We start from the raw sequence: 115,343 nt of genomic DNA, 5'->3' as shown, positions 1-115,343 counted from the left end.
CTGCTCATCGCTAGATTTAGCCTGAGCGCGAACAGAAACACTCGCTTGTTCTACTATTTGCGCTTGAGTAAGTAGTACGGTTTCTGACGCAAAATCTGCGTCCGTTATTTGTGAATGGGCGCGGCTTATATTTTCGAAGCCTATCGCATTGTTTCTAATAGCTGATGACATTTGATTAATTTTCGCGCCGTAAAATGCTCGGCTTTTGCTTACGGACTGCAAAGCGCTATCTATTCGCTCGAGTGCGCTTTCTGCATCGCTTTCGTTCTGTAGTGATGTGCCATCTAACCCAAGGTCAGTCAACGTAGCGGGTGTCTTACTTAGTTCAATGAAATCAGTGCCAACACCAAGTTGGTTTGTAGCGGTTATGTCTACCGGGCCTAATGTGAAGGTTGGTCCGCCTTCGTTTCCAAGCGACGTCCACGACGCAGTTACATTGAAAGCACCCGAACCAATTACAGAGATTATTAACGGCTGAGCATTACTTGCGATTGTAAGGGTTTCATTAAGGTTACCACTTGCGTTTTGATCTCCGGTGAATGAAATACTATTCCCATCTATAGTTGCTGTACCTATAGTTAGCAAATTGCTGTCATCATAACTTGCAGTTGCTTCATACCCATTAGTTGGTAAGAAGAACGTACTTTCTATGGATGCACTATTTGAAATGCCGTTACTATTCCATGTTCCCGCAGACAAAGTGGTGCCCGCTAAGTGTTTACCATCTACAGTAAACACTTGGATATCGTCATTAGCACCATTATCGTTCAAGTTAATCTGTATGTTGGTAGAGCCCGCGGGAATATAAGCGATAGAGCGTAATCCGCTTGTCATACTTCGACTTACACCATTCGTGAATGTATCACTTATGGATGGGACGTTAGCAGAAAGCAGATCGCTATCATCCACTAGGGGTAAACGATTAAACGCTTCGGTATTGTACGCAATGCCATTCAGTGCATTTTTTAGCTGCTGGAATTCTTTATCCAATGCTGCACGGTCGTTGACATTATTGATTCCGTTCTGAGACTGTATTGCCAGCTGCCGCATTCGTTGCAGTATAGCGGCAGATTCTTGCAGTCCACCCTCTGCAATTTGTGCATAGCTTATACCGTCATTTAGGTTGCGATTCAGTTGCGTATAGGCTTTTTTCTCTGAAGCAAGTCTATTAGATATTTGAAGTCCAGCACTGTCGTCAGCAGCGCTGTTTATTCTTAGCCCTGAACTTAAACGCTCTAGACGCGTTGATAGCGCGGTATTTTGTAAAGTTGAAAGACCTAAAGACTGGTAATTTCCTGTAACCGATAGCACGCTAGTTCCTTTTACGCTTTAATCTTAGTTAAATTAAGTGGACATAGTTTATATGTATGTTGCAGCAATAAGCACGCCAACAAGCCTCTTACGCGTTAAGAACGACAATCTAACTTTAATTCAAATAGCATCCGGCACTTACGTAAATCACCGTTTTCAACGCTAGACTTTAAATATATGTTCGGTTATGTAACATACCTGTACAAGTTTAGTACAACCAAATAAATACTACGGCATTAAACAATGCGGCCACAAAATTATGTGATAAGAGTAAAATGTGTATCGGACAGGAGATAAGCGCTAATGACGAGTTTCCACCTGAAATGAGATCTATGATGTCTAATATGATAGACGAGATATGTGGTCAGTATTTGAGCATTGCTCATTTAGGTAACGAACATGAACTTATTGAACCCGCCACTGATTGCCTTAATTCGATGGCTAAGCAAAGTTGCGATGCGCTTCTCAACTCTGATGAAGAGACAGCCGCTTGTAAGCGGTATTCTGGACTTGCCGAGAACTATTAGAACAATGGAATAGTTAGACGTTCTTTTGTCCCTCCTGTGTATGGGGGGTCTATGGAACGTATCGCGCACTTTGAGTTATACATACAAAAAAAGGGGCCTGAGTTTTCACTCAGGCCCCTTTTTCTAATCGAGTATTAATTACTCTTCAGTTGCTTCTACTGCTTCTTCTTCAGCTTCTACAACTGGACGGTCAACTAGCTCAACATATGCCATTGGGGCATTGTCGCCAGCACGGAAACCGCATTTAAGAATGCGAGTGTAACCGCCTGGACGAGCTTCGTAACGAGGACCAAGCTCGTTGAATAGTTTACCTACAACCTCTTTGTCACCAGTGCGGGCAAAAGCTAGACGGCGGTTTGCAACGCTGTCTTCTTTAGCCATAGTGATTAGAGGCTCGATTACGCGACGTAATTCTTTCGCTTTTGGTAACGTAGTTTTGATCACTTCGTGCTTGACCAAAGAACCGGCCATGTTTTTGAACATAGCTTGACGATGGCTGCTGTTGCGATTCAACTGACGACCACTCTTACGATGGCGCATAGTTTTATCCTTCTCTACAAATCAGTTTGATAAAAACCTGATTAATCTTTTTCAGCGATGCTCTCTGGCGGCCAGTTTTCTAGGCGCATACCTAGAGAAAGACCACGAGATGCTAGAACATCTTTGATTTCAGTTAGCGATTTCTTACCAAGGTTTGGCGTTTTAAGTAGCTCAACCTCAGTGCGCTGTACCAGGTCACCAATGTACTGGATAGCTTCTGCTTTCAAACAGTTTGCAGAACGTACTGTTAGCTCTAGGTCATCTACTGGGCGAAGCAGAATCGGATCGAATTCTGGCTTCTCTTCTTTCGCTTCTGGCTCAGATACATCACGTAAGTCTACGAATGCATCTAGCTGTTCAGCTAGGATAGTAGCAGAACGGCGGATCGCTTCTTCAGGATCCAAAGTACCGTTCGTCTCCATGTCGATGATTAGTTTGTCAAGGTCTGTACGTTGTTCAACACGTGCAGACTCAACAGTGTAAGCAATACGTTCAACTGGGCTGTATGAAGCGTCAACTAACAAACGACCAATTGGACGATCATCTTCTTCAGAGGAGCGACGGGTAGAAGCTGGTACATAACCACGGCCCATTTCTACTTTAATGCGCATGCTGATTTCAGCTTCGCCAGTTAAAGTACAAATTACATGCTCAGGGTTTGCAATTTCTACGTCGCCATCATGCTGAATATCACCAGCAACAACAGGGCCAGCGCCAGATTTCACTAGAGTTAGGGTTGCCTCAGTTTTACCTTCAAGGCGAACCGCTAAACCTTTAAGGTTTAGCAAAATCTCAATTACGTCTTCCTGAACACCTTCTTTGGTGCTGTACTCGTGAAGAACGCCGTCAATTTCTACCTCGGTAACTGCACATCCTGGCATAGATGACAGTAAAATACGACGTAGGGCGTTACCTAGAGTGTGGCCAAAGCCGCGCTCTAGTGGTTCCAAAGTTACTTTGGCACGAGTAGGAGAAACGTTTTCGATCTCAACTAATCTCGGTTTTAGGAATTCAGTCACAGAACCCACAATGCTTCCTCTTTAGTTAGCTTTACTTAGAGTAAAGTTCGACGATCAACTGTTCGTTAATTTCCGCAGACAGGTCAGTTCTTTCAGGAACGCGCTTGAAAGTGCCTTCCATTTTGCTGCTGTCTACTTCAATCCAGGTTGGCTTCTCACGTTGGTCAGCCAGTTCCAAAGCAGCAACGATACGCGCTTGCTTTTTAGCCTTTTCACGAACAGAAACCACGTCTTCGGCAGAAACGTTAAACGATGGGATGTTCACAACTTGACCATTTACCATGATCGCCTTGTGGCTAACTAGCTGACGTGCTTCAGCACGAGTGCTAGCGAAACCCATACGGTAAACTACGTTATCAAGACGCTGTTCTAAAAGCTGTAGCAAGTTTTCACCTGTGTTGCCTTTTAGACGTGCAGCTTCTTTATAGTAGTTGCGGAATTGTTTTTCCAGAACGCCGTACATACGACGAACTTTTTGTTTTTCACGCAGCTGAACACCGTAGTCAGACAGACGGCCACGACGGGCACCGTGCTGACCAGGCGCTGTATCGATTTTACATTTAGAATCGATTGCGCGAACGCCGCTTTTTAGGAACAGGTCAGTTCCTTCGCGACGGCTAAGTTTGAGTTTTGGACCCAAATATCTTGCCATGATCTTTCTCCAACTGTCCGTCGATTAAACGCGACGTTTTTTCGGTGGACGACAACCGTTGTGAGGAATAGGGGTCACATCGGTAATGTTTGTGATCTTATAACCTGTAGCGTTAAGAGCACGGATCGCAGACTCACGGCCTGGACCTGGACCTTTAACGAATACTTCAAGGTTCTTAAGACCGTATTCTTGTGCAGCAACACCTGCACGCTCAGCAGCTACCTGTGCAGCAAATGGGGTAGATTTACGTGAACCACGGAAACCAGAACCACCAGATGTCGCCCATGCTAGTGCATTGCCTGAACGGTCTGTAATAGTCACAATTGTGTTGTTGAAAGACGCATGGATATGAGCCATTCCGTCTGCAACCTGACGTTTAGCGCGCTTACGCGTGCTACGAGCTGGTGCTTTAGCCATAACTTACTCCCCGTTTACTTCTTAATTGGCTTACGAGGACCTTTACGGGTACGCGCATTAGTTTTAGTGCGCTGACCACGTAGAGGCAAGCTACGACGGTGGCGAATACCACGGAAGCAACCCAGGTCCATCAAACGTTTGATGCTCATAGAGACTTCACGGCGTAGATCACCTTCAACGGTGAATTTAGCCACTTCGTCACGAAGCTTATCAATAGTAGCTTCGTCTAGCTCTTTGATTTTTGTATTTTCTGCAACACCAGCACCCGCACAAATGCTTTTCGCACGTGTGGGACCAACGCCATAGATCGCTTGGATAGCGATTACAGCATGCTTGTGCTCAGGAATGTTAATGCCAGCGATACGGGCCATTAACAGCACTCCTCTTGTTTATTTGTCGACGACCTAAAAAGCCCGATAGGATACTTACCCGTCGACTAAATTGCAAATTAAGGTTCAAAATACTTTAAAACAAAACTAGCAGAACCAGACAAGTACTATCTAGGTTCTGCTTACTTAGCTTTGCGAATATCTTGTTCCGCTTAGATTAGCCCTGACGCTGCTTATGCTTTGGGTCAGAACTGCAAATTACACGCACAACACCGTTGCGCTTGATAACTTTACAGTTACGGCAAATCTTTTTTACTGATGCACGAACTTTCATTACATCTTTCCCCTTTCTATCAATATTAAGGGGCTAACTTATCGGCCGTAGCCTTTAAGGTTAGCTTTCTTCAGCACAGACTCATATTGACTAGACATCAAATGTGTCTGTACTTGTGCCATAAAGTCCATGATAACCACTACAATAATTAGAAGCGACGTACCACCGAAGTAGAACGGAACATTCCAAGCGATTAGCATGAATTCAGGCACTAAACAAATAAAGGTTATGTACAGTGCGCCAGCCAGTGTAAGGCGAGTCATTACCTTGTCAATGTATCGTGACGTTTGCTCACCCGGGCGGATGCCTGGGATGAACGCGCCAGACTTCTTCAAGTTGTCTGCTGTATCACGCGGGTTGAATACCAACGCCGTGTAGAAGAAGCAGAAGAAGATAATCGCAGCTGCGTATAACATCACGTACAGCGGTTGACCAGGAGATAGCATAAGCGCTACATCTTGCAACCACGCTGTTGATTCATTCTGTCCGAACCATCCTGCGATGGTACCCGGGAACAGAATAATGCTAAAGCAAAGATTGGTGGAATTACACCAGCAATGTTGACTTTTAGCGGTAAATGGGTGCTTTGCGCAGCAAAAACCTGACGGCCTTGCTGACGTTTTGCATAGTTTACCACAATTCTGCGCTGTCCGCGCTCTACAAATACAACTAGGTATGTAAGAGCAATAACAATCACGCCAATCAACAGTAGGAACAACAAGTTAATGTCGCCCTGCCTTGCTTGTTCCGCAGTCTGACCTATCGCTGTTGGCAGACCGGCAACAATACCAGCAAAAATCAATATAGAGATACCGTTACCAATACCTCGTTCGGTAATTTGCTCACCTAACCACATAAGGAACATAGTTCCTGTGACTAGACTCACCACTGCCGTAAAGTAGAATCCGAAGCCAGGGTTTATCACCAATCCATTAATCAGGTTAGGCAAACCAGTCGAAATTCCAATAGATTGGAAGATAGCCAATACAAGCGTTAAATAACGCGTGTACTGACTAATTTTACGACGGCCTGCTTCGCCTTCTTTTTTAAGCTCCACCATCGGTGGATGAACCACCGAGAGCAACTGCATGATAATGGATGCAGTAATGTATGGCATAATGCCCAAAGCCAGAACGGATGCACGCTCAAGCGCACCACCAGAGAACATGTTAAACATTTCTACAATGGTGCCTTTTTGTTGCTCGAACAAGTCAGCAAGTACCGCTGGATCGATGCCAGGGATAGGAACATAAGAACCTAGTCTGAATACAACAATCGCACCAAGTACGAACAACAATCTTGCCTTAAGCTCACTCAAGCCGCTTTTAGCGCCTGAATCCAATCCTGGTTTAGCCATCTAGCTTATTCCTCTACTTTACCGCCAGCAGCTTCAATCGCTTCTTTAGCGCCTTTAGTAACCTTTAACCCGCTTACTGTAACAGCGCGTGAAACTTCACCGCTCTTTACAACTTTAACGAACTGGATTTCTTTCTTAACAAGTCCAGCTGCTTTTAAAGTCTCAAGAGACGCAGTATCACCATCAACCTTCGCGATTTCAGCAAGAGTTACTTGATCAGTAACGAAGCTCTTGCGTGAAGTGAAACCGAACTTAGGAAGACGACGCTGGATAGGCATCTGACCACCTTCGAATCCTGGCTTAACACGGCCACCTGAACGGCTTTTTTGACCTTTGTGACCTACGCCACCTGTTTTACCAAGACCTGAGCCGATACCACGACCAGAACGCTTACCAGTAGGCTTTGAACCTTCGGCTGGAGAAATTGTATTTAAACGCATGTCTTACTCCTCCACTATCTCAACCATGTAATGTACACGGTTGATCATGCCACGAACGGCTGGGGTATCTTCCAGTTCACGAACATGGTTGATTTTACGAAGGCCTAAACCTTTAAGCGTAGCTTTGTGCTTTGGCAAGCGGCCAATTGCACTTTTAGTTTGCTTTACTTTAATCGTTGCCATGTCTGATTACCCCAAAATTTCTTCTACAGACAATCCACGCTTCGCAGCAACTTTCGCCGGGCTATTCATTTCTGTTAGCGCGTTGATTGTTGCACGTACAACGTTGATTGGGTTTGTAGAGCCGTAACATTTTGAAAGTACGTTTTGTACACCAGCTACTTCAAGTACTGCACGCATCGCACCACCGGCAATAATACCGGTACCTTCAGATGCTGGCTGCATGTAAACTTTAGAGCCAGAGTGACGACCTTTAATCGGGTGTTGTAACGTGTGACCGTTAAGGTCTACGTCAACCATGTTGCGACGTGCCTTTTCCATTGCTTTTTGGATTGCAGCAGGTACTTCACGTGCCTTACCGTAACCAAAACCAACGCGACCGTTACCGTCACCCACTACTGTCAATGCAGTGAAACTAAAGATACGACCACCTTTAACCACTTTAGAAACGCGGTTTACAGCGATCAATTTCTCTAGAAATTCACCATTTTGAACGTCTTGTTTAGCCATTATAAACTCCTAGAACTGAAGACCAGCTTCGCGAGCTGCATCAGCTAATGCTTTAACGCGACCGTGGTATTGGAAACCACTACGATCGAAAGCCACTGTTTTAATGCCTTTCTCAAGCGCGCGCTCTGCGATTGCTTTACCGACTACCGTCGCTGCTTCAGCGTTACCTGTAGACTTAAGATCTTTTGCAAGATCTTTCTCAACAGTTGAAGCCGCTGCCAACACTTCAGAACCGCATGGAGCGATTAACTGAGCGTAGATGTGGCGAGGTGTACGGTTAACTACCAAGCGATGCGCGGCCAGTTCACGAATTTTTGCTCGTGCGCGAGTAGCGCGACGAATGCGAGCTGTTTTCTTATCCATCGTATCACCCACCTACTTTTTCTTAGCTTCTTTACGACGTACGTGTTCGTCAGCGTAACGTACACCTTTACCTTTGTAAGGCTCTGGTGGACGGTAACCACGAATGTTCGCCGCAACCTGACCAACCACCTGCTTATCGGCGCCTTTAACGACGATTTCAGTTTGGCTAGGAGTTTCAACCGTAATGCCTTCAGGCATTTCGTATACTACAGGGTGAGAGAAACCTAGTGTAAGGTTTAGCTTGGCACCTTGTGCTTGTGCACGGTAACCAACACCTAACAATGTAAGTTTTTTCTCGAAACCTTCTGAAACACCTTGAACCATTGCGTTTAGGATAGAGCGAGCAGTACCTGCTTGTGCCCAGCTGTCAGCGAAACCTTCACGTGGAAGTGCTTTAAGTTGGTTCTCTTCCTGTGCAACTTCTACAGCGTCGTTGAAAACGCGGGTCAAAGTGCCTTTACTACCTTTAACAGTAACTTCTTGACCAGAGATAGAAACTTCTACACCTGATACAACGTCTACTGGGGCTTTTGCTATACGTGACATTTCAACTCCTCCGTTATGCTACATAACCGATGATCTCACCGCCCATGCCAGCGTTACGCGCTGCACGGTCAGTCATCACACCTTTAGAAGTCGACACGATAGCTACGCCTAAACCACCCATAACCTTTGGAAGCTCATCTTTTTTCTTATAGATGCGCAGACCAGGACGGCTTACACGTTCGATAGTGTCAATTACTTGCTTGCCTTCGAAGTACTTAAGCGTAACTTCTAAAACAGGCTTAACGTCACCAGAAGCAGCGAAGTCAGTGATATAACCTTCTGCTTTCAATACTTCACAGATTGCAACGCGAAGTTTTGAAGAAGGCATAGTCACAGAAACTTTCTGTGCCATCTGGCCGTTACGGATGCGGGTAAACATATCCGCGATAGGATCTTGCATGCTCATTATCAGCTACTCCTTACCAGCTGGCTTTCTTAAGGCCAGGGACTTCACCGCGCATCGCTGCTTCGCGAAGCTTAATACGGCTAAGACCGAATTTGCGTAGGTAACCATGTGGACGACCAGTTACACGGCAACGGTTACGTTGACGTGAAGAACTAGAGTCACGTGGCAGTTGTTGTAGCTTCAGAACAGCGTCCCAACGCTCTTCTTCAGAAACGTTAACATCGCTGATAATCGCTTTAAGTGCGGCGCGCTTCTCAGCATACTTAGCTACTAGCTTAGTACGCTTAGCTTCGCGTGCCTTCATTGATTCTTTTGCCATAACCCTACACCCCTACTTTTTGAATGGGAAGTTAAACGCGTCCAGCAGAGCACGTGCTTCGTCATTAGTATTCGCACTGGTAGTGATAGTAATATCCATACCGCGAACCTTATCCACTTTATCGAAATCGATTTCAGGGAAAATGATTTGCTCACGCACGCCCATGCTGTAGTTACCACGTCCGTCGAATGATTTAGGATTCAAACCACGGAAATCGCGAACACGTGGAATAGCGATTGAAATCAAACGCTCTAGGAATTCCCACATACGCTCGCCGCGTAGGGTTACTTTACAGCCAATCGGATAACCTTCACGGATTTTAAAACCCGCTACTGATTTTCTAGCAACTGTAACAACAGGCTTCTGACCGGCGATAGCCGTCATGTCAGCTTGAGCATTCTCAAGTACCTTTTTGTCAGCAACTGCTTCACCTAAACCCATGTTTAGAGTGATTTTTTCAATCCGAGGGACTTGCATGACGCTTTTGTATCCGAACTGCTTAGCAAGTTCAGCTACTACTGTTTCTTTATAGAAATCATGCAGTTTCGCCATCGTACTCTCCAATATAATTAAACAAGTTCGCCGTTAGACTTGAAGAAACGTACTTTCTTCTCGTCTTCGAAACGGAAACCAACGCGATCTGCTTTGCCCGTTGCCGGGTTAACAATCGCAACATTAGAAACGTGAATAGAAGCTTCTTTCTCAACGATGCCACCAGCTACGCCCAGTTGTGGGTTTGGCTTGGTGTGCTTCTTGACAAGATTAACGCCTTCTACAATTACACGGTTATCAGCAATAAGCACTTTAAGGACTTTGCCTTGTTTGCCTTTGTCTTTACCCGCTAATACGACTACTTCATCATCACGACGAATTTTATTAGCCATTATCGTGACTCCTTATAGTACCTCTGGGGCCAATGAGATGATTTTCATGAAGTTTTCACTTCTCAACTCACGGGTAACCGGGCCAAAGATACGCGTACCAATTGGTTGCTTGTTAGCATTAAGCATAACAGCCGCGTTACCGTCAAAACGAATGGTAGAACCATCTGCACGACGAACGCCTTTTCTAGTACGCACCACCACTGCATTCAGTACGTCACCTTTTTTAACTTTACCGCGAGGAATTGCTTCCTTAACAGTAACTTTGATGATGTCACCGATACCTGCATAACGGCGATGCGAGCCACCAAGAACCTTAATACACTGAACCCTGCGAGCGCCGCTGTTGTCTGCAACGTCCAGGTTAGTTTGCATTTGGATCATGTTAGTGCTCCGCTCTTAAATTAAGACTCTCCCGAGTCGTTAGTGCTGCTAAAAACAACTGGATGTCGTTGCTTTTATGTACATACCCCCATAAAAAGGGCGCGAAATAATAACAGAAAACTTTGGGAAGTGATAGCGGTAAATTGAATTATTTTTAAACTATGTGAGCAATAAAAAAGCCCCGACTAAAAGCCGGGGCTGATAACCACGTCATAGGTTATCAAGCAGGATCTTTTAGCGCAGATACCTTGTTTTCAAACTGCTTACTTAAGTGACGAAAAACACATTCTTTTAAACGGCTTACACCAACAGGTTTTGATATGAAGTCGTCCATGCCAGATTTCAAGCACTTTTCTTTATCGCCAGTTAATGCGTTAGCGGTTAAAGCTATTATTGGCACTTCAGCGGCCTCGTGGTTTATATTCCTTATATGCTGAGATGCCTCTAATCCATCCATAACAGGCATGTGGCAATCCATGAGTATAATGGCATATGTATTCCTTTCTGTAATAGAGCGCTCCACTTTCTCTAACGCTTCTTTGCCATTAACAGCCAAGTCACTCTCGAGCCCTATCTCGCGTAGCTGCTCTTTTATCACAAGTTGATTAATTTCGTTATCTTCAACTATTAGCGCTTTGACCCTACTTAGCTCTACTCTACTTGGAGTATAAACAAAATCCCGGCCAAAGGTTTTTTCTGCGACTACGTTTGCATCGTCTAGCGTTAATGTTGCAGTAAAGCGCGCACCAATACCTAGCTCACTGCTGACTTCAATTTTTCCGTCATAGTGTTCAACAATTTGTTTGACGATTGATAACCCTAAACCGGTTCCACCGAAACGACGCATGGTCGAGCTTTCAGCCTGTATAAAAGGCGTGAATATTATTTTCTGCTGCTCAGCACTGATGCCAATTCCCGAATCGGTCACGATGAACTTTACTCGGTAGCGACCTTTTCCGTACCGCGTACATTTTGCCTCGAACGCAACACTCCCCTCTTTGGTAAATTTAAATGCATTGTTGAGAAGATTAATGAGGATTTGACCCACTCTTAGTTTGTCTACAAGAAAAGTAAGCCCCTTCACTTCAGCTATATTTGCGCTAAATTCCAACCCTTTTTCATTAGCAAGCCTTGAAAACATTGGTAGTTGCTCTTCAATGGTCTCGGTAAGGCTAGTAGGCGTCTCATCAAATGAAACTTCTCCTGAACCGAACTTAGAATAATCTAAAATCCCGTCCACAATATTGAGCAAAGCGTCTGCACTTTGCGATGCGATAGACGCTAACTCCAACTGTTTTGCATTAAGGGGCGTAGCTGTGAGCGCTTCTAGCATTCCCTGTACGCCATGAATAGGCGTTCGAATCTCATGGCTCATGTTCGCTAGAAACTCACCTCGTGCTTTGAGAGCGCTCTCTGCCAGTTCGCTTTTGTGCTGAAGCACTGCCTTATCTATCTGCATTTGTGTGATATCAACGGTGGCGCCTATCACTTTAATACAGCGCCCATTTTCCATTATTGGATGGGCTCTACTCTCAAGCCATCGAGGCTCGCCGGCATCGGTTTTCACTTCGAGTTCACACTCAAAACCTTTCCCTGTTTTTATCATTTCCTGAAATTGAATTACGTACTTCTCTCGCTGTGCTTCATCAAAAATAAAGTTAACCACATCATCTGGCTTCAATATGCGTTCGCTGTGTAAATGCAGCATTCGTTTTAGCGCGCCAGACCACACTAGCGAGCCACTGTTTATGTTTAATTCCCAAGTACCCACGCCCGCTAAATTGGTTATTTGGCTAAGTAGTGAGTTTCGCTCTTCTAAAATGGCTTTCTGCGCATTCACATTATTTAGCGCTTGCTGACGTTCAAGTTCATTGCCAATCCAAGTGGATAGGAGCAATAGGTAATCTGTTTCCAAGGCATTAAATGCCTCTTTTCTTGGGGAAAGCGATGAAAAGTTTACTGTCCCATAAAACTCGCCGAATACGCGAATAGGAGCAGCGAGATAGCTTTTTAGCGTATATTTATCAAAGCACGGGTGGGAAGCACCGGGGTCAATATTGATATCGTGATAGGCAACCACCGAGTCGGCGCTTGCAACATCTGCGCAATATGTATCACAAAGGGAAAATTCTGCGCCTTTTGGTATAGAATCCTCAGGGGTAACAACACTTCGCACACAGTATCGATCACCTCTAATATTACTCACAATTCCTGTCTCTAGGTGAAGAATCGCAGTACCAATACGCAGTAAATTCTCTAATTTTTCATCTAAAGACATCACCCTGTCATTAGATATATTATGTAGATCTCGAATTATACTCATGAGGATTGAAGCCCTCCCAAACTGCAAATAAAAAAGGTCAACCCAAAGACATTGACCTTTTAAATTTATGAGATATTTCAAGATATGAAAGTTTTTTCTCTCGTCAATTAGTATAACTGAGGCAGTAACCGCTTAATAAAGCACCTTAATCTCATAGCCTGTTGGCGTCTCTGCAGGCTCTACCGTCACGATATAGTTTTCCTCTTCAGTGAAACCAAACAAGGCCGTTCTATCAAGAAGTACCTGCTCTTCGTTATTGTCCTCATACACCGCGATTACTTCGTAATAATCAGATGGCAGGACTTCGCTGGTGCTTTCTGCGAACTCTAGGTTCTGCACATCGTATTCTGCTGTATCAATGGTTTCGTCGTTTCGTACTAAGTAGAAATCCACATCATCGAAGTCGTTGACTAGGTTAATGAAGTTAACGGTCTTATCATAAGCCTGCGGTAAGCCACTCTCAACAAAGGTTGCGGCGCCTAATTGATTGTTTATGTTATAGATAAGAATAGCTTTACTTTCACCTTGGTTAAGGGTAATTAGTTTATTGCTAAGCGATGTAACTGTACCTGATGGGTCAGTTACGGTTACGCGATAATCGCCATAACGGATAGCACTAAATTCAGACATTTCACCCGCTGCTAGCGTAAAGCTCACGTCTTCTTCGTCTGTATTGCCACCAAAGGTAACATTTAGCTCGGCATCTAGATTTGTTGAGTTGTATATACGATATTGCGAATCAGCCTCCACGTCAGTTAGCGCTGTTACTGTTGAAGAGTTTAATACTGTGTCAACCACAAGCCCTTCTTGAATAGCACCACTTACATCACGAAGGGTCATTAGATACTCAGTTTCATACACGAAATCCAGTGTTTGTGATTCAAATACCACGTCGTCGCTGCCAGGCTCGGTAAGATAAACCGTGTACTCGCCTTCGTCGAAGTAATCGCTTTCGTCATCAGCATCCCAGTATTCTAGCTCCACCATGTCGCCCGTCGTTACGGTACCGAGAAAGTTAGCCGCTTCGAAAGGATCGCCTGATTCACTCATATAAAAATCATACGATGAATCATCTGCGGCGACAGAGAGCGCAAACAAACGAAAATGGTCCTCCAATGTTTCACGCTCATACGAGTAAGTGGTAAAAGTTGGGTTGCTAAAATCACCGCTCATAACAATGATGGTTTTATAGCTGTTTTTTAAATTCACCGTAATTTCGTCGATATAAACTTCTTGATCGTCAGAGTCTGTACGAATGAACTCCAGCTCGTATTCGTCTTCGTCCATGGAAAACATGGATGTTGCATCGCCAAACTGAGCTGAACCAAAGCTATCTCCATCAACCTCTCGCATTTCTACATTGGCGCCGTTAGGAGAAGCGTTATAAAACTGTATGTACGCATAAGAGTAATCTGAGCTGCTGCTGTCTGAACCGCCACATGCGGTAAGCCCTAGTAGTGCCACAAGCCCTATTGCCGCTGCACGGAACCAAGTTCCAAAGCGCAAAGAGTGAGAGGTCAATTGCATAAATTGTATGTCCTTTGAAGTTGTTCTTTATTGGTTTAAGACTGTGTTAACGCAAGCTGGCACACGTAACAAGTGATTATATTCGCTCGCACAATACAGCGATATGGCTATCTGAGAAGGTCTTAGTTCAGGGCTTTACGCTATCTTTGCAAAGCTGACTTTTCTTTATAGAAGTTGACAGTTCAGGGCAGCTTAAAAGTACGCTTGATAAAGTGTTTATTGGCGGAAGCTCTTAGAAAAGGCAGAAAAAAGCCTGCATAAGCAGGCTTTAAAAGTGTCATTGGGAGACGGTGTTACTTATTCATACGAGTAAGATAGCGTTACACCACTGTATGAAGAATACGCGCGAATACCGATGTGCCATGTACCTGATGCTGGCGCATCAAAAGTACATACTTCACTGTTACCATTTTGGTAAGGGCGGCAATCGTAGCTGTTGGTTTCTGGCTGTGAGCCAAACTTCACGTAAAGGTCAGCATCGCCTGTACCACCAGAGGTACGGATAGTCATCAGCGTTACGCCTTCTGGAATAGTCCAAGTGTATCGATCCCAGTTTCTACGAGTACCTGAAAGACCGGTAAGCTGACCTGATACTGGTTCAACACCTGGCTCAGAGCCGCCACCGCCACCAGTGCCGCTTCCATCACAGCCATTAGTGTTTAAGTAGTTATACGCATCAGCTAACTGCATCAAACCATAACCATAGAAGTTATCGCGACCTGCACTGCCTTTATCTTCAGCTGTTGCATTTAACGCATTACGTATCTGATTGTTAGAACATTGCGGGAAGTAGCTCCACACCAGTGCTGCACCACCAGCTACATGTGGCGTAGCCATAGACGTACCGCTTAGCGCTGCGTAAGTGTTCGTTGGATAAGTAGACTGCACTGCACTACCTGGTGCAGCTATTTCAACCTGATCGTTATATTGGCTGTAGCTTGCTCGATTCTCATTTGAGTCTACCGCTGCAACAGACATTACTGCATCATAAGATGCTGGGTAAGACTTTGCGCTGTTACCATCGTTGCCTGCCGCGGCTACTAGCAACATGCCTGAATCAGTAAAGCTTTGCATAGCATTACGCTCAGTAGTAGAAGAACTACCGCCACCTAAGCTCATGTTAACCACATTTGAACCTGCATCCTGACATTGAGTGATTGCACCGATTAAGTCAGACGCATACGTCCATTGGCCATTATCATTAAAGATTTTAACGATATGCATATCTACACCTGGATATACACCTACCACACCTTCATTGTTATCGTACGCGGCAATTGTACCCGCTACGTGAGTGCCATGACCGTTACCGTCGTTATACCAGTTACCAACTGCACTATTATTTGATTGACCCGTAACACCATCGTTTGTTCCAGGAAGGTCTGGGTGACCTAGGTTATAACCCGTATCAATAATACATACTTTGCGAGCTGCAGTATCTGACTGCCCAAACTGATTTGCTTGTACCATGGTGTAGCCGTAAGGCGTGGTTTGTGCCATAGGCTTACGACGAACATCCACTTCAATACTTTCTACATTTGGATTTTTGCGAAGCTTATTCAGTGCAGACTTACTCATGGTAGCCGCAACCATCTTATGCTTCTTAAGCTCTTTCTTAATCAAGCCACCCGCTTTTCTTACTTCAGACTTAGCGGATGCAATGTTGAAAGGCTTTTTGGTTTTCAGTTTAGTCTTTGACTTAGCTTTACTACTAAACTTACCGCTTGAGTTGGCTACCTCTAGGGTTTCACTTATCATCTCATCTTTGAACTTAATGATGTAACGCTCTTGATCTACCGTTACAAGGCGGTCGACAGTGAGCTTTTTGCCTAGCGCTTGTTTTAGGGTTTGCGGTTTTTCTTTGACTTTGACTAGACCTTCGCCTGCTGCCACTGCAGAGTTAGTCATTAAACCAAAGGATACAGCTAGTGCAGCTGCTGTTAGACATGTGTGTTTCTTATTTAATTTTGAGTTCAAAATTTATTTCCTGTTTTATCTGTCTTATAAACTTCAGCACTGTTTTTATCCGTGCTTTTGAAGCTATTTGTTATTAAATGACATACAGGTATAACCATTACCTCATGCGAAAAGCTCATCCATGACAACCGACGCAACTGCGTTGCAACGACCAACCCGTTTGTCAGGTTTGTAGCTAACCACCCATAAGCAGGTTAGCTACAGAGCTCATATTAGGCGGCAAATCAAACGGTTGAGTATGTTGCCTTAACCCTGGTAAGTATTTTTTATACCTTTTAAAATACTTAAAAAAACACCACACTTAATGAAAAGCACGCCCAATGTGTTCTACGAGCAAATTCATGTTAGGAATAACATTTCATAATTAACATTTATTTTACAAACTCAAATGTAACAAAATATTAAACACTTATAATTTTTACTTAAAAGCAAAAAGCGCGTGACCCCCTCGGCTCACGCGCTTTTTTCAATGACATTATTACAGTAGTTGCAGGAAACCTGCTTATACAATCTGCCGGTGATTACAAACTACGCTGTCTTACGATTTCGTATAAACAAACGCCAGTTGCTACAGATACGTTCAAACTTGTTACGCTACCAGCCATGGGTAACTTAACCAATTCGTCACAGGTTTCTTTCGTAAGTCGACGCATACCTTTGCCTTCTGCCCCCATTACCAACGCAGTAGGACCTTTTAGATCAACATCATAAAGGGTTTTGTCAGTTTCACCGGCGGTACCCACAATCCAAAGCCCTTTGTCTTGAAGGTGCTTCAAGGTTCTAGCAAGATTCGTAATTTGAATTAACGGCATAACTTCAGCTGCGCCACAGGCCACTTTTCGTACCGTACCGTTTAAGCTTGCTGACTTATCTTTGGGCACAACTACTGCGTGTACACCCGCACCATCAGCCGTGCGTAAGCATGCACCTAAATTATGCGGGTCAGTGATACCGTCTAATACCAAAATTAGCGGCTGCGACTCTCGTTCAAGTATTTTATCAAGGTCAGCTTCATCCATTACGCGGGCAGGTTTCGCTTTAGCAACAACGCCTTGGTGTTGTTCGCCGTTCACTTTATCATCTAACGCCTTACGCTGACTGAACTGAACAGAGATACCGAAACGGCGCGCCTGGTTAACAATGTTGGTCAAGCGTTCATCGTTGCGTCCTTTTAGAACCCACACTTCCATTACACGCTCCGGCTCTTTTTCAAGTACCGACTGCATGGCATGTAAACCGTATAACCATTCTTGCTGCGCCATTTAACGCTTACCTCTTTTATTCAATGACAGTGTTTTGCCGCTGCTACCGCCTTTTGCGCTGCCGCGACTTGACGATTTTCCACCGCTTCGACTAGACGAGCTTGAGCCGCCTTTACCTTTGCTCCCTTTCTTATCAGAACGAGAGTCTTTACCAGAGCGGGGCTTGTTATCAAAGCGAGTAGGTTTGTCTGAAGACTTTTTAGCTGTCTTCACTTTTACCTTCTTGCCTTTAGTGCTGCGCAGCATAGACTTATCGAGTAATAAATCAATCTTTCTTTCATCAAGGTTTACGGCGGCGACGGTAACCTCTACTGTGTCACCCAGTCTGAACTGGCGATGGCCCGACTCGCCTACCAATGCCTGTTTTACATCGTCATAGTGATAATAGTCATCATCAAGCGACGTAATATGAACTAAGCCATCGATGTGATATTCGGTAAGGCGAACGAATAAGCCAAAGTTTGTGACTGAGCTTACTACCCCTTCGAAGGTGTCGCCTACGTGGTCAAGCATGAACTCGCATTTAAGCCAGTCGGCCACATCCCGGGTGGCATCGTCGGCGCGGCGCTCTGTCATTGAACACTGTTCACCTAACTGTTCAATTTCTTCAACGGTGTAGTTTTTAGCGCCGCTTACCGCTTTTTTACCTTGCTGTTTAGCAATAATGCCTTTCAGCGCGCGGTGTACCACCAAATCAGGGTAGCGACGGATAGGTGATGTGAAATGTGCGTAAGCTTCTAGCGCCAAACCAAAGTGCCCTACGTTTTCGCCATCGTAAACCGCTTGCTTCATCGAGCGTAGCAACATAGTTTGAATAAGCTCTTCGTCTACTCGACCGCGGGTTTTAAGCACCACGTCGGTAAATGCGGCTGGCTCAGCATCTTCTACAATGGCATGAGGGATACCAATTTCACTTAAGTAGCTGGTAAATGCGGTAAGCCTATCGGCATCTGGCTTATCGTGTACACGATATAACGCTGGCGCCTCATGCTTTTCAAGCATAAGAGCCGCACTTACGTTCGCCATGATCATGCACTCTTCAATAAGCTTATGCGCATCGTTACGCACTAGCGGCACAATATTTTCAATTTTGCGCTGGGCGTTGAAAACGAACTTCACTTCTTGGGTTTCAAACTCAATAGCCCCGCGTTTGGCACGGGCTTTTTTAAGCGCTCGGTACAAGTCGTGAAGATTACGTAAATGAGGTACATGTGGCTCGTAGCGCTGATGAAGTTCTTTGTCGCCTTGAAGAATATTCCACACTTTGGTGTAGGTTAAACGGGCATGTGAATTCATTACCGCTTCGTAAAACTGGAATTCTTCCAGCTTACCATTCGCGCTAATGGTCATTTCACACACCATGCAAAGGCGGTCTACTTCAGGGTTTAGTGAACACAACCCGTTAGAAAGCACCTCTGGTAGCATTGGAATTACTTGGTCAGGGAAATACACCGAATTACCGCGCTGCTGGGCTTCATCGTCTAGCGCTGAACCGGTTCTTACATAGTGACTTACGTCAGCTATGGCTACCCATAATTGCCATCCGCCATCATCTAATGGCTCACAATAGACCGCGTCATCAAAGTCGCGAGCGTCTTCACCATCAATGGTAACAAGGGGAAGCTGGCGCAAGTCGATGCGACCTTCTTTGGCTTCATCTGGCACTTGTTCGGTAAGCTTTTCGACCTGTTTAGTCACGCCTTTCGGCCACTGGTGCGGAATATCAAACGTGCGAAGCGCCATTTCTATTTCCATACCTGGCGCCATATGCTCGCCAAGTACTTCAACAATTTTTCCCACAGGGTTCATTTTACGGCGTGGACGCTGGGTAAGTTCCACCACTACCACCTGCCCCATTCGAGCGCCGTTAGTGCTTTCTGGTGGAATGACAATTTCATGCTGCAAACGGCTGTCGTCTGGCACTACCATGCCAAAGCCCTGCTCAACAAAATAACGCCCGACAATAGGCTCGCTGCGCGGCTCAATGACCTGTGTTACAAACGCTTCTTTTCTGCCGCGACGGTCGGTACCGCTAATGCGCGCTTCCACCACATCATCGTGAAGGAACAAGTTCATTTGCCCTGCACTAATAAACAAATCACCGCTTTTGTCTTCAGGACGCAAAAAGCCGTAACCATCACGGTGACCAATAATTCTGCCTTTAATGAGTTCGTCACGGTTTTGGAGAATGTATTTTTTCTGCTTAGTGAACTGTACCTGCCCTTCGCGCTCCATAGCGCGCAGTCGGCGCTGAATACCAATTCGCGCTTCTTCGTCGAACGCGTTCACCAAATTACAGATATCAAGAAACGACAAAGGCTTGTCGTGTTCTTTTAATAAACTCATTAAATATTCGCGGCTGGCTACCGGATTTTCGTACTTCTCTTTCTCGCGCTGATAATGCGGATCATCACTCATGTATTTTAAATTTACCTTTAATTACTTTGTTCACAATGTCTTCGTTGGTGGCTTTTCTCTTAAAAGCGCTATGGAAAGCATTGAATATGATTTTTTAGACACATAAACCATTTTTGGTTCATGTGGTTATTTGCTGCACAGTATAACAGTATTTGCACTAAAAGATTGTGCCTTATTAGGGCATACAGGATTTAGAAAATTACTTCGCGAGGTTCGCAGATAACACCTTCGTCCAAAGTAACCTATTTTAGTGTAGGTGCAGATAGTAAAGTTTGGTAAGTGCGGCTTATCCAAGTGTCACGGCGATGAGCCAGATAGCTGAAATAATAGTTAATAAATTGATTGTAAGCTGGGTTTATTATTTGCTGTCCTATATAAGTCGTAAGCGACTTGGTAATGCATCCATGCCTGAGCACTTATCCCACTTACGGCTTCTAGCTTACGTGCGAATTCAATAGTCAAACTTGAATGGCCGTTGACGAATCGCGATAAATGTTTGCATGAGACTTCTAAACATTGCGCAATCTCTGATTGCTTCAAGGGTGACTTCGACATGCACCTGCGTTTGAATACTTCACCTGGATGAGGTCTTTTAAGATGCTCGGGTCTTGAACCTCGCTCTCCGGTATCAATTAATGCTTTGCCCCGGTCGTCTTGATATTCAATACCTATGTGCATACTTTGTTTCATGGGTTGTACTCTCTGTAATCAAGGCTGAAACAGTCACCATCGTTAAAATAGCAAGTTACCGCGCCATAAGGTTCTACATTATTCACCGTGATGGTCACATACCAGAGGGAGCTTCCTTCAGGGTTTACTGCTCCGATATCTAGCAAATCTGATACATGTGAGGCAGCATCTAAGTCAAACAGCGCATTCCAGACTTCATGACGATATGCTAACGGCAACCATTCATCGTAATCAGAGAGCCACATTGAAAGTAGCTTTTGATGTAGAAAGCTTACAATTGCCATCCAACTAGCCATAAGATTACCACAGAGGTAATTTCCCTTCAAAAAGATGTTCACATATTAGCCAGAATCTAAAAGGTAAACTTCGATCTAAGGTACTGTTATTGATTCAGCTAAACCTGACATCTCTATGTCACAAACACTCAGTATAAAAATGAGTTTTCGTTTTTGTTGCATGAGCGTTCAACAAAACAATTAAATCACCACTTACCTTACAAACCTATAAAGAGCAGGCATATGGATAGAAGAACGTTTATAAAGCTGTCGTCATTCGCAGGTGCGAACGTGGCAGTGTCTACAGGGCTAGCGGGCTGCACAGTGAGCAATTCAGCGCATAGCCAACCGCAAACTAACGCTACCTTTACCCATGGTGTGGCCAGTGGCGACCCGTTAAAAGACGCCGTTATTATCTGGACGCGCGCCGTCCCGACAACAGAGTCAGGCTCAGGTTTAGCCAAAGCCGATATTTTATGGGAGATGGCAAGCGATGCTGATTTTGCCAACGTGGTAAGTAGCGGGATAGTTGAAGCGAAAGCAGTCCATGATTTTACCGTAAAGGTAGACGTGGCAGGTCTTAGTCCTGCTAACCGTTATTTTTACCGGTTTAAAAGCGCCAACAATACAAGCCCAGTGGGTGAAACCCGTACGCTTCCTGAAACCGATGTATCAAACGTCACGTTCGGCATATTTTCTTGTTCTAACTACCCCGCTGGCTTTTTCACGCCTTATATGGAAGCAGCGAAGGACGACAACATCGATTATGTATTGCACTTGGGTGACTACATTTATGAGTACGATGGTAAAGGTTATGCGACAGAGCATGCAAAAGAGATTGGCCGTACCTATGCGCCTGATAACGATACCGAGCTTTATACGCTAACCGACTATCGCAATCGCTATGCGCTGTATCGCACAGATGAAGGTTTGCTGTCGTTACATCAAAATAAGCCGTTTATCGTTGTGTGGGATGACCATGAAATTACTAACGACACTTACAAAGATGGTGCTGAAAATCACCAAGCGGATGAAGGCGATTTTTATGAACGTCGTGCGGCGGCCGTTCAAGCCTATTATGAGTGGCTACCTATACGGCCGCCATTTGGCACAGAGCGTTTAGAAATATATCGCCAGTTTACCTTTGGTAAGCTTCTTGACTTATACATGCTCGACACCCGCGTTCTCGCCCGCGACAAGCAGCTTGAGTACGGCGACTATCGCGATGCTGAAACAAACGCGTTTGACCAACCTGGCTTTATGAAAGATATCAGTGATCCTAGTCGTGGGCTTTTAGGTGAAACGCAGCGCAACTGGCTACATTCATCTATGCAGCAAAGTCAGGCTAAATGGCAGGTGCTTGGGCAACAGCTATTAATAGGACGTATGCTTTTCCCTGTATCGATATTTAACGGCGTTGAACGTAAAGAAATACCTGCTCATGTACATAGGCTCGCGAATATCAAACGCAAACAAAATCAAGGTGGCGCACTTAATGAGCGAGAGCTTGCGCTTATTAATACCGTAATGCCTTACAACTTAGATGCATGGGATGGCTATCCTATTGAACGGGAACAGGTTCTAATGCAGCTAAAATCTATCGGCAAGCCAGTTATTGCCCTTGCAGGTGATACACATAACGCATGGCATAACAAATTAACCCTTAAAGATGGCACAGAAGTGGGGGTTGAACTTGCTACACCAGGCGTGACATCACCCGGTATGGAACATTACTTAAGCATGGATGATGAAATGGCAGAAACCCTTGCCGACGATCTTCCGCTTCTAATTGAAGATTTGCAGTACTGTAATCTTCACCAGCGCGGCTTTATGACATTGACCGTTAGCGAGGATGACGCTAAAGCGACCTGGCACTATGTGGATGCGATTTTGACCAAAGCTGGAAAAGTGGTTAACACGCACAGCTATGAGATTAAGGCATAGTAAATAGAATTTGTTTAGATTAAGGCGCTTAACCCAGTTAAGCGCCTCTATTTTAGGGTATTTCTAAAACTCGTAGTAAACACGCACACCAGCGATGCGTGGCATACCGCGTACGAAGGTAGGAATACCTAAACCGCCGCCTGTATTACCTGCATCAATCAAGAACTCTTTATCAAACAGGTTGTTTACGTAAAACTCGTAGGCAAACTTGCTGTTGTCTTGAAGCAGTTTCACCGACACATCGGTTAGTGAGTAAGTGTCTTGAGAAAGGCCAGGGTAATTACTGCTTTCAAAAAACACTTCAGACTGGAAGCTGGTAAGCCAGTTAACATCAATGTCGAAGTTATTCATATTGAATACTTTGTTGATGTTTATCGCGCCGCTAACTTCTGGCGCTAAACGGAACTTATTGCCGCCGTACTGAAACTCAGAACCATCAGCAGTACTGTCTGCAAACTCTGCGTCTAAGAAACCAAGGCTTGCTGTTAGCGTCAACGTTTCGCTGTAGTTATAGGTCGCCATGCCTTCAATGCCCGACATGGTCGAGTCGCCTACCGTTACGGTAATAGACTGCAAGGTTTCTGCATCGGTAAAGCTTTGCTGATAATCGCTGTACTCGTAGGTAAAAATAGCGCCTGAGAACAGGAAGTTGGCGCTTTGGTATTTAACACCCAAATCGTAGCTATCCACAATTTCAGCTTTTGTGACGTTAACGCCACCCGCGTTAGCATCGACAACTGGTGAGCGTCGGCCCTTGGCGTAGTTCGCGTATAAATTCCAGTTGTTGTTCATATCGTAACTTACCGCGAAGCGTGGCAAGGTATCGTCAAAGTCGCGCTCGGCATCGAAAGTAAAAGCACCGTCTGCGGTAGTAAAGGTATTACGCGTATAGCGGGTTTCATCAATGTAGCGAACGCCAGCCGTTACGTTAATATTGTCGGTTACGTAATAAGATACTTCAGCAACATAAGATGCAATGTCTAGCTCAGCTTCAAAGGTGAACGGCCCTTGTATCAAAATAGGCGGCAGCGCAGGATTTGAAATAGGTGAACCATCTTCATTGAACAGTTGCGACACCAACATAGCACGTAGTGCTTCAATGTCTTCTAACGGCGCATCGGTAGCGATATTTTGGTTAAGTGGAATGTTGGAATTGGCTTCAAGCTGTGCTCTCACTGCGTCGAAAGTGCCGCGTATAAATGGGTCTACCATCACATAGTAAGGCAAAATCGATTCGTCTTGGGTAATAGACGCACCAACAAACGCTGCCAGCTTATCACCCGAGTCATACACCAAACGCATCGATGCGCCTTGAAGCGTAGCATCGTTATCAAAATAAGCGTCTTGAATACGAAGTGCAGAACCGTCTGCATCAAAGCCTTCGCTTACTTCTACATCTTTATAGTAGGCATCGGCGTGTAGGCTAAGCATTTGGTTGAAATCGTAGTTTACGGTTAAGTCATAGGCTTGAAGTGTACGCTCAATACCTAACTCGCTACCTAAACTAAATTCGGCATCAGTAAAAGGGCTAGTATCTCCGCCATTGGGAGCGATAGAGCCTGATTTGAAGGCGATGCCCGGCTGATCGTTATACTCCATAGCTGCACGGGCAATGATTTCAAGTTGCTCGTAATTCGCAAGCCATGTTGCCCGTAGAGCTTGAACCGATACCCCCTGAAGATCTTCGCTATTGCACGGTACTTCTTCACCTAAATGGTTATACATATTTGCATTGCCATAGTAAGAGTCAGCACTACACGCATTATTTTCTACAATGCCGTCCATTTCTCGGTAAAGCCCAGCTATACGAAAACTGTGGTTGTCGTTAATAGGCTGGTTATACATAAACTCAACCTCTTGGCCTTGCTCTGAGTTATAGCCAACCTGCACTTTGCCTTCCTGTTCAAAGGTAGGAAGATTAGAATGAATGCTTACCGCGCCGTTAGCCGCCGCTACGCCAAAAAGTGTTGGCTGCGGGCCTTTTAACACTTCAACGCGGGCGATATCGTAAAGCGCCACACTCGCTACGGTTTTTTTACTGATATCAAAGCCATCTTGGTATACCGATATACGAGGTGTTGCCGACACTGACGACACATCATCGGTGACACCGCGAATATTAAAAGACGGTAGGCTTACAGCCTGTTCCTGAATTTGAACGTTAGGCAATATGCGAGAAAGCTCATCAAGCTCCATGATATTGGTACGCTCCAGAAACTCGCTGCCTATAACATCCATAGTAACTGGCACATCCATTACGGACTGCTCTCGCATCTGGGCGGTTACTGTAATTTCTTCTATATAGTCAGTTTCGTTTTCTGTGTCGGGCGTTACTTCTTGTGCAATTGCTACGCTTGATAAAGCAAACGCAATTGTTGTGGCGAGCAAAGAGCGTGAATAAACCGGTCGTGGATACAGAGGGCGCATCAAATCATTCCTTTCGTGTGCTTAGTGGGTGTTTTATGTGTTTTTATAAGCATTTCGCCGGTAGATTGGCGACATTACTTACCTTTTAGAATTATCGAAGCACAAGAATGTAGAATGCTTTTGCGAAGGTTCGATGAAGCATAGGTGACAAGTCAAAGGCACTTTTGTGACAGATATATACCATTCGAAAAATCTAAGCCGCGACAAATGGCTATTGCAATATGCCCCTTTGAATCATAGAGCAAACTAAGTACACTCATTCCACGTAGGACAGAAAAAATTTTTAACTAAAAAGCGAAATGGAGACTGCAATGAAAAAATTAATGATGGCTACGGCTATTGGCGCTGCAACCCTTTTAAGTGCGTGTAGTGCAGAGCATGGCACTACACAGTGTACGACTGCACCTGAAGCTGAATGGCAGAACCAAGATGCGTTTCAGGCTCAGCTATTAGCGCAAGGTTACAAAATTAACGAGTTCAAAGTAACGGGCGGCAACTGCTACGAAATCTACGGCTTCGACAAAGAAGAAAACAAAGTAGAAATTTACTTTAACCCTGTTGATGGCAGCATTGTTAAGAAAGAAATGCACTAGGTGTGTTTCAGCAAACGGCTGATAGCCCGCTTGCTTTAATATTTGATGAAAACGCTGCAAACTATTGCAGCGTTTTTGTTTTACCTTAAGAAAGTTATGTAATGTACAGACCTAAAGATACGCCTTCGGACATTTATATTTGGGATTGGGTGGTGCGCCTATGCCATTGGGGCCTTGTCGCTACCTTTGTGACCAACTATTTTATTGTGGAGCCAGGTCGCCTTAATCACGAAATAGCTGGTTATATCGCGGTAGCACTTATATCCATGCGTGTTGGCTGGGGCTTCTTGTCAGCCAAGCTTCCACGAAGTAAAAGGATTGCCACTGAATATGCAAGCTTTTCTAACGTGTCACTGCATCAACATGCCTTCGCTGAACATATTCAACACGTAAAACAAAAGAAAATTCCCACTCACCATGGTCACAACCCGTTTGGCTGGTTGATGATAATAGCTGTTATCACACTACTGCTGGGTTTAGGAGTTACCGGTTTTATGATGGAAGAAATAGATTCTATGTTTGGCAATAGCACACTGGAATGGGTACACAGCATTATGGCCGATGTCCTCTACGCATGCGTGCTAGTGCATATTGTTGCGGTGTTTGCTGTGCAATATATGGGAAATATTCAGTTAGTTCGCCCAATGCTCACAGGCTGGCGGAAACGCTAAGCCCCCGCAGACTCTCTTAATCATTTAGACGTTTGCTATCGATTACGTACGGGTAATATTTAGCTATCCAAAGGCCGCTTTGCTTCACGCACAGCTTTGGGGTGCATGAGCTTTTCTAAACGAGCAAGATACGACGCTATTTGCTGATGCTGTGTTTTGTCGTTTGTTACCGAGTTATACAGCCAGTGGTACGCCTCTTCGTAATCGTAAGGGCTGCCGTGCCCCTCTAAAAACAATTCAACCAGACGAATTTGCGCCTTTAGGTTTTTAAGGGCTGCAGCTTCTCGTAAATACACCACTGCACGTGCTTTGTCCTGCTGTACCAGCGTACCTTTTGCGTAATAACGTCCAAGCTGCTCAAGTGCAGCAGGCAAACCTTGATTTGCTGCGTCTTCCATATAGCCAATCCCACGAGAAGGTTCGGCATCTACGCACACACCCCACGCCAGCATATCGCCCCATAAAAATTGGTAAGCTGGAATTTTTAGCACATCGGCGCGAGCTTCAATGTCTTGAACAAGCTGACACCTGTCTTCTACCACTTTATCTAGGTGCGTATTGGCGTTAATCATGTCAATAAGCGCGTCTTGGCTGTAAAGCTGAACTGCACGAAGCTCCTCTATCGTCTCACCCTCAAGCGCATGAGCAGTAAACCCGGTTACTGATACACAGATTAATAAAGCGGTAGATATAATTCGTTTCATAGCTAAGCAATAAAGGTTGGTCACACATACTTAGTTTAGTTATCGACCTAGTATAGATTAACTTAACTAAGACATACTTTTCTTTACATAAATAATCGTAAGAGGGCAGAGTTCTTTTAACTTTGACCTCTCGGTAAAAGGATATAGCAAAAAACGTTTAGGCTAATGACTACTTTTTCGCGGGCACATGGCCGATTGAATGTGACGGGCGTGGTCGGCTAAATCAATACCTAAATCAGTTAGGTAACCGCCATCAGGCTGGGTGATTAAGCCTTTCGAATACAGCCTTGACGCTGCGTTCACCATACTTTGACTGGCATCGTGATGGATTTTCAACCCCTGAAGCAGACTGTCTGCAGGAAACTTCAGTAGCAAATTTAACTCGTCTAGCATGTCCTGATCGAATGAACTCATGTAACCACCTTAGGCGAAAGGGTTATTAAGGTTTTAATACGCACATTACAGCTGCGTGTTATCGCAAAGCACTATAATACAAGGGCTTGTGTAATTATACGCGCGCCATGTACCGTTGGCCCGCAATTGTTAAATTTCATAACATATTCCAATATCACACCTAAATGACGCCACTGTAAAGGTTATTTTGTCTGTAGAACGTTTAATGTTGGTTTCACACCGCTTACTGATCGGACTTTGACTTAAAATGGTATATTCTTGCCATAAATAACGTACGTGGATACGCCAAAACAGATGAAGTATAAAGATTTACGCGACTTTATTCGCCAGCTTGAAGCAAAAGGCGAGTTAGTACGCATTAGCCAGCCCATTGATACCGATCTTGAAATGACAGAAATTGCCGATAGGACATTGCGAGCTGGCGGCCCTGCGCTGTTGTTTGAAAACCCAAGAAACCACGATATGCCGGTACTGGCCAATTTATTCGGTACGCCAGAGCGCGTAGCGATGGGCATGGGGCAAGACTCTGTTGAAGCGCTGCGCGAAGTGGGCAAACTGCTGGCTTACTTAAAAGAGCCAGAGCCGCCCAAAGGGCTAAAAGATCTTTGGGAAAAGTTACCTGTGTTCAAACAAGTGTTGAATATGCCCACTAAAGTGCTTAAAAAAGCCCCTTGCCAAGAAGTGGTGCTTACCGGTGACGACGTCGACTTGTCAAAAATTCCGGTACAGCGCTGTTGGCCGGGTGACGCTGCGCCTTTGGTAACATGGGGTTTAAGCGTTACGAGAGGACCGCACAAAAAACGCCAGAACTTGGGTATTTACCGTCAGCAAGTTATTGGCAAAAATAAACTCATTATGCGCTGGCTATCACACCGTGGTGGCGCCCTTGATTTTCGTGAGTGGTGTCAGACCCATCCGGGCGAACCCTACCCTGTGTCTGTGGCTCTTGGTGCAGATCCAGCCACCATTTTAGGTGCGGTTACTCCTGTACCCGATACACTTTCAGAATATGCTTTTGCAGGCCTACTGCGCGGTGATAAAACCGAAGTAGTTAAATCTATCAGTAACGATTTGCAAGTCCCGGCTAGCGCCGAGATTGTACTTGAAGGCTATATAGCTCAGGATGAAACTGCACCTGAAGGTCCTTATGGCGATCACACCGGGTATTATAATGAAGTTGATGACTTCCCTGTGTTTACCGTCACCCACATAACCCACCGCAAAGATCCAATCTACCATTCAACCTATACCGGCCGTCCACCCGATGAACCAGCTATCCTAGGTGTCGCGCTTAATGAAGTGTTTGTGCCTATTTTACAAAAGCAGTTCCCTGAAATCGTAGATTTCTACTTGCCTCCGGAGGGGTGCTCTTATCGTATGGCAGTAGTTACCATGAAGAAGCAATACCCTGGCCATGCGAAACGGGTGATGATGGGTGTGTGGTCGTTCTTACGTCAGTTTATGTATACCAAATTTGTGATAGTGTGTGATGATGACGTTAACGCGCGCGACTGGAACGATGTCATCTGGGCAATTACTACACGTATGGACCCAGCCCGCGACACGGTAATGATAGAAAATACGCCTATCGATTACTTAGATTTTGCATCACCAGTTTCAGGGCTAGGCTCCAAAATGGGCATGGATGCAACAAACAAGATGCCGGGCGAAACCGACCGTGAATGGGGCGTGCCTATTGTGATGGACGAAGACGTTAAAAAACGGGTTGATGATATTTGGGACAGTCTTGGTATTATGTAGCAACTATTTTTAGCGCTATTTATTTTGTATTGAGCATGCGCTTGTCTTAAAGCGCATAAAAAGGCGACACGCTAAGCAAGAAGGTTTAAAGAGAATACATGTCAGAAATTAAGTGTAAGGTTGCAAGCATCACGCCTTTAACCGAAGTGGTACAAAAAGTTGAATTAACGCCAGAGAGCCCTGTGGAATTTAAGGCCGGTCAGTACGCTATGGTAGTGATGGGCGAAAAAGATATGCGCCCGTTCTCAATTGCTAACGCCGCCTTTGATAATAGCCGCATTGAATTACACATAGGCGCAGAGCCTGGTAACAGCTACGCCGGCGAAGTGCTAGAGCGCATGCGTGCAGATGGCGAAATTACTGTTAATGCGGGTAATGGCAATGCCTTTTTGCAAAACAATGGCCTGCCAATGGTGCTTATTGCTGGTGGTACAGGCTTCTCGTATACGTACTCAATTCTGCAAGAGCACCTTAACAGCGGTGACAAAACACCACTTACCCTTTACTGGGGCGGTAAGCACGCGGCTGACTTGTATCTGGCCGATGAGCTAACAGCGCTTGCTGAAGCAAATGAGCACTTCACTTTTGTGCCAGTTGTTGAGTTTGCATGTGATGAATGGAAAGGCAGAACGGGCTGGGTGCATCATGCTGTAATGGCAGACCATGCTGACTTTGCGAACGTTCAAGTATATGTTGCCGGTCGCTTCGAAATGGCAAAAGTAGTACGCGACGATTTTACTCAACGCGGCTTAAAAGTGGAGAATCTGTTCGGCGACGCGTTTGCGTTTATTTAACCGCTAGCAAAGTTATTACATACCTAAAGCCGGCTGCTGCCGGCTTTTTTTATTTCCCTTCACAGGCACCACATTGTTCTCTCAGTTTTTTTGTATTTACGTTTATCTTTAATTTCTGCGATGACCAACTATTCCACGCGTTTACTCCAATTGTAGCCAAGCCACGTATTGGTTATGGTTAAAAGATAAACACTGGAGAGAACAATGATAAAAAACCTATCCTCACTCGCTAACATAAGCGCAAAAATAAGAAAAAATAGCCTACTGGTATCTACTGTTTTATTGAGTAGCACATTTTGTTTCGCCGCTCACGCCCAGAGCGAGCAGCAGCAAGCACTTTACGATATTGCCGACGGTGTTTCCTCTGAAAATATCGAAAAAGACATTACTAAGTTAGTCAATTTTGGTACTCGCCACACCCTTTCTGAAACCGAGTCTGACACCCGTGGTATAGGCGCTGCGCGTCGCTGGATTAAATCTGAGTTTGATAAAATTTCAGCCGAGTGCGGTGGCTGCTTAGAGGTATACTACCAATCAGAAGTAATTAGCGGTGAGAAACGTATTCCAGACCCAGTGGAAGTGGTCAGCGTTATCGCTATTCAGCGCGGTAGTACTGACCCGGATCGTTACGTGATCATGTCAGGCGACATTGATTCACGGGTGTCTGATGTCATGGATTTCACCTCTGATTCGCCGGGCGCAAATGACAACGCCTCGGGCGTTGCCGGTACTCTTGAGGCAGCGCGGGTGTTGTCGAAATATAAGTTTAACGGCAGTATTGTTTACGCAGCATTATCAGGTGAAGAGCAAGGGCTTTTCGGCGGACGTATTATGGCAAAGCAAGCCCAAAAAGACGGCTGGCGAATTAAAGCGGTCCTAAACAACGACATGATCGGCAACATTGAAGGCGTTAATGGCGTAATTAACAACACCACCGCTCGCTTGTTTGCCGAAGGTACACGCGTGACCGAAACCGAAAAAGACGCTCGCATGCGCCGCTTTACCGGTGGTGAAGTAGACTCACCAAGTCGAAACCTTGCCCGCTATATCGATAAAATCGCGGATAAGTACATTGAGAACTTAGACACTATGGTGATTTATCGCCTAGACCGCTTTGGCCGTGGTGGACATCATCGCCCGTTTAACGACTTGGGCTATCCGGGTATTCGTATTATGGAAACTAACGAAAACTATACCCGCCAACACCAAGACCTTCGCGTAGAAGATGGGATTGCCTATGGTGATACCTTGGATGGCGTTGACTTTGATTATGCGGCTAAGCTTACTGGTCTAAACGCGGTTTCTCTTGCAGCAATGGCGTGGGCACCGAATCCACCTGCAAACGTACAAATTGCAGGCGCTGTTCAGCCTTCAACCTTCTTAAAGTGGGATGCACTGGATGCAAAACAAAATCCTCAGCTTAAAGGTTACAAAATATATTGGCGTCATACCGATGCACCGCAGTGGGAGTATAGTAAGTATGTGGGCAATGTGACCGAGGCCATGCTTGAGAATATCGTTATCGACAACTATTTTTTTGGCGTTGCTAGCGTGAACAAAGACGGTGTTGAAAGCGTTGTGGTTTACCCAGGTCCCGCGGGAAGCTTCGGCGACTAGTTTATTTAACCTAAGCTAATACTCGTGACAGTAAGCCATTAGCGAAACAGGCTTATCGTCACGAGTAACGGTAGTACTCCCCTAGCCAAACACATACTGCACAAAATACTGATGTGACTTACATTTTGTTAATTTAAGCCAATGCGTGTTTATTGGAATTACGCGACTAACTGCATTACAGTGTAGTAAATGCATGATGGCAGTTCGGAGTTCACTTTTGGTAAAATTCAGCGCGTTTTCGCTTTCTTTTTTCACTCGACGCCTTTCCTTGTTAGGTATCAGCCTAGCCCTATGTTTAGTTAACACTTCGCTTTTACATGCTGCCCCCACGACTTTGGGTGCCGCTACCTTTGAAACCTATATTAGTGATGATGGTGAGCCTGCTCGAATTAATGCCTTGCTTGAAAAGGTGTTCAAAGAAGCGGGGCTGGATATTCAGCTTCAGGTTATGCGTCAAGCTTTTCTAGGCAGCTCTGTCTTAACGGGAAAACTAGACGGTGAGTTTGCCTACGTGAATTTGGGCGAAGACATTAGCAACTATGTGCTTTCCGATGTCTACTTGCCTATTCATCTCTATGCGGTAAGTAAAGAGGCAAACGTCGAGGAAGTTAGACTTTTTCCACACTTAAAAGGCAACCGGGTTGCCATTGAAAACCGCTTTGCTAACACGCCCTCATTCCGATTGCTTAAAGATATAAAGTGGTCGCGCAACCCCACAACTTTTGATGCCTTTCGCCAACTTGCCGATGATAGAGCACCTTATTTAATAACCACCCAGCTCCTCGCTCAGGAACTAAACATTTTGCTTGCTAACGATAGTGAAGAAACACTGCATTTTTCAGCAAAGCCTTTGGCAAAAACAGGGTTTCAAATAGCTCTTAGTAAAAATGTTGCGAGAGCTGAAAGCGTTATTGAAAAATTTAACCAGGCCGTATCGACGCTGCAGAATAACGGAGAATTCAATCAGCCTCTTGCACTAGGGTGGGTAACAAAGGATGTGGATGGCGATGGCATAGCTGATTTTATTGGGCACAGCAGCATAACTACGAGCACTGACTTACTAAACACCGCCTACTCTCTTGACGGTAAGCCTACCTCTGACAGCAGCGTATTTTATGTAGACGGTGAGCAGTATGCATCGTTGCAGGAAGCTCGTACAGTACTCCCTGTTAAAGAAAGTGTGTCAGCTCGCGAGTCGCTTCTAGACAAAACTGTCTACCAGCAGCTGCTTCGCCGCTGGTAGATAATAACAGTTCGCATAGATAATTTTAGTAAACGCTGTTAGTGCGATGTTTCTGGTAAGTACATTTCCAGAATGGTTAGCAACTCTTCACCATCAACCGGCTTGGATACATAGTTATTGAAACCCGCTTTTAGTGCTTTTACTCTGTCAGAAGTGTAAGCATAAGCAGTAAGCGCAACGGCACTAAGCTTGGCGATTTCAAGGTTTTGACTAGCTCTCATTTTAAGCATCAAACCTAATCCATCTAATTCCGGCATACCTATATCTGAGAGCAGCAGATCGAAAGCTTCTGGCATGTCGTTGAGCTCTTTCCACGCTAGCAAGCCATTTTTAACCACATTGACGCGAGCTCCGTTAGACTCCAAAAATAGCTTTATAAAATCGCGTGCGTCCTGTTCGTCTTCCGCTACCAAGACTCGCAAACCACTTAGACGCAAAGACTCTGTTAAGTCACTAATTTCACTATTTTTAGTTTCGATTATTTCATCATGCAAGCTCAATGGAGCGATAGGCAATGTAACGTAAAACGTAGTACCCGTATTAGGCCCATCGCTTTCTGCATAAATTTCACCACCGTGCATTTCAACCAAGCTTTTTACAATGGACAAACCTAGCCCAAGTCCAATTTTATTGTGGGAATCGTTGCCCTGATAGAAGCGCTCAAATACATGGGATATTTGTTCACGTGTCATACCTTTTCCGTTGTCTCTCACTCGAAATAGGTAGTTTGAATGCTCTCTTTTGCCACGTACATGCACAGTACCGCCTTTTGACGTAAATTTGAGCGCATTGCTTAATAAGTTATTAATAACCTGCTTTATGCGTAAGCTATCGCCTAATATCTGGGTATGTGCGTCATCGCAATTTATTGAAAGTTGAATATTCTTACTTGCAAAGCCAGCTTCAAATGACTTGGCTACTTCGGAAATAGACGAGGCAATATTTAGCGAATGGGTACTCAACTTCATGGTGCCCGATATAATGCGTGATAGATCTAAGATGTCGTTTATTAAGGCGGCTTGAGTTGATGCAGCGCGTTTGATTACCCCCAGCGCATCTTTCATTCTTTCTACATCCCCCACATCCATAAGGGCTAAATCTGTCCACCCAACTATCGAATTAAGCGGGGAGCGAAGCTCATGTGAGATACTTGCTAAAAACTGGTCTTTGGCCTTATCCAACTCTTCTAACTTACTGATCTGTTGGTCTGAAGCTGCTTTAAGGCTTAGGGCATAGGGGATAAACAAGTGGTCAAACCCATCAATGATTAACTTATCATCCTCGCTCCATGCTACTGACTCATCAGCCACGTTTTGTAAGTACAAATCAAATGAATTACGAGGGGTTAGTGACCTGCCAATATCTTTTTTAGCCGCGTCTCGGCCTGCCCAGCGAATTGTTTTGTCACGCTGTTCGCGAAACCATACGGTGAAATAACCCAACTTGGCAGATACGCAAGAAATGTACATACCGCGTATACCGTTTAGCGAACAGTTTTCAGAAACCTCATCTGCTAGCCGGTTGATGGCTATCGACTGTTCTGAATCACTGATAGAAAATTTACCCAACAATAGGGTTAAAGTTTCCTCTGAAGGCGTTTTACCAACAAAGTAATTACCCGTGGGCGTGATCACCGCCATTCCACAAGCATCAGCAACTTCCAGCAGAGAAGTTTCTTTATGCGAGATTGCCTCAAGCGGGTTTGAGTAAGAAGTAAGTTGATGGACAATATTGTTCAGCTTACGCTGGCGTAATTGAAAATGTTCCTTCTTGTTATGAAGCGCTTTTGTGTGCATTTGCCACGCATAAAGGTGCCCAAGTGATTCGCACACTAAACGCTTTTTCTGGTCGATGTATTTAGGCTCATTATTGTGGCAAGCGAGGAGCCCCCACAGTTTCCCCTCGAACACAAGCGATACCGAAAACGACGAACGAATACCCATGTTTTTTAGGTAATTAATATGAATAGGTGATACCGAACGTACCATCGACATTGAGAGATCTAATGGCGCGCGTTCAGCCTCGATTAAATGCGGCTGTAAAGGCACTGGCTGCTCTTCGACATCAAAAACACAGCGGACACGGTTCTTAAGATAGAGCTCACGGGCTTGTTTGGGAATATCTGATGCAGGAAACTTTAGCCCTTTGAATGAGCGAGCGTTAAGTTCTGTCGCTTCTCCGATGACCTCGCCACAATAGCTATCATCGAACTGATAAACCATCACGGAGTCGAAGTCGATATAATCTTTAAACACCTTTGCTATCGCATCTGCGACATCATTAATCGATTCCTTGTCATCTACATTAGGTAATAGGGCGCGAATGTCTACATCCATTGGTACCCATTGCTGAGCCGCTTCATAACTTAGCTGAGGCGTGGGCTCTAACTCTATTACCAGTAAACCATTCGAATCAAAGGCAACGCCGCTGCCTTCTTTCTCCCAGTTATCGAGCCAAAGCGCATTTTTTGCAAACTTCCATTGATAGGCGTGACGAACCCCTCCACCTTTAACTGACTCATAAATAGTTTTAAATGTAGGCGCGTCTGGTGAAGGCACGTTAATCAAATCTGTGACAGGCGTTTCCCCCGCCACTATATTGACTTTAAATAGCTCTTTAATGTTTTCACTGAATACGTGGATTTTTTTAGTATCGGGATTTATAGCAATGACATATCCAAAGCTCTGAACGCTTTCGATTAAATGAATGGCCTCGTCTTCACAATTTTGAAGTGAAGGCTGTGAGTATTGATTTTGTTGCATTACCTTACGCCGAAAAATTTGGAAAGCGAGCTTTCATGATTAGAACAGTAATTGTTGTCACGATAGCAACTTATCGTAAATAGATCATGCAATATCGAAGATACTTTCTCGATTCACATACACTAAGTGGTCGATTAAATATTGCTAACAAAGTGCTTTATTGTTGCTTTTTTTGATCTGACGCAATAAGCTTTCAGTAATTTCTGAAACTTCTGGAACATTAAAATGAAAATGACGCCTCTAATTACATCTGCGGTTATGCACTTTGGCGAAATGGGAAGCCGCTGGGGTTTCAACAGAACAGTTGGACAAATTCTTGCGCTTATCGTTTTAAACGAAGAGCCTATTTCAGCCCAAGAGGTTGCCGATGCGCTGAATATCTCCAGAGGCAACACCAGCATGGGCTTAAAAGAGCTTCAGTCATGGCGCTTAGTTAAACAGCACCATGTTCCTGGGGAAAGGAAAGAGTTTTTTATTCCCGCTGGCGATATCTGGACGCTGGCAAATCGGGTTTTTGAAGAGCGTAGAAAGCGCGAAATAGACCCAACCATGAGCCTGCTTCGGGATTTGCTCCTTGATGCACCTGCAAATGAAAAGGAGGCAAACGCCCAACACAAACTGAACGAAATTCATGATTTACTCGAATCAATTACGGCATGGTCTGAAGAGCTTCAGAATCTTGGACCTGAAAAGCTAAACACGTTGATGAAATTGGGTTCTGGCGTGGGCCGTATGCTTGAACTCAAGGACAAGCTACTTCCAGGGAAAAACAGCGTTAACTAAGGGGGCTTTCTGTGGATGCATTCTTGCTGTCTCGTTTACAATTTGCGTTAAATATTAGTTTTCATATTTTGTTTCCAACCATCACCATGGCGATGGGCTGGTTTCTTTTTTATTTTAAACTGCGCTCAAACATTTCAGGTCACCCTGTTTGGATGCGCATGTATCGTTTTTGGGTCCGGGTTTTTGCCCTAAGCTTTGCACTAGGCGTGGTTAGCGGTGTGACCATGTCATTTCAGTTTGGCACCAACTGGCCGGGGTTTATGGAGAAAGTGGGCAACGTGGCCGGCCCGCTCTTAGGTTATGAGGTACTGACCGCCTTCTTCTTAGAAGCCACGTTTTTAGGTATCATGCTATTTGGTATTCGCCGTGTTCCTAACTGGCTACATACAGCATCTACCCTTATCGTTGCCCTTGGTACCACCACCTCCGCGTTCTGGATACTGGCCCTTAATAGCTGGATGCAAACTCCACAGGGCTTTGAAGTGGTCGATGGTGTGGTCTACGCCACCAACTGGAAAGAAATCATTTTTAATCCGTCTTTCCCTTATCGCTTTGCTCATATGATGTTGGCGTCAGGCCTAACGGCGAGTTTCCTTATTGCTGGGCTTTCAGCATACCGTATGTTGAAAGGTGACGATAAACTCGCCCCAAAATTAGCGCTTAAAACGGCTACCTATACGGCGGCCGTGCTAATTCCTCTGCAGATTTTTGCAGGCGACATGCACGGTTTAAATACCCTAAAGCATCAACCTCAAAAAGTAGCTGCGATGGAGGGTTTATGGGAAACCACTGAAGGCGCGCCTCTATTGCTTTTTGCAGTTCCTGACGAAGAAAGCAAGGAGAACCACTTTGAAATCCCCATTCCCTATGGTGCAAGTTTAATTCTTACCCATGAACTTAAGGGCGAGATTAAAGGGTTAAATGAATTCGAAGGTGAACACCCGCCAGTAGCCCCTGTGTTCTTCGGCTTCAGAGTTATGGTGGGAATGGGCATGCTGATGCTTGCCGTTTCATGGCTTGGCAGTCTTTACCTTATGCGAAACATAGACTTTCCTGTTTGGCTAAAACGCACGTTCGCAGCCATGGCATTTAGCGGCTGGATAGCTACGCTTGCTGGCTGGTACGTAACAGAAATAGGTCGCCAGCCCTATTTAGTAAGCGGTGTACTGAAAACAGCAGACGCAGTTACTCAACTGCCGCCGGCCAATATAGCATTGTCATTTATGCTCTACCTCGTTATCTACACAGTGCTTTTGATTGCATACATGGGAACCCTTATGTTGATGTGCAGAAAAGCGGTAGAGATCGAAGAGATCACGACAGAAGAGCGGGAAGTCGCCAAAGCGAAGATGCAACCTTCTGAACCTGATCCAAGCACGGTCTAAGGAGAGCAAAAATGTTTGAAAATATATCAGCAGAGATGCTCGGAAATATTTATGTAGGTTTACTTGGTTTATCTGTATTACTTTATGCCATTTTGGACGGCTATGATTTAGGCGTAGGTGTATTGATTCCGCCTAGAAAAGAGGCGTTTCGCGACGATATGATAGCCTCAATTGGGCCTTACTGGGATGCCAACGAGACTTGGCTTGTGCTTGCTATCGGTTTGCTACTTATCGCTTTCCCTGAAGCCCATAGTGAGTTTTTGCAAACTCTGTATTTGCCTGCAACTTTCATGTTGTTAGGTCTGATTTTGCGCGGTGTGGCATTCGATTTTCGCGCTAAGGTCGTACAGGTGCAAAAACGTAAGTGGGATTTAGTGTTTAAATACGGTTCTTTGCTAACCACGCTGGCGCAGGGTTACATGCTAGGTATTTATGTGACTGGGCTTCGCACTGACATTTGGGCTCAAGGCTTTGCACTACTTGCAGCATTTGGAGTAACGGCAGCTTATGCATTTATTGGCTCATGCTGGTTAATACTTAAAAGCGAAGGGGGGCTTCAAGAAAAAGCCTATTATTGGGCACGTCGTGGTTTAATTGTACTGGCTGTGGGAATTACTGCGGTAAGTATTGCTAACCTTACCTTACATGATGATGTGCGAGATTTATGGCTATCGGCGCCTTGGGGCTATGTGCTATTTGCTATACCCGTAGCATGTTTTGCGCTTTTAGCATTGTGCGGGGTATTGCTTAAGAAACTGCCTGACGCTCAAGGTAAAGGCGAATGGCTTCCGTTCTTTATAGCCTTGCTTGTATTTTTGCTTTGCTTTACAGCTTTTGGCATTAGCTACTACCCGTTTATTATACCTGGGCAGATGACGGTGATGGATGCGCTTAGCGATGCAAGCTCCCTACGCTTCTTGCTCGTGGGCGTAGTCATTGTTGTGCCCATTATTTTAGCCTACACGGCCATGGTGTATAAAATTTTCTCTGGCAAGTCTGAAAAGCTGTCTTACTACTAGCAAGTCGATGATGGGATCGCTGGCGATCCCAATTACTCAAAACAATAGTGAACATTATTGAAAGTCAATGGTGTTCACTTTCTATCCAGAGCTATACTGTTAGCCAGACTTTTCATTTTGTTCCTTTTTGAATCCGGCATCTTGTGTAGGTCATTTGCTTTTTGCAGTGTGGGCAAAAACCTGCGATCAAAATGATCCCTTCTACTGAACGATAAATATCAATGAATAGAGAAAGTAAAATTTTTCTTGCCTACCCTACGTGTAAAAACAAAATATCTACATGGAACAATGGTGAATATTTTGTTGACATCAAACTGTAATATTACTATATTTTATTTGGGGCAATTTTTAATAGAAGGAGCCAAGCCCATGGAAAATGTATTCCATTCGTTCTCACGGTTCTTCAAACGCGCGCACCCCTACACAGTCGCTCACTATATCGGCCGTAAAAATGCGCAGCGTATCTTAGGATGTAAAATCAAAAAGAAATCCAAGATATATGCCGACCAGCACGTTGAAGAACAAAATCATTAATTTATATGGGGCCCGTCAAACCGGCCCCATTTTTTTAATTTAAATATGGTTTAACGGTACTGAGGTCGTATATTTAATCTGCTCCATTGCAAAGCTAGAGGTAACGTCTGAAAATTCTATACCGTTAACCAATCGCTTATAAAAGTGGTCGAAGCAATCCATATCGGTGACGAGTACTTTTAGCAAGTAATCATATTCTCCTGACATACGATAACATTCAACAACTTCATCAAATGACGCCGCGTGTTTGGCAAAGCTTGCCAGCCACTTCCCATCGTGCCTTCCTGCTTTCACCTGAACGAATACTGTCATTGCAAGGCCCAGCTGCTTTCCTTGTAATAGTGCCACACGCTTAGAAATCACGCCCTTTTCTTCTAACTTTTGAATTCGGCGCCAGCAAGGTGTAACCGTAAGCCCGACGTGCTCGGCAATTTCCGCGACGGGCGTATCAGCGTTATTCTGAAGTATAGCCAAAATGGCTTTATCTATTGCGTCTATACCGCCTATTTTGTCACTACCCATAGCGGAACCTAGCCCTTCATTTCCAACATTTTTAGTTTTATCTTTGTTCGATACTCATACTTTATTGAGTATGTAGTTAAAGCCACCAAGGCTGCGTAAAGTCGACATTTTCCGGCGCAATTTCGTATTGATAAGGTGGCTTAAAGGCCGCCCAAAACGCTTCGCGCAGCTCTCCGTCCACTATGTTAATCTTACCCGCATCGCGATATCGAGAAAGCAGTTTGCTGTAGGCTTCAATGGGCATTTGTGGGTTAGACTGTCGAAAAATAACACGACCGCCAAACTCTTCAAACATGGCTCTTTCTGCTTGATATTGTATTACCTGCTTAACCGCTATTTCTCCGATAGGTTTGGATGCCGTGTCACTGGATACCTGACTTGCGAATTTATCGGTAAACTTGTTCACGAGAGCCTGATTAAGAGCGATACCTTTTTCCTTCGCGTAATCCTCTAGTACAAGTTCATAGATTTTGTTAGACGCGTTTAAACGTGCAACATATTCGAGCATTTCGGCGTAGTTATCTTTCGCCTGCTCCTTTATGTTTTTTCTCTCTTCTTCGCTGGGCATAACGTCCGCCATACTAATTTCGGCACTAAGTACTGTTGCCAGCACTTTCTGGCCGGCGACTTGTTCATTTGATTGGGCTGCATAGGTAGGGCTTGAGCAAAGAAGAAGTAGCACTGCGGCCATTGTGGATCGAATAATTGATGTCATGCGCATAAAGCACTCCCTGAAAATGTATTCATGGTCATAACGACGAGTAAAGCATTAAACGCCATAACTTCGCAATACCGCAGAGCACTGATATTAGAATTATGCTGTCAGCATCAAATATAGGTGGGATGATCGATTAGTTCGGGTGGTGTAGACGATAGAAAGAAAAACGGCGGTCAAATGACCGCCGTTTTTGAATTCTTAGATAGCTTGCACGTTAGCAGCTTGAAGACCTTTTTGACCTTCTTCAACTTCAAATTCTACTCGCTGACCTTCTGGAAGCGTTTTGTAACCGTCAGAGATGATCGCACGGAAATGAACGAAAACGTCCTTGCCGCCGTTATCTTGAGTTAGGAAACCGTAACCTTTATCAGCGTTGAACCACTTAACTGTGCCTGTAACTTTAGACATGTCGTATAGACCTCAAATATCGTATTAAATTGCGCATAAGCGCGTGTAACAAAGTTCTTTAGAGTCTTTAAATTGGCGGAGTATTGGGTCTTACTTACGAATGGACAAACAACTTACAACAAATTACCGGGTAACTCGAGTGGTTTTACATATAGCAAATAATACAAAATCGCGTCTATTTAAAGACTTTGGCTTAGAGCCGTATTCACTATAACACTCTTCGGGACGATTACTATACAAATTAATTAATTAACTACGGATTTCATAAATATTTCACCGCAGCGTAACAAAAATCACAGTCCTTTTCGCCACGCCAAGTACCAACAAATTGCGCCAATCCCCGCTGTACTGGCGGGAAAATACCACGATAAATCGTAAATTGGCAATATTGCTGACAGAAGCACAAATGTTGCCCCTACAAGGCTTAAATGAGTGGTCTGAGTTGTTTTCTTTTGCTCTTGGAGCAGTGCTAGGTGTGCTCGTTGCTGTTGCAAAGGCAAGCGCTTCATTTGTTGCAGACTGTCGTATAGCAAATCTGGCATTTCTGGGAGCTTTTCTGACCAGAATGGTAAGTTGTCCTTCACCTTCCCCATCATAGCCGTAAAGCCGATTTGCTCTTTCATCCAGTTTTCAAGAAACGGCTTGGCGGTTTTCCACAAATCAAGCTGGGGGTATAGCTGACGCCCCAAGCCTTCGATATACAGTAACGTCTTTTGCAGTAGTACAAGCTGCGGCTGCACAACCATATTGAAACGTCGTGCCGTATTAAATAGCTGTAACAGCACGTTACCAAAGGATATTTCAGCTAGTGGCTTTTGGAAAATCGGTTCACATACGGTGCGAATGGCCATTTCGAACTCATCGATGTTGGTATCTTGAGGCACCCAACCCGAGTCAGCGTGAAGCTGCGCCACTTTGCGATAGTCTCGGTTAAAAAAAGCGATAAAGTTTTCGGCCAAATAGCGCTTATCTTCTCGATTAAGCGTACCGACAATGCCAAAATCGATTGCGATATATTTTGGATTCTCAGGGTGTTCCGTAGATACAAAAATGTTGCCTGGGTGCATATCCGCATGGAAAAAGCTATCGCGGAATACTTGGGTGAAAAACACTTCAACCCCGCGCTCTGCAAGCTTTTTCATATTAGTATTTTGGGTCAACAAAGCGTCGATATTAGAAATAGGCAGGCCGTAAATGCGCTCCATAACCAGTACATTACTGCGACAATAATCGCTGTAGATCTTAGGTACGTATAAGGCGTCTGAGCCCTCAAAATTACGTCCTAGTTGGATACCGTTTGCCGACTCACGCAGCAGATCTAGCTCATCTACAATGGTTTTGCGATATTCCACTACCACTTCTACAGGGCGCAAGCGCTTGCCGTCTGGCAACCAACGCTGTAGGACATTTGCTAGGCTAAATAGAAGCTCCATATCCGCCACTATGGTATCGCGAATATCTGGCCTTAATACCTTTACTACAACGTCTTCGTTGTTGTGCTTTAACTTTGCTGCGTGAACTTGCGCAATAGAGGCCGACGCGAGTGGCGCGGTTTCAAACTCGCTAAACAGTTCACTTAAATCAGACAGCCCTAGCGCTTGCTTAACGATGTTTTGCGCTGCGTCTGACGAGAAAGGTGGTACTTTGTCTTGTAAGCGGGCCAGCTCATTAGCAATAGCTGGGGGAAGCAGGTCACGGCGTGTAGAAAGCATTTGACCAAACTTGATAAAGACTGGACCAAGGTTTTGCAATGCAAGAGTAATGCGCTCGCCAGGTGATTTCCCTTTATGCTTATTGCGCACCCAAAAAATGGCATGGCGCATAATTCGCGCGTACCAGGGTAACCACTTTGCTGGAATAAGTTCATCTAAACCGTGTTCCAACAATACCTTGTTAATTCGGTATAACCTAACAATACGCATTTATGAGCCTGTTTCTCTCAATCTTACTTAAATTTTTCTTCTAACCGGCGCAGTCGCGCATCGGCACTTTCAGCCCTGTCGCGAAGCGCATTCACTTCATCACTAAAGTGCGTTACCGCAAGCTTATGTGCAGCCAACTGTTTTTCTTCTACCACGGCATTGCCGAAGATCTTAGCCATAGACGCTAACGCCGCCATCGATTTTTCATGCACTGTTTTTACCGTTTTCACAGTTTGATGTGCAATAACGTCATTGGTCCTTTGAGCAATCAACTCTTCAACGTCGATATCGAGCTGCTGAAACAAAGCGCTGACTTGCTGGGCAACATTAAGTTCCCCTTCTAAAAAAAGCGCTTTTTGCTGAATAAGGCGGGTAAGCTGACTGGTTTCTTTTAATTCTGGCAAAGTCTGTAGTGACGTTTTAATACAGCAGTCTTTTGCTCCTAGCGATGCTACGGCGTCTTCAAACGAGCCTTGCTCGCTGAGTACGTCAACTCGGTCAGAAAAAGACAAGATGATACCGTAAGGCAGCGGCGAGACAAACGCGGTAAGTCTGGCGCCGTTAAGGGCTTTTAACCTTTTCTCGCTGCCTTCGTCCAAAGACAGCAGTTTATTTAAAGCCGATTCAACCGTAGCGGTAACAAGCGCTGAAGTAGGCATTAAAACTTGTAGCCTCTGTGCAGAGCCACAATACCGCCAGTTAAATTCTGGTAGTCACATTGTTCAAAGCCAGCCTGTTCAAACATGCCTTTTAGGGTATCTTGATCTGGGTGCATACGAATGCTTTCTGCTAAGTACTGATAGCTTTCTGCATCGTTCGCTACTAGCTGACCCATTTTGGGCAAAATATGAAAAGAATACATATCGTAAAGTTTACTTAGCTGCTCTGACGTTGGCTTTGAAAACTCTAAAACCAACAAGCGACCACCAGGTTTTAGCACACGAAAAATAGAATTTAGCGCGTTTTGCTTTTCCGTCACGTTTCGAAGACCAAACGCCATGGTCACAACATCAAAATGGTTGTCAGGAAACGGTAGCGCTTCTGCGTCGGCTTGCACATAATCGATATTGCTAACCAAACCGCGGTCGCGCAATTTATCACGACCTACCTTGAGCATTGACAGGTTAATATCAGCTAAGGTTACACGGCCTGTGGGACCAACCAAACGAGAAAACTTTGCCGTTAAATCACCAGTGCCACCCGCGATATCCAATACTTTATTGCCCGAGCGCACACCGCTGCAGTCGATGGTAAATCGCTTCCATAAACGATGCACTCCCATCGACATAAAGTCGTTCATTACGTCGTACTTCGCAGCAACAGAATCAAAAACATTGGCAACTAAAGAGGCTTTTTGTCCCTTATCTACCTGCTTAAAACCGAAGTGTGTCGTATGCTCGCTAGCATTGTCGATTGCAGAGTCTGCTTGCGTAGCGGGAGTTTGATTGTCGCTCATGACAGTCCTGTAATTTGAATATTGTTATTAATGCCGAAGTGTATAGGATTGTGTGCTCAAGCAAAAGCTTTATGCCTGCCTGAGCCTTATACTAAAAAACAATCTGTTAGCTTGGTCTTTGTTTAAGTCCGCAATGTACGTCCCTGTCTATCTGAAACCCTAGACCGCGCAATACAATATACAATCCCTAATATGTGCTACGCTGCAAGATTATTCGTGCCCCAGCTAAATGCCACAATAGCACTGATTTCTTGCAGCGAACGGCCACTTTGTTTATGCCATTGGGCAAACGCTGCATTTGCTGCAGACAGCGACTTTTTCGATGTTAACCCGCCGTCGATAATCTCGTTTTTGCGCAGGTAATCTTCAACGTCACGAGAAAACAAGAAAGTATCAATACCCAACGCTCGAAGCATGTACGGGCCTGTATTGCCACCTAATCGCGCGCCGCGTTTTTTCAAAAACGCCCATAGTTCGGTGATGTTGTCTTTATCGAAGCTGGTGACAAACTTGCCAAAGCTGCCGTGCTCCATAGCCACGTCTTTAATCATCATGGCGTTGTCGCGCACTGTCATCACTTTTTTATAGTTGCGAACAATGCGCTTATCCGACGCTTTTTGTTCTAGCATCTCATCTGGCATCAGCAACACTTTATCCACGTTGAAACCGAAAAATAAGGTTTCAAAATCTGGCCATTTCTGCTCGATGACTCGCCATACAAAGCCAGATTTGAACACTTGCTTAGTCATGGCCGCTAAAAAACGATCATCACTAATAGTTTCAATTTGCTCTTTAGAGAGCGGTGCTTGAAGCATGGCCTCAAGCACCCTCTCACCGCCTTTGCGCTCGCACGCACGGCGGTAGATAGATTGGAAAGACTCTAACTTCGACTCTTTCATGTATGCCTAGCCTTTTATACCGCTATGACGAAGTAAAGCGTCAACCTTCGGCTCGCGCCCTCTAAAGGCAACAAACAAATCCATAGGAGGCTTACTACCGCCCATTTCTAGAATGTTTTCTAAAAAGGCTTTGCCCGTATCGCGATTAAAGATGCCATCTTCTTCAAACTTACTGTAGGCATCGGCAGAAAGCACCTCGGCCCACTTATAGCTGTAATAGCCCGCCGCGTATCCACCAGCAAAGATGTGGCCGAAACCGTTTTGGAAGCGATTAAACGATGGTGGAATAACGACGGCAACTTCTTCGCGCACTTTGTCTAACGTTCCCTGTACGTCTACTTCACTGCCCTTTTCACTGTGCAGTAAGAAATCAAATAAACTAAATTCAAGTTGACGAACCATCTGCATAGCAGACTGGTAATCACGAGCGGCAAGCATACGGTCGAGCAAATCTGCTGGAAGCGGCTCTCCAGTCTCATAATGACCAGAGATAAAATTAAGGGCGTCTTCTTCCCAGCACCAGTTCTCTAAGAACTGACTTGGTAGTTCAACCGCATCCCACGGCACGCCGTTAATGCCCGATACGCCAGCCACGCTCATTTTTGTAAGCATGTGATGGATTCCATGACCAAACTCATGGAAAAGGGTGACGACTTCATCGTGAGTAAAAAGCGCAGGCTTATCGCCTATAGGGGCATTGAAGTTACAGGTCAGGTAGGCCACCGGTAGTTGAAGTTCACCATCTGTCATTTCACGACGTACTCGGCATTCATCCATCCACGCCCCGCCACGTTTTTTAGCGCGTGCGTACAGGTCTAGGTAAAAGCTACCGCGCAATGCGTCTGCATCGTCGGTTATAGTGAAATAACGCACATCTTTATGCCAGGTATCGATGCCAGGCTGCTCAATAATCTTCAAGCCATATAAGCGATGCACTACTTCAAAAAGCCCTGATAGCACCTTGTCTTCAGGGAAATAAGGGCGCAGCATTTCATCAGAAATGGTGTACTTCTCTTGCTTCAATTTTTCGCTGTAATACGGCAAATCCCATGCTGCTAGCTCAGTAACACCATGTTTATCTTTGGCGTACGCTCGTACTTCTTCAAGCTCTTTTTCCGCTTGAGGTTTAGACTTAGCCGCCAAATCGCGTAAGAAGCCGATAACCTGATCGGTAGAGTCTGCCATTTTGGTAGCCAGTGAACGCTCTGCATAGCTTGAAAAGCCCAATAGTTCAGCTAGCTCAGTGCGCAGTGTTAAGGTCTCTTTGATAATGTCTGTGTTATCCCACTTACCGGCATTTGGCCCTTGATCAGACGCTTTGGTTGAATAAGCACGATACATTTCTTCGCGAAGTTCACGATTATCCGCGTAAAGCATAACCGGCAAATAAGACGGAATATCTAGGGTGAATAGCCATCCCTGCAAGTCTTTTTGGTGCGCAGCTTGCGCTGCTGCTTCCAAAGCTGACTCTGGCATACCCGCAAGCTCAGACTGATCGGTAATGTGTTTGGTCCAGCCCATGGTGGCGTCCATCACATTGTTTGAAAAGGTTGACGATAATTCACTAAGCTTTGCCTGTATTTCTGCGAAACGCTTCTTCTGTTGCGCAGGAAGGGCAACACCTGAAAGCGTAAAGTCACGTACCGCGTTTTCAATGACTTTCTGCTGTTCTTCGCTCAAGGTTTCAAACTCATCGGACGCTTTTAGTGAAGCATACGCATTATAAAGGCCTTCATGCTGGCCTACCCAAGTACCGTATTCAGATAAAAGTGGTAAACACGCGTCATGAGCTTCACGCAATTCATCACTGCTTACTACGCTGTTCATATGAGACACAGGTGAGAACATTTTGCTTAAGCGGTCGTCTACCTCTTCGAGACGCAATACTAAATTTTTGTAAGAGTAATCATTTGACGCTACCACTTCCTCTATTTCACTTTTACAAGCTTCAATTGCTTTTTCGATAGCTGGCTTAATAGAGGCAGGCTCAATAGCAGAAAAAATTGGTAGGCCGTCTACCATCTCGATTGCAGGGGTTGTCATAATCTTTTTCACTCTTTACACATTGATAGAATAATGATGGGGTTTCGTTGATTAAAAGCAAGCTATTGTTTAAGCCACAGTTGACCTATTTTGAAGTTACTTCTCGTTTGAACGTAAGGATCACGAAGATTTGCCGAAGTAAGTGTGCTCGAAGCGTATCTAAAATAAGTAAGGTGGATATGAACTTGTTACCTCGCCAAGGCGCTGTCACAAATGTCACATTTCATCCTTTTGTCTACTTTGTCTCTATGTAGTACAACAGCTATACTTCTGGTTAATAAATCTACAAGGCATAGATATGAAAACCTTAACTTCTGGTGAAATAGCATCGTACTGTGATGTGAACCTTCGCACTGTAATTCGATGGATTGAAAGTGGGAAGCTTAAAGGCTTTAAGCTTCCTGGTCGTGGTAACAACCGTATTCTTGTTGAAGACTTTATTGAGTTCCTTGAACGCCACGACATGCCTATTCCTGATGCACTTAAAGGAATTGCTTCGCCATCTATTTTAATTGTTGACGACGAGATGCCGGTAGCGAAATCAATACAGCGTGTGGCTAGGCGTGCAGGATTTGATTCATATATTGCGACTGGCGGTTTTCAAGCCGGGATCATGTTAAGTCAATACGAGCCTAAAGTGATGACCCTTGACCTGAGTATGCCCGGCATGGATGGCTACAGTGTTATTGAGTTCACCCGTGAACAAAGTAAGCACAAAGATTTAAAAATTGTTGTTATCTCAGCCTTAGACGATATAAGCCTTGAGCGTGCACTAGAAATTGGTGCTGATGCAACGCTTCAAAAGCCTTTTTCAAACCATGATCTTACGAATGTCCTAGAACAATTCATGTCGATGTAATTTTAATGGGAGCGGTTCTACTATGTCTGAGTTAGCAAAGCGCATTTTGATAATGCTATGTCTCATTTTCATTACATCCCCATCTATTGCAAAAACACTGACTTTCGCTGTTGTTCCTCAGCAGTCTGCAAAGAAAATGGCTGAGAAGTGGCAACCGCTTATCGACTATTTAAGTAAATACACCGGGCATACCATCGAGTTTAGGACAGCGAAAGATATCCCAACTTTCGAGGCGAACGTGAGTGCAGGGCTTTACGACATTGCGTATATGAATCCTTACCACTTTGTGGTTTTCAACGATTCAGTAGGGTATCGTTCTCTTGCACATCAACGAGACAAGAAGATTCGAGGGTTGATTGTCGTACATCAGGACAGTCCTGTTCAGTCGCTCGCAGATTTAAACGGTGCTGAAATCGCCTTCCCCGCGCCCGCGGCATTTGCGGCGACTATAATCACCAGCGCGCATTTGCGCAAACAAGGTATTGCGTTTATTCCGCGCTACGTTAAATCACATGATTCTGTGTACTTGTCGGTTCAGCGTAATTTTTTCAAAGCTGGTGGCGGTATTCTTCGCACGCTCAACATCTCCCCTGACTCAGTAAAAAGTGACCTTCGTGTACTATGGGAAAGCAAAGGCTACACGCCTCACGCTATAGCTACACACCCAAAAATGGCAGAAGTCGATAGACAAGCTATTCTTAACGCATTGATTGCGTTATCTAATGACAGCAGCAGGGCATCCATTTTGAGTAAAATCGGGTTCAGCGGGTTTGTTGCATCTAGCGACAGTGATTGGGACGACGTTAGAGCGCTAGGTATTGTGTCTCTTTCGCGACCACACCTGTGAGAAATGTAGAGATGAAGCTTTCGTTACGATTTAAAACAATAACAGGTATTGCCAGCATTGCGGCACTTTTGCTGTTGGTGCTAATTGTGACCGTGTTTCAATTGTTAAATGATCTTGTCGACAGCAACATTAAAAAGTCTGCCGATACCACGGTAGCGCTTTTCGTATCTACAACGAAAAACGCTTTTTTAAGTTATGACTTGGCTTCACTTGATGCAGATGTTTCTGAAATTTTAACAAACCCTAATATCTCATACGTTAGAGTGAAAGATAAACTTGGCAATGTGTTCGTAGAAAAAGGCGACGAAGTAGCGCTCAGCCGTCCATTTGAGGCAGATTTGTCTGTGTCAGAAGCTGATGATGGTGTATACGACACTCGCGCCCCTATTATGGTAGGCAGTACGCTTTATGGCTATGTGGAAATTGGCCTAAACATCGCCTCAGTCACTGACTCGATCTCTAGGGTGAGAAACTGGACGGTTACCCTTGCTCTGATGGAGTTCGTGCTAGTAGGTTTGTGTTCGTATTTACTCGGTTCGTTTTTAATGTCTCAGCTTCAGCAACTTTTGCAAGGCGCAAAGCATTTAGGAGAAGCGGTTAAGAACAAAGATTACAAAGAAGTCTTTGTTCCCGTCAGGGGCAAAGATGAATTAAGCGAACTTGCAGAAGCATTTAATCAGCTAGTAGAGCATTTGAAAGAAGAGTACGAACAGCGTCAGCGTGCACAAGATGAGCTCAAAGAATTAAACACACTTCTCGAAGAAAAAGTGCAAGATAGAACGTCTTTACTCAATCAAAAAAATTATCAGCTAGAAGAAACAAACAAAGACTTAAAAGAAGCGCAAGTCCAACTTCTGCAGGCTGAAAAAATGGCATCTGTAGGCCAGCTTGCCGCAGGCGTTGCGCACGAAATTAACAACCCTGTGGGTTTTGTAAGCAGTAATATATCAACACTTAGCGAATACGTTGCTACTTACCAAATGATATTCTCACAAATCCAAGTTGTTATAGACCAGAAAGATGAAAACAAACGTGCAGCATTACTGATTGAATTAAAAAATATGCTGGGCAATCAAGATATGGCCTTCATTAATGAAGATATTTCGGACTTACTAAGTGACTCTCGCGAAGGTTTGCAGCGCGTTGCAGAAATAGTTAAAGGTCTTAAACTGTTTTCACGGGTTGATAGCGACCAAATGCAGAAACACAATATTAATGATTGTGTGCGCACCACTTTGGCTATGGTAAACAATCAACTGAAGTATATCTGTACGGTAGAAACCCATTTAGGAAGGATCCCAGATATAGAAATGAACGTTGGTAAAATATCTCAGGTCATTACCAATCTGCTCATTAATGCTGGACAAGCTATCGAAGCCACCGGCAAAAACGGAAGGATAATTATCACCACCTGCACTGTTGGTGAGTTTGTAGAGTTACGGGTAGAAGATTCAGGCTGCGGAATACCGCCTAGTCATCTTGATAAACTTTTCAACCCGTTCTTTACCACTAAACCAGAAGGACAAGGGACTGGGCTAGGCCTTTCAATTTCATTTGGTATTGCGCAAGAACACGGCGGAATGCTATCGGCCACCAGTACGGAAGGAGACGGCAGTACCTTTACTTTAGCTCTTCCTATCAATTCCGTTTCCAAAGACTCACAAAATAACGGTGAAGCTGATCATGCATAAAGAAACAGTATCAAATAGTGCCATTGCATGTGATAGTTGTTACGTCGCATATAAGGATAATTTTTTATGACAGAGGCTACTGAGCAAGCTACAACCTATACTGTGCTGTTTGTCGACGACGAACCTAATATTCTTCGTGCAATTAAACGTGCGCTCTTCACTATGGATATTACTCTCCTACTTGCAGATAGCGGTGCTAAAGCACTGGAACTGATGAGTAAAAACGAGGTACACGTTGTCATCTCAGACATGAAGATGCCTCAAATGTCTGGCGCTGAGCTTCTTGAACAAGTTGCTATTAATTATCCTGACACGTTTAGAGTGGTGCTCACTGGATATGCAGATATCGAATCCACCATTAAAGCGGTTAACCAAGGCAAAATTCATCGTTACCTCCAGAAGCCATGGGACAACCAAGAGTTAATATCGGTAGTTGAGGAAGGGTTAGAACGGGTTAAATTAAAGGCTGAAAATGCACGTCTTCAAAAACTTACACGCCTTCAAAACAGAAAACTAAGAGATATAAATACATCACTAGAACAAGTGGTACATAAGCGTACTCGTCAAATTAAAGCTGCGCTGAACAAAATTGAGAAGCACAATATTGCAATGGAGCAAGTGCTATTTAATGTGATTAGCATTAACCCGAATATAAACGGGAAATTTGCCATTGAGGTAAGTGAATTGTCTTCGAAGCTGGCGCGTATTGCACGTTTAGAGAAAGACGAAATAAAACAGGTTCGCTACGCAGGTCTTATTTGTGAACTTGGTCTCTTAGGGCTTGAAACAGAAGACTTTAAAGCACCGTTTTCAAAGCTTAAATATCAGCAACAACAAAACTACTTATCGCAAACTAAGCAAGCAGCATTGATACTTGCTCCGGCGCACGAACTTCACCAAGTTTCAGATATCATAGAGTTTCAGTTCGAACACTACAACGGCTCTGGTTTGTATAACAAAGTAGCGAAAGAAATCCCTGCTGGCGCACGTATCTTAGCAATAGCTAGAGATTACTGGCGCTTAGTTACAGGCAGAATGAGCGGTGTTGAAATGAGCCCTCGCGATGCCAAATTAGAAATGAAAAAGCACAGAAACACGCGCTATGACGGCGAATTTTTAGATCTCTTGCTAGAAGCAGAAGATGTGACTACGTCAAAGCTACTTTCGACATCACTGAAGGCTTCACAGCTTAAATCAGGTATGGTGCTTGCCCAAAATTTATATAACGATAGCCATATCCTTATCCTTCCTGAGGGTCACATATTTAGTGACGCTACCATTCAAAAACTCGTGCAGTTTGAAGAAGAGCGCGGAAAAGCGTTTAGTATTCAAATAGAACCAGAAGAGCTTTCTGCTACTATAAGTGAGTAAGTTCCGAAGGCATTGGGTTTAAATAGGGCTAGCGCAACACAAATTACAGTGGTTTATGCCTTGCCCTTTTTATTTACATGCATTGTCCCCATTGATTAACTAATTGAAACGCTATTGAGCAAACTTCGGTCTTTTAATTAATCTTACAAACAGAACCGGTTAAAAATGATTTGCTGAGCGAACGTGGTTAAGCGTTTATGCTTGTGTTCACGATCGTAAATCCGATAAAGAAGGCTTTTTGAATGACACATTTTGATTATATTTGTATTGGTGGTGGCAGTGGCGGTATCGCATCTGCGAACCGGGCGGCGAAGCACGGAAAGAAGGCCGCTATCATTGAGGCAAAAGATATTGGCGGTACCTGTGTGAACGTGGGATGTGTACCGAAAAAAGCCATGTGGTACGGCGCTCAGATTGCTGAAGCCATTCACCGCTACGCCCCTGAATACGGATTCGATTTGTCGGTAAACCACTTTAGCTGGGACAGCCTTATTGCCAGCCGTCAGGCATATATTGAACGTATCCACGCCTCTTACGATCGCGTACTTACTGCAAACGATGTAACACTTATTCGCGGCTTTGCGAAGTTTGTCGATAATAACACTGTGGAAGTTAATGGTGAGCGGTACACCGCCGATCATATAACCATTGCCGTTGGCGGCCATCCGATAATTCCAGATATTGAAGGTGCCGAATACGGTATTGACTCTGATGGTTTCTTTGCACTTAAAGAACAACCAAAGCGCGCTGTAGTAGTTGGCGCAGGATACATTGGCGTTGAGCTAGCTGGCGTACTTCATGCGCTAGGAACAGAGTCACATTTGGTAGTTCGCAAACACGCGCCACTCAGAAACTTCGACCCCATTATTCATGAAACCTTAGTGGATATGATCCATGCTGAAGGCTGTAAGTTACACGATCATGCCAGCGTAGAGAAAGTGGAAAAGGCTAACGATGGCGAACTATCAGTACATTTAACCAACGGTGAAGTGCTAAAAGCTGACTGCTTAATTTGGGCAATTGGCCGTAAGCCGTCTACCGACAAAATTGATATCGAAAATACCGAGGTTGAGTTAAGTGATGACGGTACAGTTAAAGTGGATAAGTACCAAAACACCACAGCTAAAAACGTGTACGCGGTAGGTGATATTACCGGTGAAGCAGAGCTTACTCCGGTGGCAATTAAAGCAGGTCGTTTGCTTAGCGAGCGTTTGTTTAATGGCCAAAAAGACGCTCACATGGATTACTCGATGATTCCAACCGTGGTCTTTAGTCATCCACCTATTGGCACAATTGGCCTAACTGAGCCAGAAGCTATAGAAGAATACGGCGAAGACAATATCAAGGTTTACACTTCGAGCTTTGCGTCTATGTACACGGCGGTAACCCGCCATCGTCAAATGACAAAGATGAAGCTAGTGTGTGCTGGTAAGGACGAGAAAGTGGTAGGTCTACACGGTATTGGTCACGGTATGGATGAAATTCTGCAGGGTTTCGCCGTTGCCATAAAAATGGGCGCGACCAAAGCTGACTTTGATGCGTGCGTTGCAATTCACCCTACCAGTGGTGAAGAATTTGTTACGATGACCTAAAGGTCTGCTTGTTTAATATCCCATTATAAAACCGGCATTTAGTCATGAGTAAATGCCGGTTTTTTTTGCACTCAGCTTACCTTTTTGAGTTCAACAGGCACGCCATTTAACACAGCATTGCCCGACAGTTCGTCCACCTGCAAATCGTCAGTGAGAATATTGGTGTTAACTCCGGGATGCTGACTTGCCACAGACAACTTAATACCTTTTTTGTTGTGGCCCCAACCATGCGGTATAGACACCACGCCGGGCATAATTGCATCTGTGATTTCAGCCTCGATGACGAGCTGGCCTACTCGAGATTTCACACTGACCTCATCACCATCTTCAATGCCGTATTTGACGCCGTCATCAGGGTGCAACTGCAGCGTGCAGCGATTGTTGCCTTTCACCATACGAGCGCTGTTATGCAGCCAAGAATTATTGGTTTTAATATGCCGGCGCCCTATTAAAACCATTGATTTCTCTCTATTTTCAATGTCAAAGAAGTGCTTATTCACTCTGTCTAAGTCTGACATAAAGTAATCAAAATCTAAGTGTATTTTCTTATCTTCATGGAACAAGGCTTCAGGCAAAGACGGTTGAAGCGGCCCTAAATCAATTCCGTGGGAGTGTGCTTTTAGCGTCTTAAGCGAAAGTCCTCGCACTGGGCTTTCATCAGCTGCGGAATTTGAATAAGAAAAAGCCTCTTCGTCGGCACTTCTTGGTTTACCACCATACAACCCAGCTTTCAGTAAATCGTCTACCACACCTTTCGGTTGCTTATCCCAAAGTGCAGCGTAGTGTGCCGTGTTTTTTCCATTTAATGCATCTAACCGCTCGGCTAAAGACAAGTAAATTTGCCAATCGGTAAGCTGGTCTTCATCAATATCCACCACAGCTTCGGAATATTTAGCAAAATTACGCACCGCAAAGTTGTGAAACACAATGTCATAATGGTCGCGCTCTAGTGCAGTCACCGGAGGAAGTATTACATCGGCATGGCGAGAAGTTTCGGTAACATAGAAATCTACCGCCACCATAAAGTCGAGCTCAGAGAATGCCTTGTCGAGCTGTTCCGCATTAGGTGTAGTAACCACTGGGTTTCCCGCACCAATCACCATGGCTTTAATCTGACCTTCACCGGGCGTAAGTATCTCTTCGGCCAAGCAGGCCACCGGATACTCGCCGGCAAATGCCGGAAGCCCTCTTACGCGAGAGGTAAACCCCCCCATACTGCCTTTACCTGATACTGGAAGCACGTCGGCGGCTGGCTGGGTGAACATCATGCCACCTTGCTTATCTAAGTTTCCGGTGAGCATGTTAAACAGCATAATTAAGTACTGCGTTAGCGTGCCAAATGCCTGCACGCTTGCCCCCATTCTGCCATAGCAAACGGCGGAATCGGCATCACAGAAGTCGGTAACTAGCTGAGTAATGTGTGACGCTGAAATACCCGTGGCCTCACTCACTTTTTGCGGCGAATAATCCTTAACGTAATTTTCTACTTCTTTGATATCTTCGGCATAAGGCAATATTGCATCCATTTTATGTAGCTGTTTTTCAAACAACACATGCAGCATTGCCAGTAATAGCAACACATCGCTTCCCGGGCGAATGAAATGGTGCTCGCAGCTAATATCGGCAGTTTCGCTTCGCTTGGGATCGATAACTACCACTTTCCCATCCCGCTTTTGAATGGCTTTTAAACGCTTTTTCACGTTTGGCACTGTCATAATGCTGCCGTTCGATGCCAGCGGGTTTCCGCCAATAATCATAAAATGTTGCGTGTGGTCGATGTCGGGAATTGGAATTTGTGATATGTGACCAAACAGCCTTCTGCTGACAATATGATGTGGTAGCTGATCAACTGATGTGGCGGAATAACGGTTATGCGATTTAAGCGCTCTGTAGAAATACGGCCCAAACAATATCGACCCCATATTGTGTGCATTAGGGTTACCTAAATATACCCCTACCGCATTGTTGCCATGAGCTTGCTGAATGCTATGCAGATTATTCGCTACTAAATCAAATGCCTCATCCCAAGTGATTTCTTCCCACCCGCTCTCGCCTCCTTCAAGACTTACTCTTTTAACAGGCTGCTTCAAACGGTCAGGGTCGTCGTACAGATCTTTCAATGCACTGGCTTTAGGGCAAATATGACCTTGGCTAAAGGGGTTATCTTTATCCCCTTTTATTGACAATATTTGGCGGCCTTTTGTTGCTACCTCAATGCCACACATGGCTTCACAAAGCGTACAGGTAGAATAATGCAATTGTTGTTCGACGTTGCTCACAGTAGTTCCCACACAAGTCACTTGTTAATATCTTGTTATGAAATTAGCGATTATTGCTGTAATAGACAAGCATCATTGAAAGTGATGGCGCATTCGTTGAACGTTAAATTTGTACCCACAATCGCATTAGCTAAATGAATTTCGCTTATTTTGCAGTAATATTAACTTCAGTTTTACAACCCAAGAGTACGGTGTTTTACGTTTAATCATGTACTCTGATGTAGACAGAAAATAAATAACAAGCACTTGGATACACAATTATGATAACGACAAAGAAACGTTTACTAGCCGTCACTCTAGTAAGTGCTTTGGGCTTAGGTGTAGTACCTACCACATACGCCCAAAACGACAGTGAAGAAAAAACAGAATCCGAACTTGATAAGTGGGAGGTTAGCAACCCTCCTTACGCGCTAAACGAAGTTAGCATTCAAACAAATGAAACCACGTGGTCTAGTTTAGACGTTGCTCCAAACGGCAAGTTTATGGTTTTCGACATGCTAGGTGACTTATATAAGGTCAGCATGAAAGGTGGTGATGCGACACCGCTAACTCAGGACTTCGCATGGAACATTCACCCTTCTATTTCTCCTGACGGAAAGCAGGTTGCGTTTATCTCAGACAAAGATGGGTTAAGCAACGTATGGGTTATGGACATTGACGGCGGTAATCTTCGTCAGGTAACCAAAGAGAAAAGCAATCTAATCCACTCCCCTAAATGGAGCCCAGACGGCGAATACCTTGTGGTAACCAAAGGCATCATGTCTAGCCGTAGTATTCCGGCGGGCGAGATTTGGATGTACCACAAATCAGGTGGTGACGGCCTACAAATTAAGGCTCGTAACAGCGGAAAGCGCGACCAACAAAACATTGCTGACCCTGTATTTTCTCATGACGGCAAGTACATTTACTTTACCGAAAATACGGTTCCGGGTGCCCGCTTTGAATATAACCGCGACCCATTAGAGGGCATTTTTGCTATCACTCGCTACGACCGCGAAACCGGTGAAGAGAGCCGCTATATTAGCGGTACGGGCGGCGCCGTCGTTCCTACGCCTTCACCTGACGGTAAATACATCGCTTTTGTACGCAGGGTTAAAGATAGAACCGCGCTTTTCATTAAAGAGATTAAGACAGGTGTAGAAACACCGCTGACGTTGGAACTAGAGCGAGATATGCAGGAAGGCTTTGGCTCAGAGGGTTACTTTGCCTACTTCGACTGGATGCCCGACAGCAGCAAAATCGTATATTGGACAGGCGGTAGGTTTCACACTATCGACGTGGAAGATAAAACCACCAGCACCATGGACGTAACCGTTGAAGGTACGGTGAAATTTGCTGATGCGCTTCGCTTTGACGTTGATGTAGCACCAGATGAATTTGACGTTCGCATGATCCGCTGGTCTCAAATGTCGCCCAACGGTAAAACCGTGCTTTTCCAAGCGTTAGGTAAACTTTATGTGCGCGACGTTAAATCTGGCAAAATTAAGCGTTTAACAAAACAAAATGATCACGACGAGTACTACCCGCGCTTTTCTAACGACGGAAAATCGATTGTATATACCACATGGAATGACCAAGACCTAGGCACCGTTCGCGTGGTTTCTGCTCGCGGGGGTAAAGGAAAGGTTATTACCCAGCAGCCAGGTCACTACATTGAGCCGTCGTTCTCTGCCGATGGCGAAAAAGTCGTCTTCCGCAAATTTACCGGCGGCTACTTACTAGACCCTAAATACTCGGTTGAGCCAGGAATTTATGTAGCGGACCTTGAAGAAGACACCGTAGAAAAAGTCTCTGAAGGCGGCTACAACGCGCATTTCGCAGGTAACGACGACCGAGTGTATTTCACCGAATCAGCAGGTGGCGAAGCTTACTACGAAACCCAGCTTTCAAGCGTTAACCTTAAGGGTAACGACAAGCGAACTCACCTTTACGGTGCAGATAAAGTAAGTGAGTACAAACTTTCACACGATAAGAAATGGGTTGCGTTTGTTTACCAGTTCAAAACGTACGTGGCGCCGTTTGTCGAAAATGGCAAGCGCATCACCATAGGCCCGAACATGACTTCACTGCCGGTAACGCAGCTCTCAAGCCGCGCAGGTGAATACTTAACGTGGTCGCCTGACAATAGAACCCTTAGCTGGTTTAACGGCCCTACGCTATTTAGCCGTTCACTCGATGAAGCCTTTGCCTTTGTTGATGGCGCAGCGGAAACGCTGCCTGAGCCGGTAGCTGAAGGTATGGATTTGTCGTTTACCACTAAAGCTGACAAGCCTTCTGGCTACAAAGCCTTGGTTGGCGGTAACGTAGTAACCATGCGCGATGCCGACAACACCCAAGAGGTGATTGAAGATGGCGTTGTGCTGATTAAAGACAACCGCATTGAAGCAGTGGGTAAACGTGGCGATGTGACCATTCCTGATGATGCAATGAAAATAGATACAACGGGTAAAACCATTATCCCAGGGCTTGTTGATGCGCACGCTCACGGCTCGCAGGGCCGCAATGAGATTATTCCTCAGCAAAACTGGAGTCAGTACTCGAATGTGTCGTTCGGCGTAACAACCATTCATGATCCATCAAACGACACGACAGAAATTTTTGCTGCGGCAGAATTACAGCGTAAAGGCGATATTGTTGCGCCACGTATCTACTCCACCGGCACGATTTTATACGGTGCAGAAGGACTAGGTTACAAAGCGATTATCAACAATTATGAAGATGCCTATTTCCACGTAGAGCGCTTGAAAGAAGCCGGTGCTATTTCAGTGAAAAGCTACAACCAGCCTCGTCGCGATCAGCGTCAGCAAGTGCTGTGGGCAGCAAAAAATCAAGAGATGATGGTAGTGCCTGAAGGAGGCGGTAAGCTTCAGCAGAATCTGACTATGCTGGTAGATGGCCATACGGGTCTTGAGCACAGCATTCCTGTGGAAAAAGGCTACAGCGACGTCACTCAACTGTGGAAAGCAACTGAGTTTGGCTATACGCCGACCTTTGTTGTGTCGTACGGCGGCATGATGGGTGAAGAGTACTGGTACGACAAAACTGAAGTCTGGAAGAACCCGCGTCTTCTTCGTTATACGCCGTCGACTATTCTAGATAGCCGTGCGATCCGCAGACCTACTGCGCCAGAAAATCAGTACAACCACCAAAACGTAGCAAGCTACGCCAAAGAGCTCCGAGATAATGGGGTCAGTGTACATATTGGTGCTCACGGACAGCGTGAAGGCTTAGCTGCTCACTGGGAGCTGTGGATCATGGAACAAGGCGGCTTCACGCCTTGGGAAGCGCTACGCGGCGGTACTATTGATGGTGCGAAACACCTTGGTATGGGCAAAGATCTTGGCAGTATCGAAAAAGGTAAACTTGCTGACCTAGTGGTGATTGATGGCGACGTATTAAGCGACATTAGAAAGAGTGAATTCGTAGAATACACTGTACTAAATGGACGCGTATACGAGTCGGCCACCATGAACGAAGTAGGCAGTAAAGAAACACGTAAACCGTTTTTCTTTGAGCAAGACAATGCCACCTTTATGCCGCAACAAACGGCAGATGAAGTGGAAGCGAAAGCGCACCACTATCATTGGGAGCACTAGGCCTTAAGTGCTTTAGGTATAAAACTTTTAAAAAAGCCAGTGAAGCATAGCTCACTGGCTTTTTTTATAGGTGTAACGCCATTATTTTAATCTGGCGTTAGTAAGAGAGATTAGCGGTTTCGACCATACTGCTCGTGTGACGACACCCAGTCTGATGAACTAATGGCTGAGGCAAGTGATATTTCACCAGCGAGTACGACCGAGGCAACAATTTCTGCAAATTTATACACGCGATCTCGCCCGTAGCAATCCAGCAACTCTAAGCACTCGCGCTGTGTACCTATTCCTGTACCACCGCCATACGTCGCTACGATGAGCGATGGAATGGTAATAGACACGTACAGGTCACCGTCGTCTGTTAATTCTGAATACATCATTGCCGCTGACGACTCCGACACGTTAGCAACATCCTGCCCTGTGGCGATAAACATAGCAGTAATACCGTTTGGTGAATGCAGACCCGTGTTATTCACACCAGACAAGAAAGATCCTACGCCAGCTACACGGCCGTGATAATCTATCTGTTTGGGGTCTACGCGCATTACTTCTAATAAATGTTCGCGTTTAATAGTGGCTTCAGCTGTCACCCGTTTACCACGGGTACGCATAATGTTTATTTGAGAGGCTTTTTTGTCTGTAGCAAAGTTAGACTCAAGGTAGAAATTCTCTATCCCCTCATAATGATCTAGTATCCACCCGCATGCTGCGAAGGTAGCACGGCCAACCATGTTTTGACCCGCTGCGTCACCGGTCTTAAAGTTAAAACGCAAAAACGCAAATTTGTTCGATAGAAAATGATCGATATAGGTCAGCTTGGCAATACTTGACGTCGCTTCTGCTTCTTCTTTAATCTTCTCAAAATTCTCTTTTATCCACTTCACGAAGTCCCTGGCACCCCGGGCATTTTCAAATATAAAAACCGGTGCGCGCTGCATGGCATCATCAACGACCGTTGCCGTTACGCCACCACTCATATTGAGCAATTTCATACCCCGATTATACGAAGCCACCAAAGTACCCTCGGTCGTCGCGAGTGGAACCACAAACTCACCTTGTGCGTGCTCTCCGTTTATCTTCAAAGGCCCTGCAATTCCAATAGGAACCTGCGCTACACCGATAAAATGCTCAATGTTACCTTTAAGCTGCTGTGGGTCGATAGAGTACTTACCCACGTGGTCAATTTTCTTGTTTGTAGCGCTTTCAAAATATTCTTGGCGTGTTTTTATAATGCTTTCGCCGTAGTCATCCATGTCGTCACGGGGGATAAAAGCACTGCGTTGACCGGGTGCCGTAATATTATCTTCTACTTCGAATTTAAGCTTTCCAAAGGGTGATGCAGAAAAGCAAATACCCAATTTGCGCTTTTCAGGGCATGGAGCCTCATCAATGTCTAAATGCACGGTAATGGTTTGACGTAAGCCAAACGACTCCCCGTCCGACTTATTTAAAGCTTCTACAGAAATACAGGTGTCAGGAGTAAGTTGGAGTGAAATTTTTTCTTCAGGGATTTTCTCTCCATCAAGGGAAATCCATTTTACTTCCTTGATTGTCGCGTCTTTTAATCTGTTTTTCAGAGAAAAAGATAAGCCTTTGTTTGTTTTTGTAAGGCTTGCACGTGTGTAAAGTTGCTTTAAAAGTATGCTGGGTACAAACATCTTGCTTCCTTCTTCGTATTCTGACCGTTTTATTTTCATATTCCTTTGTTTTTTATAGCACACTCTTTATACACTTCTATGACTTCTTCGCATTTCTTCGCCATTTTGTTGCGCAATATCAACTTTCAAATTTAGGCCAAACGCTTTCAAAAATGCGCCAAGCCCAATAAGAGTGCGTGCTACCGAAAACTAGACCCTACGCCCTCTTCATTGGTTTCTTACCTCACCTAAAGTAAACACCGTCACCGCAGTATTGTTGACCACAAGGTATCTGGTAGTAGCAAAACGGAGGCGTCATGGATTGCGATGCCAAGGATTAATCGCCGATATGGAAGCGGCAGCCAGGTACTCTTTATGTGCGAGGTTATTGCTAAAACAAGGGATGTTTGAACAAGTCTTCAGTGCAAGAAGCAGAATATATAGGGATTAACATGAGAACAGGGTTGTTTAGAAAAGAAGTTATTGATGAGCAATCAAATACTGTTGAAGGGAGCTTTTTGATGACGCCTAGGCCAGCCTATTCAGCGGTAGCTGGGCTGCTTGCCGTATTGATCTTAGCGGTTACCGTGTACCTGAATATGGAAACTTATGCACGAAAAGCTTCAGTAACTGGATGGCTAGAACCTAGCCATGGCGTATTTAAGCTTTATTCAGACGCAAGACGAGGAAAGGTACTCGACGTTATCGTCAGTGAAGGCCAGTTAGTTGAAAAAGGAACGCCGCTAATCAAAATTAGCTACAGCAGCAAAGATGCGTTCGGTCATAGAGTCAGTACCCAGTTACTTGCGGAATTAGAAGCGAAACAAAGCAGAACTCGCCAGAGTATGAAGCGCCTGCACACCTTGCACCTAGCTCAAAAAGAGAGGTTGGATGACCAGCTTTCTCAGGCAGAACAAACCTCAACGGCTTTAAGTGACATTATTGCTTTAACCCAAACGCAGTGGCTCCTAGCATCTAAGCAATGGGAAAAAGCACGAACCTTACTTGAGCAAGGGCATATTAGCCGTGCTGACTTCGAAGCACATACATTCCAACGCTTGAATGCAGAGCAGAAACTCGCTTTAGCTAAGAAGGACTGGAGTAATGAGCAAGCCAATATAGCAACGATAAATCATGCCCTAGCTACATTGCCTGAGCAACAAGCCAACGAGCTTGCAAATATAGAGAACACATATAGCGATCTCACTCAGCAAATTGTGAATCACAAAAGTAATATGGAAGAGATAATTTATGCGCCTCGCAGTGGTGTAATATCAGGTCTACACGTTAAAGCGGGATATACGGTTGATAGCTCTCGCCCTCTACTCACGCTGCCTTCCTCAAAATGCTGACATTCAAGCACGCATTGCAGTCCCCGTGCGCTCAGCGGGCTTTTTACAAGAAGGACAAGCCCTTCATATACGATACGACGCGTTCCCCTATCAAAAGTTTGGTGTACAGTTTGGCGAGATAGTGAATATTTCCCCGTCACTAGTCTTACCTGGCGAACTTACCGATGTACCTATTTCTATTAGCGAACCCGCCTATTTAGTTACTGCCACTTTGAGTACGAATGAAATACTGGCGTACGGAAAAAGTATTTCATTGAAAGCGGGCATGACATTTTCGGCAGATGTTCAGTTAAGTCAACGCACGCTTATGGAATGGTTAATGGAACCACTTTATAGCATTAAAGGGGAGCTTTAATCATGATGAGCTTAACACCCCCTCTTTCGATACAGCTTTTTCATACAACCAAGCGGATACCGGTTATTTTGCAAAGCGAAGCTGCTGAGTGTGGTCTTGCCTGTATAGCAATGATTGCTCAATACTACTCCGATAAGCGAGATCTTAATACTTTGCGTCAAAGCATATCTGTGTCTTTGCGAGGTACAACCTTAAAAGACGTAATGCGAATTGCCAGTGACTTGGGCTTTCAAACCCGTGCGGTTAAAGTAGAGATGGAGCACCTTGCGCAGCTATCTTGCCCGGGCATATTGCACTGGGACATGAATCACTTTGTTGTTTTGACGAAAGTGACAGGGAAACATATTTTTGTCCATGATCCCGCGTTAGGAAAAAGAAAGTTTAGCTTTTCTGAAGCCTCAAAGTACATCACGGGGATCGCGCTAGAAGTCTCACCAAGTAACACTTTCAGCCCTAAAAAGTCTGCCCCCCAACTTGGGCTTACTCAGTTTTTCTCCCGCGCCATTGGCTTCAAACGTAACCTACTAACCCTTTTTGCGTTATCGATAGTGCTGCAGATTTTTGCACTTGCTGCACCTTACTACATGCAAACAGTGGTAGACGACGTATTAATCTACAACAACGATGCCTTGCTCAAAGCTCTCGCCATTGGCTTTACCTTATTACTGGTTTTAGAAACTTTTACAAGCGGTATAAGAAAGTTCGTTATCTTGTCAGTTTCATCCCGCCTTCAACTACAAATGTCGGCATCGGTATTCAAACACCTTTTAGCTCTTCCCTTAGACTATTTTGATAAGCGCCACATTGGTGATGTGGTATCGCGCTTTGGCTCTCTGGCAAGCATTCGAGACTTTTTAACCACTGGGGTCGTTACCGCTATGTTAGATGGAGTTATGGCAGTCGCCACCTTGGCGGTGATGAGTCTGTATTCCTTCAAGCTCACATTGGTTGTCGTCGTGATTATGGTTATCTATTTAACCATCCGTCTTGGACTTCTGCCATTTATTAAAAGACATACCACTGAGCGCATAGCTCTGGCAGCTTCTGAACAAAGCCACTTCATGGAAAGCGTAAGAGCTATATTACCCATTCGGGTCTACGGGCAAGAGATTCAGCGTCACAGCCTTTGGCAAAACAAGTTAGTTGCAACGCTTAATAAAGACATCACTTTAGGGAAATTTAACATAGGTAGCGCGCTGGCAAATCAACTGTTGTTCGGTATTGAAAATCTAGTCGTTGTATACATTGGCGCGAACCTTGTCATGGAAGGTAGCCTTTCCGTAGGCATGCTGCTGGCCTTTGTAGCATATAAGTCGAGATTTGTAGGCGCTATCGACGGTATAGTGAACAAGTTCATTGAGCTCAACATGCTGGGTGTTCATTTCAACCGCTTAAGCGACATTTTACTTACACCTGCAGCGCAACAAACCAAGACTCAGCCACTACATAATGTAGAACGTTCACTTGACGTTCACAGTACACATAACTGTGATATCCCTGCTTCGAATTCAATTTCATCTAGTCCTACTCCACTTAACCAGCCGAAAGCTGACACACTGGAAAGTAGCACTTTCGACGATGACGCTTTGTCAGGTACTACCGCGCTTACAGTTAGGTCACTCAGTTACCGCTATGGAGAGACGAATGATTGGGTATTTAAAAACCTGACATTTTCAGTAAAAGCCGGCGAAATAATAGCCATAATCGGTGGCAGCGGCTGTGGAAAAAGCACGTTGCTGAAGTGCTTAATGGGCCTTTATCCAGCCTCCCAAGGCAGCATAGAGCACTCTAACAAGACCAACCCTGTCATTGCTTCTGTTCTTCAAGAGGACGCCTGCTTAAGCGGCACGATTGGGCAAAATATCTGTTGTTTTGAAGAAGTCCCAAACCTCCAAAAGATGGTTTATGTAGCACAACTTGCCTGTATTCATCACGACATTATGCACATGCCTATGCAATACCACTCGCTAGTAGGCGATATGGGTAGCAGTTTAAGCGGTGGCCAGAAACAGCGCCTGCTTTTAGCAAGAGCGCTATACCAAGAGCCTGATATCTTGTTCTTAGACGAAGCAAGCAGCCATCTAGATGTGGCCAATGAGAAACAGATAAATCAACACCTCAAATCTTTGAATATGACCCGAATTATTGTGGCACATCGCCTTCAATCTATTGCTGTGGCAGACAAAGTTTATCGTCTTGAACACGGCACATTACACCTATGCTCTCCCACTGAAGTAACCGGAAGCACAACATCAGATAAGCACGGAGAAACACTATGAAAAACCATGAAGTAAGAGAACCCGCAGTATTGATGACAGCAGCTGAGCGCATGCAAATAGATGCGAGCGGCATTACCGCTCGTGACAGCGTTATTCCAATGGACTGTTTATCGAAACGCGAACTACAGGTAGCACATAAAATAATGGAAGGCCGCTCTAACAAAGTGATCGCCTCTGAGCTATTTATCAGCGAGCGAACCGTTAAGTTTCACTGCGCCAATATTTATAAAAAGCTTAATATCAGTAACCGCTCAGCACTTATCGCCTGCTGCTTTAGAACCCTTTACCGAGAAGTGGTTTCGCTATAAGCGCTTCCACTTCATCACTCAACACGCCACTACAAGGAGCGTACTTTATGATACACCATCAACTAGATCACAACCAACCAGCAAGCACTGAGCCCGTTGCGTTAGCCGAAGCGCAGCTGTTTGAAGTATCCGGCGGCCTACGCATTCGTTTAAGTGATACCGTACCGGTAGTAGGTCCAACACCGAAAGAGCCAGTTTACATAACGATGGCCATTGGTGAAGGCGGTGGAAAGCTACCAGACATTTTGTCGTAGCTTTCAAGATTTAGCGTCAACATATGGATAGACACTAATTCTGTCATATCCATGTGTTGCGCTTCTAACATCCAGATACTCTTATACCAGTGAGTATAAATTATTACCCATAACCCGCTAGCAAGGAATGCGAATGCACGTTGCACTATTAGGAAGCGAGCAAGACCCACAAATTCAACACGTAGCGAAGGCACTTAGTCAAACAACTATCCCTTTTTATATTGCTAATACACAACAGTTCGGTTCAACATGGAGCATTAGCTATGATCCTGATTTTGATGATGGGTTAATTCATTTCAATTCGCCTTCATTGTGCGACCAGCCAAGAGTGACTTTTTCGAACACCAAGGCAGCCTACTGGCATGAATATTTACCGGGAGCTTCGTTGACGGCGTCAAGTGAGAAAGCTCATCCCGACCACACAGTAAATAACCAAATTAAGGTAGAAAAGCCTAAGGATAAGCCATCTAATCTGATAGCAAGCGCTACTTGGACCGAGCAAGAACGGGCAAGTACTTTGCTTTGTTGGTTTAGCTTTAGCGACATCAAATGGGTGAACTCTATCGACGCCGTGAGAAGCCACCAATGTAAGCCTTATCAATCCCGTGTTGCTTGTAAGTTGGGGGCACATATCCCCTACACTTTTGTTGGTAATGCATCGGAAGTCGCTTCTCAGTTTTGCAACAACATGCGCGAAGTTATTTATAAGCCGGTACGCGGCGGGAGAACTGCACAATTTGTGAATAAACAACCTAATATGCGCCCGCTCCTAAATACACTTTTAAGTGAGCGCCCTGTGACCTTCCAAAAGTACATTGCTGGTGAAAATGTACGTAGCTATGTGCTTGGCGATGATGTGTTAAGCGTACAAATTGACTCAAGCGAACTAGATTATAGAAACGATGACAATGCCAGTGTGTCTGTGACTATTATCCCAAACAAGGTCCAGCGTCTGGCTATTAAAATATGCAAAGCGCTAGGCATGCACTGGTGTGCGATAGACTGGCGCAGAAGTACGAAAGGAAAGTACTTTTTTCTAGAGGCGAACCCAAGTCCCTACTTTTTAAAGGTAGAAAACGATACTGGCTTGGATATAACAGACAAATTGGTGGCGCTGCTGATGGAGACTTGACTGATAGGGTCTATGAGGACTCTATATAAAAAATAATAAAGCCTCCCTTTGAATTGGATAACCCAACTATTTCTGGGAGGCCACAACTTAGCGTTAAGTTAAAGGATAAAACGCGATAGATCTTCGTTATCCACTAAGGTTTCTAGGTGGCTGTTAACGTAGTCTGCATCAATCACGAATGACTCACCGCTCTTTTCAGAGGCGTCAAACGAGATGTCTTCCATAAGGCGCTCTAGCACTGTGTGCAAGCGACGTGCGCCAATGTTTTCGGTGCGTTCATTCACCTGCCACGCTGCTTCTGCAATTCGCTGAATGCCCGAATCATCGAAGCTGATATCAACCCCTTCGGTTTTCATTAATGCAACATACTGCTGAGTTAATGACGCGTTTGGCTCGGTTAGAATGCGCTTGAAGTCACCGACTTTAAGGGCAGATAGCTCAACACGAATAGGTAGACGCCCCTGAAGCTCTGGAATAAGATCCGACGGCTTGCTCATTTGGAATGCGCCCGAAGCAATAAACAAGATATGGTCGGTTTTAACCATGCCGTGTTTTGTCGATACCGTTGAACCTTCCACTAGTGGAAGCAGGTCACGCTGTACGCCTTCACGAGACACATCACCTGATGTATTGCCTTCACGCTTACAAATTTTGTCAATTTCGTCTACAAACACAATACCGTGCTGTTCTACTGACTCAATGGCTTTTTCTTTCAAATCTTCTTGATTTACAAGGCGTGCTGCCTCTTCTTCAATAAGCAGTTTAAACGCCTCTTTAATTTTCAGCTTCTTCTTTTTCTTTTGCGAACCCGACAAGTTTTGAAACATGCCTTGAAGCTGATTAGTCATTTCTTCCATGCCAGGAGGCGCCATGATTTCTACGCCCATCTGCGGAAGTGCCACATCAATTTCAATTTCTTTGTCGTCTAGATCGCCTTGGCGTAGTTTCTTGCGAAATGCTTGGCGTGTGCCGCGATCTTCAACGTCTTCTTTGTTGCCCCACGCGTCTTCTGGCGGAGGAAGCAAAACATCTAAAATGCGCTCTTCCGCTGCTTCTTCAGCGCGGAATTTCACTTTCTTCATTTCGTTTTCTTTCGTCATTTTTACCGCGATGTCGGCAAGATCACGAATGATGGTTTCAACTTCTTTACCCACATAGCCCACTTCGGTGAACTTTGTCGCTTCAACCTTAATAAAAGGCGCGTTAGCGAGTTTAGCTAAGCGGCGAGCGATTTCGGTTTTACCCACCCCTGTAGGACCAATCATTAAAATATTTTTTGGCGTAACTTCTTGGCGCAACTCAGGCTCAAGCTGCATACGACGCCAGCGGTTTCTAAGCGCAATAGACACAGCGCGCTTGGCATCTTGTTGACCGATAATGTGTCGGTCTAACTCGTGAACAATTTCTCTTGGTGTCATCTCAGACATGAATAAACCCTTTTCTAACAATACTTGTTGTACTTGCTACGTAAACGAGCGACAACAAGCCAATAATAGCTTTCGCTATTACTTAGTAATCTAGTACATCAACCGTTTGGCTATGGTTAGTGAATACGCAAATATCACCAGCAATGGTCAGCGACTTTTCAGCAATTTCTTTAGCGCTTAACTCGGTATTATTTAAAAGTGCGGTAGCTGCGGCTTGTGCATAGTTACCGCCAGAGCCAATAGCAATAAGATCTTGTTCTGGCTGCACTACGTCACCGTTACCGGTAATGATGAATGACGCCGTTTCATCGGCTACAGCAAGCAGGGCTTCGAGTTTGCGTAGCGCCCTATCTGTCCGCCAGTCTTTGGCAAGTTCAACCGCTGCTTTGGTTAAATGGCCTTGGTGCGCTTCAAGTTTGGCTTCAAAGCGCTCAAATAGCGTAAATGCGTCTGCAGTACCGCCAGCAAAACCCGCTAAAATTTTGTCGTGGTACAAACGGCGCACTTTGCGCGCATTCCCTTTCATTACGGTGTTGCCCAGTGATACCTGTCCGTCACCGGCCATTACCACTTGATTCCCACGTCGTACAGATACAATCGTTGTCACGTTATTTCCCCGTTAAGCTGGGCGCTGCTGCGTTTTTAATCTAGCAAAGGCAGCAGCGTTCAAATTCAATAACAAATAAGTGGGGGAAGGCTTTTTAATTTCAAGGGTAAGATAGAATAATGTGCTCTCAGGGCTGCCTATTATATGGGCTTAGCGAAATCGATATCCTTCAATGTCAAAACCAAAACCACTTTCATATCCCTTTACATACACCCATCCTTTATTCGGTAGGCGTTTGTGCTCGCTTTTCCTTAAGCATAAGCGCCCATCAGACAAGGGGCCGCTCTCCTTTAGCAAAAGTGGATGTCGACAGTGCTTTGAGCCGCTTCCTTTTTCATAAGCAAATTTTCTTTCTATCTTTTGTTTATCGGAGGCTAAATGAAGCGTGTAAGGCAATGCCGTATCAACAAAACTAAAGCTTAAGAAAAAGGCTAATAGCGGCATACCAAATAACGTCATTTTTCCACGTAAATCTTTAGTCACAAACTGCGCGTGCCGCTTATCGATAAAAATGGCAAGATAATAAAAGGCGCTATAGGCAAAAGTGAGAAGTACGATGGCCCAATTCGAATTGTCTAGCCATCCATTGATCACGATAAAATCGGTAAAAGCACTTACGAACATAGCGCCGATAAGTACTAAAAAGGTAATGTTCGATATGCGTGAGACCAAGTGTAGTTCAGACCATTTAGGTCGAGCAACATGCTCATCTTGATGGGTGCTATCCGTATCATTAACAGGTGGCTGCGTTGCCCGCTTTGAAGCGAGCTCACGCTTTGCTGCTTGGTAGCGCTCTGGAAAAGCCTGCTTATCGATATTTTCCAGAACGTCCTCAAGCTCTTCTATGCTATAAGCGGCGTAATCTGGTTGTTCAGTAGTGGCAATACTCATTCAAACTTCCTTGTAAACGCATCCTTTCCCTACGCGCTGTCAGTGCGCCGAATGCAGCGCATTAAGTGTTACCAATAATAAACAGCTACAAATTCCAGTACCAAATTTGGCATGTGGCAATATTCACCTTACGCAGGCTGTGCTTGGCTTTCTCCGCATCGCGCTTAGACTCATAAGGACCCAAAATAACGCGGAACCAATCACCGTTGCTGCCGGTGCTGTGTCTGATAAGTGCCTCTAAACCTTGGAATGCAATTTTGGCTTTCATCTCTTCAGCCTGGGCACGGGTTCTAAACGAGGCGCACTGCATTAGATAGCGTTTGTCAGACTTTTCTTGTTCTTTAACCTCGACTTCTACTTCGTATCCTGGCAGGGTTTTGATGTACTCCCATTCTTCCTCAGGCAGTTCAGGTAAAGACTCTTCGGTAGGTGCAACAGGACGTGATGTTTGAGCATCCACGTCATCTTCAACATTGTCTTTTATCGACCACAAAAACGCGCCAAAGGCGATAACCAATGCAAATACACCGATAAGACGCACAATAGGAAGTTTTCCAGCAACTGACGCATTTATTTGCGCGTTTCCTGCTGGCTTTTTACCTTTACCGGCAGGTTTCTTTTTTTGAGGAGAGCGTCCACGAGAGACATAATCGCGTTGAGCCATAGTCGGCAATATTCCTACTTGTTATCGTTGTTTGTATGCGTAAGAAAACGTCATATACCAATTCTTATGAAGAAGCAGCGTTTCTGCACCTTCAATCCTGCCAAAATTTTAACGTATTGCTACCCAACAAGCTAACTGAAATCGGTAGGATCGATATCTATTGACCACCTTACCTTCATTGCCTGTGGCAACGCCTGTAAAAATGGCAGCGCCAAACGTAGCGCATTGTGAAGTGGTGCACGCTTTTCATGGCTGCACACCAGCATAAACCGAAACCTGCCTTGCCGCTTTTCAATCAGGCAAGGAAACGGACCGTTTATATCAATGGCGTGTCGTTCGTTAAACACCTGCTTACTTTCCTGTAGAAAGCGATAAGCCAAACTGCTATCGGTAGCCTCTGCACGAATAACAAATTGGCTAATAAAAGGCGGCAAGCGCGCCGCTTTTCGTTCCATTAATGCGTGGCGTGCGAAATGCCCATAGCCATTGTTCACTAAATCTTGCAGCAATGGGTGATGTGGATTGTGAGTTTGAAGCCACATTTCGCCGGGTTTGCTGGCACGCCCTGCCCTTCCAGCAAGCTGAGTTACAAGCTGGGCAAGCTTTTCTGGCGCTCTGAAATCCGCACTAAAAAGAGCACCATCACAATCGAGCACCGCCACTAATGTTACATGAGGAAAATGGTGACCTTTTGACAGTATCTGAGTGCCAATCAGCAGCTGATACTCTTGGCGATTAATGGCATCAAGTGTTTGGTGCAGTTTGTCTTTGCCCCGCACGGTATCGCTGTCTATTCGTACTTGTTTGACGCCGGGAAATAAGCTTGCAAGCCCTTGCTCCACTTGCTCGGTTCCCGTACCTGCCGTAACTAATTCATTGTGATGGCAAGCCTCGCAGTTCGATGGCATTGAGCGCATGCCACCGCAGTGATGACACTGTAGTCGGTTCTGCGCTTTATGTACGGTATAAGGCCGGTCACAACGCTTGCACATTACGGTTTCACCACAGTGATGACACAGCAGTGCTGGCGCATAGCCTCTGCGATTCACAAACACTAATACCTGATTCCCCGCACTAATATGCTGGCGCATTATAGTTAGCAGGCCTTGTGAAATGCCGTAATGAATAGGTTGGTCGCGCGCGTCCAACACATGCTGATGGGTGCTTTTCGCACCTCCCGCTCGCTTGGTTAATTGCAAATGGGCATAGCGGCCGCTTAACGCATTATTAAGTGTTTCAAGCGCGGGCGTGGCGCTGCCTAGCAAAAGAGGAATATTATGCTGCTTGGCACGCATGGCAGCTAAATCACGAGCGTGGTAGCGCAGCCCATCCTGCTGCTTAAACGACTCGTCGTGCTCTTCATCCACAATCAACATACCTGGATTGTGTAATGGCGTGAAAATAGCCGAGCGCGTACCAATAATAATACCAAGTTCGCCAGCTTTAGACCGCTGCCAAACGTTTAACCTTTCTTTATCAGAGAGCTGAGAGTGTATAATGCCAACCGCAATACCAAAGCGCTTTTCAAAGCGAGATACCGTCTGGGGCGTAAGACCGATTTCTGGCACAAGTATAAGTACTTGTTTTCCGTTGCGCAGTAAGGGTTCAATAGCCTGAAGGTACACTTCGGTTTTTCCACTACCAGTTACCCCTTCAAGCAAACTTACCGCGAAGTTACCTTGCTGCCGATTAAGTGCAGCAATGGCAACAGACTGCTCAGTGTCTGGAATTGGCTTTTCAGAAAGCGATAATGAAGCAAGCCAACTGCCTGCCTTAAATTCAGGTGCGACCTCTTCAATGCATGCCAATGACTTTTCGACAATCGCTTTAACTGCAGGAGCACCATACTGCTTTCGCGCTTGCAAGGCTATTAAGGCACCACCAGCCAGTGCAGTAAAACAAGCTTGTTGCTTAGGCGCCCGCGATAGCGTGTCTGCGGTCGTTTGTTTACCTTCTTCGGTAAGCATTAGCATGTCTTGCGGCGTGGGGGCCGCCGACTCGCCTTTGCGCAGTAAAACAGGCAGCATGGCGTGCAGCACTTCACCAGGTGCATGATGATAATACTGCCATAGCCACTGGGCCATTTTCAGCAACACACCGTCTATAACCGGAGCGTCGTCAACTACCGACTCAATGGCTTTTAGCTTATCGGTATTATCAATTTCACTTTCAGGTTTTTGTAGGGTTTCAACGACCACACCCACCAATTTGCGTGGACCAAAAGGCACAATCACTCTGACACCCGCACTGAGTACGTTATCGTGGGTATATGTGAAAAGTTGGCGCAGTGGCACTGGCACGGCAACTTGAATATAGGCCATTGCGAACGTTCTACCTTATTTATTGACAACTAACAGGGCACAGTGCGCTTTTTGTACTGATTTTGCTAACACTGAAAATACTTATTTGGCCACGCATTCCATCATTTGCTATTAGAGTCCGTGGGTATAGCCTTGAAAGGTAAATATTTAAACATACTTTACGTTAAAGCATGAAAGGAATGTTGTTTGTGTAGCTCCCTTGGATAGTCTTCTTGCCTGGCTAATTTGTTTAACAATTGGGCATAAACCACTTGATCGAGGCACTTCCATCCTATATTATGCGCCGCTCTTTTTGCGATAGGTTGTTCTTTAAACGACTTATCATTTGAACTAAGTAACGTATGGTGTGCGACTTCGGGTTGTATAGCGATACGGCCTTATTATTTGAGGTAACCCAATGAAACAAGATATCCACCCTAAATACGAAGAAATCACAGCAACTTGCTCATGTGGTAACGTAATGAAGATTCGCTCTACGCTTGGTAAAGACATCAACCTAGACGTATGTTCTTCATGTCACCCATTCTACACTGGTAAGCAACGTAACGTTGATACTGGTGGTCGTGTTGATCGCTTCAAGAAGCGTTTCGGTGCATTGGGCAAAAAGTAAGCCTGATATCGAGTTCGAAAAAGCGCCTTTATGGCGCTTTTTTTTTGCCTGAAGGTGACTACTTACGCTAGAAAACTAACATTGAATGACCTCCCTTGCTGGCAACGCCTCTTATTTAGAGCTAATTGACCATATCAATATCGCTTACATTTAAAAACAAAGCGCTCATTATGCCTAATGAAGCTTTTTGACTCCTGACAAGTGTTTATCCCAGTCCCCTCTACTTTGTTTTTTACACGCTTCTTCACTATCAAAATAAATACCGACGGGAATAGACTTTATAGATTCAAGCGCAGTATTCACCTGATTTATAAAGTCCATATCCCAACCATTAATCAACGCTTGCTGCTTCTTCTGCTCCGTATTAAACACGGCAATAACTTTAGGTGTTTTCCAAGACCCAAGATGAGTAAGCCAGACGAATCCGTTATCGTCAGATTTTACGTTGTCACACACGTCAGTTAGCACTGCGATTAGTTTTCTTTCTGTCATATTCTTTGTCTTCAAAGCTATCCTGAGAGGCCTTTCATCCTAGTTTATCAGAAATATAAAACCTAAAAATAAAAGACGGTTTTTAGGATTCATATTTTTAAGAACTGTTTTTACGGGTATGGATTAATAGACTATCAGTCACACTAACACTCTATCAACACACTGCCTTTCAATACACCAACAGAATGAAAACAGGGTTAAAAATAAATTTTATGAATGGCAATTATAGGCTTATTTTACTGGTCTAATTAGTATGCCTAACCTACATTGATAAATGATAATTCTGATCAGATATGTACACAGTGATTGGCTGTGTTAGAGTTGCGAACGGCACTTTGATAGTGAGCATTAATATTATGAATAATGCTCTATTACTAAGACTTGTGGCGCTTTTGTGTTTAAATTTTGGCCTACGTGTTAGGCCTAATATCAACAGCGATATGTGAGGAGAATCACGCAGAGTTAACGCTAGGTCTGCAAGTTCCGACATACCACACCAGTGCTAACAACTATTTATAATCACTTTTGTCATTAGTTGGTTGTAACGCGCTTACGTTTATCTACCCATAACTACAACGATAATAAAATAGCGACAGAGCGTGAACGTAAACACTGATGAACCCTACATCTAAGGATACCTTTTTACATGTCAGATTTTAGACAACGCGCACTCGACTATCACGCCAAACCCACACCTGGAAAGATCCGCGTAGAGCTATCTAAACCTGCCGATAGCGTCGACGATCTTGCTCTTGCTTATAGCCCAGGCGTCGCCGAACCGGTGAGAGAAATCGCCGAAGATGCAGATAATGCCTATAAGTATACGGGTAAAGGCAACCTTATTGCTGTTATTAGTAACGGAACGGCAATTTTAGGCTTGGGTAATTTAGGCCCATTAGCTTCAAAACCTGTCATGGAAGGCAAGGCGCTTTTGTTTAAACGCTTTGCTGGTTTAGATGCTATTGATATTGAAGTAAAACATCGTACTACAGAAGAATTCATCAATACTGTAGCAAATATTGCTGATACGTTCGGTGGTATCAACCTAGAAGATATCAAAGCGCCTGAGTGCTTTGAAATTGAGCAAGAGTTGATTAAGCGCTGTAAAATTCCAGTATTTCATGATGATCAGCACGGTACCGCTATTGTAACCGCAGCAGGTATGCTTAACGCGCTGGAGATTCAGGGCAAAAATATAGAGAGCGCTAAAATCGTTTGCATGGGTGCTGGCGCAGCAGCGGTTGCCTGTATGGAGCTATTGATTAAGTGTGGAGCCCAACGCGAGCGCATCTACATGTTAGATAGAAAAGGTGTTATCCACACTCGTCGCGAAGACTTGACTGAGCATAAGAAGCTTTTTGCTAACAATACCGATAAGCGCACCCTTGAAGACGTAATGGAAGGCGCTGATATCTTTGTTGGTGTATCAGGCCCTGATGTTTTACCGCCTGAAGCACTTTCTTTGATGGCTGAGAACCCAATTGTGTTTGCATGCTCAAACCCTGACCCAGAGATAAAGCCTGAACTTGCTCACGAAGTACGCAAAGACCTAATTATGGCTACTGGTCGCTCGGATTATCCTAATCAGGTAAACAACGTACTGTGCTTTCCGTTCATTTTCCGCGGCGCCCTTGATGTTCGCGCGACGGCCATTAATGATGAGATGAAAGTGGCGGCGGTTGAAGCCCTTCGCTCTATCACAAAAGAACCCGTTCCAGAAGAAGTATTAGCTGCGAGCAAAAGCGATAGCCTGACATTTGGTAAGGAGTACATTATTCCTAAACCTATGGACCCGCGTTTATGTGAACGTATCGCTACTGCGGTATCTAAGGCGGCTATTGAGTCGGGCGTTGCACGAGTGCCTGAAAGCCCAGAAGAATAAAAGTAAATAAAAAACGGCGCTGTGTTGAAGATTATCACTTACAACACAGCGCCGTTTCTCTTTAATACTAAATATCAGTCGTCTTGAGACACATCATTTTCGAAGCTTGGGTCAATACCCATTTCTTCCATAATACGCCTTGCTTCAGCCGGCACTCGATTAGGATTGTCTTTACGTAAGTCGTCATCGTTAGGCAAAGGTTGCCCGGTAAACGCGTGTAAAAATGCCTCGCACAACAGTTCCGAGTTAGTGGCGTGGCGCAAATTATTGATCTGGCGGCGGGTGCGCTCATCAGTAAGCGCTTTAAGCACATTAATAGGTATAGATACAGTGACTTTCTTTACCTGTTCGCTCTTTTTCCCATGCTCTGCGTAGGGGTGAATATATTTACCGTTCCATTCTGCCATTGTAATAACTCGGTCTACTCTTTTTATATTATGAAGAGAAATTCTAAACAAGTTCACGAAAAGGTCAATTGAGCAGTGTAAACCTCTTGACGTCTAGACATATATTCTTTAATTTAGACGTCTAAACGTCTATAAGATTACATTTTTGAGAGTATAAACCATGGTTTCTTACGCACAAGGTATCGATGCATTAAACCAGTCCCTGTCGGAACTGCGTGATATTGATGTATCTTTTGAATTCTTTCCGCCTAAAACGGAAGCCATGGAACAGACCCTGTGGAAGTCAGTTGAACGTCTAGCGCCGCTAAAGCCAAGCTACATGTCGGTAACCTACGGCGCGAATAGCGGTGAGCGTGACAGAACCCACGACGTAGTAAAACGCATTCAGCAGCAAACCGGTGTCGCGGCGGTTCCTCACTTGACCTGTGTTGATGCTAGCCGTGATGAGCTTAAGCAAATTGCAAAAGACTACTGGGACTCAGGTATCCGCCGTATTGTTGCGCTTCGTGGCGATTTACCGCCAGGGGTAGAAAAAACAGAGATGTATGCCTCTGATCTTGTTGCCTTGCTAAAAGACGTTGCCGATTTTGATATATCAGTTGCTGCCTACCCGGAAAAACACCCTGAAGCGCCAAATGCGCAATTCGACTTGCTAAATCTTAAACGCAAGGCCGAAGCTGGCGCTACCGAAGCGATAACCCAGTTCTTCTTCGACACAAGTGTTTACCTGCGATTTAGAGACCGCGCTGCTGCAGCTGGTGTCGACTTAGATATCGTTCCGGGTATATTGCCGGTAACCAACTACCAAACACTTGTGAAATTCGCGGGGTTCACAAATGTTCATGTACCGGGATGGTTGCACAAAATGTTCGACGGCCTTGATGCCGATGACCAAGCCACCCGTAATTTAATAGGCGCTAACATTGCTATGGACCAAGTTAAAGTACTAGCTAAAGAAGGGGTAAAACACTTCCATTTCTATACTTTGAACCGTAGTGAATTAAGCTACGCCATCTGCCACATGTTGGGCGTGCGTTCAGGCGATTGATTTTGTATAGCGATAACAAGACTACACGAGTAGATGACTAAAGGCGCACTTCATGCGCCTTTGTTGTATAAAGAATACATTAACCTTTTGCCAGTAACGCCAACGCCAGTTACCATTTGCTGTAATATGAATTGAACTATTGATACCGTAAGGTCTCCCATCAAGAGATCGCACTGTTTATCGGCCAGAGGGTATCGCCAGGAGAAGTCGAGTGGATTTAGACAAGGTTAAAGCCTTATATAACAATGTTACCCCTCAACTAAGGGAACTCTTCAGCATCTTTATAAAACGCTGCAGAGAGGACAACATTACTATCTCTGCTGGGCACTTGGCTTATGTAACTTTGTTATCTTTAGTACCCTTTATTATGGTGACCTTCACTATAATGTCGGCCTTTCCGGCCTTCGCATCAGTAAGAAACAAACTTGAGCATTTTGTATTTAGTAACTTTGTTCCCACCGCCAGCGATGTGGTACACAAATACATGACTGATTTTGTGGGCAACGCCTCACAAATGAGCGCCATTGGCATTTTGTCCCTGCTGGTCGTGGCGCTAATGCTGATATCAAACGTGGATAAAACCTTAAATAGAATTTGGCGTACGCAAAGTGACAGACCTATTGTGTATACCTTCGCTATTTACTGGATGGTAATCACGCTTGGCCCTATGTTGATTGGTTCTAGTGTAGTGGTCAGTTCCTATTTGACTGGATTAGCGGCATTCACTGAAGAATACACGCCAGGTCTTGGTACCTTCTTACTCAGCCTTGTACCCAGCGGTGCAGCCATGCTTGCATTCACTATTTTATACATGGTGGTGCCGAATAGACGGGTGTTTGCTCGTCATGCTTTCGTAGGCGCGATTGTAGCCACTATTGCTTTTGAAATTACTAAGTCAGGCTTTGCGCTTTATGTAACAAACTTTCCGTCTTATGAGTTAATTTATGGTGCCCTTGCGGTGGTACCTATTCTGTTTTTATGGGTGTATTTGTCGTGGATAATTGTGCTGTTCGGTGCTGAATTCACGTGTAGCTTAGGCGAAGCTTTTGAAAACCGTAAAGCAGAGAACGAACCACGCAAGGTTCCAAAGGAATAGTCGACCAAGGGTATAGTCGGGCGTAGTTATGATTTACCTCACGGGGCGGCTTTAAACCAGTGTGCACAGATGCTCTCTAAAAATGTATAAAACGAAAGAAGGGAGCTGTAAGCTCCCTTCTTTATAATTGATGCCTAACTAACGGCTAGTTTTTCATTGAAGATATAAAGGCGTCAGACTCAGCGATAGCTGAATTCATTTGTCTGATAAGCTGAGCAACGTTATTTTCAATAGTAGAAAGTTCGCCCTGCAGTGCACCAATGGCGCTGGCATTTAAGTTGTGCTTAAGGTACAGCACATTATCTTGAAGTGCGCTTAATACTGGTGGCATTTTGCTTTCAGCTTTACGCATAGCTGTCATTAATGAAGAATAGCGACGCTTGGTCTCGCGGAGCTTTGCTGCGCTATCCTGTTTCAACGACGCGTTCTCATATTTTTCAAGCTCTTCTGACCACTCATCAAATAAAGCTTCAGCAACGCTTTCCACTTTATCGATGCGTGAACTCACTTCTTCTGAAGCGGCAACGCTGTCTTCGTACTGACCATTCAAGCGGTTGTAGACGTCTTCAAGCTCTCCACCATCGAACTCGACTGCAGCACTGAATGCTTCTAACGCAGAGTTAAACTGCTCTTGTGCGTCTTCCTGTGATTCTTTTGCGTTTTCAACGCGGTCAACTAAGATATCGCGCTTTTCAACGCCCACCTTTTCCCATGCTGCGTAATACGCAGACTGACACCCACTAAGGGCAAGCATAGCAACAAATGCTGATGCGATTAACTTCATGCGGTTACTCCACCTCTAAAACGTGCTGCGCTTATAATACAAATCAAATGCAAAAGGGCGCCTAAAGGCCAAAAGACAATGGCAAGTACCACAGTTGCAGCTAAGGCATAACATACTCCTACTGTGATGAAAAAGAACAATGCACCTAAAATTCTTCCTTGTACCAGGTGACCTAACCCAGGAATAAAGAAGTTACAAATTGCGGCGATTACATTACCGCCCGATCCTTGACCTGCCATATCAACATCCTCGCATTTATGACTATAATATGATTAGCTAGCACGTAATGACACTTGTTCTATAGTATAGACTTAACGTTTATTGCTCAATTTAAAAGCAAAAACGGCGTTGAAGCAGTCAGCACGCATATGTTTGAATAACAATAAACTAAACTAAAACAGGCACTCTCACAACGCGCAGAAACAAAATGAAACGACTTTACCCCGACGTTACCTACTATGAAAACGGATTTATTGAAGTGGGAAGTGGGCATTCGCTTTACTTCGAGCAAAGTGGCAATCCAAACGGTATCCCCGTGTTTTTTATTCACGGCGGGCCTGGCGCAGGCTTACCCCCTAACTACAAATGCTTTTTTGATAGCAATAAGTATCGGATTATAGGTTACGAGCAACGTGGTTGCGGCCGCTCTACCCCCCTCGCCGATACGATAAACAACGACACGTGGTCTAATGTTGAAGATATAGAAGCATTAAGAACCCACCTTTCTATACCAAAATTTTTACTGTTCGGCGGCTCATGGGGCTCTACACTCGCCTTACTTTATGCGCTCAAGTATACCTCGCGAGTAACAGGTCTTATTCTTCGCGGCGTATTTTTAGCCAGGCAAGAAGATAGGGATTGGTTTTTATCACCAAATGGATGCGCTGCTCAGTTATTTCCTGAGTACTACCGCAAATTCACCAAGGATGTGCCTACACCAGTGACCTCAAGCGCAGTGTGCAGTTTTTATAGCGCAATGGTACGCTCTAGCAATGAGGTACTGCGGCACGCAGCCCTAAAGCGCTGGTATCAGTGGGAAGAGCGATTGTCGCGCATTACTTTACCCCCAGGCGTAGGCGATTCTACTGATAATTACCCCATGCAATTAGTCACTTGCCTAGCAACTTTAGAGTGCCACTTCCTTTCTAACAAATGCTTTTTAAATGAAAACTACATCCTTGAAAACATTGATAAAATAAGTCATATTCCGGGCACTATTATTCATGGTCGCTACGATATGATCTGTAAAACGGAAGCTGCTGAAGCACTGCACAAAGCATGGCCCCAGAGCCAGTTACAAATCATTCCAGATGCGGGGCACAGCACATCCGAACCGAGTATAGGTTACGCCCTTTGCCGCGCTACGCGCGACATGTCACGCTTTATTCAGGAGTCATCAAAGTGATAGGGCTTATTCAACGGGTATCGGAAGCTAACGTAACTGTCGACGACAACGTTATTGGTGAGATCGGCAAAGGCATGTTGGTGCTGTTAGGTGTTGAAAAGGATGACGGCGAAGCGCAAATAGAGAAACTTGCAAATAAACTCTGTCGTTATCGTATGTTTAGCGATGAAAACGGCAAAATGAATTTAAACATTGAGCAAGTCGATGGCGAAATACTGGTGGTATCTCAGTTCACGCTTGTTGCAGACACACAAAAAGGGAATCGTCCAGGTTTCTCCCGCGGTGCATCCCCAGAACATGGTCAAGCTATCTATGAACAATTTGTACAAGCCCTTAAAGATAAAGGCATGAAAGTAGCTACCGGTAAGTTTGGTGCCGACATGCAAGTTGGCCTTGTAAACGATGGCCCTGTGACATTTCACTTTCACGTTTAAAGGCACTACATTGAGGGTGTCCGCACTTTACATCTTGGTTCATCACACACCATTTAAGTTTACAGGTATCTACACCCACTTAGTTAAAATAAGTGTTAAGCGAGCGCAGAACAAGCTATTACGGGTCACTTATTCATCACCCCATATATGCTTACATAATTAAGCTTGTACCTCATGGGTTCTTACGTTTAAATACTCTTTCACTCATTTAAGAAGGTCGGTTTACTGTGTACAAGGTAGTTACGCCAAAAAGCGACGTCGAATTTGAAGCCTATTATCAGTTTCGATGGGAGCACTTACGCCAACCATGGAATTTTCCACCTGGTTCTGAAAAAGACGAATATGAACAGGTTGCCGAGCACCGCGTTATTACCAATCGTAAGAACGAAATCGTAGCCTGTGGCCGCGTACATTTGAATACGGCTGAAGAGGCGCAAATTCGTCATATCGCTGTGAACCCAGAACATCAACGCAAAGGCTTAGGTCAAATGATCATGGCCGCGCTAGAAAACGTGGCCAAAGACTTAGGTGCTGAGCGAGCAGTAACAAATAGCCGCGAAATATCCATCGACTTTTTTAGTGCTTGCGGCTTTGAAATTGAACGTGAAGCCCCTAACGAATTAGGTATGCTAAAACGCCAGCAAATGGTCAAAAAATTCACTGAAAGCAATACCCTAGTATTACATCCTAAATGGTGTAAATCACTGCAAGAGACGTGGTCAGAGACCATACCTATCACCGAACACATGGGTATCAAGCTACACCAATATACCGGGCGTACTCTAGAAACCCGCGCGTCGCTTAATAAAAACATTAATATACACGGCACTATGTTTGCGGGCAGTATATTCTCTTTAGCCACGTTAACGGGCTGGGGCATGATTTACTTGCAGCTTAAAGAGCGTGGTTTAGACGGTGATATTGTATTAGGCGATGGAGATATCCATTACCATAAGCCCATCACCATGAAACCAAGGGCCATCTGTAATATCGAAACCTTATCGGGTAAGTTTAAGCCGCTAGAAAACGACAAAAAAGCACGGTTTGAGCTAAGTGTGGCTATTTTAGATGGCGATACGCCAGTAGCGGAATTTGAAGGTGTATTCTACGTTCTTCCCCCTTCTAAAAACGAAGAAGAGTAGCGGTGCGGGCTGACGCGTTGCCATTTTTGATAAAAATATACACACAAAAAAAGCGCCTTTAAGGCGCTTTTTCGTAACTAAGCTGTTTGTAAGCTATGTACTGCGTCTACTACGCGACCATAGCAGCTTGAAGCTTTTTCATCGCGTTCTTTTCAATTTGACGAACACGCTCTGCAGAAACTTGATACTTATCAGCTAAGTCCTGCAGGGTGATTTTGTTGTCTGCCAACCAACGGGTTTCAATGATGTCTTGGCTTCGCTCATCTAGCGTTTTAATGGCTGAATACAAACGCTTGCTCGCCGCTGTATCCCAATCATTGTTAATCACGTCGGTTTCAACGTCTGAAGACTTGTCTTCTAGATATTGAACTGGTGCAAAATTACCTGTTTCATCTTCATCCGCAGTTAGGTCAAACGCCTGATCCTGAGAACTCATACGCGCTTCCATTTGAAGCACTTCTTTCGTACTCACACCCAATTCGTCTGCAACGGTTTGCACTTCAGCATGGGTAAACCAACCAAGACGTTTTTTCGCCTTACGAAGGTTAAAGAATAATTTACGCTGCGCTTTAGTTGTCGCAACTTTTACTATTCGCCAGTTTTTAAGTACAAACTCATGAATTTCTGCTTTTATCCAATGCACCGCAAAAGAAACCAAACGCACGCCCACTGTTGGGTCGAAACGCTTAACGGCTTTCATCAGACCGATATTACCTTCTTGAATTAAGTCGGCTTGTGGTAAGCCATAACCTGAGTAAGATTTTGCAATGTGCACTACAAAACGAAGGTGTGACATTACTAGCTTACGAGCGGCTTGTAAGTCTTCGTCTTCGCGAAGGCGCACTGCCAACTCGCGCTCTTCCTCAGCGCTAAGCATATCAATGCTGCTTACAGCTTGAATGTAGCCTTCGATGCTACCGCTGTGTGGCACTGACAGGGCCATAGATTGCAAATTGTTGCTCATTGTTCACCTCATTTATTGCCGCTTCATATTAGCAAAGTAACTGAAGCTGCGCGAGACCTAATTAAGATATGAAGTCTAACCGATATGTAGGTATAGTGACTATTTCTACAATATCAAGACCTAGAATAAGAAAAAAAGTTCAACTTTAAGAAAGAACTATCTATTTAGCACTCTCTCAATCAAAACCTCTCGTCATTCCTTGATGGGCGCAAGCTCTTCTGACTTCATACTCCACTAATGTCATATACGTTCAATGACTGACCTGCATTTAGTAGGAGTTGGGTAGGTCATTTAACAATAACGATATTATACTTTAATTACATAGCAAGAATTAAAAGCTAATCTCACTGATATGAATTCTAACGTTTATACGCTACCTACATCAGCGCGAACATAAATATTAGCAGCCTGCATTATTACGGGCACTTAAAATCTTACAGTAGAGCCATACGCTTATTAGCGAGTATTTTATATCTTGCTTTTCTCTTCGGAAATTGAAAATATTAGATTGTATCAATCGATTTTGCACTACGACCGCTGCATGGCATTTTCCAGACAAGAATAATAAAAAACTGGAAGGGAAATACTTAAGGAAGGAGTAAGGCAAGTAAAGCAAAGAGGAATATGATGTTTGCTTACGTCGCTAGACAGCCCATATTTGATGTAAATCGAGAGGTTTACGCTTACGAACTGCTTTTTCGCGTGGGCGAGGAAAATTGTTTTCCAGATATCCCCCCCGACGAGGCCACCTCGAAAATTCTCACCTCTACCCACTTAAGTTTGGGCATTGAAGAAATTACCGGAGACAAAAAAGCGTTCATCAATTTTCATCGAGATACGCTAATGTTTCGCTTTCCCACGTCGCTAGATGCAGACAAAGTTGTGATCGAAATCGTTGAAACGGTAGAAGTAGATGACGCCTTGGTTGCGGCTTGTAAGCACATCCGCGGATTGGGGTATCCAATTGCCTTAGATGATTATGACATGAAGGGAAAATGGGAAGCTTTTATTCCCTTCACCAGTGTCGTGAAAATTGATATCACCGAAATTCCTCACGATGAAATACCCGCCTTGGTGGCGCGTTTTAAATCAAACAAAATCAAGCTAGTTGCTGAGAAGATTGAAACCTATGAAGAGTTTCATAAATTTAAAGACATGGGGTTTGATTACTTCCAAGGCTATTTCCTTGCTAAGCCGGAAATTGTAAGACATAGAAAGTTGGGGCCAAGCAGCTTAACTATGATGGAACTACTCACCCTAAGTAGCCAACCCAAGCTTAATTTCGATGATGTGAATAGTATTATTGAAAGAGATCCATCGCTCACTTACCTTTTGCTGCGCTTTATCAATAACCCTTTGGTAAACAAGCGCCATAAAATAACGTCACTAAAGCATGCGCTAACCTTTATGGGTGAGGTAGAAGTGAAGAAGTTTATCTCTTTACTTGCTCTTGCCAACTTAAGCGATGGTCAACCCAGCGAGTTGATGCAGATGGCACTGGTTCGTGCAAAGTTTTGTGAATTAGTGTTTACCCAGCTTGAGGCTTCTGACAACCCGCTTAAAGGCTTCCTCACCGGGCTGTTGTCTCTACTTGACGCCATGATGGAGCAACGTATTGACGACCTAGTGAGCAAGGTTCCGATCAGCGATGATGTTAAAGACGCGCTTTGCGGGACACCCAGCAAGCTACGTAATTGCTTGACGCTTGTTCAGTATTTCGAGCGAGCTAACTGGGCTGGCGTTAAACAATTTGCCGCTAAGTATGAAATGAAGCAAAGTCTACTACACAGCTACTACAATGAAGCAATTAAGTGGGCAAAGCACATTCATAGCTCGGCTTTGAAAGATGACTAATGAGCACAGTAAAAGAATGAGTTATCAAAATAATCATTGATTTGTTGTTAGATTATGCCTACATATCATAGACTAGGGTGTGGCTACATATTTTCTAAGCCCACCCGATACCAATAGAAACGTCGTCAAACCATGTTGCCTCAGGAATAGTTTATGTTTGCGTTCATAGCTCGCCAGCCTATTTTAGACAAAAGCAAAGACGTATTTGCTTATGAGCTGTTATTTCGGGATGGTAAATCTGGTGCATATCCGGAACACAGTGATCAAAAAGCTAAATATATTTCAGAGCACTTTCATCCACTAGGGCTTGACGATATAAGCGGTGAGAAAACATCCTTTATCACTTTCTCATCTGATACCATTATTTCACGCTTTCCCACTTCGCTTAACCCTGAGTCGGTTGTTGTTGAGCTGGCCGACCCTACCGATAACGCCAACGGCCTGTTCGAAGCATGTCAGCACATCAAGCAGCTTGGTTTCAAGCTCGCTATTGACGACCCTATGATGGTAGGCGCGACACATGATATCTTCCCGCTAATTGATATAGTAAAAGTAGATGTCACTAAGACCCGCTTTGAAACCATCGAAAAGCATATCCCCCGCTATCATGACGCGAATGTGAAACTTGTTGCTGAGCAGGTTGATACCCAAGATAATTTCTCTACTTGTGTAGATTTAGGCTTCGACTTTTTCCAAGGTTATTTCTTTTCGCAGCCCGAAGCGCGCATCCTGAAGCAGCTTCCGGCCTCTAAAATGAACATCGTGGATTTGATGGGGGAAAGCTCAAGTACTCACTTTGACATAGAGCGCATTAGCCAAATTATTGAACGCGATGCCACACTCAGCTTCTTATTGCTAAAATTCATTAATAACCCAACCATCAATAAGCGCTATAAGATTACATCGTTAAAGCACGCCCTTAATTACATGGGTGAAGTTGAGATTAAGAAATTTATTGCGCTACTAAGCTTAACTAACCTAGGCGACGAGAAACCTCTTGAGATCATACATATGTCGCTTGTGCGCGCGAAATTCTTTGATTTGCTTGCTGAGCGCAGAGGCATTAAAAATAACCCGCCAATATCTTTCTTAGTTGGGCTATTTTCGTTACTTGAAGGTTTACTCGATCAGTCTATGAGCGACATTGTGAAACAGCTTCCGTTGTCTGAAGAGGTGAATGACGCCTTATTAGGTAAGAACTTGGAAATGAACAATTATATGACGTTAGTCCGCGCATTCGAGAGCGCACTGTGGATGAACGTTATCAAGCAAGCAAAGTTGCTAGACATTGATCAAAAGCAACTACACATGCTTTATAACCAAGCGATTATTTGGGGCAACGGCGTGCGCAGCGCTATATCTTCACACTACCCACGAGCTATTGCGTAAAAGTTATGTATAGAAGGTGATGCGTTTACGCTAGGCTAACTCCAAGAGGCCGATTAGCACATAACTAGAAATTTTTCGTCACCACCTTTATTTGGGCTCAATCTCTTTTACGTGACGTTGGACAGAGATAAGCGACCCAAGTAAACCTAGCAGCACAGAAAGCCCCAACATGGTTAATAATGCTGTGCCAGTAAGCCCAGTGATATTAAATTCTTTCTGGTACATGGTAGCAAACGTTGTGATGCTGCTGTCCATCCACCATAAAATAATGATTACGGCAAACCAAGCCATTAACCCGCCCAGTAGGCCATACCAGAAGCCGGTGTATAAGAAAGGGCGATGAATGAATGCATCTGTCGCCCCTACCAGCTTCATTACTACAATTTCATCGTACTTATTTAAGATATTTAGACGGATGGTGTTACCAATAATAAGCACCACAGCGATAAACAGGAGCAGACCAATTAAGGTAACTAAGTCTCTTGCGATATCAATGACCGCATACAATCGCTCTAGCCACTCAATATCAAGCTTGCCAATGTCTACTTCTCGCTGCTGGCGAAGCTTATCTAACAGCGCTTTAGCAGCAGTGGGTGAAGCATGCTTTGCATTGGGGGTAACTAATACGACATCCGGCAGCGGGTTTTTCTCCAGATACGCGATGGCATCGCCTAATCCAGATAAATGCTGAAATTCCTTAAGGGCATCATCGGCAGGAATGTAAACTACGCTGTCTATTTCAGACCAAGTATTCAGTCTGGCGACTAGCTGTTGTGAGCTTGCAGCATTGATACTAGGCTTTAAAAAAAGGGATATCTCTGATGCCTGGTCCCAGCCCGCGGTAATTTTCTCTGTGTTTTTTACCATGATATAAAGGGTGCTTGGCAAGGTTATACTTAAACCCAGCACGCCAATTGTCATTAACGAGGCTAATGGCTGGCGCCAAAGCTCACCAAGGCTAGACAGGGCTTGTCGCACATGGCTAACAAAGAACATGACGATAGTTTGTACCATGCCCACTTTTGCTGAAGATGCGCCTTGGGCGCGACCTTTAAATAAAATACTCAAGACCACTCTCCTTCGCCATTACCTGAACCCGCGCCACCCATATCGTCGGTTAGACCATCAGTAATCATTTGCCCGTTTTTAAGGGTAAGCGTGCGGTAGCGCATACGCGCAATTAGTCCTAAGTCGTGAGTCGCAATCAGCACAGATACTCCCGCTTGATTGAAATCTTCGAACAAACGGATAATTTCCATTGAAAGTTTAGGGTCGAGGTTACCGGTTGGCTCGTCTGCAAGCAGCAAAGGAGGCTTATTTACGACTGCCCGCGCAATGCCTACGCGCTGTTGCTCACCACCAGATAACGTAATGGGTAAGCAGCGCGCTTTGTCTCTAAGACCCACCATTTCAAGGGCAGCGTCTACGCGTTTGCGAATTTCTTTGTGCGTATATCCTTCAATCACCAACGGTAAAGCGACATTATCAAAAACTGATTTATCCATTAATAATTGGTGGCTTTGAAAGATCATGCCGATATCGCGACGAATGTAGGCAATATCTCGGCGGGTGATGGTGTTAAGGTCGTGACCATTTATGAAGACGCGCCCTACTGTTGGGCGCTCCATAATGCTGATAAGTTTGAGAAGCGTACTTTTTCCCGCACCAGAATGCCCTGTTAAAAAGGCCATTTCGCCCGGTGCAATATGAAAATTTACCTTGCTAAGCGCGCGTTGCCCGCCTGGATAGGTTTTGCTTACCTGCTCAAACTTTATCATTATTTTTCCCTACCGCTTTGCTGGTTTTAGCTTTCAGGTGTGTCCATTTCGCTAAACAAGGCATCAATAAATTCTTGTCCGTCAAACTGGCGTAAATCATCGATACTTTCGCCAACACCTATATACCTTATAGGAATTTTAAACTTATCGGCAATAGAGAATATAACACCGCCTTTCGCTGTACCGTCTAACTTAGTAAGGGTGATACCAGTTAAGCCCACAGCTTCGTTAAACAACTTGGCTTGGCTAATAGCATTTTGACCGGTGCCAGCGTCTAGTGTAAGCATCACTTCATGAGGCGCGTTAGGATTAATCTTCTTCATCACGCGAACCACTTTCTTTAGCTCTTCCATCAAGTTGTTCTTGTTTTGCAAACGCCCTGCGGTGTCAGCAATAAGGATATCTGTGCCGCGAGATTTGGCCGCTTCCAAGGCATCGTAAAGTACTGATGCACTGTCAGCTCCGGTGTGCTGCGCGATAACGGGAATGTCGTTGCGCTCCCCCCATACTTGAAGCTGTTCGACGGCTGCCGCTCTAAAGGTATCACCGGCGGCAAGCATCACTTTCTTGCCTTCTTGCTGAAATTGCTTAGCAAGTTTGCCTATAGTGGTGGTTTTACCAACGCCATTAACACCCACCATTAAAATAACAAAAGGGCCTTCATTTGAATCATGCGCCTTCATAACCTCAGCTAGTGGCTGATTAACTTCAGACAACATACCCGACATTTGCTGCTTCATGATTTCAAGAAGAGCTTCCGCGTCTTTGAGGTCTTTACGTGACGCGCTATCAGTCAAGTGGTCAATAATTTTCTGTGTGGTATCCATGCCCACGTCGGCCACTAAAAGCTGTGTTTCGAGATCTTCGTACAGCTCATCGTCAATGGTTTTGCCTTTAAATAGGCTAACGATGCCGCTGCCCAAATTCTCTTTTGTGCGAGATAGACTTTCCTTTAAGCGTGCGAATAACGACTTTTTCTCTTTAGGCTTTTCTTCAGCTTGGGCTTTGGCCTGTGCTTCAGCTTCCGCCTTTGCGCGAGCTTCTTCTTCCGCTTGGGCTTTAGCTAGTGCTTCAGCTTCTGCCTTTACGCGAGCTTCTTCTTCCGCTTTCGCCTGCGCTTCGGCTTCTGCCTTTAAGCGAGCCTCTTCTTCCGCTTGCGCTTTCGCTTGTGCTTCGGCTTCTGCCTTTGCGCGTGCCTCTTCTTCCGCTTGCGCTCTCGCCTGTGCTTCAGCTTCCGCCTTTAAGCGAGCTTCTTCTTCCGCTTGCGCTTTCGCCTGTGCTTCAGCTTCGGCCTTTGCGCGAGCTTCTTCTTCCGCTTGCGCTCTCGCCTGTGCTTCAGCTTCCGCCTTTAAGCGAGCTTCTTCTTCCGCTTGCGCTTTCGCCTGTGCTTCAGCTTCTGCCTTTACGCGAGCTTCTTCTTCCGCTTGCGCTTTCGCCTGCGCTTCGGCTTCTGCCTTTACGCGAGCCTCTTCTTCCGCTTGGGCTTTAGCTTGTGCTTCAGCTTCCGCCTTTAAGCGAGCCTCTTCTTCTTCCGCTTGCGCTTTCGCCTGTGCTTCGGCTTCTGCCTTTAAGCGAGCTTCTTCTTCCGCTTGGGCTTTTTGTTTCTCTGCTTTCTTGTTCTTACTGAACCAGCCAAAAAGTTTCGACATCGTTAGGACAAATCCTTATAAATTCTTAGCAATTTCGGCTACACTTGCCGCCTAATGTATGAACGCATGATACCACTGTCGGCCACTATGAAGCGAGTTTCTCGCCCTACTCGGGCACCATCTTCTGCAAAAAAACCTTATTCATCCCCAAAAGGGAAAAAATCAGGGAAAACCCAAAGCACAAATAGTCCTGGGCAAATACGTATTATCGGTGGTCAATGGCGCGGTAGAAAGCTGCCTGTATTAAACGCAGAAGGGTTGAGACCTACTACCGACAGAAATAAAGAGACCTTATTTAACTGGTTAATGCCTCATATTAACGACGCACGCTGTCTAGATGTATTTGCTGGCTCTGGTGGACTGGGGCTAGAAGCATTATCGCGTTATGCCGCCCATTGCGATTTTATTGAATTAGATAATCAAGCTGTGTCACAGCTAAAAAGTAACCTGACTTTGCTTAAAGCAAATGACGTAGCGTCAGCCAACGTCCATCAAGGTAATGCACTAAATATTTTGAAAGAGCTTAACGCTTCAACGCCTACCGAATTACCCTACGATGTAGTATTTGTCGACCCGCCGTTTGGCAAAGATTTAGTAGAACCTACGCTTATATCCCTTGCAGAGCACAATTTAGTGCAAAGCGGCAGCGTGGTTTACTTAGAGCATGAAAGTACGCTTACAACACCTACGTTACCTACCCAATGGCAAGTTATTAAAGAAAAAAACACCAGCGCACTGCGCTACATGTTAATAGAAGTGAACTAACTAAAACGTACAATTAGCGCTGCGTAAAGCCGTGAACCTACCTAAGGTGCACGGCGTAGCGACTTTAAAGTTCAAGGCCTATGTTCGATATACCCGCTTCCAAAGCAAGGGCTTTCATTTCGTCTGCTGCCTTTGCAGGATACTTAGCCTGCTCAACGTAATCGAGCAGTTCGTTTTGTACCTCTACTTCAAATTCCATAAGTGGATGACCTTTCACGGTCTCATCATCAGCTTCTTCGCTTTCTAACAAATAAGCTTCAACGCTACCTTGAGATAGCTTGCTGATAACCACAGCACCTTGAGGATCGTCACCTGCTATTAGGTTGAGTAGGCCAGCTAATCCGATAGCTGCATCAATGGCAGGGTACACGCCATAGTTATCGTGTTCGCTAGTATCAGGGGTGGCAACTTCCACTTTTTCAAGCTGCACCGCGATATTAAATTTACTTTTGGGAGACTTAAGTGTTTCCCAGACCAAGTTTAAGCAGTTGCGTAAGGCACTCGCATCACCACTTTCTGTAAGCTCACAAAAAAGCGTGTAGTTAGGCAGCATACGCTCAAGTAATGCAGCGCCGAATGCAACGGCTTTCCAGCCTTCCAAGGCGCGAACACGCCCAAAGGTATTAAGTTTTTGCTTTGCCATTTAAAGGGCTCCAGTGGCATGCATGAAATATTTGGTAACGCCATCTAATAACATTTGAATAGCGATCATAACGAGGATCATACCCATTAATCGCTCCATAGCAACTAGGCCACGCTCCCCTAAAATTTTATGGAACACGTTTGAAAATAATAAGATGACAGCGCTAATCGACCAGGAAGCGGAAAGCGCTAGTGACCAATCTACCATTCTATCTGGCGCTTGGTTAGCAAGGAGAATTAGCGCAGCTAACGTTGAAGGGCCTGCGATCATGGGAATAGCAAGAGGCACCAAAAAAGGCTCTTCACCCACAGCAAGTCCGCTGGGGTTACCAGACGACGGAAATATCATCTTAAGCGCGATAAGAAATAAAATGATGCCGCCGGCAATACTCACGGTTTCTTGCTCTACATTCAAAAAGTTGAGTACTGACTGACCACTAAATAGAAATAAGAACAAAATACCAAGGGCAAACAACAACTCTCGAATAAGAATAAATTGACGTCGTTTGGGTTCTATCGATTTAAGCACCGACATAAAAACCGGCAGATTACCGAGCGGATCCATGATCAAAAAAAGCATGACGGCAGCGGACCAGGTATCCATTTTTTATTGTCTCCGGTTGAGAGCGTAAGCCCAATTTAAACGAGAATCGTACAGTATAACCCAAGATTCATGCAGATAGGTGGTTGTGACGCGCAATGGTAAACCAAGCAGAGTGAGTAAAAAACACCTTTTAACACTCTGCACCCGCTCATTACGTCTATCTAATTCCGATTCAATGAAACTAGTAGACTGCAAACTGTAGTGAACATTAAAAGAATCGTTAAAAAGACTCGAAAAATGGCAGAAATGGGCTTAACTAAAACAATAGGAAGCAGTATGCAACAGGCGTAGCAACGATAACCTTATCTAGGCTTTGGTTTTTGCAATGCGTAAATAAGAGCGTTTACCATAGCTAGATGTTTAGTGTTTTATTCGCCTTTTAGGTAATGTCCTGTACAAAGCGCTTCTGATGTAATGATGAGTTCACACAGCCTTGACCAAAGATGAGGTCAGGTTAAAACCTAACAATAACAACCACAATAGGAAAAATTGCAATGAGTTTGATGACGGTAAAAGAAGTGGCAGCATTTCTGGGTGTGCAAGAAGTGCGCGTAGAGCGTCTAGAACGCGAAAGCCTTTTAGTATCAAAAGACAAAGATACCGACGGTAACCCACTTTTTGATAGCGGTGATGTTGAACGTTATAAAACACTCGCAGAACGCTTAGGCGGGATCTAATTAACGAAAAGGGGCGCCACATTGTGAAGCCCCCTCTGCTTTTATTTATGCACTGAAGTCTTTAAGCATTCTGGCAATTGAACGAATACCTTTTGCTGTTGCACCTACTGGCATTTCAGAGGTTGCGCCACCGTGATAGGCCGCAGCCAAATCTAAATGCACCCAGCCTTCTGGTTTGACAAAGCGCGATAAGAAGCCGGCTGCGTTTGACGCACCGCCACCGCCGCCACCTTTCATCGGGCGACTATTTGCCGTATCGGCAAACGCCGATGGACAGCGATCTGCATGAAAGTCTTCAAGGGGTAAAGGCCAAAAGCGCTCATTCTCTGCTTTTGCTGCTTTAAGCATTTGATCACGCGCATTGTCATCTAGTGAGAACACGCCGTGATAATCAGAGCCCAGTGCAACCACCGCTGCACCCGTTAGCGTTGCAGCATCGATAATTAGCGGTGCGCCGGTTTCCGTTGCCGCCATTAGACCGTCAGCTAGCACCAAACGCCCCTCAGCATCAGTGTTTACTACTTCAACAGTTACCCCATTTTTGTAGGTAAGTACATCGCCAAGTTTATAAGCGTGACCACTAATAAGGTTCTCCGCGCAGCACAGAACTAGCTGGATACGCTTTTCACTGCCTTGAGAAATTGATAAGCCTAGCGCACCTGTTACCGTTGCCGCGCCACCCATGTCGCACTTCATATCTAACATACCTTCGCTAGATTTAATGCTGTAACCGCCGCTGTCAAAAGTAATCCCTTTACCTACTAGCACAGCATCGACCGGGGCATCCGCATTGCCTGTGGGATTGTAATCAAGGACTAGCATTGCAGGCGGACGTTCACTACCACGACCCACGTTGTAAATACCTATCCAGCCTTGCTCTTTAAGGTCTTCACCTACAGTCATTGAGTAAGTGACTTTGTCTCCACCCAATGATTTAAGCCACTGGGCAGCGCGTGTCGCTAAAGTTTCAGGGCTAAGGTCTTCCGGCGTTTCGTTCACCAACTGACGGGTAAATAATAATGCCGCATATTCTTGCTCTAGCGCTGTTTTGTCAGCCGTATCCGCCCATTGGATAGAAGCAGGCTTGAGTGCACGTGTAAAGCTAAGAGCAAAGGCCCACTGTTGTTCTTTATGCCAATCCCCCTTAAGCGCAACGGCAGGCAACCCTAGACCATCTAATTTTCTCGCTGCTTGCTGAATTAATCGCTCGTTAAGCTTGTCATCAGGTAGATGAATAACTGCGCCTGATTCAGTGAAAGAAAGCTTAGCGCTTTCGCCCCATACAGCTTCAGCACTATTGGTTGAAAGGCTAACGGTAAATTCTGCCATCGCGTTTTATTCCTTATACATCGTTTTGTTTTCGAAAAGCGCTTTTTGCGCTTGCTCAAATGTTTGTTACTCTTTGGCGCCTTGTTTACTGCGCTTGTTGTTCGCTAACCACATACGCTTTGTTCGCTAAGCGCATACGCTATACGTGCTCGTTCAAAAGCACACATATCAATTAGCGAAACACACTAACGTGTTTTCATCTACATTCTAAAAAAGGCGACACATGAAGTTTTCACCTTCCTTATTACGCGGCACCCTTATAAAAAGGTACAAGCGATTTCTTGCCGATGTTGAGTTAGACGACGGCACTATTGTAACTGCACATTGCCCAAATACTGGCGCTATGACTGGCTGTGCTGTTCCTGGATACACTGTCTTTTTAAGTGAGTCCACCAACCCAAATCGAAAACTCAAGTATACATGGGAGCTAGCCCAAACATTTGATGGTCACTTCATCGGCATTAATACGCACAATGCTAATAAACTGGTGGCGGAAGCGCTAGATAACAAGGTGCTAAGCGAATTTTCAGACATCACAGATTGGAAAGCAGAAGTAACACCGCCAACCGCCAATAGCCGGTTCGACTTTGCATTAACCCGAAAAAATGCCGAACATCAGAGTGTTACTGAGTATATGGAAGTTAAATCCGTCACCTTAGCAGATGAAAACAAAGGGTTCTTCCCAGACGCAGTCACTCAACGCGGCGCGAAGCACTGTTTAGAACTTGCTCGTTTATCTGACAGTGGTATAAAAACCAGTCTATTATTCTGCGTACAACACACCGCCATCGAAAGTGTACAAGTGGCCGAGCATATTGATCCAACTTATGCAGAAAGCGTAAAGATTGCCGCTAATGCAGGCGTGACTCTGTTTGCCGCAGGCTGTATAATTGATGAACAAAAAATTCAATTAAATCAATTACTCCCTGTGATTTTATAAAAAATAGGTTGATTTTTTTCATTTCGCCTTCATATTTGCGCCTTGTTTTAGTGGTAGAACGCACTAATGCGTTTGCTGGTAGCCAGTCGTATAAGTGATTAAACATCTGGCAAATATTAGAAACAACACACCAGCATAATAATTACATAGACACGATCGATTGCCTGAAGCTGTCGAGTCTGATATAGATATCGGTCCAATCAGGACAAGATGGATGTCGTAGTGTAGGAGATGTGGCAGATGCCAACAGGAAAAGAAACAAAATCCCTAGGACTATTAGCGCTGGCAGGTTTGCAGCCGTACGAGCCAAAAGCTGACGAAGAGTATATGGGCGAGCCCCAACTGGAGCACTTTCGTCTATTGCTTAAAGCGTGGCGCAATCAACTTCGTGAAGAGGTTGACCGTACGGTAACGCACATGAAGGATGAAGCAGCAAACTTCCCTGATCCTGTAGACCGTGCAGCTCAAGAAGAAGAGTTCAGCCTTGAGTTACGTACACGTGACCGTGAGCGTAAGCTAATAAAGAAAATTGAAAAAACGCTTAAGCGCATTGAAGAAGACGATTTCGGCTTCTGCGATTCTTGTGGTATCGAAATTGGTATCCGTCGCTTAGAAGCGCGTCCTACAGCTGATTTGTGTATCGACTGTAAGACCATGGCTGAAATCAAAGAAAAACAACTTCAAGGTTAAGCTAATAACCGCGAGTATGTTGATATAGAAAGCCTCATCCCAAAAAGATGGGGCTTTTTGTTAAGCTCTAATTATGCATAACCACTATGTAGGGCGTTTTGCTCCCTCACCTTCCGGCCAATTACATTTCGGTTCACTCGTTACTGCTGTTGCAAGCTACCTAGACGCGAAAAGCCATAACGGCAAATGGTTGCTTCGCATGGAAGACATTGACGAACCACGCTGTATAGCAGGAGTCGATAAGGACATCCTCAGCACACTTGAAGCCCATGGTTTGTATTGGGATGGCGATGTCATTTACCAAAGTCAGCAACATCCTCGTTATCAAGCGATCCTTAATGATTTACTTGCTCAAAAGCGTGGCTACTTTTGCACATGTACACGTAAGCAAATTAAAGCTATGGGCGGAGTCTATAACGGCAATTGTCGGGAAAAGTCAGTGTGCTCAGCCACACAGAATTGTGCACTGCGCCTAAAAGTAGATACGCCACTTGAGGCGTTTGAAGATGTGCTCATGGGTAAGGTTACGCCTTCTAGTTCAAGCGCCAGCTTAAACGCCGAAGATGTAGTACTAAAGCGACGCGACGGTTTGTTTTCTTACAATCTTGTGGTCATTTTGGACGATGTATTTCAGCAAGTTAACTGTGTACTCAGAGGGTGCGACCTTATTGATGTAACGCCATTGCAGCGCGCGGTGTATAAAACACTCGGTTACACTGCTCCTCGATACGGGCATGTGCCGGTAGCGGCTGTCGCGCCAGGCAGAAAACTGAGTAAACAAAATCGAGCAGCCCCCGTTAACAACGATACAGCACTAGATAATATTGTGCGTGTAATGAACTTTTTAGGCTTTCCCTTTCCAAGCACTTCAGAATTTGATGATATTGATTCAGCGCTTAAAACGGCAATTTCCATGTGGGATAGGAAAAAAGTAGTGAAAACACCCGAAATTATTGTTCCACAGCATGAATCCACTTATCATAGCAGACCTTTATAGTCTTCGGAGATACCATCATCATTCATCGTGTTTTTAAATCTGTTAAGCGTGCTTTTTCAAAAGAAAGCTCGTCCTCTGACGCTTTGAAGCCAAGGACGATGACCCGTGGAGAGCACGGTATATCTCGTGAAGATGTAAGTGCAAATGCATTGAAAGTAATGTATCGCCTTAATGGAGCTGGCTTCGAATCCTATTTGGTGGGAGGCTGTGTACGCGATATTTTGATGGGTCATGAACCAAAAGACTTCGATGTGGTGACTAACGCTACACCTGAACAGATTAAGGGATTATTTAGAAACTGCCGCCTAATAGGCAGGCGCTTTCGCTTAGCTCATATTGTTTTTGGTCGAGAAATTATTGAAGTTGCCACATTCCGTGGTCACCATCAAGAGTCCGACGAAGACGAAAATCTGCCAAAGGGCAAAGCTATTGCAAAGCGTGACGCACATGGTCAGTTAGTACGCGATAACGTATTTGGCTCTATCGAAGAAGATGCTGAGCGCCGGGATTTTACCTTTAACGCCATGTATTACAGTGTGGCTGACTTTACGGTGAAAGACTTTGCAAATGGTCTAACCGCAATAGAAAAGCGTGAAGTTGAGCTAATTGGCGATCCAGAAACACGCTATCGTGAAGACCCGGTGCGAATGCTACGTGCGGTACGTTTTGCCGTTAAACTTGGCATGAGCATCGAAGAAAAAACCGCGGCACCGATGAAGTCTTTGGCGAATCTTCTCCAGAACATACCACCAGCACGTTTGTTTGAAGAAACCCTAAAACTGTTTTTATCGGGTAAAGGGGAAGAAACCTTCTTAATGCTGCACGAATACGGTTTAATTGAGCCTTTATTCCCCCAGCTTACGCCATTTTTAAAGGATGAAAACAGCCGCGAAATGCAGTTCGTGCGTCGCGTGCTTGCCAATACCGATGAACGCATTAACAACGAACAGCGTGTTACCCCAGCTTTCCTTTATGCGGCACTATTATGGTATCCGGTTGAAGAACAGTCTCAACGCTTGCAAAGCGAGTCTGGCTTAAACGCACACGATGCATTTAACATTGCATCAGGCGAAGTTATTGCCCGTCAAACGCAACGCATTATGATCCCTAAGCGCTTCTCTACCGTGGTACGTGACATCTGGATTTTACAGCAGCGTCTTCCTAAACGCTTTGGTCGTCGCGCGTTTCAATTGCTTACTCACCCTAAATTCAGAGCTGGCTATGACTTTTTATTGGTTCGGGGCCAAGTAGAAGGCGGCGATTTGCTTGAGCTAGCTCAGTGGTGGACGCACTTCCAGCACGCTGACAATGGTAAACAAAAAGGCATGCTTAACGCGCTTCGAAAAAGCGAGGGTGGTGGAAAAGGTGCACCGCGAAAACGCAAGCGTAAACCAGCAGCGAAACGAGGTCCAGATGCATAAAGAGCATGTTTACATTGGCGTAGGTAGCAACCTTGGTAATAGCCAAGAAAAAGCGCAGCGTGCGTTGGATGCCATTAGTCAATTAGAAGATACTCGCGTACTTAAAACCTCTTCGCTTTATTCCAGTAAGCCGATGGGGCCGCAAGACCAACCTGACTATATTAATGCAGTATGCTTAATAGAAACGTCGCTTAAACCTCACGGACTGTTAAAACAACTTCAGCGCATAGAACTAGAAGAAGGCCGCGAGCGTAAGGGTGAACGTTGGGGCCCGCGCACGCTGGATTTAGACATATTGCTATACGGCAGTGAAACTATCGATACTGCTGATTTGATTATTCCTCACTACGGTATGGCAGAGCGTGAGTTCGTTATGGTCCCCCTGTTTGAGATTGCCCCTAATATGGTAATGCACGACGGTAAGCCTATTTCAGCATGGGTCGCTAACTGCTCACTAGACGGACTTAGTCGCCTGCGAGACTTCCAATTAGCGACAAAATCCGTATAGTTCGCCACACGATATCAACAAATATCAATCTGAGACATGTCATGAAGAAAGTAACAGTATCTGGCTTGCTTAAGAAAAAGCAGGCCGGGGAAAAGATCACCTCTTTAACCGCTTACGACGCCAGCTTCGCCAAAATGTTCGACGAACAAGGCGTAGACGCCCTTCTTATCGGCGACTCTTTAGGCATGGTTCTTCAAGGTGAAGACGACACCTTACCGGTAACTATCGACGATATTGCCTACCACACAAAAAGTGTGCGTCGTGGCACTGAACGCGCCTTCGTTTTAGCTGATATGCCGTTTATGTCTTACGCCACTCCTGAGCAAACCTACACCAATGCAGCAAAGCTAATGGCTGCAGGTGCAAGCATGGTTAAGATGGAAGGCGGAAGCTGGTTATGCGACACCATCAAAGGCTTGAACCTGCGCGGCGTACCTGTGTGTGGCCATTTAGGCTTAACGCCTCAGTCAGTGCACGTATTCGGTGGGTTTAAAGTGCAAGGCCGTGAAGCAAGCCAAGCAGAAAAGCTGCTTAGCGAAGCAAAAGCATTAGAAGAAGCCGGTATTCAGCTACTAGTACTTGAGTGCGTACCTTCATCATTAGGAAAAGCAGTCAGCGAAGCCTTAACTATACCAGTAATAGGCATAGGCGCAGGTAAAGATACCGACGGCCAAATTCTAGTAATGCACGATATGTTTGGTATCAGCGCCAACTACATGCCCAAGTTTTCCAAGAACTACCTTGTAGAAACCGGTGATATGCGTAAAGCAGTGTCAAAATACATTGAAGAAGTGCAAAGCGGTGCGTTTCCTTCTGCTGAACACAGCTTCGAATAACGGGGTAAAATATGAAGGTGCTTGATAGTATTTCAGCATTGCGCGACACAGTAAATACGTGGCGTCGAAATGGTGAAACCGTAGGCTTTGTTCCCACGATGGGCAACCTGCACGACGGTCATCTTAAACTAGTTAAGAAAGCAAAAGCACACAACGATAAAGTGGTGGTAAGCATTTTTGTAAACCCCATGCAGTTTGGTGCAAACGAAGATTTAGACGCCTACCCACGTACCATAGAAGAAGATAAAGCTAAGCTTATTTCTGTGGGTGCTGATGCTGTATTTTTGCCTAGCGTCGCTGAGATGTACCCGGCAGGACTGGACGCGCAGACGTTCGTAGAAGTGCCTGGCATTTCCGACTCTCACTGTGGGGCAAGTCGTCCAGGCCATTTTCGCGGCGTAGCTACCGTGGTGACTAAGCTGTTTAACATGGTACAGCCAGACGATGCTTTCTTTGGCGAGAAAGATTTCCAGCAGCTACAAGTGATCCGCGCTTTAGCGCGTGACTTGTCAATGGCGGTAAAAGTTCATGGCGTACCTACCGAGCGCGAGGCGTCAGGTCTGGCAATGAGCTCTAGAAATGGGTATCTGACAGAGTCTGAAAAAGCCACAGCAAGCGCTATTTTTGAAGAGATGCAGCGTATTAAAGCGAGCATCGAAAATGGTAATACTAACTTTGCTGAGCTTGAAAATATCATGGTTGCTAACCTTGAAGCGAAAGGCTTTAAGAAAGACTACTGCCAGGTAGTTAACGCAGCTACGTTTGAAGCGGCTAGCGATAGCGACAAAGAGCTAGTATTACTAGTTGCTATGTTTATGGGTAAAACCCGTTTAATCGATAACATGCAAATTACACGACGTTAAGCGTAAGCCAGTCATAAACGAAAAAACGCCCGACGCATTACTCTTAAACAGAGCCTGCACCGGGCGTTTTTGTTTGTTCGCTTTGAAACATTAGCTTTTTCGTTAGCGTAGAAGCTACTCGAATTTAAAAGCTAGCATCTAAGAGGCTAGCTTTTAAGAAGCTTAGAGTTTCTGTTTCCCTAATAAATTCCATAAGGTCTTTCCACGCCTGTGTTTCTTTCGCGATCAAGTGCTGTTCGGCTAAAATAGCGGCCAAGTCATTATGGCTTGTTAGCGGGTTGGCTAACACCACGCGAAATACGGTAATACACTGAGACGGATAATCTGGCGCTTCTAAACGAGTACGAGATACGAATGACTTACCAGCTTCACGCTGCTGCTTTTGTACTGCGACAACGAGCGCGTCAACTTTCTGGTTAATCGCATTGCGCATTTTCGCGTTAGCGTGCTTTAACTTTTCCTGCACTTCTTCAGGGCACACTCGATAGGTTAATAGCGATAACGTCGGCGTAGTAGTTAATTCAAAGTCACTCGCTTTATCTATCATTTGTGAAAAGTCTTTGGCTTTATCGATACTGCGATCAATAAGGAGCTCGTAACCTTTGCGACCAAATATATGCAGTGCCGAGTACACCATCATAGCCATACCGTTACGGGAGCCCTCTAACGTGGTAGCGCCTAAATCTTTAGAGCCTGCACGCAGAATATACTGAGCATGATGTCTTACCGCGTTGGCATGTTGTGGATCTTTAAAAAGGGCCATGCCTGCACCCATAGGCACGTACATTTGCTTGTGAGCATCAATAGTAACTGAGTCTGCTCGCTCTATGCCTTTTAGTCTGTCGCGATAACGCGCTGAAAACAACGTAGCGCCGCCCCAAGCTGCATCTACGTGGAACCAACAGCCAAGCTCTTTGGCGACGTCAGCAAGTTCATCCAGCGGGTCGACGTGACCGGTCTCAGTGGTACCGCCCACGCCAACGATAGCAAGAAGCTTATTCCCTTCCTCTTGATAACGTTTACCAATGCGGAGGGCTTTCGCTGGATCTAGGGTTTGTTTCGGCGCAGCGACCGTTAGTAACTGTTCACGACCTAAGCCTAGTACGTCTACTGCCTTTGATAACGAGTAATGGCCACGCTTGCTGCACATCACCCCTAAGTTATTTATATCGTAGTAACGATAAGCAGCAGCGAGACCAGCTTTAGCTACGCCTGAAAAACCTTTTTGTGGGCCGAGCAGTTTATTGCGAGCTACCCACAAAGCAGTGATATTGGCGATGGTACCGCCAGAACAGAATGCGCCTAATGAGTGTGCTGCACTGTGTAAGTGTTCATCATAAAAATCTTGAGGCTGGTCGTACACAAGGTTGTGCATCATACCAAGTACTTGACGTTCTAGTGGCGTGAAAGCTTTAGATGTTTCAATCTTAACCAGGTTCTGATTAAGGCCTACCATCAACTTAGAAAGCGGCAGGTGAAAATAAGGCAGCGCAGAGGTCATGTGACCGATAAACGTTGGCGAGTAAGTATTTACAGAGTGCGCAACGAGCTTATCGAGCAAGCTTTCAGCATGAGTAGACACAAACTCAGGTGACTCAGGAACCTTGGAGTCTGAAAAGTCTTTTTCAATTTCTTCTAACGACGTCTTCTTTGTCACAACATGCTGCGACAAAAAATCTAAGATATTGTCAGATAAATGCTGCTCTATTTGAGCCAGCTTTGAGTCTTTGTGTTCAGGTTTGGTAAAGACCCTAAACAGGTGCTCTAAACTAACTTGCGCTTCACCCACTCAACACACCTCATACTTAAAACAATCACACATTTCGCTTACATTTATTGGGCGAAATCAACAGGCGGTTTAGTAGGACACCGGCCTGACACTTACTTTTCCTTTTAGCCAATTAGCATACAACACATCTATCTTACGACAGTGAGTGGGGCTGTTTGACCGATATACCTAATACTAGTTAACGATATATCGGCTGGGCTATTGCGCGTTGACGCGGTCCATTCGTTGCCAAACCTGAAAACTTATCACAATACTTTCAGGGTGTCGCACTTTACATCAGATTGTAATGCTCGCCAAGAGGCAGAAACAGCCAATTCAGTGACTTGTGCAAAACATTCAGACTAGTTAGTCAATTTTTAGGAATAATGGAGTTATGCAAGAAGCCTATTTACTCTGTGTCACAAGCATTAATACCAAACCATACTTCTTTTGAATTAGTACCGCAAAACTTTGCACTCTCAACTATATTTAATTTATGAATAGTGTCGATGTGTCCTCTTCTATACCTATCAAGTGTAGGTGCAGAAAGCGTTTCGGTCACTATTAGATACACAATTGCAAGGAGGTCGGTTTATGCCCATACGTGAAATATCCGAGGATTTCTCCATAGAAGATATTGTTCCTTACTTTCAGCCCATTGTTGATTTAAACAGCCACGGCGTATGGCGCTACGAGTGCCTGGCACGCTTGATAACCCGAGGTGATAAGACTTTTTTACCTAGCGAATTTCTCTACCTTATAGAGCGCGAACAACACGTAAATACGCTTGCAGCGAGCATGTTTGTGCAATGTGCCAGCTATTTTCACGACGTTAATATCCCTTGGAACATCAATATAACTGCCAATGACCTTCACAATGTAGAGCTTACTAATACCCTCATCACCCATTTAGCAAGCTATCCCACGCCGGAGCGTGTAAGTATAGAAGTGAGTGCTTCTACTGCCCTATCCAATCCGAAAAGCCTTACCGCATTTATCGAAAAAAGCATGCATGTGGGGCTGGGCGTTTTCATCGACAACGTTGGATCATGCCCAGGTAACATACGAGCGCTTATGAACTTGCCGGTTCGGGGGATTAAGCTCGCTGGCGGGCTAATTAAACACTATGACGAACAAGAGGCAGTGAGGGAATATGTAGACTATCTGCTGTCGCTATGTGAACGCCATGGAGTAAGCACTATTGCCGAGCACGTAGAAGATGAGGCGCATCTAGAACGCGTAAAACGCCTGCCCATTCGTTATGCACAGGGGTATGTGTTTAGTCCGCCCATGGCGAATGTGCGAAGTGCCACTGCGCGCCATTAACAAGCGAAATATACAAATTTGAATAACAAACGGGGCGAAATTTTCATCTCACCCCACTTTTATCAGCTTTCAGTATTTCTTGCTGCTATAGCAGACTCAGCCTTCTTCGCTACGGCAGTTAAGCTGCCAGCACGATTGACCGCTCCCTCGGTACTTTCGCTCAAACGGCGTCATGTGATCATCGCCAGTGACTTCAGATAAATCAGATACCATGCCGTAATGTTTAGCCGCTTGCGCAAATTCCATTAGATAAATAAGCCAGTTGCTACGCACCTCAATATTTGGGGTGATCGCCATCAGGTCCACCATGGCCGCACTACCGTGCCAGCGCTTTTGAACCTGCGTCTTTTTAGGATAGGGGTTGGGATACAGCAGAAAGTGCTGAGTCACGTTCCAATTAGACTGCTTTACTAAGCGCCAAAAGTCGTTCACATCGGCACGAATGACCCGATAGTTATCTTGCTGTGCGCTGTAATGCTCATGTTTATCCACCCGCAGGGCCGATTTATCAATGCCGATAACACGGGCATCGGGGTTAGCTCTTGCTATGTTTGCCGTGCTTTCGCCAACACCACAGCAAGAGTCTAAAATAACCTCGCCGTTGAAGCCGTCGCCAGTATCAAGCCACGCACCTACCTCGTCAAAAGCAGCTTGTGTATGGTCGCTAATCGGTCGCTTATTTTCACTCGCTTGGTACTTTTTCACTAAATCGTCTAGCTTATCGTGAATACCTACCTGCGATGTTGTGATTTCTCTAGAATTACCGCTGGCCATTAGCTACGAATACCTTTACCCGTTTTAAGTAGGTAGTACGCCACACCAAATAGCAGTGCATTAAAGCCCACTAACAAGGCAAGCGACAAGGTTACATTTACGTCAGAGACCCCTAAGAACCCATAACGAAACCCGTTGACCATATACACAACAGGGTTCGCCTTACTCACCCACTGCCAGAATTCAGGCAATAGGGTAAGTGAATAAAACACACCACCTAAGTAAGTTAACGGTGTTAATACAAACGTTGGAACCACGCTAATATCATCAAAGGTCTTCGCAAATACCGCATTAATTAAACCCGCAGTCGCAAACAAGGTAGAAGTGAGTAACAACGTGAGCGCAATAATGCCCAAATTGTGTATTTGAACATCAACGAAAAACAGCGACACTAAGGTAACAATAATACCTATCAGTATGGCGCGGGCCACGCCGCCGCCCACATACCCGAGAATGATGACCGAGGTGGGCACTGGTGACACCAACAGCTCTTCAATATTGCGCTGAAATTTAGCACTAAAAAATGAAGAGGACACGTTAGCGTAGGAGTTTGTGATCACCGACATCATAATAAGGCCGGGCACAATAAACTCCATGTAAGTAAAGCCGCCCATTTCGCCAATACGGTTGCCGATGAGGCTACCGAATATCACGAAGTACAAACTCATTGTAATAGCTGGCGGCACAAGGGTTTGTACCCATATGCGCAAAAAGCGCGTGCATTCTTTTATCCAAATAGTGGTTAGCGCCACATAGTTTTGCTTAAACCAACCCACGTTTTCTTCTGTGTTCATTTGTGTACTTTCAGTTTTCATGTTTTTCACCTTTACCTGCTGTGGGTTTAGCCAGCTTGCTTCGCTGATTCAACTAAACGCACAAATAGCTCTTCAAGGCGATTTGATTTATTGCGCATGCTCATTACTTGAATACCCTTTTCACTTAGCTGGGTGAAAACCGGGTTCAATCCTTCCGTTTTCTCAACATCAACTTCAAGGGTATGGTCGTCAATCAAACGGTGTTCAAAGCCCGTTAGTAGGTCATCTGTCGTCGTCATGCTCTCTGGTATTTTGATATCTAATACGAAGGTTTCTAGGCTTAATTTAGACAATAAAGCTTTCATGCTGGTGTTCTCGACAATGGTGCCCTTGTTAATAATGGCGATATTGCGACACAGCATTTCTGCTTCTTCAAGATAGTGGGTAGTGAGTATAATCGTGATCCCCTGACGGTTAATCTCTTCTAAGAAACCCCACATAGAGCGGCGAATTTCAATATCTACGCCCGCGGTTGGCTCATCTAAAATAAGCAATTTCGGCTCATGCATGAGTGCTCTAGCAATCATCAGCCTTCGCTTCATACCACCCGATAGCTCACGGGCGCGGGCATCGCGTTTTTCCCACAGGTCAAGCTGAGCAAGGTATTTTTTAGCTCGCTCTTTCGCAATACTGCGAGGTACGCCGTAGTAACCTGCCTGATTCAATACAATTTGTAGTACAGTTTCAAACTGATTGAAATTGAACTCCTGAGGCACCAGACCAATGCAGGCTTTAGCCTGCTCTTTTTGCGTTGTGAGGTCGTAACCAAACACCGACACACTGCCGTTAGTTTGATTAACAAGTGAGCTTATAATGCCAATAGTGGTAGATTTGCCCGCGCCATTTGGGCCGAGTAATGCAAAGAAGTCTCCTTCTTGTACAGTAAGGTCGACGCCTTTTAGTGCCTGTACGCCACCTTTGTAGGTTTTGGTTAACCCTTTAATGTCCAACGCTTTCATGATTTGCCCGTATTGAGAGTGTGACTACTAAGGCATACTGACCTTTGCTATGAGCCAAAGGTCAGTACACCCTAACCAACTTTAGTGAGATGTAGTTATCTGTCGTTAACAATATATAGCCAGCGAAGTGTAACCTAGTTCATGCTATTAAATGAATACACTCGCGTTTAGTGGTTACTTTAAACAGTTTAAGCTTTTGTATACTAGCCTTGTAAATGAGAGCGAAAACACCTTTTTTCAACCCCAATAAAAAAGCGCCGCGTACCGTTGGGGTAGCACGCAGCGCAAAGGGTAGCTTAAAACCGGTCCGCATAGACCAATAGAGACTTTTACGTAGAAGCTCAGCCTTACCGCTTCCACGGCACTGTTGTCCCTCTTCTAGTCTTTGAAGAGGGACAACAGTGCAATTCGCCTCGCTTGCTTAGCACTTAAAAAAACTAGAGCGCTAAACTCGACGGACAAATACTATTAAGCCCCTTATTCATGGCAAAAAAAGCGCGTAATTGTGGAAATGTGATGGTGATTTAAAATGCCTGTACAATCAGCATGTAGAGGAGTGCGCAGAGCCTTATTTAAAATCGCGTTTCTCAATGCTCTTCCAGCTTAAATTTCACGATGCCCATTCTCAAATATGGCGTAAATGAGGCAGGCTTGAGGATTTTATGCCGAACTTAGGCAATAGCTGTCATTCATAGGTATAGTGTGCGCTCTATCAGAATTATATTTGCGGGTTAATGTATGCCAAAGACAATTGCATTAGTGGAAGATGACGCGGCCATTCGCGAAAATTACATTATGGCGCTTAAAGCGCAGGGCTATAGCGTAAATGCCTATGAAGACAGGCCATCTGCTGCCGAAGCGTTTAACCACACCCTACCCGACTTAGCCATTATAGATATTGGTTTGAAAGATGAGATAGAAGGTGGGTTTATGCTTTGCCAGCAACTGCGAGGCCTATCACAAACCCTACCTATCATCTTTTTTACTGCACGAGATAACGACGTAGATACTATCAGCGGCCTTAGAATGGGCGCCGATGATTACCTGACTAAAGATATCAGCATGGCTCACTTGCTAGCACGCATTGCAGCCTTGTTCAGGCGTACAGACTTACTTGCTGCCCCCACAGAGCAAAAAGATGAGCTAAAAGTAGGTGACTTAAAAGTAGATGTATCGAGAATGACGGTAAGCTGGCAAAACCAACCTGTTTTACTGACGGTAACAGAATTTTGGATGCTGCACGCACTCATCAAGCGACCAGGTCACGTGAAAAGCCGCCAACAGCTTATGGATGAGTCGAGAATGGTGGTAGACGACACCACCATTACTTCGCATATCAAACGTATGCGTAAAAAGTTTGTGCAGCTTGACCCTAACTTCGATCATATCGACACCGTGTACGGCATGGGATATCGCTGGCAGCTTTAAAGTGCTCGCATTCAACGCTGTGTATCACCATCAATAAAAATAGAGGCAACTGACGACACACATGGGATTTCGCTTTTCTATCCGCCTTCAGCTTATGGTGCTGTCGTTGTTCCTATTTACCATTCCCTACTTAGGTTATAACTATGTGTGGGAGCTCGAGCAGTACCTTAGAAATGGTCAAGAGCAAACCATGATAGGTACGGCGCGAGCCGTTGCCACTGCCCTTCACGAACGACCCGCTTTATTTGATAGTCAATCAGCTTATCTTCAAGACGTACGCCCCGGCACAGATCTATACGCGCCGCCTATTCCTTATCCTATTCAACTAGATGGCGAACTTAACGACTGGCAGCAAGTTAGCGAATTAATGAGCGAGTATGGCAGTAATGAAGTCATCGAGTATTACAACGGCTTTGCCGGCGAACCCACTAGCCTGTCTTTTAAGCATATGGTGGGACGTTACGGACAATTTTTGTATGCCATGTTTGAAGTCAGCGATGACGCGCTGTTATGGCGGCAACCTAATAGCTTAAGCGTAGAAACGGGCGACCATTTACTTATCGGCATGGAAACCCCACAAGGCAAACTAGCAAGATACGTTGTTGCACCTTATGAAAGTGGCTGGGTAAACGCGTACAAACTTGCTAGCAACACGTTTACAACACGGGCAGTAGAGAACGCCCTTTCTATTCAAGGTCGCTGGCAGGAGACTGCCACTGGCTATAATGTTGAATTGCGCTTTCCGCTGTCTATGACCACAGGCGGTTTAGCATTTTCACTCGTCGATATAGATAATGAGAACACCAGGTTGAAGCAATACGCACTAGGCACAGCAAATACAAAAGAACTCGCTGACTTGGGTACTGTCATAACGCCCTCGCCTGAAATTGAGCGTATCCTGGCGGGTTTAAAATATGCCGATTCGCGGGTGTGGGTCGTAGATAAGCACAAGCGGGTACTCGCACGTGCCGGTGATATTCAGTCGGCTACAGGCATTAAAGTAGATGAAAAAGAGGCTTCATCCAACGCGGTTTGGCAATGGATAGAAAGTGAGTGGTTACTTCCGCTTTACTACCAAATCCTTACCCGTCCACCTGCCGACTTTATCGATGAGTTAGACGATGCCTATGCGCTCGTGGGCCAGGATCTAGGGACGGCCTTGAATGGACAACCAGACTCACTTTGGCGTTTATCACCCGATAACAAAGCCATAGTACTTTCCGCTGCCTACCCTATTTTTATTGAAGGCAACGTAATGGGTGCGGTTATTATAGAGCAAACCACCAATGGCATTCGCACCTTGCGAAACCGAGCACTAGAGCAACTCTTTCACGTAATTTTGGCAGTGATGACCATAGGTACATTAGGGCTATTGCTTTTCGCTACGCGAATTTCAAACCGCATTCGCTTTCTTCGCGATAATACCGAAGCTGTCATTGACGACAATGGCAAAATCATTGGAACCCTGCCGGTATCAAATCAGCGTGATGAAATTGGTGATTTATCCCGTTCATTTGCCGACGTCCTTTCACGCTTGCAGCAGTACAACTCCTACTTAGAAAACATGGCATCTCGTTTGTCCCACGAGCTCAGAACGCCTATCGCTGTGGTGAAGTCATCCTTGGATATGCTTTCTCACGTTAATGATGCTGACCAACAAGCCGTTTTTGTTGAGAGGGCGCAATCAGGGGTGAACCGCCTAAGTACAATATTAAACAGTATGAGTGAAGCCACCCGATTAGAGCAGGCAATTGAGCAAGAAGACTTAGTCACCTTCAATCTAGTGAAAGTCATTGAAGGATGTGTCGAGGGCTATCAGCACACTTACGCGCTAAGAAAATGGACATTCATATCAACGGACAAGAGTTTATTGATTGATGGCGCTCCTGAGCTCGTTGCCCAACTGTTTGATAAAATTGTGTCAAACGCCGTCGACTTCAGCAAAGACAATGATGAAATAACCATTAAGCTGGAAAAGCATGACAAATTAGTAGCATTGTCCGTAAGTAATCCAGGGCCGTTGCTTCCTAAAGGGATGAAGAGCCAGCTTACCCAGTCAATGGTGTCGGTAAGAAAAGAAAACGACGTGCAAAACACTGCACAATCTCCACATTTAGGTCTAGGGCTATACATTGCCAATATTATCGCCCAATTCCACAAAGGCACGCTATCGCTGAACGATAGAGAAGATGCATCTGGTGTGGTTGTGCTGGTTACATTTCCATATCCCCAACATAAAGCATTAAGCAATTCTTAAAACACTTTAAAAACAAATCAAATGAGAATGTTTATCATTTATGTTTACATATCTATTTTTATTAAATAGACTTCGTCCTCCTTACACACACTCAAGGGAAACAGGATGAAAAACACTAAACTAACTATGGGCGCACAAACTATTGCCGCGGCACTGGCATTTGGTAGTGGCGCAGTAATGGCTCAAGAAGAAGTAGAAACGTGTGACGACGCGACTTCAACAAAATGTGAAGCCGTATCTGATGAAGCAATTGAACTGATTAAAATTCACGGCGTACAGCAATCTATCTACCGCTACAATAAGTCAGGTGACCCTCGTCGATTAGCAGACCTTGTTGATACACCACAAACCATTAGCGTTCTTACTCAAGACCAAATTCAAGAAAGCGGAAGAACAGATCTTAGAGATATACTGCAGGCGCAAGCTGGCGTTACTTTAGGTACGGGTGAGAATGGTAATGCTTTTGGTGACCGCTATATTATTCGTGGTCATGAAGCGCGTAGCGATGTTTTCGTTGATGGTCTTCGCGACCCAGGTATGACAACTCGTGAAAGCTTCGCAACCGAGCGTGTTGAAATTACAAAAGGTCCAAGCTCTACCTTTGCTGGACGTGGCTCTTCAGGTGGTGCGGTTAACTCTATTACTAAAAAAGCGTCTACGGCTTACAACTTCGGCCGTGTTGATGCCGCTGTTGGCACCGATGAGCATACGCGTTTAACCGTTGATTTGAACAAAACGCTAACTGAAACCAGCGCGGTGCGCTTAAATGGACTTTACTCGTCAGAAGATAAGCCTGGCCGTGAAGGCATTGAACGTGATCGTGAAGGGGTGCAGCTTTCTTATGTGAATCAGCCTACTGACCGTTTGTCATTCACTGGCGACTTGTATTACCTCAATGCAGAAGACATTCCTGACTTAGGTAGCTACTACGATCGTGAGGCTGGCTACCCGCTTGAAGATATTCCTGTATATGCACAAGACGAAGACTTCCAAAATTCAGAAGTGACTACATTCACTTTACGTACTGAGTACGATATCAGTGACAACGTGCGTTTTTATAACGCAACTCGTGTAGGTAAAACGGAAAACGAATACATTACCACAGGTATGCGTGGCACAAACCGTGACGCAACCGACCCTACTGCGCCAGGTGCTTACACACTATCTTTAAGCAATCACCAAGGTTGGCAGGAAGTTGACTATGTAACTACCCAGTTTAACTTATTCTGGGATACGGCTTTCGCAGGCGTTGATCACCGTTTCGTGTTCGGTTTTGAATACACCGACGAATCGGTAGACAATGGCGTGTTCAATATGGATTACACCAATCCATCAAACTGTTTAACCAGCGGTCGTCGCGGTGTATCTGAAAGTTACTGCCTATTAGATGGCAGTGGCAATGAAGTTGATAACATTAGTTCGTTGATGGGCAAAGCCTTTACCCGTGGCGACGTGGATGCACTATTCGACATTGAAACTTACTCACTATACGTTATGGACACCTTTGAGCTGACCGATAACTTTAATGTTTTCGCTGGTCTTCGCGTAGATAGCTATGACTATAGCAACCAAACCTCTAGCGACCTTTACGAGTTCTCGGATGAACTGTACAACGGTCATTTAGGGCTAGTTTATGATGTTACCGAAAACGGAAACATCTATGCTTCGTATAGCACGGCAACCAACATAAACGGCGGTGAATCAGATCTAGGTGCTAACTGTGGTTATGGCGGTATTTGTGGTACGCCAGAGCAAGCGTCTCAAGCTGATCCAGAGCAGGTTGAAAACATTGAGTTAGGTACTAAGTGGTCACTATTCAATGAAAAGCTTGTAGCAAACGCCGCACTATTCCGCATTACTAAGAGCGACGTACACGAAAGTGTAGGTGATGCTTACTCAACGCTAGGTACATTAAACACAGGTGAAAACCGTGTAGAAGGTATTGAGTTTGGTTTAAGCGGTGATATCACAGATAAGCTCAGTATTCAGGCGTCTGCTGCATTTATGGATTCTGAAATTCTTGAGTCTTACAGCGAAGATAATATCGGCCTTGCGCTAAGTAACTTCGCTGACGAAAGTTTCTACATTCAAATGCGCTACCAGCCCAATGAGAAGTTTGCCTTTGGTGGAGACTACAGCTATCAGTCAGAAATGTATGGTGGTCAACCAGATACTGCAGCTGGCTATAGCGCTGAAACCGGAGAGTACTCTATCGTAGTTCCTGATTATCAAGTGGTTAATCTATTCGCCAACTACTATCACTCAGAGTCACTAACTTTCCGTGTTAACATTGGAAACTTGTTTGACGAAGAATATTGGACGGCAGCCTATCGTTCTGGCGCCTTCATGTATATCGGTGATGGTCGCAACATTACAGGTACCGTTAGCTACGAATTTTAATGCTAGCATGACCTAGGCAGGCAACTGCCTAGGTCTTTTTATATTAAAAACACTCTTAAAAGCGTTGAAAACATGATTATTATTGATGACTTATTGACGAAAAACGAAGTTGCTCAGTTTCGTCAGCAGATTTCTGATGTTCCTTTCGTTGATGGCAAGAGCACAGCAATGGGCATGGCTGCAGGCGTCAAAAATAATGGTCAAGCAGATGCGCAAGACAAACGAGTTCAACAGCTTGCTAACCTCTTGTTGAGTAAGTTAGGTAACCATCCTACAGTTATCTCTGCGGCCCTGCCCCAACGTATATTTCCACCTTGCTTTAATCGCTATAGTGAGTCACAAACCTACGGCTATCACGTAGATGCTGCTATCATGCGTATCCCTAACACAGCCGATGTTTTACGCAGTGATATGTCGATGACTATTTTTCTCACTGAGAAAGCCGAGTACGAAGGCGGTGAACTTGTTATTCAAACAGGTTTTGGCGAGCAAAAAGTTAAATGCGATGCAGGAAGCGCCATACTCTACCCATCATCTAGTCTTCATAAAGTCACGCCAGTCACTAAAGGCGAGCGTATTGCCGCTATCACCTGGCTGCAAAGTATGGTGAGCGACCAACAAATGCGTGAAACCCTTTTCCAGCTTGACCAAAGTATTCAGTCGCTAGTTAACGCGGGCACCGCAGAGCGAGAGCAGCTTGATGGACTTCATCATGTTTATCATAACTTGGTAAGAAAGTTCTCTCAGCTTTAATCGCTTTTAATTTCAAGCACAATCTGTGCACAAGTACTATCGCGAAAGTTTTCTTGGGAGCGAACGAAATAAACACCTCGTCAACAAGGTCTTATACTAAAGGTGTAACGCAGTTGTATATTACTGGGTTTATTCTATGGATAATTCAACTAATGCTTTTCGTTGTAATACGTGGACAAGGTACGTAGATAAGGTACTGGAATGACATACAAAACCCTTTTTAGCGCCCTTCTTCTTATGGCTTGTTCAAGCATGGCATTAGGACAAGATGAGCGCACCGCAAGGTTTTCTATAACACTGAATGATAGCGATGGCACCCCCGTCGACAACGGCGTGTTTCTTTTTGAGCCTCAGTTCGAGGTAGAAGCGCATCAGATGCCACAACAAGAACCGGCCGTAATGAATCAAATAGACAAACAGTTTGTTCCTCACGTGCTTGTAGTAAAAGCGGGCACAGAAGTGACTTTTCCTAATGCAGATAACTTGTTTCATCACGTCTATTCTTTTTCTCCCACAAAGCAATTTGAACTAAAGCTGTATAAAGAGTTTACTGCCGAGCCTTTGCGGTTCGACGCCGCAGGTGTTGTCGATATTGGCTGTAATATTCATGATTGGATGCTGGGTTACATTGTCGTCTCAGACTCTCCTTACTTTGGAAAATCTGATGATGAAGGACGGTCTGTAGTTTCACTTCCATATGGTGAATACACTGTACGTTTTTGGCACCCACAAGTAGAAGGTGAAAAGGCTTTCCCTCCACAGTCCATTTCTGTATCTGCCGATACTCAAGTAACATGGGCGCTTAGTACCAATATAATCAGTGACGACGGATTCGATTCTGGTTTCGGCGACTATTGATGCGGTTTGCTACTCAACTATTAACGCTATTGTCACTAGCATTTTCGTTAGCTAGTTACGCAGAGACAGATTTTTTATTGCGTGGAACGTGGGCACTAAAAGAAAATACGCAAAGCTTCCAAGGCTTTGGCCCAAACCACCAGCGCTTCGACGGTGATGGCTTACACTTTTCTCAAGCCGTTATCTCAACTAACAAGCGACTGTTTGACGATTGGACATTATCTGGTGTTATAAACGCTTACAGTGATGGCGAAGAGCGGCTCAACTTTTCTCAGCTATATCTCAAGTATCGGCCACTTAGTGCCTCTTCGATAAAACCTGAAGTAAAAGTTGGAGCATTCTATCCAGCCATTTCTGCTGAAAATACAGATTTCGGCTGGCTGTCTCCTCACTTCCTCACTAACTCAGCCATAAACAGTTGGATAGGAGAAGAGCTCAGAACCGGTGGCATTGAATTTAGCCTTAGACAAAATGGCCGGCAAGTACGAAGCAACTGGTCATGGAGGCTATTGGGCAGTGTATTTAAAGGTAACGACACCACAGGTACGTTACTTTCTTGGCGTGGCTTTGCCCTTCACGATAGACAATCGCTTTACAACGATAGAGTGAACTTTCTGCCTATACCGGGCGTTATCGATGAAGATAGGTTGGGTGCGCCTGCATGGACCGAACCCTTTAGAGAAATAGACAACCGCTTCGGCTACTATTTTGGCGCACATGTGGCGTACAAGCGTAAGGCTGAAATGCGCTACTACTATTACGATAACAACGCAGACGCCAATGCGGTCGAGTCTGATCGCATCTACGCATGGCATACACGCTTTCATTCATTAACGCTTCGCTACATGTTTAACCCTAACTTTACGGTATTTTCTCAGTTGCTGGTGGGCGACACTCTAATGGGTGAAAGTATTGTAGATAACGATTTTAATAGTGGCTTTGTTGCTGCTGTATACCGCATGACTCCATACACGGTTGCCGCACGTGCTGACTGGTATCAAGTAAATGATAATGACAATTACGCGCTAGACCCCAATGGCAGTACGGGGCGGGCGTTTACCATCAGCGCGGGGCGTAACATTACTCATAACTTCTCAATAACCGCCGAGTGGCAAATAAACTCAGGCACTCAGCAAAACCTTCGCTTTTTTCAAGACAGCGAGCACTTTACCGAGCACTTGTTCCAGTTGGCACTTACAGCCACTTTCTAATTAAGCAACTTTTCTATTTCTGAATGCTCGGCATCTGTTACTGTGGCACACCAGCGACTTCGATTAGATCGAATGTGGTGGCGTCGTCACCTTTCACCATCACCTGACATTGACCCCAGCTTTGTGGAATATGCCAAACGTGAGCCTCGGCCACGGTGAACTTTTCTCGATGAGAATCACAGCGCACTTCAACCGTATCAAGGTCGCCCTGTATGTTATTAAAAGCAAACTTATTTCTTACCAGCGTGTGGAACCAACGTCCGTTGTCTCCCATGCTTACGGGTACCTTAAGATTTTTTTCAGACGCAATAGATGTTTCAATCTGATTTACTATTGCGGCAATTTCGTCAATACGCGGTTGTTGCTCATCCATTTCTTGAAGCCTGCTGTACGACTTTAAGGCTTCTGCGTAATACCCGCGCTGCGCATCAAGAAGTATTTTCCTTTGTAATACGTAAGCCACATAATCGTCATCAAAAACAACATTCTTAAAACGCTTTTGCCCATTACTGGCAAGTAAACG

At 44.8% G+C, this 115,343-nt stretch carries 108 protein-coding genes and 1 pseudogene (2 of these 109 only partly in view); 49 read left to right on the top strand and 60 right to left on the bottom strand.

Features of this window, described 5'->3' with window-relative positions:
* Positions 1-1,311, bottom strand: partial view of a flagellin N-terminal helical domain-containing protein gene (locus ACYX4M_RS09600; protein WP_476082810.1) — the 5' portion only. 42 nt of this gene lie to the left of the window's left edge; 1,311 of the gene's 1,353 nt are visible here — the first part of the coding sequence; it begins with the start codon at positions 1,309-1,311; its stop codon lies beyond the left edge, outside the window.
* Positions 1,312-1,586: 275 nt separating this feature from the next.
* On the opposite strand from ACYX4M_RS09600, the gene ACYX4M_RS09595 reads away from it, so the two are divergent.
* Complete coding sequence (locus tag ACYX4M_RS09595) at positions 1,587-1,838, top strand: hypothetical protein (protein WP_476082809.1); 252 nt, start codon at positions 1,587-1,589, stop codon at positions 1,836-1,838.
* Positions 1,839-1,976: 138 nt separating this feature from the next.
* Here the strand turns inward: ACYX4M_RS09595 and rplQ are convergent, their stop codons facing one another.
* The 24 genes and pseudogenes from rplQ to ACYX4M_RS09475 form a co-directional block, all read right to left on the bottom strand.
* Entirely contained in the window at positions 1,977-2,378 is a 402-nt protein-coding gene (gene rplQ / locus ACYX4M_RS09590; RefSeq protein ID WP_012519212.1) for a 50S ribosomal protein L17, read from the bottom strand.
* Between the two features lie 41 nt (positions 2,379-2,419).
* Positions 2,420-3,409, bottom strand: coding sequence for a DNA-directed RNA polymerase subunit alpha (locus tag ACYX4M_RS09585; RefSeq protein WP_334059942.1), 990 nt, complete (start codon positions 3,407-3,409; stop codon positions 2,420-2,422).
* 19 nt (positions 3,410-3,428) lie between these two features.
* Positions 3,429-4,049, bottom strand: coding sequence for a 30S ribosomal protein S4 (gene rpsD / locus ACYX4M_RS09580; RefSeq protein ID WP_012519214.1), 621 nt, complete (start codon positions 4,047-4,049; stop codon positions 3,429-3,431).
* A gap of 24 nt (positions 4,050-4,073) precedes the next feature.
* Positions 4,074-4,466 carry a 30S ribosomal protein S11 gene (gene rpsK, locus ACYX4M_RS09575; RefSeq protein ID WP_012519215.1) on the bottom strand — a complete coding sequence of 131 codons (393 nt, stop codon included), beginning with the start codon at positions 4,464-4,466 and terminating at the stop codon, positions 4,074-4,076.
* A gap of 14 nt (positions 4,467-4,480) precedes the next feature.
* Positions 4,481-4,837: a 30S ribosomal protein S13 gene (gene rpsM / locus ACYX4M_RS09570; RefSeq protein WP_012519216.1), complete on the bottom strand. Its 357-nt coding sequence runs from the start codon at positions 4,835-4,837 to the stop codon at positions 4,481-4,483.
* A gap of 175 nt (positions 4,838-5,012) precedes the next feature.
* A complete protein-coding gene (rpmJ, locus tag ACYX4M_RS09565; protein ID WP_012519217.1) occupies positions 5,013-5,129 on the bottom strand; it encodes a 50S ribosomal protein L36 in 117 nt (38 codons plus the stop codon).
* 38 nt (positions 5,130-5,167) lie between these two features.
* Positions 5,168-6,486: pseudogene (secY, locus tag ACYX4M_RS09560) on the bottom strand (preprotein translocase subunit SecY).
* Between the two features lie 5 nt (positions 6,487-6,491).
* The gene (rplO, locus tag ACYX4M_RS09555; RefSeq protein ID WP_012519219.1) at positions 6,492-6,926 is read right to left on the bottom strand and encodes a 50S ribosomal protein L15; all 435 of its coding nucleotides are present in this window, start codon (positions 6,924-6,926) and stop codon (positions 6,492-6,494) included.
* A gap of 3 nt (positions 6,927-6,929) precedes the next feature.
* Complete coding sequence (rpmD, locus tag ACYX4M_RS09550; protein WP_012519220.1) at positions 6,930-7,109, bottom strand: 50S ribosomal protein L30; 180 nt, start codon at positions 7,107-7,109, stop codon at positions 6,930-6,932.
* A 6-nt stretch (positions 7,110-7,115) separates the two neighbouring features.
* Positions 7,116-7,616, bottom strand: coding sequence for a 30S ribosomal protein S5 (rpsE, locus tag ACYX4M_RS09545; protein ID WP_012519221.1), 501 nt, complete (start codon positions 7,614-7,616; stop codon positions 7,116-7,118).
* Between the two features lie 9 nt (positions 7,617-7,625).
* A complete protein-coding gene (gene rplR, locus ACYX4M_RS09540; RefSeq protein ID WP_014950908.1) occupies positions 7,626-7,979 on the bottom strand; it encodes a 50S ribosomal protein L18 in 354 nt (117 codons plus the stop codon).
* A 12-nt stretch (positions 7,980-7,991) separates the two neighbouring features.
* Positions 7,992-8,525 carry a 50S ribosomal protein L6 gene (gene rplF, locus ACYX4M_RS09535; protein ID WP_334059908.1) on the bottom strand — a complete coding sequence of 178 codons (534 nt, stop codon included), beginning with the start codon at positions 8,523-8,525 and terminating at the stop codon, positions 7,992-7,994.
* A gap of 13 nt (positions 8,526-8,538) precedes the next feature.
* Entirely contained in the window at positions 8,539-8,931 is a 393-nt protein-coding gene (gene rpsH / locus ACYX4M_RS09530; RefSeq protein WP_012519224.1) for a 30S ribosomal protein S8, read from the bottom strand.
* 13 nt (positions 8,932-8,944) lie between these two features.
* Complete coding sequence (rpsN, locus tag ACYX4M_RS09525; RefSeq protein ID WP_012519225.1) at positions 8,945-9,250, bottom strand: 30S ribosomal protein S14; 306 nt, start codon at positions 9,248-9,250, stop codon at positions 8,945-8,947.
* Between the two features lie 12 nt (positions 9,251-9,262).
* Entirely contained in the window at positions 9,263-9,802 is a 540-nt protein-coding gene (rplE, locus tag ACYX4M_RS09520) for a 50S ribosomal protein L5 (RefSeq protein WP_012519226.1), read from the bottom strand.
* A 17-nt stretch (positions 9,803-9,819) separates the two neighbouring features.
* On the bottom strand, positions 9,820-10,134 hold the full coding sequence (rplX, locus tag ACYX4M_RS09515; RefSeq protein WP_014950912.1) for a 50S ribosomal protein L24: 315 nt from the start codon (positions 10,132-10,134) through the stop codon (positions 9,820-9,822).
* 12 nt (positions 10,135-10,146) lie between these two features.
* Positions 10,147-10,515 carry a 50S ribosomal protein L14 gene (gene rplN / locus ACYX4M_RS09510; protein ID WP_012519228.1) on the bottom strand — a complete coding sequence of 123 codons (369 nt, stop codon included), beginning with the start codon at positions 10,513-10,515 and terminating at the stop codon, positions 10,147-10,149.
* A gap of 220 nt (positions 10,516-10,735) precedes the next feature.
* Positions 10,736-12,838 (bottom strand): GAF domain-containing hybrid sensor histidine kinase/response regulator, encoded by a 2,103-nt coding sequence (locus ACYX4M_RS09505; RefSeq protein ID WP_476082808.1) that lies wholly within the window; start codon positions 12,836-12,838, stop codon positions 10,736-10,738.
* Positions 12,839-12,970: 132 nt separating this feature from the next.
* Positions 12,971-14,365: a DUF4397 domain-containing protein gene (locus ACYX4M_RS09500; RefSeq protein WP_476082807.1), complete on the bottom strand. Its 1,395-nt coding sequence runs from the start codon at positions 14,363-14,365 to the stop codon at positions 12,971-12,973.
* A gap of 297 nt (positions 14,366-14,662) precedes the next feature.
* Positions 14,663-16,342: a S8 family serine peptidase gene (locus ACYX4M_RS09495; protein WP_476082806.1), complete on the bottom strand. Its 1,680-nt coding sequence runs from the start codon at positions 16,340-16,342 to the stop codon at positions 14,663-14,665.
* A gap of 521 nt (positions 16,343-16,863) precedes the next feature.
* A complete protein-coding gene (gene rlmB / locus ACYX4M_RS09490) occupies positions 16,864-17,604 on the bottom strand; it encodes a 23S rRNA (guanosine(2251)-2'-O)-methyltransferase RlmB (RefSeq protein WP_334059904.1) in 741 nt (246 codons plus the stop codon).
* The gene (gene rnr, locus ACYX4M_RS09485) at positions 17,605-20,022 is read right to left on the bottom strand and encodes a ribonuclease R (protein WP_476082805.1); all 2,418 of its coding nucleotides are present in this window, start codon (positions 20,020-20,022) and stop codon (positions 17,605-17,607) included. It abuts the gene before it with no gap.
* A 330-nt stretch (positions 20,023-20,352) separates the two neighbouring features.
* The gene (locus tag ACYX4M_RS09480; RefSeq protein WP_156086982.1) at positions 20,353-20,712 is read right to left on the bottom strand and encodes a HigA family addiction module antitoxin; all 360 of its coding nucleotides are present in this window, start codon (positions 20,710-20,712) and stop codon (positions 20,353-20,355) included.
* Positions 20,709-21,008 carry a hypothetical protein gene (locus ACYX4M_RS09475; RefSeq protein ID WP_476082804.1) on the bottom strand — a complete coding sequence of 100 codons (300 nt, stop codon included), beginning with the start codon at positions 21,006-21,008 and terminating at the stop codon, positions 20,709-20,711. The genes ACYX4M_RS09480 and ACYX4M_RS09475 overlap by 4 nt, the downstream gene beginning before the upstream one ends.
* Positions 21,009-21,230: 222 nt before the next feature.
* On the opposite strand from ACYX4M_RS09475, the gene ACYX4M_RS09470 reads away from it, so the two are divergent.
* Positions 21,231-22,931 carry an alkaline phosphatase D family protein gene (locus ACYX4M_RS09470; RefSeq protein ID WP_476082803.1) on the top strand — a complete coding sequence of 567 codons (1,701 nt, stop codon included), beginning with the start codon at positions 21,231-21,233 and terminating at the stop codon, positions 22,929-22,931.
* A gap of 63 nt (positions 22,932-22,994) precedes the next feature.
* On the opposite strand, the gene ACYX4M_RS09465 is transcribed toward ACYX4M_RS09470, so the two are convergent.
* Positions 22,995-25,358: a TonB-dependent receptor gene (locus ACYX4M_RS09465; RefSeq protein ID WP_476082802.1), complete on the bottom strand. Its 2,364-nt coding sequence runs from the start codon at positions 25,356-25,358 to the stop codon at positions 22,995-22,997.
* A 311-nt stretch (positions 25,359-25,669) separates the two neighbouring features.
* Here ACYX4M_RS09465 and ACYX4M_RS09460 point away from each other — a divergent pair, with 311 nt between their 5' ends.
* Both ACYX4M_RS09460 and ACYX4M_RS09455 read left to right on the top strand, forming a co-directional pair.
* On the top strand, positions 25,670-25,951 hold the full coding sequence (locus ACYX4M_RS09460; protein WP_014950922.1) for a PepSY domain-containing protein: 282 nt from the start codon (positions 25,670-25,672) through the stop codon (positions 25,949-25,951).
* 101 nt (positions 25,952-26,052) lie between these two features.
* Positions 26,053-26,622 carry a cytochrome b/b6 domain-containing protein gene (locus ACYX4M_RS09455; protein WP_476082801.1) on the top strand — a complete coding sequence of 190 codons (570 nt, stop codon included), beginning with the start codon at positions 26,053-26,055 and terminating at the stop codon, positions 26,620-26,622.
* 59 nt (positions 26,623-26,681) lie between these two features.
* Here ACYX4M_RS09455 and ACYX4M_RS09450 read toward each other — a convergent pair whose 3' ends face one another.
* Entirely contained in the window at positions 26,682-27,326 is a 645-nt protein-coding gene (locus ACYX4M_RS09450) for a tetratricopeptide repeat protein (protein WP_476082800.1), read from the bottom strand.
* 162 nt (positions 27,327-27,488) lie between these two features.
* The gene (locus ACYX4M_RS09445; protein ID WP_118491853.1) at positions 27,489-27,740 is read right to left on the bottom strand and encodes a TIGR02647 family protein; all 252 of its coding nucleotides are present in this window, start codon (positions 27,738-27,740) and stop codon (positions 27,489-27,491) included.
* A gap of 294 nt (positions 27,741-28,034) precedes the next feature.
* Here ACYX4M_RS09445 and ubiD point away from each other — a divergent pair, with 294 nt between their 5' ends.
* The 4 genes from ubiD (at position 28,035) to ACYX4M_RS09425 (ending at position 33,155) form a co-directional block, all read left to right on the top strand.
* A complete protein-coding gene (gene ubiD, locus ACYX4M_RS09440; protein ID WP_476082799.1) occupies positions 28,035-29,501 on the top strand; it encodes a 4-hydroxy-3-polyprenylbenzoate decarboxylase in 1,467 nt (488 codons plus the stop codon).
* Between the two features lie 98 nt (positions 29,502-29,599).
* Positions 29,600-30,295, top strand: coding sequence for an NAD(P)H-flavin reductase (gene fre, locus ACYX4M_RS09435; protein ID WP_476082798.1), 696 nt, complete (start codon positions 29,600-29,602; stop codon positions 30,293-30,295).
* A 204-nt stretch (positions 30,296-30,499) separates the two neighbouring features.
* Positions 30,500-31,912, top strand: a complete 1,413-nt coding sequence (locus tag ACYX4M_RS09430) for a M28 family metallopeptidase (RefSeq protein WP_476082797.1) — start codon at positions 30,500-30,502, stop codon at positions 31,910-31,912.
* A gap of 217 nt (positions 31,913-32,129) precedes the next feature.
* A complete protein-coding gene (locus ACYX4M_RS09425; protein WP_476082796.1) occupies positions 32,130-33,155 on the top strand; it encodes a substrate-binding periplasmic protein in 1,026 nt (341 codons plus the stop codon).
* A 38-nt stretch (positions 33,156-33,193) separates the two neighbouring features.
* On the opposite strand, the gene ACYX4M_RS09420 is transcribed toward ACYX4M_RS09425, so the two are convergent.
* Positions 33,194-35,917 carry an ATP-binding protein gene (locus tag ACYX4M_RS09420; protein ID WP_476082795.1) on the bottom strand — a complete coding sequence of 908 codons (2,724 nt, stop codon included), beginning with the start codon at positions 35,915-35,917 and terminating at the stop codon, positions 33,194-33,196.
* A 225-nt stretch (positions 35,918-36,142) separates the two neighbouring features.
* Between ACYX4M_RS09420 and ACYX4M_RS09415 the strand changes: the two genes are divergently transcribed.
* The 4 genes from ACYX4M_RS09415 to ACYX4M_RS09400 all read left to right on the top strand — a co-directional run bounded on the left by ACYX4M_RS09415 (position 36,143) and on the right by ACYX4M_RS09400 (position 39,638).
* Positions 36,143-36,700, top strand: a complete 558-nt coding sequence (locus ACYX4M_RS09415) for a GbsR/MarR family transcriptional regulator (RefSeq protein WP_136783374.1) — start codon at positions 36,143-36,145, stop codon at positions 36,698-36,700.
* Positions 36,701-36,711: 11 nt separating this feature from the next.
* A complete protein-coding gene (locus ACYX4M_RS09410; RefSeq protein WP_476082794.1) occupies positions 36,712-38,085 on the top strand; it encodes a cytochrome ubiquinol oxidase subunit I in 1,374 nt (457 codons plus the stop codon).
* 11 nt (positions 38,086-38,096) lie between these two features.
* Positions 38,097-39,104 carry a cytochrome d ubiquinol oxidase subunit II gene (locus ACYX4M_RS09405; RefSeq protein ID WP_476082793.1) on the top strand — a complete coding sequence of 336 codons (1,008 nt, stop codon included), beginning with the start codon at positions 38,097-38,099 and terminating at the stop codon, positions 39,102-39,104.
* 369 nt (positions 39,105-39,473) lie between these two features.
* The gene (locus tag ACYX4M_RS09400) at positions 39,474-39,638 is read left to right on the top strand and encodes a hypothetical protein (protein ID WP_476082792.1); all 165 of its coding nucleotides are present in this window, start codon (positions 39,474-39,476) and stop codon (positions 39,636-39,638) included.
* Positions 39,639-39,677: 39 nt separating this feature from the next.
* Here the strand turns inward: ACYX4M_RS09400 and ACYX4M_RS09395 are convergent, their stop codons facing one another.
* From ACYX4M_RS09395 to prlC, 8 genes are all read right to left on the bottom strand, one after another.
* A complete protein-coding gene (locus ACYX4M_RS09395) occupies positions 39,678-40,160 on the bottom strand; it encodes an Lrp/AsnC family transcriptional regulator (protein ID WP_476082791.1) in 483 nt (160 codons plus the stop codon).
* A gap of 76 nt (positions 40,161-40,236) precedes the next feature.
* Positions 40,237-40,881 carry a hypothetical protein gene (locus ACYX4M_RS09390; RefSeq protein ID WP_476082790.1) on the bottom strand — a complete coding sequence of 215 codons (645 nt, stop codon included), beginning with the start codon at positions 40,879-40,881 and terminating at the stop codon, positions 40,237-40,239.
* Between the two features lie 195 nt (positions 40,882-41,076).
* Positions 41,077-41,286 carry a transcription antiterminator/RNA stability regulator CspE gene (cspE, locus tag ACYX4M_RS09385; protein ID WP_012519905.1) on the bottom strand — a complete coding sequence of 70 codons (210 nt, stop codon included), beginning with the start codon at positions 41,284-41,286 and terminating at the stop codon, positions 41,077-41,079.
* Between the two features lie 293 nt (positions 41,287-41,579).
* Positions 41,580-43,208: a ubiquinone biosynthesis regulatory protein kinase UbiB gene (gene ubiB, locus ACYX4M_RS09380; protein WP_476082789.1), complete on the bottom strand. Its 1,629-nt coding sequence runs from the start codon at positions 43,206-43,208 to the stop codon at positions 41,580-41,582.
* A 23-nt stretch (positions 43,209-43,231) separates the two neighbouring features.
* Positions 43,232-43,867: a ubiquinone biosynthesis accessory factor UbiJ gene (locus ACYX4M_RS09375; RefSeq protein WP_476082788.1), complete on the bottom strand. Its 636-nt coding sequence runs from the start codon at positions 43,865-43,867 to the stop codon at positions 43,232-43,234.
* The gene (gene ubiE / locus ACYX4M_RS09370) at positions 43,867-44,664 is read right to left on the bottom strand and encodes a bifunctional demethylmenaquinone methyltransferase/2-methoxy-6-polyprenyl-1,4-benzoquinol methylase UbiE (protein WP_476082787.1); all 798 of its coding nucleotides are present in this window, start codon (positions 44,662-44,664) and stop codon (positions 43,867-43,869) included. Before ubiE ends, ACYX4M_RS09375 begins: the two co-directional genes overlap by 1 nt.
* 197 nt (positions 44,665-44,861) lie before the next feature.
* Positions 44,862-45,563 (bottom strand): DNA-3-methyladenine glycosylase I, encoded by a 702-nt coding sequence (locus ACYX4M_RS09365; protein ID WP_476082786.1) that lies wholly within the window; start codon positions 45,561-45,563, stop codon positions 44,862-44,864.
* A gap of 6 nt (positions 45,564-45,569) precedes the next feature.
* Positions 45,570-47,606, bottom strand: coding sequence for an oligopeptidase A (gene prlC, locus ACYX4M_RS09360; protein ID WP_476082785.1), 2,037 nt, complete (start codon positions 47,604-47,606; stop codon positions 45,570-45,572).
* A 298-nt stretch (positions 47,607-47,904) separates the two neighbouring features.
* On the opposite strand from prlC, the gene ACYX4M_RS09355 reads away from it, so the two are divergent.
* The 5 genes from ACYX4M_RS09355 to gorA all read left to right on the top strand — a co-directional run bounded on the left by ACYX4M_RS09355 (position 47,905) and on the right by gorA (position 53,966).
* Complete coding sequence (locus ACYX4M_RS09355; protein ID WP_476082784.1) at positions 47,905-48,465, top strand: response regulator; 561 nt, start codon at positions 47,905-47,907, stop codon at positions 48,463-48,465.
* Positions 48,466-48,487: 22 nt separating this feature from the next.
* Positions 48,488-49,312, top strand: a complete 825-nt coding sequence (locus ACYX4M_RS09350) for a phosphate/phosphite/phosphonate ABC transporter substrate-binding protein (RefSeq protein ID WP_476082783.1) — start codon at positions 48,488-48,490, stop codon at positions 49,310-49,312.
* Between the two features lie 11 nt (positions 49,313-49,323).
* Positions 49,324-51,003, top strand: a complete 1,680-nt coding sequence (locus tag ACYX4M_RS09345) for a sensor histidine kinase (RefSeq protein WP_476082782.1) — start codon at positions 49,324-49,326, stop codon at positions 51,001-51,003.
* A gap of 66 nt (positions 51,004-51,069) precedes the next feature.
* The gene (nosR, locus tag ACYX4M_RS09340) at positions 51,070-52,374 is read left to right on the top strand and encodes a response regulator c-di-GMP phosphodiesterase, NosR family (protein ID WP_334059880.1); all 1,305 of its coding nucleotides are present in this window, start codon (positions 51,070-51,072) and stop codon (positions 52,372-52,374) included.
* 242 nt (positions 52,375-52,616) lie between these two features.
* Complete coding sequence (gene gorA / locus ACYX4M_RS09335; RefSeq protein ID WP_476082781.1) at positions 52,617-53,966, top strand: glutathione-disulfide reductase; 1,350 nt, start codon at positions 52,617-52,619, stop codon at positions 53,964-53,966.
* Positions 53,967-54,037: 71 nt separating this feature from the next.
* Here gorA and ACYX4M_RS09330 read toward each other — a convergent pair whose 3' ends face one another.
* Complete coding sequence (locus tag ACYX4M_RS09330) at positions 54,038-56,245, bottom strand: molybdopterin oxidoreductase family protein (protein WP_476082780.1); 2,208 nt, start codon at positions 56,243-56,245, stop codon at positions 54,038-54,040.
* Between the two features lie 260 nt (positions 56,246-56,505).
* On the opposite strand from ACYX4M_RS09330, the gene ACYX4M_RS09325 reads away from it, so the two are divergent.
* The gene (locus ACYX4M_RS09325) at positions 56,506-59,841 is read left to right on the top strand and encodes an amidohydrolase family protein (RefSeq protein ID WP_476082779.1); all 3,336 of its coding nucleotides are present in this window, start codon (positions 56,506-56,508) and stop codon (positions 59,839-59,841) included.
* 110 nt (positions 59,842-59,951) lie between these two features.
* Here the strand turns inward: ACYX4M_RS09325 and ACYX4M_RS09320 are convergent, their stop codons facing one another.
* The gene (locus tag ACYX4M_RS09320) at positions 59,952-61,535 is read right to left on the bottom strand and encodes a hydroxymethylglutaryl-CoA reductase (RefSeq protein WP_476082778.1); all 1,584 of its coding nucleotides are present in this window, start codon (positions 61,533-61,535) and stop codon (positions 59,952-59,954) included.
* 392 nt (positions 61,536-61,927) lie between these two features.
* Between ACYX4M_RS09320 and ACYX4M_RS09315 the strand changes: the two genes are divergently transcribed.
* The 6 genes from ACYX4M_RS09315 to ACYX4M_RS09290 all read left to right on the top strand — a co-directional run bounded on the left by ACYX4M_RS09315 (position 61,928) and on the right by ACYX4M_RS09290 (position 67,155).
* A complete protein-coding gene (locus ACYX4M_RS09315; protein ID WP_476082777.1) occupies positions 61,928-62,827 on the top strand; it encodes an HlyD family secretion protein in 900 nt (299 codons plus the stop codon).
* Positions 62,781-63,182: a beta-barrel domain-containing protein gene (locus ACYX4M_RS09310; protein WP_476082776.1), complete on the top strand. Its 402-nt coding sequence runs from the start codon at positions 62,781-62,783 to the stop codon at positions 63,180-63,182. The genes ACYX4M_RS09315 and ACYX4M_RS09310 overlap by 47 nt, the downstream gene beginning before the upstream one ends.
* A 2-nt stretch (positions 63,183-63,184) precedes the next feature.
* Positions 63,185-65,461 carry a peptidase domain-containing ABC transporter gene (locus ACYX4M_RS09305; protein ID WP_476082775.1) on the top strand — a complete coding sequence of 759 codons (2,277 nt, stop codon included), beginning with the start codon at positions 63,185-63,187 and terminating at the stop codon, positions 65,459-65,461.
* Positions 65,458-65,769 (top strand): helix-turn-helix domain-containing protein, encoded by a 312-nt coding sequence (locus tag ACYX4M_RS09300; protein WP_476082774.1) that lies wholly within the window; start codon positions 65,458-65,460, stop codon positions 65,767-65,769. The genes ACYX4M_RS09305 and ACYX4M_RS09300 overlap by 4 nt, the downstream gene beginning before the upstream one ends.
* Positions 65,770-65,816: 47 nt before the next feature.
* Positions 65,817-66,023 carry a hypothetical protein gene (locus tag ACYX4M_RS09295; RefSeq protein ID WP_476082773.1) on the top strand — a complete coding sequence of 69 codons (207 nt, stop codon included), beginning with the start codon at positions 65,817-65,819 and terminating at the stop codon, positions 66,021-66,023.
* 133 nt (positions 66,024-66,156) lie between these two features.
* Positions 66,157-67,155, top strand: coding sequence for an ATP-grasp domain-containing protein (locus tag ACYX4M_RS09290; protein ID WP_476082772.1), 999 nt, complete (start codon positions 66,157-66,159; stop codon positions 67,153-67,155).
* Positions 67,156-67,253: 98 nt separating this feature from the next.
* On the opposite strand, the gene hslU is transcribed toward ACYX4M_RS09290, so the two are convergent.
* From hslU to priA, 5 genes are all read right to left on the bottom strand, one after another.
* A complete protein-coding gene (gene hslU / locus ACYX4M_RS09285) occupies positions 67,254-68,582 on the bottom strand; it encodes an HslU--HslV peptidase ATPase subunit (protein WP_334059868.1) in 1,329 nt (442 codons plus the stop codon).
* A gap of 82 nt (positions 68,583-68,664) precedes the next feature.
* Positions 68,665-69,189: an ATP-dependent protease subunit HslV gene (gene hslV, locus ACYX4M_RS09280; protein ID WP_334059867.1), complete on the bottom strand. Its 525-nt coding sequence runs from the start codon at positions 69,187-69,189 to the stop codon at positions 68,665-68,667.
* Positions 69,190-69,339: 150 nt separating this feature from the next.
* The gene (locus ACYX4M_RS09275; RefSeq protein ID WP_476082771.1) at positions 69,340-70,080 is read right to left on the bottom strand and encodes a hypothetical protein; all 741 of its coding nucleotides are present in this window, start codon (positions 70,078-70,080) and stop codon (positions 69,340-69,342) included.
* An 85-nt stretch (positions 70,081-70,165) separates the two neighbouring features.
* On the bottom strand, positions 70,166-70,744 hold the full coding sequence (locus ACYX4M_RS09270; protein WP_476082770.1) for an SPOR domain-containing protein: 579 nt from the start codon (positions 70,742-70,744) through the stop codon (positions 70,166-70,168).
* Positions 70,745-70,875: 131 nt separating this feature from the next.
* Complete coding sequence (gene priA, locus ACYX4M_RS09265) at positions 70,876-73,065, bottom strand: primosomal protein N' (RefSeq protein ID WP_476082769.1); 2,190 nt, start codon at positions 73,063-73,065, stop codon at positions 70,876-70,878.
* Positions 73,066-73,462: 397 nt separating this feature from the next.
* Between priA and rpmE the strand changes: the two genes are divergently transcribed.
* Complete coding sequence (gene rpmE, locus ACYX4M_RS09260) at positions 73,463-73,675, top strand: 50S ribosomal protein L31 (protein ID WP_012519872.1); 213 nt, start codon at positions 73,463-73,465, stop codon at positions 73,673-73,675.
* Between the two features lie 174 nt (positions 73,676-73,849).
* On the opposite strand, the gene ACYX4M_RS09255 is transcribed toward rpmE, so the two are convergent.
* A complete protein-coding gene (locus tag ACYX4M_RS09255) occupies positions 73,850-74,167 on the bottom strand; it encodes a hypothetical protein (RefSeq protein ID WP_476082768.1) in 318 nt (105 codons plus the stop codon).
* A 646-nt stretch (positions 74,168-74,813) separates the two neighbouring features.
* Between ACYX4M_RS09255 and ACYX4M_RS09250 the strand changes: the two genes are divergently transcribed.
* Positions 74,814-76,049: a malic enzyme-like NAD(P)-binding protein gene (locus ACYX4M_RS09250; protein WP_334059862.1), complete on the top strand. Its 1,236-nt coding sequence runs from the start codon at positions 74,814-74,816 to the stop codon at positions 76,047-76,049.
* 74 nt (positions 76,050-76,123) lie between these two features.
* On the opposite strand, the gene metJ is transcribed toward ACYX4M_RS09250, so the two are convergent.
* Entirely contained in the window at positions 76,124-76,456 is a 333-nt protein-coding gene (gene metJ, locus ACYX4M_RS09245) for a met regulon transcriptional regulator MetJ (RefSeq protein ID WP_476082767.1), read from the bottom strand.
* 160 nt (positions 76,457-76,616) lie between these two features.
* Here metJ and metF point away from each other — a divergent pair, with 160 nt between their 5' ends.
* Positions 76,617-77,504: a methylenetetrahydrofolate reductase gene (gene metF / locus ACYX4M_RS09240; protein WP_476082766.1), complete on the top strand. Its 888-nt coding sequence runs from the start codon at positions 76,617-76,619 to the stop codon at positions 77,502-77,504.
* Positions 77,505-77,715: 211 nt separating this feature from the next.
* A complete protein-coding gene (locus ACYX4M_RS09235; RefSeq protein WP_476082765.1) occupies positions 77,716-78,600 on the top strand; it encodes a virulence factor BrkB family protein in 885 nt (294 codons plus the stop codon).
* Between the two features lie 145 nt (positions 78,601-78,745).
* Here the strand turns inward: ACYX4M_RS09235 and ACYX4M_RS09230 are convergent, their stop codons facing one another.
* Together ACYX4M_RS09230 and ACYX4M_RS09225 are read right to left on the bottom strand one after the other, a co-directional pair.
* Positions 78,746-79,384 carry a DUF2959 domain-containing protein gene (locus tag ACYX4M_RS09230; RefSeq protein ID WP_476082764.1) on the bottom strand — a complete coding sequence of 213 codons (639 nt, stop codon included), beginning with the start codon at positions 79,382-79,384 and terminating at the stop codon, positions 78,746-78,748.
* Positions 79,381-79,623: a hypothetical protein gene (locus ACYX4M_RS09225; RefSeq protein ID WP_025257569.1), complete on the bottom strand. Its 243-nt coding sequence runs from the start codon at positions 79,621-79,623 to the stop codon at positions 79,381-79,383. The genes ACYX4M_RS09230 and ACYX4M_RS09225 overlap by 4 nt, the downstream gene beginning before the upstream one ends.
* Positions 79,624-79,811: 188 nt before the next feature.
* On the opposite strand from ACYX4M_RS09225, the gene pip reads away from it, so the two are divergent.
* The 3 genes from pip (at position 79,812) to ACYX4M_RS09210 (ending at position 82,365) form a co-directional block, all read left to right on the top strand.
* Positions 79,812-80,789 (top strand): prolyl aminopeptidase, encoded by a 978-nt coding sequence (gene pip / locus ACYX4M_RS09220; RefSeq protein WP_476082763.1) that lies wholly within the window; start codon positions 79,812-79,814, stop codon positions 80,787-80,789.
* Positions 80,786-81,223 (top strand): D-aminoacyl-tRNA deacylase, encoded by a 438-nt coding sequence (gene dtd / locus ACYX4M_RS09215; protein WP_476082762.1) that lies wholly within the window; start codon positions 80,786-80,788, stop codon positions 81,221-81,223. The genes pip and dtd overlap by 4 nt, the downstream gene beginning before the upstream one ends.
* Positions 81,224-81,450: 227 nt before the next feature.
* Positions 81,451-82,365: a bifunctional GNAT family N-acetyltransferase/hotdog fold thioesterase gene (locus ACYX4M_RS09210; RefSeq protein WP_334059857.1), complete on the top strand. Its 915-nt coding sequence runs from the start codon at positions 81,451-81,453 to the stop codon at positions 82,363-82,365.
* Positions 82,366-82,474: 109 nt separating this feature from the next.
* Here ACYX4M_RS09210 and rpoH read toward each other — a convergent pair whose 3' ends face one another.
* Positions 82,475-83,329, bottom strand: a complete 855-nt coding sequence (gene rpoH, locus ACYX4M_RS09205; protein ID WP_179984771.1) for an RNA polymerase sigma factor RpoH — start codon at positions 83,327-83,329, stop codon at positions 82,475-82,477.
* 627 nt (positions 83,330-83,956) lie between these two features.
* Here rpoH and ACYX4M_RS09200 point away from each other — a divergent pair.
* Both ACYX4M_RS09200 and ACYX4M_RS09195 read left to right on the top strand, forming a co-directional pair.
* On the top strand, positions 83,957-85,183 hold the full coding sequence (locus tag ACYX4M_RS09200) for an EAL and HDOD domain-containing protein (RefSeq protein ID WP_476082867.1): 1,227 nt from the start codon (positions 83,957-83,959) through the stop codon (positions 85,181-85,183).
* Positions 85,184-85,336: 153 nt separating this feature from the next.
* Positions 85,337-86,572, top strand: coding sequence for an EAL and HDOD domain-containing protein (locus tag ACYX4M_RS09195; RefSeq protein WP_476082761.1), 1,236 nt, complete (start codon positions 85,337-85,339; stop codon positions 86,570-86,572).
* Between the two features lie 87 nt (positions 86,573-86,659).
* Here ACYX4M_RS09195 and ftsX read toward each other — a convergent pair whose 3' ends face one another.
* Genes ftsX through ftsY form a run of 3 tightly spaced genes read right to left on the bottom strand, consistent with a single transcriptional unit; the run spans position 86,660 to position 89,999 of the window.
* Positions 86,660-87,640: a permease-like cell division protein FtsX gene (gene ftsX, locus ACYX4M_RS09190; RefSeq protein WP_476082760.1), complete on the bottom strand. Its 981-nt coding sequence runs from the start codon at positions 87,638-87,640 to the stop codon at positions 86,660-86,662.
* Positions 87,637-88,350, bottom strand: a complete 714-nt coding sequence (gene ftsE, locus ACYX4M_RS09185; protein ID WP_476082759.1) for a cell division ATP-binding protein FtsE — start codon at positions 88,348-88,350, stop codon at positions 87,637-87,639. Before ftsE ends, ftsX begins: the two co-directional genes overlap by 4 nt.
* A 26-nt stretch (positions 88,351-88,376) precedes the next feature.
* Positions 88,377-89,999: a signal recognition particle-docking protein FtsY gene (ftsY, locus tag ACYX4M_RS09180; protein ID WP_476082758.1), complete on the bottom strand. Its 1,623-nt coding sequence runs from the start codon at positions 89,997-89,999 to the stop codon at positions 88,377-88,379.
* Between the two features lie 66 nt (positions 90,000-90,065).
* Between ftsY and rsmD the strand changes: the two genes are divergently transcribed.
* A complete protein-coding gene (gene rsmD, locus ACYX4M_RS09175; RefSeq protein ID WP_476082757.1) occupies positions 90,066-90,764 on the top strand; it encodes a 16S rRNA (guanine(966)-N(2))-methyltransferase RsmD in 699 nt (232 codons plus the stop codon).
* Positions 90,765-90,828: 64 nt separating this feature from the next.
* On the opposite strand, the gene ACYX4M_RS09170 is transcribed toward rsmD, so the two are convergent.
* Positions 90,829-91,407, bottom strand: a complete 579-nt coding sequence (locus ACYX4M_RS09170; RefSeq protein ID WP_025257558.1) for a YjaG family protein — start codon at positions 91,405-91,407, stop codon at positions 90,829-90,831.
* Entirely contained in the window at positions 91,408-92,010 is a 603-nt protein-coding gene (locus ACYX4M_RS09165) for a YhgN family NAAT transporter (protein ID WP_476082756.1), read from the bottom strand. It abuts the gene before it with no gap.
* Positions 92,011-92,504: 494 nt separating this feature from the next.
* On the opposite strand from ACYX4M_RS09165, the gene ACYX4M_RS09160 reads away from it, so the two are divergent.
* A complete protein-coding gene (locus ACYX4M_RS09160; RefSeq protein ID WP_014950994.1) occupies positions 92,505-92,687 on the top strand; it encodes a hypothetical protein in 183 nt (60 codons plus the stop codon).
* Between the two features lie 45 nt (positions 92,688-92,732).
* On the opposite strand, the gene pepB is transcribed toward ACYX4M_RS09160, so the two are convergent.
* Complete coding sequence (pepB, locus tag ACYX4M_RS09155) at positions 92,733-94,016, bottom strand: aminopeptidase PepB (RefSeq protein ID WP_476082755.1); 1,284 nt, start codon at positions 94,014-94,016, stop codon at positions 92,733-92,735.
* Positions 94,017-94,239: 223 nt separating this feature from the next.
* Here pepB and sfsA point away from each other — a divergent pair, with 223 nt between their 5' ends.
* The 7 genes from sfsA (at position 94,240) to panC (ending at position 100,271) form a co-directional block, all read left to right on the top strand.
* Positions 94,240-94,956 carry a DNA/RNA nuclease SfsA gene (sfsA, locus tag ACYX4M_RS09150; RefSeq protein WP_476082754.1) on the top strand — a complete coding sequence of 239 codons (717 nt, stop codon included), beginning with the start codon at positions 94,240-94,242 and terminating at the stop codon, positions 94,954-94,956.
* A 240-nt stretch (positions 94,957-95,196) separates the two neighbouring features.
* A complete protein-coding gene (gene dksA / locus ACYX4M_RS09145; RefSeq protein WP_012519849.1) occupies positions 95,197-95,646 on the top strand; it encodes an RNA polymerase-binding protein DksA in 450 nt (149 codons plus the stop codon).
* 73 nt (positions 95,647-95,719) lie between these two features.
* Positions 95,720-96,643, top strand: coding sequence for a tRNA glutamyl-Q(34) synthetase GluQRS (gene gluQRS / locus ACYX4M_RS09140; RefSeq protein ID WP_476082753.1), 924 nt, complete (start codon positions 95,720-95,722; stop codon positions 96,641-96,643).
* 98 nt (positions 96,644-96,741) lie between these two features.
* Positions 96,742-98,064, top strand: coding sequence for a polynucleotide adenylyltransferase PcnB (gene pcnB / locus ACYX4M_RS09135; protein WP_476082752.1), 1,323 nt, complete (start codon positions 96,742-96,744; stop codon positions 98,062-98,064).
* The gene (gene folK, locus ACYX4M_RS09130; protein ID WP_476082751.1) at positions 98,057-98,572 is read left to right on the top strand and encodes a 2-amino-4-hydroxy-6-hydroxymethyldihydropteridine diphosphokinase; all 516 of its coding nucleotides are present in this window, start codon (positions 98,057-98,059) and stop codon (positions 98,570-98,572) included. The genes pcnB and folK overlap by 8 nt, the downstream gene beginning before the upstream one ends.
* Before the next feature lie 41 nt (positions 98,573-98,613).
* Positions 98,614-99,408, top strand: a complete 795-nt coding sequence (gene panB, locus ACYX4M_RS09125; RefSeq protein ID WP_476082750.1) for a 3-methyl-2-oxobutanoate hydroxymethyltransferase — start codon at positions 98,614-98,616, stop codon at positions 99,406-99,408.
* Between the two features lie 11 nt (positions 99,409-99,419).
* Complete coding sequence (panC, locus tag ACYX4M_RS09120; RefSeq protein WP_179984784.1) at positions 99,420-100,271, top strand: pantoate--beta-alanine ligase; 852 nt, start codon at positions 99,420-99,422, stop codon at positions 100,269-100,271.
* Between the two features lie 124 nt (positions 100,272-100,395).
* On the opposite strand, the gene panP is transcribed toward panC, so the two are convergent.
* Positions 100,396-102,060 carry a pyridoxal-dependent aspartate 1-decarboxylase PanP gene (gene panP / locus ACYX4M_RS09115; RefSeq protein WP_476082749.1) on the bottom strand — a complete coding sequence of 555 codons (1,665 nt, stop codon included), beginning with the start codon at positions 102,058-102,060 and terminating at the stop codon, positions 100,396-100,398.
* Positions 102,061-102,633: 573 nt separating this feature from the next.
* Here panP and ACYX4M_RS09110 point away from each other — a divergent pair.
* Positions 102,634-103,365, top strand: coding sequence for an EAL domain-containing protein (locus tag ACYX4M_RS09110; protein ID WP_476082748.1), 732 nt, complete (start codon positions 102,634-102,636; stop codon positions 103,363-103,365).
* A gap of 96 nt (positions 103,366-103,461) precedes the next feature.
* Here ACYX4M_RS09110 and trmB read toward each other — a convergent pair whose 3' ends face one another.
* Genes trmB through ACYX4M_RS09095 form a run of 3 tightly spaced genes read right to left on the bottom strand, consistent with a single transcriptional unit; the run spans position 103,462 to position 105,913 of the window.
* Positions 103,462-104,139, bottom strand: a complete 678-nt coding sequence (gene trmB, locus ACYX4M_RS09105; protein ID WP_476082747.1) for a tRNA (guanine(46)-N(7))-methyltransferase TrmB — start codon at positions 104,137-104,139, stop codon at positions 103,462-103,464.
* Positions 104,139-104,954 (bottom strand): ABC transporter permease, encoded by an 816-nt coding sequence (locus ACYX4M_RS09100; RefSeq protein WP_014951006.1) that lies wholly within the window; start codon positions 104,952-104,954, stop codon positions 104,139-104,141. Before ACYX4M_RS09100 ends, trmB begins: the two co-directional genes overlap by 1 nt.
* 26 nt (positions 104,955-104,980) lie before the next feature.
* Positions 104,981-105,913 (bottom strand): ABC transporter ATP-binding protein, encoded by a 933-nt coding sequence (locus ACYX4M_RS09095; RefSeq protein WP_476082746.1) that lies wholly within the window; start codon positions 105,911-105,913, stop codon positions 104,981-104,983.
* Positions 105,914-106,651: 738 nt separating this feature from the next.
* Between ACYX4M_RS09095 and pdsR the strand changes: the two genes are divergently transcribed.
* The 6 genes from pdsR (at position 106,652) to ACYX4M_RS09065 (ending at position 114,820) form a co-directional block, all read left to right on the top strand.
* Positions 106,652-107,341: a proteobacterial dedicated sortase system response regulator gene (gene pdsR, locus ACYX4M_RS09090; RefSeq protein ID WP_014951008.1), complete on the top strand. Its 690-nt coding sequence runs from the start codon at positions 106,652-106,654 to the stop codon at positions 107,339-107,341.
* Positions 107,342-107,402: 61 nt separating this feature from the next.
* Positions 107,403-109,598, top strand: a complete 2,196-nt coding sequence (gene pdsS / locus ACYX4M_RS09085) for a proteobacterial dedicated sortase system histidine kinase (protein WP_476082745.1) — start codon at positions 107,403-107,405, stop codon at positions 109,596-109,598.
* Between the two features lie 105 nt (positions 109,599-109,703).
* On the top strand, positions 109,704-111,998 hold the full coding sequence (locus ACYX4M_RS09080) for a TonB-dependent receptor (RefSeq protein ID WP_476082744.1): 2,295 nt from the start codon (positions 109,704-109,706) through the stop codon (positions 111,996-111,998).
* 72 nt (positions 111,999-112,070) lie between these two features.
* Entirely contained in the window at positions 112,071-112,751 is a 681-nt protein-coding gene (locus ACYX4M_RS09075) for a Fe2+-dependent dioxygenase (protein WP_476082743.1), read from the top strand.
* Positions 112,752-112,952: 201 nt separating this feature from the next.
* On the top strand, positions 112,953-113,609 hold the full coding sequence (locus tag ACYX4M_RS09070) for a methylamine utilization protein (protein WP_476082742.1): 657 nt from the start codon (positions 112,953-112,955) through the stop codon (positions 113,607-113,609).
* Entirely contained in the window at positions 113,609-114,820 is a 1,212-nt protein-coding gene (locus ACYX4M_RS09065) for a hypothetical protein (RefSeq protein WP_476082741.1), read from the top strand. The genes ACYX4M_RS09070 and ACYX4M_RS09065 overlap by 1 nt, the downstream gene beginning before the upstream one ends.
* Positions 114,821-114,857: 37 nt before the next feature.
* On the opposite strand, the gene ACYX4M_RS09060 is transcribed toward ACYX4M_RS09065, so the two are convergent.
* Positions 114,858-115,343, bottom strand: partial view of an energy transducer TonB gene (locus ACYX4M_RS09060; protein ID WP_476082740.1) — the end only. The gene runs 714 nt beyond the window's last position; 486 of the gene's 1,200 nt are visible here — the last part of the coding sequence; its start codon lies off the right edge, out of view; it ends in the stop codon at positions 114,858-114,860.

It is taken from the genome of Alteromonas sp. ABV4_150, assembly GCF_056311745.1.
The sequence above is the reverse complement of the archived record's forward strand: the minus strand, read 5'-3'. Positions and strand labels throughout refer to the sequence as shown.

What these genes read in the sequence shown, in the direction of transcription:
- rplN (WP_012519228.1), bottom strand. Translation starts at nt 10,515, where the DNA reads ATGATCCAAATGCAAACTAACCTGGACGTTGCAGACAACAGCGGCGCT.
- cspE (WP_012519905.1), bottom strand. Translation starts at nt 41,286, where the DNA reads ATGTCTAAAGTTACAGGCACAGTTAAGTGGTTCAACGCTGATAAAGGT.
- rplF (WP_334059908.1), bottom strand. Translation starts at nt 8,525, where the DNA reads ATGTCACGTATAGCAAAAGCCCCAGTAGACGTTGTATCAGGTGTAGAA.
- pcnB (WP_476082752.1), top strand. Translation starts at nt 96,742, where the DNA reads ATGACCCGTGGAGAGCACGGTATATCTCGTGAAGATGTAAGTGCAAAT.
- ACYX4M_RS09100 (WP_014951006.1), bottom strand. Translation starts at nt 104,954, where the DNA reads ATGAAAACTGAAAGTACACAAATGAACACAGAAGAAAACGTGGGTTGG.
- ACYX4M_RS09470 (WP_476082803.1), top strand. Translation starts at nt 21,231, where the DNA reads ATGGATAGAAGAACGTTTATAAAGCTGTCGTCATTCGCAGGTGCGAAC.
- ACYX4M_RS09110 (WP_476082748.1), top strand. Translation starts at nt 102,634, where the DNA reads ATGCCCATACGTGAAATATCCGAGGATTTCTCCATAGAAGATATTGTT.
- ACYX4M_RS09395 (WP_476082791.1), bottom strand. Translation starts at nt 40,160, where the DNA reads ATGGGTAGTGACAAAATAGGCGGTATAGACGCAATAGATAAAGCCATT.
- ACYX4M_RS09165 (WP_476082756.1), bottom strand. Translation starts at nt 92,010, where the DNA reads ATGGATACCTGGTCCGCTGCCGTCATGCTTTTTTTGATCATGGATCCG.
- ACYX4M_RS09475 (WP_476082804.1), bottom strand. Translation starts at nt 21,008, where the DNA reads ATGGCTAGTTGGATGGCAATTGTAAGCTTTCTACATCAAAAGCTACTT.
- rpmD (WP_012519220.1), bottom strand. Translation starts at nt 7,109, where the DNA reads ATGGCAACGATTAAAGTAAAGCAAACTAAAAGTGCAATTGGCCGCTTG.
- ACYX4M_RS09415 (WP_136783374.1), top strand. Translation starts at nt 36,143, where the DNA reads ATGAAAATGACGCCTCTAATTACATCTGCGGTTATGCACTTTGGCGAA.
- rpsK (WP_012519215.1), bottom strand. Translation starts at nt 4,466, where the DNA reads ATGGCTAAAGCACCAGCTCGTAGCACGCGTAAGCGCGCTAAACGTCAG.
- ACYX4M_RS09355 (WP_476082784.1), top strand. Translation starts at nt 47,905, where the DNA reads ATGAAAACCTTAACTTCTGGTGAAATAGCATCGTACTGTGATGTGAAC.
- rsmD (WP_476082757.1), top strand. Translation starts at nt 90,066, where the DNA reads ATGATACCACTGTCGGCCACTATGAAGCGAGTTTCTCGCCCTACTCGG.
- rplR (WP_014950908.1), bottom strand. Translation starts at nt 7,979, where the DNA reads ATGGATAAGAAAACAGCTCGCATTCGTCGCGCTACTCGCGCACGAGCA.
- ACYX4M_RS09465 (WP_476082802.1), bottom strand. Translation starts at nt 25,358, where the DNA reads ATGCGCCCTCTGTATCCACGACCGGTTTATTCACGCTCTTTGCTCGCC.
- pdsS (WP_476082745.1), top strand. Translation starts at nt 107,403, where the DNA reads ATGGGATTTCGCTTTTCTATCCGCCTTCAGCTTATGGTGCTGTCGTTG.
- rpsM (WP_012519216.1), bottom strand. Translation starts at nt 4,837, where the DNA reads ATGGCCCGTATCGCTGGCATTAACATTCCTGAGCACAAGCATGCTGTA.
- ACYX4M_RS09505 (WP_476082808.1), bottom strand. Translation starts at nt 12,838, where the DNA reads ATGAGTATAATTCGAGATCTACATAATATATCTAATGACAGGGTGATG.
- ubiB (WP_476082789.1), bottom strand. Translation starts at nt 43,208, where the DNA reads ATGCGTATTGTTAGGTTATACCGAATTAACAAGGTATTGTTGGAACAC.
- ACYX4M_RS09305 (WP_476082775.1), top strand. Translation starts at nt 63,185, where the DNA reads ATGATGAGCTTAACACCCCCTCTTTCGATACAGCTTTTTCATACAACC.
- rpmE (WP_012519872.1), top strand. Translation starts at nt 73,463, where the DNA reads ATGAAACAAGATATCCACCCTAAATACGAAGAAATCACAGCAACTTGC.
- sfsA (WP_476082754.1), top strand. Translation starts at nt 94,240, where the DNA reads ATGAAGTTTTCACCTTCCTTATTACGCGGCACCCTTATAAAAAGGTAC.
- ACYX4M_RS09065 (WP_476082741.1), top strand. Translation starts at nt 113,609, where the DNA reads ATGCGGTTTGCTACTCAACTATTAACGCTATTGTCACTAGCATTTTCG.
- ACYX4M_RS09405 (WP_476082793.1), top strand. Translation starts at nt 38,097, where the DNA reads ATGTTTGAAAATATATCAGCAGAGATGCTCGGAAATATTTATGTAGGT.
- gorA (WP_476082781.1), top strand. Translation starts at nt 52,617, where the DNA reads ATGACACATTTTGATTATATTTGTATTGGTGGTGGCAGTGGCGGTATC.
- ACYX4M_RS09170 (WP_025257558.1), bottom strand. Translation starts at nt 91,407, where the DNA reads ATGGCAAAGCAAAAACTTAATACCTTTGGGCGTGTTCGCGCCTTGGAA.
- rplE (WP_012519226.1), bottom strand. Translation starts at nt 9,802, where the DNA reads ATGGCGAAACTGCATGATTTCTATAAAGAAACAGTAGTAGCTGAACTT.
- ACYX4M_RS09275 (WP_476082771.1), bottom strand. Translation starts at nt 70,080, where the DNA reads ATGAGTATTGCCACTACTGAACAACCAGATTACGCCGCTTATAGCATA.
- prlC (WP_476082785.1), bottom strand. Translation starts at nt 47,606, where the DNA reads ATGACAACCCCTGCAATCGAGATGGTAGACGGCCTACCAATTTTTTCT.
- rnr (WP_476082805.1), bottom strand. Translation starts at nt 20,022, where the DNA reads ATGAGTGATGATCCGCATTATCAGCGCGAGAAAGAGAAGTACGAAAAT.
- ACYX4M_RS09080 (WP_476082744.1), top strand. Translation starts at nt 109,704, where the DNA reads ATGAAAAACACTAAACTAACTATGGGCGCACAAACTATTGCCGCGGCA.
- ACYX4M_RS09390 (WP_476082790.1), bottom strand. Translation starts at nt 40,881, where the DNA reads ATGCGCATGACATCAATTATTCGATCCACAATGGCCGCAGTGCTACTT.
- ACYX4M_RS09350 (WP_476082783.1), top strand. Translation starts at nt 48,488, where the DNA reads ATGTCTGAGTTAGCAAAGCGCATTTTGATAATGCTATGTCTCATTTTC.
- ACYX4M_RS09195 (WP_476082761.1), top strand. Translation starts at nt 85,337, where the DNA reads ATGTTTGCGTTCATAGCTCGCCAGCCTATTTTAGACAAAAGCAAAGAC.
- ACYX4M_RS09075 (WP_476082743.1), top strand. Translation starts at nt 112,071, where the DNA reads ATGATTATTATTGATGACTTATTGACGAAAAACGAAGTTGCTCAGTTT.
- rpsD (WP_012519214.1), bottom strand. Translation starts at nt 4,049, where the DNA reads ATGGCAAGATATTTGGGTCCAAAACTCAAACTTAGCCGTCGCGAAGGA.
- ACYX4M_RS09345 (WP_476082782.1), top strand. Translation starts at nt 49,324, where the DNA reads ATGAAGCTTTCGTTACGATTTAAAACAATAACAGGTATTGCCAGCATT.
- pdsR (WP_014951008.1), top strand. Translation starts at nt 106,652, where the DNA reads ATGCCAAAGACAATTGCATTAGTGGAAGATGACGCGGCCATTCGCGAA.
- hslU (WP_334059868.1), bottom strand. Translation starts at nt 68,582, where the DNA reads ATGTCTGAGATGACACCAAGAGAAATTGTTCACGAGTTAGACCGACAC.
- ACYX4M_RS09460 (WP_014950922.1), top strand. Translation starts at nt 25,670, where the DNA reads ATGAAAAAATTAATGATGGCTACGGCTATTGGCGCTGCAACCCTTTTA.
- rplX (WP_014950912.1), bottom strand. Translation starts at nt 10,134, where the DNA reads ATGGCTAATAAAATTCGTCGTGATGATGAAGTAGTCGTATTAGCGGGT.
- panB (WP_476082750.1), top strand. Translation starts at nt 98,614, where the DNA reads ATGAAGAAAGTAACAGTATCTGGCTTGCTTAAGAAAAAGCAGGCCGGG.
- ACYX4M_RS09255 (WP_476082768.1), bottom strand. Translation starts at nt 74,167, where the DNA reads ATGACAGAAAGAAAACTAATCGCAGTGCTAACTGACGTGTGTGACAAC.
- gluQRS (WP_476082753.1), top strand. Translation starts at nt 95,720, where the DNA reads ATGCATAACCACTATGTAGGGCGTTTTGCTCCCTCACCTTCCGGCCAA.
- ACYX4M_RS09315 (WP_476082777.1), top strand. Translation starts at nt 61,928, where the DNA reads ATGAGAACAGGGTTGTTTAGAAAAGAAGTTATTGATGAGCAATCAAAT.
- ACYX4M_RS09230 (WP_476082764.1), bottom strand. Translation starts at nt 79,384, where the DNA reads ATGAAGTTAATCGCATCAGCATTTGTTGCTATGCTTGCCCTTAGTGGG.
- rpsE (WP_012519221.1), bottom strand. Translation starts at nt 7,616, where the DNA reads ATGGCTAAACAAGACGTTCAAAATGGTGAATTTCTAGAGAAATTGATC.
- ACYX4M_RS09595 (WP_476082809.1), top strand. Translation starts at nt 1,587, where the DNA reads ATGTGTATCGGACAGGAGATAAGCGCTAATGACGAGTTTCCACCTGAA.
- ubiE (WP_476082787.1), bottom strand. Translation starts at nt 44,664, where the DNA reads ATGAGCGACAATCAAACTCCCGCTACGCAAGCAGACTCTGCAATCGAC.
- fre (WP_476082798.1), top strand. Translation starts at nt 29,600, where the DNA reads ATGTCAGAAATTAAGTGTAAGGTTGCAAGCATCACGCCTTTAACCGAA.
- pip (WP_476082763.1), top strand. Translation starts at nt 79,812, where the DNA reads ATGAAACGACTTTACCCCGACGTTACCTACTATGAAAACGGATTTATT.
- ACYX4M_RS09250 (WP_334059862.1), top strand. Translation starts at nt 74,814, where the DNA reads ATGTCAGATTTTAGACAACGCGCACTCGACTATCACGCCAAACCCACA.
- priA (WP_476082769.1), bottom strand. Translation starts at nt 73,065, where the DNA reads ATGGCCTATATTCAAGTTGCCGTGCCAGTGCCACTGCGCCAACTTTTC.
- ubiD (WP_476082799.1), top strand. Translation starts at nt 28,035, where the DNA reads ATGAAGTATAAAGATTTACGCGACTTTATTCGCCAGCTTGAAGCAAAA.
- metJ (WP_476082767.1), bottom strand. Translation starts at nt 76,456, where the DNA reads ATGGCAGAATGGAACGGTAAATATATTCACCCCTACGCAGAGCATGGG.
- rplO (WP_012519219.1), bottom strand. Translation starts at nt 6,926, where the DNA reads ATGCGTTTAAATACAATTTCTCCAGCCGAAGGTTCAAAGCCTACTGGT.
- ACYX4M_RS09455 (WP_476082801.1), top strand. Translation starts at nt 26,053, where the DNA reads ATGTACAGACCTAAAGATACGCCTTCGGACATTTATATTTGGGATTGG.
- ACYX4M_RS09480 (WP_156086982.1), bottom strand. Translation starts at nt 20,712, where the DNA reads ATGAAACAAAGTATGCACATAGGTATTGAATATCAAGACGACCGGGGC.
- ACYX4M_RS09420 (WP_476082795.1), bottom strand. Translation starts at nt 35,917, where the DNA reads ATGCAACAAAATCAATACTCACAGCCTTCACTTCAAAATTGTGAAGAC.
- rpsN (WP_012519225.1), bottom strand. Translation starts at nt 9,250, where the DNA reads ATGGCAAAAGAATCAATGAAGGCACGCGAAGCTAAGCGTACTAAGCTA.
- ACYX4M_RS09430 (WP_476082797.1), top strand. Translation starts at nt 30,500, where the DNA reads ATGATAAAAAACCTATCCTCACTCGCTAACATAAGCGCAAAAATAAGA.
- dksA (WP_012519849.1), top strand. Translation starts at nt 95,197, where the DNA reads ATGCCAACAGGAAAAGAAACAAAATCCCTAGGACTATTAGCGCTGGCA.
- metF (WP_476082766.1), top strand. Translation starts at nt 76,617, where the DNA reads ATGGTTTCTTACGCACAAGGTATCGATGCATTAAACCAGTCCCTGTCG.
- nosR (WP_334059880.1), top strand. Translation starts at nt 51,070, where the DNA reads ATGACAGAGGCTACTGAGCAAGCTACAACCTATACTGTGCTGTTTGTC.
- rpmJ (WP_012519217.1), bottom strand. Translation starts at nt 5,129, where the DNA reads ATGAAAGTTCGTGCATCAGTAAAAAAGATTTGCCGTAACTGTAAAGTT.
- ACYX4M_RS09400 (WP_476082792.1), top strand. Translation starts at nt 39,474, where the DNA reads ATGGAAAATGTATTCCATTCGTTCTCACGGTTCTTCAAACGCGCGCAC.
- ACYX4M_RS09070 (WP_476082742.1), top strand. Translation starts at nt 112,953, where the DNA reads ATGACATACAAAACCCTTTTTAGCGCCCTTCTTCTTATGGCTTGTTCA.
- ACYX4M_RS09320 (WP_476082778.1), bottom strand. Translation starts at nt 61,535, where the DNA reads ATGAAAATAAAACGGTCAGAATACGAAGAAGGAAGCAAGATGTTTGTA.
- trmB (WP_476082747.1), bottom strand. Translation starts at nt 104,139, where the DNA reads ATGGCCAGCGGTAATTCTAGAGAAATCACAACATCGCAGGTAGGTATT.
- ACYX4M_RS09445 (WP_118491853.1), bottom strand. Translation starts at nt 27,740, where the DNA reads ATGAGTTCATTCGATCAGGACATGCTAGACGAGTTAAATTTGCTACTG.
- ACYX4M_RS09160 (WP_014950994.1), top strand. Translation starts at nt 92,505, where the DNA reads ATGAGTTTGATGACGGTAAAAGAAGTGGCAGCATTTCTGGGTGTGCAA.
- pepB (WP_476082755.1), bottom strand. Translation starts at nt 94,016, where the DNA reads ATGGCAGAATTTACCGTTAGCCTTTCAACCAATAGTGCTGAAGCTGTA.
- ACYX4M_RS09500 (WP_476082807.1), bottom strand. Translation starts at nt 14,365, where the DNA reads ATGCAATTGACCTCTCACTCTTTGCGCTTTGGAACTTGGTTCCGTGCA.
- rpsH (WP_012519224.1), bottom strand. Translation starts at nt 8,931, where the DNA reads ATGAGCATGCAAGATCCTATCGCGGATATGTTTACCCGCATCCGTAAC.
- ACYX4M_RS09365 (WP_476082786.1), bottom strand. Translation starts at nt 45,563, where the DNA reads ATGAAAGAGTCGAAGTTAGAGTCTTTCCAATCTATCTACCGCCGTGCG.
- rlmB (WP_334059904.1), bottom strand. Translation starts at nt 17,604, where the DNA reads ATGGCGCAGCAAGAATGGTTATACGGTTTACATGCCATGCAGTCGGTA.
- ACYX4M_RS09225 (WP_025257569.1), bottom strand. Translation starts at nt 79,623, where the DNA reads ATGGCAGGTCAAGGATCGGGCGGTAATGTAATCGCCGCAATTTGTAAC.
- ACYX4M_RS09375 (WP_476082788.1), bottom strand. Translation starts at nt 43,867, where the DNA reads ATGCCTACTTCAGCGCTTGTTACCGCTACGGTTGAATCGGCTTTAAAT.
- folK (WP_476082751.1), top strand. Translation starts at nt 98,057, where the DNA reads ATGCATAAAGAGCATGTTTACATTGGCGTAGGTAGCAACCTTGGTAAT.
- rpoH (WP_179984771.1), bottom strand. Translation starts at nt 83,329, where the DNA reads ATGAGCAACAATTTGCAATCTATGGCCCTGTCAGTGCCACACAGCGGT.
- panC (WP_179984784.1), top strand. Translation starts at nt 99,420, where the DNA reads ATGAAGGTGCTTGATAGTATTTCAGCATTGCGCGACACAGTAAATACG.
- ACYX4M_RS09270 (WP_476082770.1), bottom strand. Translation starts at nt 70,744, where the DNA reads ATGGCTCAACGCGATTATGTCTCTCGTGGACGCTCTCCTCAAAAAAAG.
- rplQ (WP_012519212.1), bottom strand. Translation starts at nt 2,378, where the DNA reads ATGCGCCATCGTAAGAGTGGTCGTCAGTTGAATCGCAACAGCAGCCAT.
- ftsE (WP_476082759.1), bottom strand. Translation starts at nt 88,350, where the DNA reads ATGATAAAGTTTGAGCAGGTAAGCAAAACCTATCCAGGCGGGCAACGC.
- ACYX4M_RS09450 (WP_476082800.1), bottom strand. Translation starts at nt 27,326, where the DNA reads ATGAAACGAATTATATCTACCGCTTTATTAATCTGTGTATCAGTAACC.
- ACYX4M_RS09200 (WP_476082867.1), top strand. Translation starts at nt 83,957, where the DNA reads ATGTTTGCTTACGTCGCTAGACAGCCCATATTTGATGTAAATCGAGAG.
- ACYX4M_RS09325 (WP_476082779.1), top strand. Translation starts at nt 56,506, where the DNA reads ATGATAACGACAAAGAAACGTTTACTAGCCGTCACTCTAGTAAGTGCT.
- ACYX4M_RS09300 (WP_476082774.1), top strand. Translation starts at nt 65,458, where the DNA reads ATGAAAAACCATGAAGTAAGAGAACCCGCAGTATTGATGACAGCAGCT.
- ftsY (WP_476082758.1), bottom strand. Translation starts at nt 89,999, where the DNA reads ATGTCGAAACTTTTTGGCTGGTTCAGTAAGAACAAGAAAGCAGAGAAA.
- ACYX4M_RS09290 (WP_476082772.1), top strand. Translation starts at nt 66,157, where the DNA reads ATGCACGTTGCACTATTAGGAAGCGAGCAAGACCCACAAATTCAACAC.
- ACYX4M_RS09295 (WP_476082773.1), top strand. Translation starts at nt 65,817, where the DNA reads ATGATACACCATCAACTAGATCACAACCAACCAGCAAGCACTGAGCCC.
- ACYX4M_RS09095 (WP_476082746.1), bottom strand. Translation starts at nt 105,913, where the DNA reads ATGAAAGCGTTGGACATTAAAGGGTTAACCAAAACCTACAAAGGTGGC.